General features: G+C 68.1%; 99 protein-coding genes, 1 tRNA gene and 2 pseudogenes (2 of these 102 cut by a window edge). 47 read left to right on the plus strand and 55 right to left on the minus strand.

What is annotated here, in order from left to right; genetic code table 11:
* Window positions 1-147: the end of a glycine zipper domain-containing protein gene (locus ACAM58_RS16780; RefSeq protein ID WP_018905882.1), read on the plus strand. 147 nt of this gene lie to the left of the window's left edge; the window shows 147 of its 294 coding nt (coding positions 148-294); the start codon falls outside the window, past its left edge; it ends in the stop codon at window positions 145-147.
* Window positions 148-219: 72 nt separating this feature from the next.
* Here the strand turns inward: ACAM58_RS16780 and ACAM58_RS16785 are convergent, their stop codons facing one another.
* Window positions 220-888, minus strand: coding sequence for a DedA family protein (locus ACAM58_RS16785; protein WP_012748562.1), 669 nt, complete (start codon window positions 886-888; stop codon window positions 220-222).
* A gap of 199 nt (window positions 889-1,087) precedes the next feature.
* On the opposite strand from ACAM58_RS16785, the gene mutL reads away from it, so the two are divergent.
* The 4 genes from mutL to ACAM58_RS16805 all read left to right on the plus strand — a co-directional run bounded on the left by mutL (window position 1,088) and on the right by ACAM58_RS16805 (window position 5,825).
* Window positions 1,088-2,971: a DNA mismatch repair endonuclease MutL gene (gene mutL / locus ACAM58_RS16790; protein WP_369663120.1), complete on the plus strand. Its 1,884-nt coding sequence runs from the start codon at window positions 1,088-1,090 to the stop codon at window positions 2,969-2,971.
* A gap of 185 nt (window positions 2,972-3,156) precedes the next feature.
* Complete coding sequence (locus ACAM58_RS16795; RefSeq protein ID WP_012748564.1) at window positions 3,157-4,155, plus strand: alpha/beta hydrolase; 999 nt, start codon at window positions 3,157-3,159, stop codon at window positions 4,153-4,155.
* Window positions 4,156-4,188: 33 nt separating this feature from the next.
* On the plus strand, window positions 4,189-5,178 hold the full coding sequence (gene miaA, locus ACAM58_RS16800) for a tRNA (adenosine(37)-N6)-dimethylallyltransferase MiaA (protein ID WP_369663121.1): 990 nt from the start codon (window positions 4,189-4,191) through the stop codon (window positions 5,176-5,178).
* Window positions 5,175-5,825 (plus strand): ABC transporter ATP-binding protein, encoded by a 651-nt coding sequence (locus ACAM58_RS16805; protein ID WP_369663122.1) that lies wholly within the window; start codon window positions 5,175-5,177, stop codon window positions 5,823-5,825. Before miaA ends, ACAM58_RS16805 begins: the two co-directional genes overlap by 4 nt.
* 5 nt (window positions 5,826-5,830) lie before the next feature.
* Here the strand turns inward: ACAM58_RS16805 and ACAM58_RS16810 are convergent, their stop codons facing one another.
* Window positions 5,831-6,787: a threo-3-hydroxy-L-aspartate ammonia-lyase gene (locus ACAM58_RS16810; RefSeq protein WP_369663123.1), complete on the minus strand. Its 957-nt coding sequence runs from the start codon at window positions 6,785-6,787 to the stop codon at window positions 5,831-5,833.
* 114 nt (window positions 6,788-6,901) lie between these two features.
* Between ACAM58_RS16810 and ACAM58_RS16815 the strand changes: the two genes are divergently transcribed.
* From ACAM58_RS16815 to ACAM58_RS16835, 5 genes are all read left to right on the plus strand, one after another.
* On the plus strand, window positions 6,902-7,606 hold the full coding sequence (locus ACAM58_RS16815) for a GntR family transcriptional regulator (RefSeq protein WP_012748568.1): 705 nt from the start codon (window positions 6,902-6,904) through the stop codon (window positions 7,604-7,606).
* On the plus strand, window positions 7,603-8,478 hold the full coding sequence (locus ACAM58_RS16820; protein ID WP_369663124.1) for a phytanoyl-CoA dioxygenase family protein: 876 nt from the start codon (window positions 7,603-7,605) through the stop codon (window positions 8,476-8,478). Before ACAM58_RS16815 ends, ACAM58_RS16820 begins: the two co-directional genes overlap by 4 nt.
* 4 nt (window positions 8,479-8,482) lie before the next feature.
* On the plus strand, window positions 8,483-9,844 hold the full coding sequence (locus ACAM58_RS16825; protein ID WP_369663125.1) for an NAD(P)H-dependent oxidoreductase: 1,362 nt from the start codon (window positions 8,483-8,485) through the stop codon (window positions 9,842-9,844).
* Window positions 9,845-9,992: 148 nt separating this feature from the next.
* On the plus strand, window positions 9,993-10,364 hold the full coding sequence (locus ACAM58_RS16830; protein WP_369663126.1) for a YciI family protein: 372 nt from the start codon (window positions 9,993-9,995) through the stop codon (window positions 10,362-10,364).
* Window positions 10,361-11,590: an RNA polymerase sigma factor gene (locus ACAM58_RS16835; protein ID WP_278876029.1), complete on the plus strand. Its 1,230-nt coding sequence runs from the start codon at window positions 10,361-10,363 to the stop codon at window positions 11,588-11,590. Before ACAM58_RS16830 ends, ACAM58_RS16835 begins: the two co-directional genes overlap by 4 nt.
* A 19-nt stretch (window positions 11,591-11,609) precedes the next feature.
* On the opposite strand, the gene ACAM58_RS16840 is transcribed toward ACAM58_RS16835, so the two are convergent.
* Window positions 11,610-13,013, minus strand: coding sequence for a serine hydrolase domain-containing protein (locus ACAM58_RS16840; protein ID WP_369663127.1), 1,404 nt, complete (start codon window positions 13,011-13,013; stop codon window positions 11,610-11,612).
* Window positions 13,014-13,113: 100 nt separating this feature from the next.
* Between ACAM58_RS16840 and ACAM58_RS16845 the strand changes: the two genes are divergently transcribed.
* On the plus strand, window positions 13,114-15,717 hold the full coding sequence (locus ACAM58_RS16845; RefSeq protein WP_369663128.1) for an FtsX-like permease family protein: 2,604 nt from the start codon (window positions 13,114-13,116) through the stop codon (window positions 15,715-15,717).
* A gap of 387 nt (window positions 15,718-16,104) precedes the next feature.
* Entirely contained in the window at window positions 16,105-17,070 is a 966-nt protein-coding gene (locus ACAM58_RS16850) for an IS110 family transposase (protein WP_369663129.1), read from the plus strand.
* A gap of 428 nt (window positions 17,071-17,498) precedes the next feature.
* Here ACAM58_RS16850 and ACAM58_RS16855 read toward each other — a convergent pair whose 3' ends face one another.
* Window positions 17,499-20,042 carry a penicillin acylase family protein gene (locus tag ACAM58_RS16855; RefSeq protein ID WP_369663130.1) on the minus strand — a complete coding sequence of 848 codons (2,544 nt, stop codon included), beginning with the start codon at window positions 20,040-20,042 and terminating at the stop codon, window positions 17,499-17,501.
* A 99-nt stretch (window positions 20,043-20,141) separates the two neighbouring features.
* On the opposite strand from ACAM58_RS16855, the gene ACAM58_RS16860 reads away from it, so the two are divergent.
* The 4 genes from ACAM58_RS16860 (at window position 20,142) to ACAM58_RS16875 (ending at window position 24,766) form a co-directional block, all read left to right on the plus strand.
* On the plus strand, window positions 20,142-21,218 hold the full coding sequence (locus ACAM58_RS16860; protein ID WP_369663131.1) for a PLP-dependent cysteine synthase family protein: 1,077 nt from the start codon (window positions 20,142-20,144) through the stop codon (window positions 21,216-21,218).
* A complete protein-coding gene (locus ACAM58_RS16865) occupies window positions 21,218-22,291 on the plus strand; it encodes a lipocalin-like domain-containing protein (protein ID WP_369664496.1) in 1,074 nt (357 codons plus the stop codon). Before ACAM58_RS16860 ends, ACAM58_RS16865 begins: the two co-directional genes overlap by 1 nt.
* 99 nt (window positions 22,292-22,390) lie before the next feature.
* Complete coding sequence (locus ACAM58_RS16870) at window positions 22,391-22,846, plus strand: hypothetical protein (protein ID WP_062366454.1); 456 nt, start codon at window positions 22,391-22,393, stop codon at window positions 22,844-22,846.
* Window positions 22,847-22,930: 84 nt separating this feature from the next.
* Window positions 22,931-24,766 carry a bifunctional UDP-sugar hydrolase/5'-nucleotidase gene (locus tag ACAM58_RS16875; protein ID WP_369663132.1) on the plus strand — a complete coding sequence of 612 codons (1,836 nt, stop codon included), beginning with the start codon at window positions 22,931-22,933 and terminating at the stop codon, window positions 24,764-24,766.
* Window positions 24,767-24,813: 47 nt separating this feature from the next.
* Here the strand turns inward: ACAM58_RS16875 and ACAM58_RS16880 are convergent, their stop codons facing one another.
* The 5 genes and pseudogenes from ACAM58_RS16880 to ACAM58_RS16900 form a co-directional block, all read right to left on the minus strand.
* Entirely contained in the window at window positions 24,814-25,800 is a 987-nt protein-coding gene (locus ACAM58_RS16880; RefSeq protein ID WP_369663133.1) for a branched-chain amino acid ABC transporter permease, read from the minus strand.
* 5 nt (window positions 25,801-25,805) lie between these two features.
* A complete protein-coding gene (locus tag ACAM58_RS16885; protein WP_369663134.1) occupies window positions 25,806-26,681 on the minus strand; it encodes a branched-chain amino acid ABC transporter permease in 876 nt (291 codons plus the stop codon).
* Window positions 26,682-26,764: 83 nt separating this feature from the next.
* Window positions 26,765-27,960: pseudogene (locus ACAM58_RS16890) on the minus strand (ABC transporter substrate-binding protein).
* A gap of 55 nt (window positions 27,961-28,015) precedes the next feature.
* The gene (locus ACAM58_RS16895) at window positions 28,016-28,732 is read right to left on the minus strand and encodes an ABC transporter ATP-binding protein (protein ID WP_018905866.1); all 717 of its coding nucleotides are present in this window, start codon (window positions 28,730-28,732) and stop codon (window positions 28,016-28,018) included.
* Between the two features lies 1 nt (window position 28,733).
* Window positions 28,734-29,504: an ABC transporter ATP-binding protein gene (locus ACAM58_RS16900; RefSeq protein WP_012748584.1), complete on the minus strand. Its 771-nt coding sequence runs from the start codon at window positions 29,502-29,504 to the stop codon at window positions 28,734-28,736.
* A 182-nt stretch (window positions 29,505-29,686) separates the two neighbouring features.
* On the opposite strand from ACAM58_RS16900, the gene ACAM58_RS16905 reads away from it, so the two are divergent.
* Window positions 29,687-30,922 (plus strand): AGE family epimerase/isomerase, encoded by a 1,236-nt coding sequence (locus ACAM58_RS16905; protein ID WP_012748585.1) that lies wholly within the window; start codon window positions 29,687-29,689, stop codon window positions 30,920-30,922.
* A gap of 16 nt (window positions 30,923-30,938) precedes the next feature.
* Here ACAM58_RS16905 and ACAM58_RS16910 read toward each other — a convergent pair whose 3' ends face one another.
* From ACAM58_RS16910 to ACAM58_RS16925, 4 genes are read right to left on the minus strand one after another with little or no spacing between them, the layout of a single operon-like run.
* Window positions 30,939-32,501 carry a DHA2 family efflux MFS transporter permease subunit gene (locus tag ACAM58_RS16910; protein WP_012748586.1) on the minus strand — a complete coding sequence of 521 codons (1,563 nt, stop codon included), beginning with the start codon at window positions 32,499-32,501 and terminating at the stop codon, window positions 30,939-30,941.
* Between the two features lie 30 nt (window positions 32,502-32,531).
* Window positions 32,532-33,878 carry an efflux RND transporter periplasmic adaptor subunit gene (locus ACAM58_RS16915; protein ID WP_012748587.1) on the minus strand — a complete coding sequence of 449 codons (1,347 nt, stop codon included), beginning with the start codon at window positions 33,876-33,878 and terminating at the stop codon, window positions 32,532-32,534.
* Between the two features lie 39 nt (window positions 33,879-33,917).
* The gene (locus tag ACAM58_RS16920) at window positions 33,918-35,399 is read right to left on the minus strand and encodes an efflux transporter outer membrane subunit (protein WP_369663135.1); all 1,482 of its coding nucleotides are present in this window, start codon (window positions 35,397-35,399) and stop codon (window positions 33,918-33,920) included.
* Window positions 35,392-35,928 (minus strand): MarR family winged helix-turn-helix transcriptional regulator, encoded by a 537-nt coding sequence (locus tag ACAM58_RS16925; protein WP_012748589.1) that lies wholly within the window; start codon window positions 35,926-35,928, stop codon window positions 35,392-35,394. Before ACAM58_RS16925 ends, ACAM58_RS16920 begins: the two co-directional genes overlap by 8 nt.
* Before the next feature lie 77 nt (window positions 35,929-36,005).
* On the opposite strand from ACAM58_RS16925, the gene ACAM58_RS16930 reads away from it, so the two are divergent.
* Window positions 36,006-37,790, plus strand: coding sequence for an ABC transporter transmembrane domain-containing protein (locus tag ACAM58_RS16930; RefSeq protein ID WP_369663136.1), 1,785 nt, complete (start codon window positions 36,006-36,008; stop codon window positions 37,788-37,790).
* Between the two features lie 18 nt (window positions 37,791-37,808).
* Here the strand turns inward: ACAM58_RS16930 and ACAM58_RS16935 are convergent, their stop codons facing one another.
* The 25 genes from ACAM58_RS16935 to ACAM58_RS17055 all read right to left on the minus strand — a co-directional run bounded on the left by ACAM58_RS16935 (window position 37,809) and on the right by ACAM58_RS17055 (window position 61,889).
* Window positions 37,809-38,282 (minus strand): DUF1178 family protein, encoded by a 474-nt coding sequence (locus ACAM58_RS16935; protein WP_028254212.1) that lies wholly within the window; start codon window positions 38,280-38,282, stop codon window positions 37,809-37,811.
* Window positions 38,283-38,289: 7 nt separating this feature from the next.
* Complete coding sequence (locus ACAM58_RS16940) at window positions 38,290-38,904, minus strand: NUDIX domain-containing protein (RefSeq protein WP_012748592.1); 615 nt, start codon at window positions 38,902-38,904, stop codon at window positions 38,290-38,292.
* Window positions 38,901-39,209, minus strand: a complete 309-nt coding sequence (locus ACAM58_RS16945; RefSeq protein ID WP_012748593.1) for a DUF2818 family protein — start codon at window positions 39,207-39,209, stop codon at window positions 38,901-38,903. The genes ACAM58_RS16940 and ACAM58_RS16945 overlap by 4 nt, the downstream gene beginning before the upstream one ends.
* A 16-nt stretch (window positions 39,210-39,225) precedes the next feature.
* Window positions 39,226-40,713, minus strand: a complete 1,488-nt coding sequence (gene nuoN / locus ACAM58_RS16950; RefSeq protein WP_018905857.1) for an NADH-quinone oxidoreductase subunit NuoN — start codon at window positions 40,711-40,713, stop codon at window positions 39,226-39,228.
* A 107-nt stretch (window positions 40,714-40,820) separates the two neighbouring features.
* Window positions 40,821-42,296 (minus strand): NADH-quinone oxidoreductase subunit M, encoded by a 1,476-nt coding sequence (locus ACAM58_RS16955; protein WP_012748595.1) that lies wholly within the window; start codon window positions 42,294-42,296, stop codon window positions 40,821-40,823.
* Between the two features lie 25 nt (window positions 42,297-42,321).
* Window positions 42,322-44,352 carry an NADH-quinone oxidoreductase subunit L gene (gene nuoL, locus ACAM58_RS16960; protein WP_307596623.1) on the minus strand — a complete coding sequence of 677 codons (2,031 nt, stop codon included), beginning with the start codon at window positions 44,350-44,352 and terminating at the stop codon, window positions 42,322-42,324.
* Window positions 44,353-44,359: 7 nt separating this feature from the next.
* Entirely contained in the window at window positions 44,360-44,668 is a 309-nt protein-coding gene (gene nuoK / locus ACAM58_RS16965; RefSeq protein WP_012748597.1) for an NADH-quinone oxidoreductase subunit NuoK, read from the minus strand.
* Entirely contained in the window at window positions 44,665-45,321 is a 657-nt protein-coding gene (locus tag ACAM58_RS16970; protein ID WP_018905854.1) for an NADH-quinone oxidoreductase subunit J, read from the minus strand. Before ACAM58_RS16970 ends, nuoK begins: the two co-directional genes overlap by 4 nt.
* Before the next feature lie 38 nt (window positions 45,322-45,359).
* Window positions 45,360-45,905, minus strand: coding sequence for an NADH-quinone oxidoreductase subunit NuoI (gene nuoI, locus ACAM58_RS16975; RefSeq protein WP_012748599.1), 546 nt, complete (start codon window positions 45,903-45,905; stop codon window positions 45,360-45,362).
* A 17-nt stretch (window positions 45,906-45,922) separates the two neighbouring features.
* Window positions 45,923-46,999 carry an NADH-quinone oxidoreductase subunit NuoH gene (gene nuoH / locus ACAM58_RS16980; RefSeq protein ID WP_012748600.1) on the minus strand — a complete coding sequence of 359 codons (1,077 nt, stop codon included), beginning with the start codon at window positions 46,997-46,999 and terminating at the stop codon, window positions 45,923-45,925.
* Entirely contained in the window at window positions 46,996-49,158 is a 2,163-nt protein-coding gene (nuoG, locus tag ACAM58_RS16985) for an NADH-quinone oxidoreductase subunit NuoG (RefSeq protein WP_369663137.1), read from the minus strand. Before nuoG ends, nuoH begins: the two co-directional genes overlap by 4 nt.
* A 20-nt stretch (window positions 49,159-49,178) precedes the next feature.
* Complete coding sequence (gene nuoF, locus ACAM58_RS16990) at window positions 49,179-50,519, minus strand: NADH-quinone oxidoreductase subunit NuoF (protein WP_369663138.1); 1,341 nt, start codon at window positions 50,517-50,519, stop codon at window positions 49,179-49,181.
* Window positions 50,519-51,067: an NADH-quinone oxidoreductase subunit NuoE gene (gene nuoE / locus ACAM58_RS16995; RefSeq protein WP_012748603.1), complete on the minus strand. Its 549-nt coding sequence runs from the start codon at window positions 51,065-51,067 to the stop codon at window positions 50,519-50,521. Before nuoE ends, nuoF begins: the two co-directional genes overlap by 1 nt.
* Before the next feature lie 10 nt (window positions 51,068-51,077).
* Window positions 51,078-52,331 (minus strand): NADH-quinone oxidoreductase subunit D, encoded by a 1,254-nt coding sequence (locus tag ACAM58_RS17000; RefSeq protein WP_369663139.1) that lies wholly within the window; start codon window positions 52,329-52,331, stop codon window positions 51,078-51,080.
* A gap of 1 nt (window position 52,332) precedes the next feature.
* Window positions 52,333-52,944 (minus strand): NADH-quinone oxidoreductase subunit C, encoded by a 612-nt coding sequence (locus tag ACAM58_RS17005; protein WP_012748605.1) that lies wholly within the window; start codon window positions 52,942-52,944, stop codon window positions 52,333-52,335.
* A gap of 13 nt (window positions 52,945-52,957) precedes the next feature.
* Window positions 52,958-53,437, minus strand: coding sequence for an NADH-quinone oxidoreductase subunit B family protein (locus ACAM58_RS17010; RefSeq protein WP_012748606.1), 480 nt, complete (start codon window positions 53,435-53,437; stop codon window positions 52,958-52,960).
* 15 nt (window positions 53,438-53,452) lie between these two features.
* Entirely contained in the window at window positions 53,453-53,812 is a 360-nt protein-coding gene (locus ACAM58_RS17015; RefSeq protein WP_012748607.1) for an NADH-quinone oxidoreductase subunit A, read from the minus strand.
* Window positions 53,813-53,880: 68 nt separating this feature from the next.
* Window positions 53,881-53,965: transfer RNA gene (locus ACAM58_RS17020), tRNA-Leu, on the minus strand.
* A 117-nt stretch (window positions 53,966-54,082) separates the two neighbouring features.
* A complete protein-coding gene (gene secG / locus ACAM58_RS17025; protein ID WP_012748608.1) occupies window positions 54,083-54,496 on the minus strand; it encodes a preprotein translocase subunit SecG in 414 nt (137 codons plus the stop codon).
* Window positions 54,497-54,535: 39 nt separating this feature from the next.
* Window positions 54,536-55,300 carry a triose-phosphate isomerase gene (gene tpiA / locus ACAM58_RS17030; protein ID WP_369663140.1) on the minus strand — a complete coding sequence of 255 codons (765 nt, stop codon included), beginning with the start codon at window positions 55,298-55,300 and terminating at the stop codon, window positions 54,536-54,538.
* 14 nt (window positions 55,301-55,314) lie between these two features.
* Window positions 55,315-56,313 (minus strand): NAD(P)H-quinone oxidoreductase, encoded by a 999-nt coding sequence (locus ACAM58_RS17035; RefSeq protein ID WP_012748610.1) that lies wholly within the window; start codon window positions 56,311-56,313, stop codon window positions 55,315-55,317.
* Window positions 56,314-56,406: 93 nt separating this feature from the next.
* Window positions 56,407-58,725 (minus strand): polyribonucleotide nucleotidyltransferase, encoded by a 2,319-nt coding sequence (gene pnp / locus ACAM58_RS17040; protein ID WP_012748611.1) that lies wholly within the window; start codon window positions 58,723-58,725, stop codon window positions 56,407-56,409.
* Between the two features lie 216 nt (window positions 58,726-58,941).
* A complete protein-coding gene (gene rpsO, locus ACAM58_RS17045) occupies window positions 58,942-59,208 on the minus strand; it encodes a 30S ribosomal protein S15 (protein WP_007837783.1) in 267 nt (88 codons plus the stop codon).
* A 231-nt stretch (window positions 59,209-59,439) separates the two neighbouring features.
* Complete coding sequence (locus tag ACAM58_RS17050) at window positions 59,440-60,597, minus strand: pyridoxal phosphate-dependent aminotransferase (RefSeq protein WP_012748612.1); 1,158 nt, start codon at window positions 60,595-60,597, stop codon at window positions 59,440-59,442.
* Window positions 60,598-60,608: 11 nt separating this feature from the next.
* Window positions 60,609-61,889, minus strand: coding sequence for a branched-chain amino acid ABC transporter substrate-binding protein (locus ACAM58_RS17055; protein WP_012748613.1), 1,281 nt, complete (start codon window positions 61,887-61,889; stop codon window positions 60,609-60,611).
* A gap of 122 nt (window positions 61,890-62,011) precedes the next feature.
* Here ACAM58_RS17055 and ACAM58_RS17060 point away from each other — a divergent pair, with 122 nt between their 5' ends.
* Window positions 62,012-62,383, plus strand: coding sequence for an Hsp20/alpha crystallin family protein (locus ACAM58_RS17060; protein ID WP_012748614.1), 372 nt, complete (start codon window positions 62,012-62,014; stop codon window positions 62,381-62,383).
* Window positions 62,384-62,574: 191 nt separating this feature from the next.
* Complete coding sequence (locus ACAM58_RS17065) at window positions 62,575-63,330, plus strand: alpha/beta hydrolase-fold protein (protein ID WP_018905845.1); 756 nt, start codon at window positions 62,575-62,577, stop codon at window positions 63,328-63,330.
* Here the strand turns inward: ACAM58_RS17065 and tsaD are convergent.
* Window positions 63,269-64,327: a tRNA (adenosine(37)-N6)-threonylcarbamoyltransferase complex transferase subunit TsaD gene (gene tsaD, locus ACAM58_RS17070; RefSeq protein WP_369663141.1), complete on the minus strand. Its 1,059-nt coding sequence runs from the start codon at window positions 64,325-64,327 to the stop codon at window positions 63,269-63,271. The two genes, ACAM58_RS17065 and tsaD, sit on opposite strands and share 62 nt — an antisense overlap.
* A gap of 77 nt (window positions 64,328-64,404) precedes the next feature.
* On the opposite strand from tsaD, the gene ACAM58_RS17075 reads away from it, so the two are divergent.
* Window positions 64,405-65,685 carry a nitrate regulatory protein gene (locus ACAM58_RS17075; RefSeq protein WP_012748617.1) on the plus strand — a complete coding sequence of 427 codons (1,281 nt, stop codon included), beginning with the start codon at window positions 64,405-64,407 and terminating at the stop codon, window positions 65,683-65,685.
* Here ACAM58_RS17075 and ACAM58_RS17080 read toward each other — a convergent pair.
* A complete protein-coding gene (locus ACAM58_RS17080) occupies window positions 65,652-66,017 on the minus strand; it encodes a hypothetical protein (RefSeq protein ID WP_150106792.1) in 366 nt (121 codons plus the stop codon). The genes ACAM58_RS17075 and ACAM58_RS17080 overlap by 34 nt on opposite strands.
* Before the next feature lie 14 nt (window positions 66,018-66,031).
* Here ACAM58_RS17080 and ACAM58_RS17085 point away from each other — a divergent pair, with 14 nt between their 5' ends.
* From ACAM58_RS17085 to ACAM58_RS17095, 3 genes are read left to right on the plus strand one after another with little or no spacing between them, the layout of a single operon-like run.
* A complete protein-coding gene (locus tag ACAM58_RS17085) occupies window positions 66,032-67,276 on the plus strand; it encodes a CmpA/NrtA family ABC transporter substrate-binding protein (protein ID WP_012748618.1) in 1,245 nt (414 codons plus the stop codon).
* A gap of 13 nt (window positions 67,277-67,289) precedes the next feature.
* Window positions 67,290-68,219 carry a nitrate ABC transporter permease gene (ntrB, locus tag ACAM58_RS17090; protein ID WP_012748619.1) on the plus strand — a complete coding sequence of 310 codons (930 nt, stop codon included), beginning with the start codon at window positions 67,290-67,292 and terminating at the stop codon, window positions 68,217-68,219.
* Window positions 68,216-69,025 (plus strand): ABC transporter ATP-binding protein, encoded by an 810-nt coding sequence (locus ACAM58_RS17095; protein WP_012748620.1) that lies wholly within the window; start codon window positions 68,216-68,218, stop codon window positions 69,023-69,025. Before ntrB ends, ACAM58_RS17095 begins: the two co-directional genes overlap by 4 nt.
* 25 nt (window positions 69,026-69,050) lie before the next feature.
* On the opposite strand, the gene ACAM58_RS17100 is transcribed toward ACAM58_RS17095, so the two are convergent.
* Entirely contained in the window at window positions 69,051-70,352 is a 1,302-nt protein-coding gene (locus ACAM58_RS17100) for an ANTAR domain-containing protein (protein WP_012748621.1), read from the minus strand.
* A gap of 257 nt (window positions 70,353-70,609) precedes the next feature.
* Between ACAM58_RS17100 and ACAM58_RS17105 the strand changes: the two genes are divergently transcribed.
* On the plus strand, window positions 70,610-71,875 hold the full coding sequence (locus tag ACAM58_RS17105) for a nitrate/nitrite transporter (RefSeq protein ID WP_012748622.1): 1,266 nt from the start codon (window positions 70,610-70,612) through the stop codon (window positions 71,873-71,875).
* A gap of 17 nt (window positions 71,876-71,892) precedes the next feature.
* On the opposite strand, the gene ACAM58_RS17110 is transcribed toward ACAM58_RS17105, so the two are convergent.
* On the minus strand, window positions 71,893-73,593 hold the full coding sequence (locus ACAM58_RS17110) for a protein kinase (RefSeq protein WP_369663142.1): 1,701 nt from the start codon (window positions 73,591-73,593) through the stop codon (window positions 71,893-71,895).
* Between the two features lie 75 nt (window positions 73,594-73,668).
* Between ACAM58_RS17110 and nirB the strand changes: the two genes are divergently transcribed.
* From nirB to ACAM58_RS17185, 15 genes and pseudogenes are all read left to right on the plus strand, one after another.
* Entirely contained in the window at window positions 73,669-76,128 is a 2,460-nt protein-coding gene (nirB, locus tag ACAM58_RS17115; RefSeq protein WP_041945708.1) for a nitrite reductase large subunit NirB, read from the plus strand.
* Window positions 76,129-76,147: 19 nt separating this feature from the next.
* A pseudogene (gene nirD, locus ACAM58_RS17120) lies at window positions 76,148-76,605 on the plus strand (nitrite reductase small subunit NirD).
* 23 nt (window positions 76,606-76,628) lie between these two features.
* Window positions 76,629-79,424, plus strand: coding sequence for a nitrate reductase (locus ACAM58_RS17125; protein WP_012748626.1), 2,796 nt, complete (start codon window positions 76,629-76,631; stop codon window positions 79,422-79,424).
* A gap of 47 nt (window positions 79,425-79,471) precedes the next feature.
* The gene (gene ybiB, locus ACAM58_RS17130) at window positions 79,472-80,377 is read left to right on the plus strand and encodes a DNA-binding protein YbiB (RefSeq protein ID WP_012748627.1); all 906 of its coding nucleotides are present in this window, start codon (window positions 79,472-79,474) and stop codon (window positions 80,375-80,377) included.
* Window positions 80,374-81,180 (plus strand): uroporphyrinogen-III C-methyltransferase, encoded by an 807-nt coding sequence (gene cobA, locus ACAM58_RS17135; RefSeq protein WP_012748628.1) that lies wholly within the window; start codon window positions 80,374-80,376, stop codon window positions 81,178-81,180. Before ybiB ends, cobA begins: the two co-directional genes overlap by 4 nt.
* Before the next feature lie 138 nt (window positions 81,181-81,318).
* On the plus strand, window positions 81,319-82,437 hold the full coding sequence (locus ACAM58_RS17140; RefSeq protein ID WP_012748629.1) for an ABC transporter ATP-binding protein: 1,119 nt from the start codon (window positions 81,319-81,321) through the stop codon (window positions 82,435-82,437).
* Between the two features lie 88 nt (window positions 82,438-82,525).
* The gene (locus ACAM58_RS17145) at window positions 82,526-83,794 is read left to right on the plus strand and encodes a PotD/PotF family extracellular solute-binding protein (protein WP_012748630.1); all 1,269 of its coding nucleotides are present in this window, start codon (window positions 82,526-82,528) and stop codon (window positions 83,792-83,794) included.
* Between the two features lie 4 nt (window positions 83,795-83,798).
* Window positions 83,799-84,716, plus strand: a complete 918-nt coding sequence (locus tag ACAM58_RS17150; RefSeq protein WP_012748631.1) for an ABC transporter permease — start codon at window positions 83,799-83,801, stop codon at window positions 84,714-84,716.
* A gap of 339 nt (window positions 84,717-85,055) precedes the next feature.
* Window positions 85,056-85,946 (plus strand): ABC transporter permease, encoded by an 891-nt coding sequence (locus ACAM58_RS17155; RefSeq protein WP_012748632.1) that lies wholly within the window; start codon window positions 85,056-85,058, stop codon window positions 85,944-85,946.
* Between the two features lie 111 nt (window positions 85,947-86,057).
* Entirely contained in the window at window positions 86,058-87,188 is a 1,131-nt protein-coding gene (locus ACAM58_RS17160; RefSeq protein ID WP_369663143.1) for a sterol desaturase family protein, read from the plus strand.
* On the plus strand, window positions 87,188-87,979 hold the full coding sequence (locus ACAM58_RS17165) for a YaeF family permuted papain-like enzyme (RefSeq protein ID WP_012748634.1): 792 nt from the start codon (window positions 87,188-87,190) through the stop codon (window positions 87,977-87,979). Before ACAM58_RS17160 ends, ACAM58_RS17165 begins: the two co-directional genes overlap by 1 nt.
* A gap of 5 nt (window positions 87,980-87,984) precedes the next feature.
* Complete coding sequence (locus tag ACAM58_RS17170) at window positions 87,985-89,217, plus strand: aminoacetone oxidase family FAD-binding enzyme (RefSeq protein WP_041945532.1); 1,233 nt, start codon at window positions 87,985-87,987, stop codon at window positions 89,215-89,217.
* A gap of 150 nt (window positions 89,218-89,367) precedes the next feature.
* A complete protein-coding gene (gene rpsU, locus ACAM58_RS17175) occupies window positions 89,368-89,580 on the plus strand; it encodes a 30S ribosomal protein S21 (protein ID WP_007833691.1) in 213 nt (70 codons plus the stop codon).
* Between the two features lie 107 nt (window positions 89,581-89,687).
* Entirely contained in the window at window positions 89,688-90,140 is a 453-nt protein-coding gene (locus tag ACAM58_RS17180; protein WP_012748636.1) for a GatB/YqeY domain-containing protein, read from the plus strand.
* Window positions 90,140-90,613 (plus strand): NUDIX domain-containing protein, encoded by a 474-nt coding sequence (locus tag ACAM58_RS17185; protein ID WP_012748637.1) that lies wholly within the window; start codon window positions 90,140-90,142, stop codon window positions 90,611-90,613. The genes ACAM58_RS17180 and ACAM58_RS17185 overlap by 1 nt, the downstream gene beginning before the upstream one ends.
* A 24-nt stretch (window positions 90,614-90,637) precedes the next feature.
* Here ACAM58_RS17185 and ACAM58_RS17190 read toward each other — a convergent pair whose 3' ends face one another.
* Window positions 90,638-91,405: a sulfite exporter TauE/SafE family protein gene (locus ACAM58_RS17190; protein ID WP_208856264.1), complete on the minus strand. Its 768-nt coding sequence runs from the start codon at window positions 91,403-91,405 to the stop codon at window positions 90,638-90,640.
* Between the two features lie 102 nt (window positions 91,406-91,507).
* On the opposite strand from ACAM58_RS17190, the gene ACAM58_RS17195 reads away from it, so the two are divergent.
* Complete coding sequence (locus tag ACAM58_RS17195; protein ID WP_012748639.1) at window positions 91,508-92,413, plus strand: LysR family transcriptional regulator; 906 nt, start codon at window positions 91,508-91,510, stop codon at window positions 92,411-92,413.
* Between the two features lie 24 nt (window positions 92,414-92,437).
* Here ACAM58_RS17195 and ACAM58_RS17200 read toward each other — a convergent pair whose 3' ends face one another.
* Window positions 92,438-92,980 (minus strand): nucleoside 2-deoxyribosyltransferase, encoded by a 543-nt coding sequence (locus tag ACAM58_RS17200; protein ID WP_012748640.1) that lies wholly within the window; start codon window positions 92,978-92,980, stop codon window positions 92,438-92,440.
* A 70-nt stretch (window positions 92,981-93,050) separates the two neighbouring features.
* Between ACAM58_RS17200 and ACAM58_RS17205 the strand changes: the two genes are divergently transcribed.
* Window positions 93,051-93,326 carry a DUF4242 domain-containing protein gene (locus tag ACAM58_RS17205; protein ID WP_012748641.1) on the plus strand — a complete coding sequence of 92 codons (276 nt, stop codon included), beginning with the start codon at window positions 93,051-93,053 and terminating at the stop codon, window positions 93,324-93,326.
* Window positions 93,327-93,329: 3 nt separating this feature from the next.
* On the opposite strand, the gene ACAM58_RS17210 is transcribed toward ACAM58_RS17205, so the two are convergent.
* The 4 genes from ACAM58_RS17210 to ACAM58_RS17225 all read right to left on the minus strand — a co-directional run bounded on the left by ACAM58_RS17210 (window position 93,330) and on the right by ACAM58_RS17225 (window position 98,474).
* Window positions 93,330-93,800, minus strand: a complete 471-nt coding sequence (locus tag ACAM58_RS17210) for a cupin domain-containing protein (protein ID WP_012748642.1) — start codon at window positions 93,798-93,800, stop codon at window positions 93,330-93,332.
* Between the two features lie 70 nt (window positions 93,801-93,870).
* Entirely contained in the window at window positions 93,871-94,230 is a 360-nt protein-coding gene (locus ACAM58_RS17215; protein WP_012748643.1) for a group 1 truncated hemoglobin, read from the minus strand.
* Between the two features lie 120 nt (window positions 94,231-94,350).
* The gene (locus ACAM58_RS17220) at window positions 94,351-97,419 is read right to left on the minus strand and encodes a helix-turn-helix transcriptional regulator (protein ID WP_012748644.1); all 3,069 of its coding nucleotides are present in this window, start codon (window positions 97,417-97,419) and stop codon (window positions 94,351-94,353) included.
* 71 nt (window positions 97,420-97,490) lie between these two features.
* A complete protein-coding gene (locus tag ACAM58_RS17225; protein ID WP_049826095.1) occupies window positions 97,491-98,474 on the minus strand; it encodes a helix-turn-helix domain-containing protein in 984 nt (327 codons plus the stop codon).
* Between the two features lie 174 nt (window positions 98,475-98,648).
* Here ACAM58_RS17225 and ACAM58_RS17230 point away from each other — a divergent pair, with 174 nt between their 5' ends.
* Window positions 98,649-99,443 carry a fumarylacetoacetate hydrolase family protein gene (locus ACAM58_RS17230; RefSeq protein WP_012748646.1) on the plus strand — a complete coding sequence of 265 codons (795 nt, stop codon included), beginning with the start codon at window positions 98,649-98,651 and terminating at the stop codon, window positions 99,441-99,443.
* Window positions 99,444-99,459: 16 nt separating this feature from the next.
* Here ACAM58_RS17230 and pmbA read toward each other — a convergent pair whose 3' ends face one another.
* The gene (gene pmbA / locus ACAM58_RS17235; RefSeq protein WP_012748647.1) at window positions 99,460-100,830 is read right to left on the minus strand and encodes a metalloprotease PmbA; all 1,371 of its coding nucleotides are present in this window, start codon (window positions 100,828-100,830) and stop codon (window positions 99,460-99,462) included.
* Between the two features lie 105 nt (window positions 100,831-100,935).
* On the opposite strand from pmbA, the gene yjgA reads away from it, so the two are divergent.
* Together yjgA and mog are read left to right on the plus strand one after the other, a co-directional pair.
* Window positions 100,936-101,592 carry a ribosome biogenesis factor YjgA gene (gene yjgA / locus ACAM58_RS17240; RefSeq protein ID WP_012748648.1) on the plus strand — a complete coding sequence of 219 codons (657 nt, stop codon included), beginning with the start codon at window positions 100,936-100,938 and terminating at the stop codon, window positions 101,590-101,592.
* On the plus strand, window positions 101,589-102,173 hold the full coding sequence (gene mog / locus ACAM58_RS17245) for a molybdopterin adenylyltransferase (RefSeq protein WP_012748649.1): 585 nt from the start codon (window positions 101,589-101,591) through the stop codon (window positions 102,171-102,173). The genes yjgA and mog overlap by 4 nt, the downstream gene beginning before the upstream one ends.
* On the opposite strand, the gene ACAM58_RS17250 is transcribed toward mog, so the two are convergent.
* From ACAM58_RS17250 to czcI, 4 genes are all read right to left on the minus strand, one after another.
* Complete coding sequence (locus tag ACAM58_RS17250) at window positions 102,163-105,351, minus strand: CusA/CzcA family heavy metal efflux RND transporter (RefSeq protein WP_012748650.1); 3,189 nt, start codon at window positions 105,349-105,351, stop codon at window positions 102,163-102,165. The two genes, mog and ACAM58_RS17250, sit on opposite strands and share 11 nt — an antisense overlap.
* A gap of 9 nt (window positions 105,352-105,360) precedes the next feature.
* On the minus strand, window positions 105,361-106,662 hold the full coding sequence (locus ACAM58_RS17255) for an efflux RND transporter periplasmic adaptor subunit (RefSeq protein WP_012748651.1): 1,302 nt from the start codon (window positions 106,660-106,662) through the stop codon (window positions 105,361-105,363).
* Between the two features lie 17 nt (window positions 106,663-106,679).
* Window positions 106,680-108,008, minus strand: coding sequence for a TolC family protein (locus tag ACAM58_RS17260; protein ID WP_012748652.1), 1,329 nt, complete (start codon window positions 108,006-108,008; stop codon window positions 106,680-106,682).
* 103 nt (window positions 108,009-108,111) lie between these two features.
* Window positions 108,112-108,486, minus strand: coding sequence for a cation efflux protein, CzcI family (gene czcI, locus ACAM58_RS17265; protein ID WP_012748653.1), 375 nt, complete (start codon window positions 108,484-108,486; stop codon window positions 108,112-108,114).
* A gap of 162 nt (window positions 108,487-108,648) precedes the next feature.
* Between czcI and ACAM58_RS17270 the strand changes: the two genes are divergently transcribed.
* Together ACAM58_RS17270 and ACAM58_RS17275 are read left to right on the plus strand one after the other, a co-directional pair.
* On the plus strand, window positions 108,649-109,326 hold the full coding sequence (locus ACAM58_RS17270; RefSeq protein WP_012748654.1) for a heavy metal response regulator transcription factor: 678 nt from the start codon (window positions 108,649-108,651) through the stop codon (window positions 109,324-109,326).
* Window positions 109,323-110,657, plus strand: coding sequence for a heavy metal sensor histidine kinase (locus ACAM58_RS17275; RefSeq protein WP_012748655.1), 1,335 nt, complete (start codon window positions 109,323-109,325; stop codon window positions 110,655-110,657). Before ACAM58_RS17270 ends, ACAM58_RS17275 begins: the two co-directional genes overlap by 4 nt.
* Before the next feature lie 7 nt (window positions 110,658-110,664).
* Here ACAM58_RS17275 and ACAM58_RS17280 read toward each other — a convergent pair whose 3' ends face one another.
* On the minus strand, window positions 110,665-111,927 hold the full coding sequence (locus ACAM58_RS17280) for a cation:proton antiporter (RefSeq protein WP_369663144.1): 1,263 nt from the start codon (window positions 111,925-111,927) through the stop codon (window positions 110,665-110,667).
* 85 nt (window positions 111,928-112,012) lie between these two features.
* Window positions 112,013-113,189: the 3' portion of a heavy metal translocating P-type ATPase gene (locus ACAM58_RS17285; protein ID WP_080515774.1), read on the minus strand. It continues 1,103 nt past the right edge of the window; the window shows 1,177 of its 2,280 coding nt (coding positions 1,104-2,280); its start codon lies off the right edge, out of view — the gene reads right to left on this strand; its stop codon occupies window positions 112,013-112,015.

The following is a 113,189-nucleotide window of genomic DNA, read 5'->3' on the forward strand; positions in this document are numbered from 1 at the left end:
AACACCGGCAGTACCCTGGGCGGCGCGGCCATTGGCGGCGTGATCGGCAACCAGGTGGGCCGCAGCGTCGACGAGCGCAACTACTACGAGAGCCAGCGCGCCTATCCGCCGAACACCTATTACCCGCGCAACGGCCCGAACTACTGACCTTTTACCAATCCTGACTCTCTCTCTGCTCGAGCGCGCCATCACTGGCGCGCTTTTTTTTTCCGGTGCCGATCAAGCCTTCGAAGGCAGCTGCGCGCGCGCCTTCTCTGCACGCGATGCGCGCCAGGCACCGAAGATCGCGATCAGGCCCGGCACGAAGATCAGCGCCCAGATGATCTTGTCGAGATGCTCGCGAACGAACGGCAGGTTGCCGAAGAAGTAGCCCGCCGTCGCGATGCCCAGCACCCAGATCAGCCCGCCCACCACATTGAACATGGTGAACTTCGCGCGGCTCATTTCGGCCACGCCGGCCACGAAGGGCGCGAAGGTGCGAATGAAGGGCATGAAGCGCGCAAGGATGATCGTGATGCCGCCATAGCGCTCGTAGAAGGCATGGGCCTGGTCGAAGGCCTTGCGGTTGAAGAAGCGCGAGTCCTCCCACTTGAACACCTTGGGCCCGAAGTAGCGGCCGATGCTGTAGTTGCACTGGTCGCCCAGGATGGCCGCCGCAATGAGCACTGCGCAGGCCAGCGGAAAGCTCATGAGCCCCACGCCGCACAGCGCGCCCACGATGAAGAGCAGCGAGTCGCCGGGCAGGAAAGGCATCACCACCGCGCCTGTCTCCACGAACACGATCAGGAAGAGCAGCGCATAGACCCAGGGACCATAAGCAACGACGAAGGCCTCGAGGTGTTTGTCGACGTGCAGGATGAAGTCGACGAGAAAGCTGATGATTTCCATGGTCGCGGATTATCCTTGCTGCGCGCCGCATGACGTCCCATGACGAATTCGGAGATCCAAGATGACAGGTCGATACATCCAGACCTGTTCTGGCGCCAGCAGCCCGATGTACCTGGCGGCCTGACACGCTGATGCCAGGCTGAAAGGGCTCCCGCGGGCAGCGGCGCGGCGGGGGCAACCCGGCTTCTAGAATGCTCGCGTGAGCGCCCTTCCCTCTTCCATTCCGTCCCTCCAGCGCCGTCCGATCCGCGAACTTCCCGACGAGCTGATCAGCCAGATCGCCGCGGGCGAAGTGGTCGAACGCCCGGCCTCCGTGGTGCGCGAACTGCTCGACAACGCGCTGGACGCCGGCGCGCGCCAGGTCACGGTGCGGCTGGCCTCGGGCGGCGTGCGGCTGATCTCGGTGGAGGACGACGGTCAGGGCATTCCGCGCGAAGAACTCACGGTGGCACTGCGCCGCCATGCCACCAGCAAGATCGCGAGCCTGAACGATCTCGAGACCGTGGGCACCATGGGCTTTCGCGGCGAGGCGCTCGCGGCCATCAACGCCATTGCGGAGCTCAGCATTCTTTCGCGCTTTGCGGGTGCCGACGGCGCCTTTGCGCTCGACGGCCGCACCGGCGAACTGCGGCCGGTGGCCCGTGCCGTCGGCACCACGGTCGAGGTGCGCGAGCTTTTCTTCGCGACCCCCGCGCGGCGCAAGTTCCTGAAGACCGACGCCACCGAACTGGCCCACTGCATCGAGGCCGTGCGCCGCCATGCGCTGGCGCGGCCGGAGGTCGGCTTTTCGGTGTGGCACGACGGCAAGCTGATGGAACAGTGGCGCGCCGCCGACCGGCGCGAGCAGCGCCTGGCCGACGCGCTCAGCGACGACTTCGTGGCGCAGAGCGTGGCCGTCGAGTACATGGGCGGCGCGGTTCGCGTGGCCGGCCGTGCCGGCATTCCGGATGCGGCCCGCTCGCGCGCCGACCAGCAGTTCTTCTATGTCAACGGCCGCTTCGTGCGCGACAAGGTGCTCTCGCATGCCGTGCGCAGCGCCTACGAAGACGTGCTGCACGGCCAGCGCCAGCCCGTGTATGCGCTGTACCTCGAAATCGATCCGTCGCGCGTCGACGTGAACGTGCATCCGACCAAGATCGAGGTGCGTTTTCGCGATGGCCGCGAGGTGCACCAGGCGGTGCGCCATGCGATCGAGAACGCGCTTGCGGCACCGCGCGCGGGCGATGCCGTCACGCCCGCGGCGCCGCAGCAACCCTTTTTCAAACCGAACGTGCCCGCGTCGGGTGCAGCCTGGGCCCAGCCGGGCATCAATTTCGTGGCGGCGGAGCGCGGCGCCGGCGATTTCGAGGCCCTGTGGCCCCAGCGGACCGGCGCCTCGAACCCCGGATCCGGCGCTTCCCCCTGGCCCGCTGCCGAAGCGGCGCCCGCAGCGTTCCGGGCCCCCGCCGGGCTGCCGGCCGAATCGACGGCTCCTGGCGCCCTGTCCACCAATGAGCAAGCCTGGCCCCTGGGCCGCGCGCTGGCGCAGCTGCAGGGCATCTATATCCTGGCCGAGAACAGCCAGGGCCTGATCGTGGTCGACATGCACGCGGCGCACGAACGCATCGTCTACGAGCGGCTCAAGACCCAGCTCGACGGCGCCGCCATCACGAGCCAGCCGCTGCTGATCCCGGCCACCTTCGCGGCCACGCCCCAGGAAGTGGCCACCGCCGAGGCCTGCGCCGCGGTGCTGCCCACGCTGGGGCTGGAAATCACGCCGTTTTCGCCGCGCACCCTTGCGGTGCGTGCGGTGCCGGGCACCCTGGCCGATGGCGATCCGGTGGAGCTTGCGCGCAGCGTATTGGCCGAACTGGCGCAGCACGACGCCAGCACCGTGGTGCAGCGGGCGCAGAACGAATTGCTCTCGACCATGGCCTGCCATGGTGCGGTGCGGGCCAACCGCAGGCTCACGATCGACGAAATGAACGCTTTATTACGTCAAATGGAAGCCACCGAGCGTTCGGACCAGTGCAACCATGGCCGTCCGACCTGGCGGCAGCTGTCGATTCGGGAGCTGGACGCGCTTTTTATGCGCGGCAGATAGCAAATCGGGGCATTTTGAGGGTTTTTCCGGAGTTTTTGGAGGTCATCCGCGAAGCGGGCACGGGCGTTGCATATGTAGAACAAAGTGCCACTTGAGGGCGCTTGGGGGGAAGTGCTGGGGCGCAGTGTCGGCGCGCTCCTTGCTCGAGCATGAACTTTCCGCCGGCTTCGCTGTCCCTCTAGTCCATGAAACGCTGGTCCCTCCTTGCCTCCGTTCTTTCGCTGTGCGCCCTCCTGGCCGCCGGCTGCTCCACATTCGACGAACAGCAGCGCGAGTGGATCTTCCAACCCAGCGACCGCAGCTGGGGCAACACCGCGACCATGACCGAGGGCATGCAGGACGTCTGGATCGACTTCCAGTCCTCCATCACCGGCGAATCCGCCCGCCTTCACGGCCTCTGGCTCGGCGGCGAGCCCGAGACCACCGACCGTCCGGTCATGCTGTACCTGCACGGCGCCCGCTACAACGTGGCCGGATCGGCGCCGCGCATCCAGCGCATGCACGAGTTGGGCTTCTCGGTGCTGGCCATCGACTACCGCGGCTTCGGCAAGAGCTCCAAGGGACTGCCCTCGGAAGAATCGGCGCGCGAGGACGCGCGCGCCGCCTGGACCTGGCTCGCGGCCCGGCATCCGCGGCAGCACCGCTACATCTTCGGCCACTCGCTGGGCGGCGCCATCGGCATCGACCTGGCCGCCAGCGTCAACGACGAGAGCGGCACCATCGTCGAAAGCACCTTCACCTCCATTGCCGACGTGGTGAGCGGCTTCAAGTGGGGCTGGCTGCCGTTCGGCCCGTTCATCACGCAGCGCTTCGAGGCCATCAACCGCGTCAAGGACATCGGCGCGCCGCTGCTGGTGGTGCATGGCACCGCCGACAGCCTGATCAACCCCACGCTGGGCCGCAAACTCTACAACGCGGCCACCGTGCCCAAGCTCTTCGTGCTGGTGGAGGGTGGATCGCACCACAACACCAATTCGATCGGCGAGGCGCAGTACCGCTCGGCGCTCTCGCAGCTGTTCCGCATGAAGCCCGAGACCACGCTGGCTTCGCGCCAAGGGGAAGGCACGCCGGTGCTGCGCGGCACGCCATCGCTGCCGGCCGCACCGGCGTCCCCGCGCACCGATTCGCCCGCCCTGCCGCAGGAAGCGCGCGGCAAGGCCAGCGCCAGCGCGCAGGCGATCTGAAGCTTCCGGTTTTGTTGTTACCCTCGGGCGCTTATGCCGCCCTCCGCTGCCGCCTCCGCCCTTCCTGAAAACCCGACATACATCGCGCTCGCGGGGCCGACCGCCTCCGGCAAGACGGCGGTGGCGCTCGCGCTGGCGCGGGTGCGCCCGGTGGAGATCGTCAGCGTCGATTCGGCGCTGGTCTATCGCGGCATGGACATCGGCACCGCCAAGCCCAGCCGGGCCGAGCAGGCCGCCGTGCCGCACCACCTGATCGACATCCTCGATCCGCGCGAAAGCTACAGCGCCGCCGCCTTCGTGGCCGACGCGACACGGCTCATCGGCGAGATCCGCGCGCGCGGCGCCTTGCCGCTGCTGGTGGGCGGCACCATGCTCTACTTCAAGGCGCTGTTCGACGGCATCGACGCCATGCCCGCCGCCGATGCCGCCGTGCGCGCGCGCATCGACGCCGAAGCCGCCGCGCTGGGCTGGCCCGCCATGCATGCGCGGCTCGCCAAGGTCGACCCCGTGACCGCGGCGCGCCTGGCGCCGCAGGACAGCCAGCGCATCCAGCGTGCGCTCGAGGTATGGGAAAGCAGCGGGCAGCCCTTGTCGAGCTTTCATGCCGGCGAGAGAGACAAGGCAGTGAAGGGATTGGCCGGCGGCGCGCTGTTCTCGCTCGAACCCGCCGACCGCGCCTGGCTGCATGCGCGCATTGCCGAGCGCTTCGACGCCATGCTGGCCGCCGGCTTCCTCGACGAGGTCAGGGCGCTGCGCGCACGCGGCGATCTTTCCACCGAGCTTCCCTCGATGCGCTGCGTGGGCTACCGGCAGGCCTGGGAAATGCTCGACGCATGCGGCGGCGCGCAGCCCGATGCCAAGGCCGTCGGCACGCTGCGCGAGCGCGGCATCGCGGCCACGCGCCAGCTCGCCAAGCGGCAGATCACCTGGCTGCGCAGCATGCCGGCGCGCACCGTCATCGCCTGCGACGCGCCCGGCGCGTTGCAGACCGCTGTTCAACGCATCGCAGGCACCACCGCATGACGCTACGCATCTCGGGGCTCGCCAAGCACTACGGCGACGTGCCCGTCTTCGAGAACGTGACGCTCGGCGTCGAGCCCGGCGAGTTCGTCGCCATCGTCGGCGAATCGGGCGTCGGCAAGTCGACGCTGCTCAACTGCATGGCCGGGCTCGACAGCTGGGACGCGGGTACGGTCACGCACGGCGGCATCGACATCGGCACGCTCGACGGCGAAGCCTGCGCGCTCTGGCGCCGGCGCCACGTGGGCTTCGTGTTCCAGGCTTTCCACGTGCTGCCGCACCTGGACGTGGCGCAGAACGTCTCGCTGCCGCTGATGCTGCTGGGCGGCAAGCGCGATGAAGGCCGCGTCGCGCACATGCTCGATGCGGTGGGCCTGCCCGGCATGGGCGCGCGGCTGCCGCAGACGCTCTCTGGCGGCCAGCTGCAGCGCGTGGCCATCGCGCGCGCGCTGGTGCACCGGCCCGCCCTGCTGCTGGCCGACGAGCCCACCGGCAACCTCGACCCCGGCACCGCTTCGAAGGTGATGGAACTGCTGATCGGCCAGACGCGCGAGCACGGCGCTTCGCTGGTGCTGGTGACGCATTCCGAGAGCGCGGCAGCCCGTGCGGACCGCCTGCTGCACCTCACGGCCGAGGGAATCCGCGCCTGAGCGGGCTACGCGAGCAGCGCCGCGTAGCGCGAGAGGTCGACGTTGCCGCCGCTGACCACGATGCCGATGCGCTGGCCCGCGATGGCCTTGCCCGCAGCAATGGCGCCCGCAAAGGCGAGGCAGCCGGTCGGCTCCACCACGGTCTTCATGCGCTCGGCAAAGAAGCGCATTGCATCGACGAGCTGCGGGTCGGTCACGGTGAAGATGTCGTCCACGTCGCGCTTGATGATGCCGAAGGTGTACTGCCCCAGGTGCTGCGTCTGCGCGCCGTCGGCAATGGTCTTGGGCGTTTCGATGTGCACGATCTTTCCCGCGCGCAATGATTGCTGGCCGTCGTTGCCCGCCTCGGGCTCCACGCCGTAGACCTTGCAACCGGGCGCCAGCGCGCGCGCCGACAGCGCCGAACCCGACAGCAGCCCGCCGCCGCCCAGGCACACGAACAGCTGGTCGAGCGGACCGGTCTCCTCGATGAGTTCCTTCACCGCCGTGCCCTGCCCCGCGAGCACGTCCGGGTGGTCGTAGGGCGGGATCATCGTCATGCCGCGTTCCTGTGCGAGCCGCTTCGTGAGCGCCTCGCGGTCTTCGGTGAAGCGGTCGTACATCACCACTTCGGCGCCGTAGCCCTTCGTGGCCGCAACCTTGGCCGCGGGCGCGTCCTTGGGCATGACGATCACGGCCGGCATCGACAAGAGCCGGGCCGACAGCGCAATGGCCTGCGCATGGTTGCCCGAAGAGAACGCGATCACGCCGCCCTTGCGCTGCGCGGCGTCGAACTTCGACAGCGCATTGAACGCACCGCGGAACTTGAAGGCACCCATGCGCTGGAAGTTCTCGCACTTGAAGAAGAAGCTGGCGCCCCAGCGCTCGTCGGCCGTCTGCGATTGCAGCACAGGCGTGCGGTGGGCGTGGCCCTTGAGCCGCGCGGCCGCGGCGATGACGTCGTCGTAGGTAGGTAGTTGCATGGGCCGAGCTTAGCGGCGGGTTACCTTCTTTTGCAGCCCCCATGGGTAAAAACCCGGGATACGCGGCGGCTCCGGATTCCGTACTCTGTATACAGAGTTCAAGGAAAGCCATCCATGCCCGCCCAGCTCGTCAGCATCGAAGCCGCGCCCGACCTCGTCGACCAGGTCTACCGCGCCCTGCTCGGCGCCATCAGCAGCGGCGCGCTGGCGCCTGGCGAGCGGATCACGCAGGAAGACATCGCGCAGCGCCTGTCGGTGTCACGCCAGCCCGTGCTGCAGGCGCTACGCCTGCTCAAGAAGGACGGTTTCGTGCACGATGCGCCCGGCCGCGGCGTGCTGGTGGCGCCGCTCGATGCCGACTGGATGCGCAAGGTCTACCAGGTGCGCGGCGCGCTCGACGTGCTGGCCGCGCGGCTCGCGGCCGCACAGCGCTTTCGCATCGACCCCAGGCTGCTGGAGCGTGGCCGCCGTGCGGCGCGCGGGCGCAATGTCGAAGCCATGATCGATGCCGACCTGGCCTTCCACCAGGCCATCTACGAGGCCTCGGGCAATCCGCTGATCGGCCAGAGCGCCGGTCAGCACTGGCGCCACCTGCGCCGCGCGATGGGTGCGGTGCTGCAGGCCGAGCCGCAGCGCGAGACGCTCTGGGACGAGCACGAAGCCATCGCCGCCGCCATTGCGGCCGGCCATGCGCAGCGCGCCGCGCAGCTGAGCGAGGAACACGTCGCCCGGGCCAGCGAGGCACTGGGCCGGCGGCTCGCGCAGCAGCTCGCGCGCACCGCATCCACCACCCCCACCCGCAAAGGAGACAAGGCATGAAGTTGACCCCCGAGCAACGCGCGCAGTTCGAGCGCGACGGCTACCTGTTCTTTCCCGGCCATTTCTCGCCCGAAGAAACCAGGGCGCTGACCGATGCGGTGCCCGACCTGTACAGCAAGCGCGCGGCCTTCAACGTGCGCGAGAAGGGCTCGGATGCGGTGCGCACCAACTTTGCCGCGCACCTGATCAGCGAGCCCTTCGCGCGGCTCGCGCGCCATCCGCGCATGGTGGAGCCGGTGATGGACCTCTTCGGCGAAGAGGTCTACATGCACCAGTTCAAGATCAACGGCAAGATGGCGTTCGAAGGCGACGTATGGCAGTGGCACCAGGACTACGGCACCTGGCTCAACGACGACCTGATGCCCACCGAGCGCGCAATGAACGTCGCGATCTTCCTGGACGAGGTGAACGAGCACAACGGCCCGCTGATGTTCATTCCGGGCAGCCACCGCAAGGGCGTGGTGGATGCGAAGCACGACCTCACGACCACCAGCTATCCGCTGTGGACGGTGGACAACGACCTGATCCGGCAGCTGGTGGACCGCGCTGGCGGCAAGCATGGAGGCATCGTCTCGCCCAAGGGGCCCGCCGGCTCGATGATCCTGTTCCACAGCTGCCTCGTGCATGCCTCGGGCAGCAATCTTTCGCCGTTCAACCGTGTGGCGGTGTACCTGAGCCTGTGCGCTGTCAGCAACCACATCCGGCGCCACAAGCGGCCCGAGTACATCGCGCACAGAAACTTCGCGCCCATCGAGCTGCTGCCCGACGACTGCCTGCTCAAGCCCTACCCGGTCGAGGTGCCGTGGAAGAACGGACTGCCCGAGAGTGCCCTGCAGACCTCGCTCGAAGTCCTCGACACCGCGGAGGCCTGACGCCATGAGTCTCTACGCCCGCCTGCAGCAGCGCGCCGCCGAAGGCCGCCCCATCCGCATCGGCCTGATCGGCGCCGGCAAGTTCGGCTCGATGTACCTCGCGCAGATTCCGCGCACGCCCGGCGTTCAGCTGGTGGCGATTGCCGACCTCTCGCCCGCGGCGGCGCGCGCCAACCTCGAGCGCGTGGGCTGGAACCCGGAGCGCGCCGCGGCGGGTTCGGTGCAGGAAGCCCTGAAGACGGGCAGCACCTGGATCACCGACGACTGGCAGGCCGTGACGCGCGAACCCGCCATCGACATCGTGGTCGAGTGCACCGGCAACCCGGTGGCGGCCGTCGAGCATTGCCTGGATGCGTTTGCGCATGGCAAGCACGTGGTCAACGTGACGGTCGAGGCCGATGCCTTCTGCGGCCCGCTGCTCGCGCGCCGCGCGCAGCAGGCCGGCGTGGTCTATTCACTGGCCTTCGGCGACCAGCCCGCGCTGATCTGCGACCTGGTCGACTGGGCGCGCACCTGCGGCTTTCCGGTGGTCGCGGCCGGACGCGGCCACAAGTGGCTGCCGCACTTCACCGAATCGACGCCCGAGACCGTCTGGGGCAACTACGGCCTGACGCCCGAACAGGCGCTGCGCGGCGGCCTCAATCCGAAGATGTTCAACAGCTTTCTCGACGGCTCCAAGCCGTCCATCGAAAGCTCGGCGGTGGCCAACGCCACCGGGCTCACCGTGCCTTCGGACGGCCTGCTCTACCCGCCCGCGAGCGTGGAGGACATTCCCTTCGTCACGCGCCCCCGGAGCGAAGGCGGCGTGCTCGAACGCAAGGGCATGGTCGAGGTCATTTCCTCGCTCGAGGCCAACGGGCGAAAGATCCCCTACGACATCCGCATGGGCGTGTGGGTCACGGTCGAGGCCGAGACCGACTACATCAAGAACTGCTTCGAGGAATACAACGCCCACACCGACCCGAGCGGGCGCTACTTCACGCTCTACAAGCGCTGGCACCTGATCGGCCTGGAGGTCGGCATGTCGGTGGCCAGCGTTGCCTTGCGCGGCGAGCCGACCGGCGTGGCCACCTGCTGGAACGCCGACGTGGTGGCCACGGCCAAGCGCGACCTCGCTCCCGGCGAAATGCTCGACGGCGAAGGCGGCTACACCGTCTGGGGCAAGCTGCTGCCGGCCGAGCGCTCGCTCGGCCTGGGCGGGCTGCCCCTCGGGCTCGCGCACAGCGTCAAGCTGGTGCGACCGGTGAAGAAGGGCCAGAGCCTCTGCTGGGCCGACGTGGCCATGGACACCTCGACCTCCGCCTATCGGCTGCGAAGCGAGATGGAGGCCATGTTCGCCCCCGCCGCGCAGGCCAAGGCGGCCTGAAAGCCTAGGTAGCGCAACCGTTGCGCCGAACGGCAATCGCGTAAAAAATCATCTGCTCGACACGGACGCCGTGTCGAAATGACCGGCTGCGGGCCGTCATTGTGGTGAGCGATCCTGCTCAGCCTCTTTTCCACGATGGAGAGACACCATGCAGTACATGTTGATGTTCTATCAGCCCGCGGCCGAATTCGAACAGCGGAACGACGCGTCCTCGCAGGCCTACCGGGCCAGCTGGGTGGCGTATGCCGATGCGGTGCGCCAGTCGGGCATTTCGCTCGGCGGGCACGGCCTCCTGCCGCCGATGACCGGCACCACGCTGCGCGTGCGCGGCGACAAGCGCCAGGTGCAGGACGGCCCCTTTGCCGATACCAAGGAGCAGCTCGGCGGCTACTTCGTGGTGGACGTGCCGGACCTCGATGCCGCGCTCGAATGGGCGGCCCGCGCGCCCTGCGCGGCCAGCGGGGGCGTGGAGGTGCGGCCGGTCTTCGCGGCCACGGCCATCGCGGCGGCCACACCGTGAACCACCCGGCGGCTCACCAGGCCGCCGAACGTGCGGCGCGCGAGTCGTACGGCCGCCTGCTGGCCATCCTGTCCGCGCGCACGCACGACATCGCCGCATCGGAAGATGCGCTCGCCGAGGCCTTCGCGCGCGCACTGGAGCGCTGGCCGGCCGACGGCATTCCCGCACAGCCCGAGGCCTGGCTGCTGAGCGTGGCGCGGCACCGCAAGCTCGACGCCTGGCGCCACAGCCGCGTGCAGGACGATGCGACGCAGTCGCTGCTGCTCTTGGCCGGCGAGATGGACGACGCCCCTGAGGGCGCGGCCGTGCCCGACGAGCGGCTGCGCCTGATGTTCGTCTGCGCGCATCCGGCCATCGATGCGGCGGCGCGCGCGCCGCTGATGCTGCAGACCGTGCTCGGGCTCGACGCGGCCCGCATGGCCGGTGCCTTTCTCACCGCGCCTTCCACGCTGGGCCAGCGGCTGGTGCGGGCCAAGGCACGCATCCGGGCCGCTGGCATTCCCTTCGAGTACCCGCAGGCGCGCGAACTTCCGCAGCGGCTGCAGGACGTGCAGGGCGGCATCTACGCCGCCTACGGCACCGGCTGGGACGACGTCGACGGCGCCGACGCCCTGCCGCGCGGCCTCACCGCCGAGGCCATCGACCTCGGCCGCATCCTGTGCAGCCTGATGCCCGATGAGCCCGAGCCGCTGGGCCTGCTCGCGCTGATGCTCTTCTGCGAAAGCCGCGCCGCGGCCCGGCGCAGCGAGGCCGGCGCCTACGTGCCGCTCGACCAGCAGGACCCGCTGCGCTGGAACCCCGACCTGCTCGCGGAGGCCGAACGCTGCCTGCGCCGGGCCTCGGAGATGAAATCGCTCGGCCCCTACCAGCTGGAGGCCGCCATCCAGTCGGCCCATTGCGAGCGCCGTGTGGGTGCGCCCGTGCCGCCCGAAGTGCTGGTGTCGCTCTATGAAGGACTGCTGGCGCTGCGGCCCAGCATCGGTGCCCAGGTCAGCCTGGCCTGCGCACTGGCCAATGCGCGCGGCCCCGACGTCGGCCTGCGCGCGCTGGAGGCCATGCCGGCGGCCGAGGTGCAAAGCTACCAGCCGTTCTGGGCCGCCCGCGCGCACCTGCTCGCAGCCGGCGGTGCGCGCGCCGCGGCACGCCAGGCCTACGACCGCGCGATCGGCCTCAGCAGCAACGCCGCCGTGCGCGCCTACCTCAACGCAATGTCGGAACGGCTTTGATCTTCTGGCGCCGGAGCGGTCAATCCTGCGGAGCGGCCACCGCCTCGCCCATCCTCTGCGCATCGAGCCGGCTGCCGCCCTGCGCCAGCGTCACGCCGACCACCGCGTTGCCTTCGCCGCGCCGGAAAGTGACTTCGGCGCCGATGGCCGTGACCGCGAAGCGGTCGCTGCCGATGGGCGTGAGCGCGTTGTAGCCCCAGCCCGCCTCGCGCACCAGCAGGCGGCCGCTGCGCACCGCAAAGCCCAGCGTCTTGGCCCTGTTGATGCGGAACTCGCCTTCGTAGTCCGCAAGGCGCTGCGGATCGATCGGCACCGGGGCGGTCGGCACCGGATAGCGGCTCTTGCCGATGGCCAGCATCACGGACTGAAGCGACGCGCGCGCATTGCTGCCGAGCACGATCAGCGCTTCTGCGGTGTCGGGCGCAAGCAGCCACAGCGTGCGGTAGCCCTCGGTCACGCCGGCGTGGTAGTAGGTGCGCCGGCCGCCCTCGGGGCCGCGCACCATCACCGCATAGCCGATCTCGGCGCCTTCGTAGCGCGCGAGCGGCGTGAGCATGCGCACGGCCGCGGGGCCCAGCGGACCGCTGGCGCCGGCGAGGATCGCGCGGCTCAGCGTGAGCATGTCGGCCGCCGTGGAACGCAGCGCGCTGGCCGGCGCATAGGCCGCTATGTCGAGCAGCTGCTGGCGACGGTCGCCGGCAAAGGCCGGTGCCATGCGCGAGGCCTTGTCGCCGAGCTGGATCACCGTGTCGTTCATGCCCAGCGGCTCGGTGATGCGCGCGCGCACCAGCTCGCCCCAGGTGGTGCCGAGCCGTTCGGCCAGGACCTGGCCCAGCAGCGCCATCCCGAAATTGCTGTACGCCGCTTCGCAGGGCGGCGCCGGCGCCGTGAGCCGGATGCGCGACAGCGCATCCCAGAACGCCGCCTTGTCGAAGGCACGGAACTGCGCGGCCAGCGCGGGCCCGCCGGCCACGCCATCGGCCATCACGGGCATGCAGCCGGTGTGGGTCACGAGTTGGCGCAGCGTCACGGAGGCCACCGCGGGAGAGAGCGGCGACGCCAGCCTGCCGGCGAGCAGCTGGCCCACGGTGTCGTCGAGCTTCACCTCGCCACGCTCCACCGACTGCGCCAGCAGCAGGCCCGTGAACACCTTCGTCACGGAGCCGATCTCGAACATCGGCTGCTCGGCGCTGTTCGGCTCGATGGCGCGCGGCGCCGCAGCGGGCTCCGGGTTGTGCGCCATGCCATAGGCGGCGTTGCCGCCGCGCAGCACGCCGACCACCAGCGTTCCCCTTTCGGCGCCCAGCGCCGTCTTCGCGATGGCGGCGGGTTCGCTGGCCAGGGTGATGGGCAGCGGCTGTGTCCATGCGGCGGCGGCCGGCAGCAGGGCAGCAAGCCAGGCGGCCGTCCATCGGCGGGCCAAGGCGGAGCAAGAAAGCCGCATCGTGGAATTCCCCAGGCATCGAAGAGGCGCCATGGTGCCACGGCCGCGGAACTTCGCGCGCGCCGGCCACAATCGCGGCATGCGTGCCTTGCTCTCCACCTTCTCATGGCAGGAACTGCGCCACCATCCCTGGCGCAACGCCGCGGCCGTGCTGGCCGTGATGCTGGGCGTGGCGCTCGCGTTCTCGGTGCAGCTGATCAATGCTTCCGCGCTCGATGAATTCTCGAGCGCCGTGCGCTCGGTCAACGGCCAGCCCGATCTCGAAGTGCGCGCCGTGCAGGGCAGCTTCGACGAAGCGGTGTTTGCACGGCTCGCGCAGCATCCGCAGGTGGCGCTCGCGAGCCCGGTGCTCGAATTCCAGGGGCTCGCGCTGGCCGGCGAACGCCAGCTGCCGATGCGCGTGATCGGCATCGATGCGCTGGCGCTGCCCACCATCGCGCCGGCGCTGATGCCGCAGCCCGGCAGGAACGCCGCGCGCTTTGCGATGCTCGCGCCGGGCCATGTGTTTCTCAACGCGGCGGCGCGCAGCGCGCTCGGGCTCCCGGCCGAAGCAACAGAAGGCCGCGTGGAGACGGTGCAGCTGCGCACGGGCGGCGGCGCCTGGCAGCGGCTCGAGGTGGCAGGCCACGTCGCCGCCGGCGGCGCGGCGCTGGCGGTGCTGGACATCGGGGCCGCGCAGGACCTGTTCGACAAGCTCGGCCAGCTCAGCCGCGTCGACCTGAAGCTCGCTCCCGGCACCGACCGCACGGCCTTCACTGCATCGCTGCAGCATTCACCGGGCTGGCCTGCCGGCCTGCAGTTTGCCGAGCCCGGCGATGCGGCCGAACGCGTGAGCAATCTCTCGCGCGCCTACCGCGTCAACCTGACGGTGCTCGCGCTGGTGGCGCTTTTCACCGGGGCCTTCCTGGTGTTCTCGGTGCTCGCGCTCAGCGTGGCCAAGCGCGCGCAGCAGTTCGCGCTGCTCGGTGTGCTGGGCCTGACGCCGCGCGAGCGCTTGCGCCTGGTGCTGGTCGAATCGCTGGTGCTGGGCCTGATCGGGAGCGCCGCCGGCCTTGCGCTGGGCACGGCGCTCGCGGCCTTCGCGTTGCGCGTGCTCGGCGGCGACCTGGGCGGCGGCTACTTCGAGGGCGTGGCGCCCACGCTGCACTGGAGCAGCGGCTCGGCGCTGCTGTACGGCGGGCTCGGCGTGCTCGCGGCGCTGGTGGGTGGCTGGTGGCCCGCGCGCGCGGCGCAGGCGCTGCCCGAAGCGCAAACGCTCAAGGGCCTGGGCGCCGCACCCGTGCAGAGCCGCAGCCACTGGCCCGCGCTCGGCCTCATTGCCGCCAGCGCGGCACTGGCCAACATGCCGGCTGTCGGCGGCATTCCGATAGCGGCGTATCTCTCGGTGGGCTGCCTGCTGGTGGGCGGCATCACCGCGCTGCCCTGGCTCATTGCGCTGCTGTACGACCGCGTCGCGCCTGTGTTCGCAGAGCGCGTGCTGCCGATGCTGGCCATCGAGCGCGCACGGCGCATGCGCGGCACCGCGGCCGTGGCGGTGAGCGGCGTGGTCGCGAGCCTGAGCCTTGCAGTGGCGCTCACGGTGATGGTGGCGAGCTTTCGCGATTCGGTTACGCATTGGCTCGACGTGGTGCTGCCGGCCGACCTCTATGTTCGTGCCACCTCGAGCGGCCGCTCCGGCAATTCGGGCACCCAGAGCAGCAGCGACACGGCCACCTTCGCGCCAGCCTTCGTGCAGGCGCTGGCACGGCTGCCGGGCGTGGAACGCATCGGTACGCTGCGAACCCGCTCGCTGCAGCTCGACCCCGCACAACCCGCGGTCACGCTGATCGCGCGAAGCCTCGAGGGCGGCGCCTCACAGGCGCTGCCGCTCGTGGGCCCCGCGCTGCCGGTGCCCGCCGGCCAGGTCGGCATCTACGTGAGCGAACCGATGGTCGAGCTGTATGGCGCGAAGCCGGGTTCGCTGTTCACGCCGCTGTCGTCGGCATTGGCCACCACGAACGCCGCCCCAACTGCGTTCTTCGTCGCGGGCGTGTGGCGCGACTATGCGCGGCAGTTCGGCGCCATCACGATGGACGCGCGCGACTTCGAGCGCCTGACGGGCGAACGCAACGTGAGCGACGTGTCACTGTGGCTCGCGCCCGGCACGTCCGAGGGCGCGGTGCAGGCCGCGGTGCGCGAGCTGGCGGCCCGCGGCGGCTCCGATTCGACTGCGACGAACGTCGAGATCTCGTCGGTCGGACAGATCCGCGCCACCTCGCTGCGCATCTTCGACCGCAGCTTTGCGGTGACCTACTGGCTGCAGGCCGTGGCCATTGCCATCGGCCTGTTCGGCATTGCCGCGAGCTTCAGCGCGCAGGTGCTGGCGCGGCGCAAGGAGTTCGGACTGCTCGCGCACCTGGGCTTCACGCGGCGGCAGGTGCTGGCGGTGGTGGCCGGTGAAGGCGCGGCGTGGACCGCGATCGGCGCCGTGGCGGGGCTCCTGCTCGGGCTCGCGGTGTCGGTGGTGCTGGTGAAGGTGGTCAATCCACAGAGCTTTCACTGGACGATGGATCTGCTGGTGCCCTGGGGACGGCTGCTGGTGCTCTGCGCTGCCGTGGTTGCCGCGGGGACGGTCACTGCGTGGCTGGCGGGGCGGGCTGCTGCGGGGAGGGATGTTGTTTTGGCTGTGAAGGAGGATTGGTAGAGGTTTGGTTTCGGGGCCGGGTCTCGCCCCGGCGGGCGACTCACTTTCTTTTGCTTCGCCAAAAGAAAGTAAGCAAAGAAAAGGCGACCCCTACTGTCTGCGTCCCTCCGCTTCGCTACGGGAAACCTGCGGTGCTCGATTCCGGCGGGGGTCCGCAGAACTCGCTTCGCTTGTATGTTTGGGTGTCGGGGTGGAGGGACTCGCTTCGGATTCGGCCGCGGCAGCGGACCGACAGTTTTGAGATTTCTCCCGCCCCACCTTCCAACGTCGATCAGGAACTGAGCGGCGCTGCACCTGGCGGTGCAACGACCACCGATCTGAAGGCAAGCCAACGTGGCAGGTGGGCTGCACCCCGACACGACAAATTGTCCAATCGGAGGTGTTGTCATGCAAGAGCCCACCCTGTGCATCGGCGTGGATGTGTCCAAGGCCGAGCTGGTCATCGCCATGGGACCAGAGCGACGACCGTGCAGTGTCGCCAACGACGCTGTGAGTATCTCGAACTGGCTTCGAGCGATTCCGGCGCATGCGCTCATCGCCATGGAGTCCACGGGCCGCTATCACACTCTGTTGGCGCACCTGGCAAGCCAGGCCGGATTGAAGGTCTATGTGCTCAATGCGCGCGACGTCTACTTCTACGCGCGTGCCTTGGGCACCCGGGCCAAGACCGATGGCGTGGACGCCGGGGTGATTGCCCGGTATCTCGTCGAGCATCGTGCCCGGCTGCACCCCTGGCAACCTGGCAGCTCGTTGCAGCAACGGTTGCAGGATCTGCTCGCGCGCCGAGCCCAGGTGGCCACGCATCGATCGGCCTTGCGCCAGGTCTTCACAGGAATCGATACGAAGGGCATCGAGACTGCAAAACTGCAGGCGGCATTCGACGCCTTGCTGCAGTCGATGGACCAGCAGGTCCAAGCGTTGATCGCCAGCGATGCGCAGATGGCCCAGGGATGCGAGCGTCTGCGCACGATCACCGGCATCGGCCCGCAGACTTCGGCGTTGCTCGCCACGCTGCTGAGCCGCTTCGACTTCGCCAACGCAGATGCACTGGTGGCCTACAGCGGCCTGGACCCACGCCCCAACGACTCCGGCACCAAACGCGGGCGACGTCGCCTGAGCAAGAAGGGCCCACCGCTGCTGCGCCGGCAGATGTATCTGGCGGGCTTCGCCGCGAGTCACAGCAAGGCCCTCAAGCCGCTGTACCAGTCGATCCGTGCCAAGGGCTTCGCGACCACCGCGGCGCTGATGATTCTTGGGCGCAAGCTGTTGCGCGTGGCATTCGCTATCTGGAAGGGCAACGAGGTGTTCGATCCAGCTCGATTGATCCCTAAAACTGACTTGCAAAAAACATAGAACCTCAAACAGCTGCGGCCCTGATCCCGCCTCCATCTGCGCTCCTCGGCGCATACAGAAGGGGTGGGAGCGGGCGGCCTTCGCTCTCGCTCGGCCCCAAGACCAACAGCCCAACTCAATATCAACCACCGCAGGCGCTACGCGCCTGCGGTGGCTTGGTGGCCGAGCGAAGCAAAGGCCCGTGTGGTTTGCCCTCCCCTCTGTATGCGCCGAGGAGCGCAGCGTTTCGCGGATCAGGGCTCGCAGCTGTTTGAGCCGAAGGCGAGTTCTGCGAGACCCCGCGAAACGCGAGCACCGCAGGTTGCCCGTAGCGCAGCGAAGGGTCGCAGACAGTGGGGTCGCCTTTTCTTTGCTTACTTTCTTTTGGCGAAGCAAAAGAAAGTAAGTCGCCCGCCGGGGCGAGACCCGGCCCCCGAACCCCAAAAAACCTAAGGCAAAGAAGGCATCAACCGAACCCTCTCCACCGTCTCCCTCTCCACCGCCCCCCGGCTATAAACCAGCGGCACATACTTCCCCTCGAGCCAGAGCGGCGCCAGATCCCGATAGTGCGGACTGTCCGGATCCCCCGACTGCCCCGGCGTATTGATCGCCCGCGAGGCATCCCAATTCCCCACGTCCAGCACCATCCGGAACGAAGCTCCCGACGTGAGCTTGTAGTCATTGGCGCGGTAGCTGGCCGCCATCGGCGTGAACGCCGAGCCCGACATCGGCCAGTCGCCGACTTCCAGCTTCTTGCGCGTGGCCGCATCGACCACGCCGCCGAGCGGATGGCGGAACTCCGCGCGGTGCAGCGCGCCCCACTTCCACGCCGACATGTCGGGCCCGAGCTTGGCCGTGAGCTCCTGCATCGCGGGCGGCAGGGTTTCGAGCAAGAGCGCATCGCGCTGTGCATCGCTCACCCAGCCGAAGGGGTTCTCCAGCAGCAGCAGCATGCGCGTGTTGTCCCCGGGTGCTGCCAGCGAGGCCGCGGCTTCGCCGGCACCGGCCTTGAGCACCGCCGCGCGCAGCGTCTTGGCGTTCCACACTTCGTACAGCGCAGCGGCGGCGCTGTCGCGGTCCATGGTGCCGTCCCAGCCTTGCAACAGCCGCAAGCCGGCGGCCGTGCGGGCATCGTCGCTGCGCAGGCCGGCCAGGAGCTTGAGCAGGCGCTGGGCCGGCGTGGCGACGATGTCGTTCTGCATGCGCTCCGAATCCTCGAGCGTGAAGCGCGAACCCGAGGCGGCCTTTTTCTCGAACAGCTCCTTGAGGCGGCGCGCACGCGCACCGTCGCTCCATTCGTAGCCGATGCCCTTCTTCGCGGCCGGATGGTCGGGCGGGATGTTGTTCTCGTTCGCGGTCACGACGTAGCCGCGCGCGGGGTTGAACTCCGAGGGCAGTTCGTCGCCGTTGCGAAAGCCCGACCACTCGTAGCGGCCATCGCCCGGCACCGGCATGAGGCCGTCCCAGTTGGGGCGGATCGGCGTGAGGCCGCCCGGTATCCAGCCGACGTTGCCGTTGCGGTCGGCATAGACCTGGTTCTCGCCGGGTGCGCCCCAGCGGTTCATGGCGGCGCGGAACTGGTCCCAGTTCTGCGCGCGCATGTAGTCCATCGAACCGAAGTACGGCGCCATGCCAGGCTCCAGCCACGCGGCCCGCAGCGCGAAGGCGCGCCGCTTGCCGGGCTCGGACAGCAGCACCGGGCCGTGCCGCGTGAAGGTGTTGACCACCTCGCGCGGCGCGCTCTCGCCGCGCACGGCAATGCGCTCCGTGACGCGGGTCATCGGCTCCCATCGGCCCTGGTAGCGGTACTCGTTCGGGTTCCGGGGATTGAGCTGGTACACGTACAGGTCTTCCTGGTCCATGTAGAAGCGCGTGAGGCCGAAGGCGATGGTGCCGTTGTGGCCGATCGAGAGGCCCGGCAGGAAGGGTTCGCCGGCGCCGATCGCGTCCATGCCGGGCGCGCTGAGATGCGCCATGTAGCGCAGGCTCGGCGCGCCGTGGGCGCGGTGCGGATCGTTGGCAAGGATCGGGCGCCCGGTGGCGGTGAGCTTCGGCGCGATGACCCAGTTGTTGCTGCCATAGGCGGCCGTCGGATCGCCTTGCAGTGCCTGCTGCCGCTCTTTCTCCTCCTCGGCACTGCGTGCTGCAGCTTCGGCGCTGCCGGGCTGCAGGAGCGCGGACGCGGTCGCCGCCCCGGCAAGCCGTGTGTTGTCCTTGGTGAAGCGCGGCGGCTCGGTGGCGCGCAGGTAGGCCGCGCGCAGTTCGGCCGCCGGCAGGGTGCAGGGGTCGAACCCCACGGGCACCTTGGGCGTGACCGGTGGATCGAGCTCGCGGCGCAGCCAGTCGGCCTTGATGCCCTGGCCGCCGGCACAGAAGGCGCGCGCCCGGTCGATCTCGGACGTGAAGTTGAGCGTGAGGCCGTGATGGCGGATGCGCACCACGTCCTCGGCCGACCAGGTCGACGGCTGGTAGCCCAGCAGCGCGAACTCCTTCGGCAGCAGCGCCGGCTGCGCACGCACCTGCGCCACATAGGCGTTGACGCCGGCCGTGAAGGCCTCGGCCACGCGCTTGGCATCGGAGCCGTAGGCCAGCCATTCGCGGTACATGTCGCCGCGGTAGAGCACGGCACGCGCGGCGCGGTCGCTCTCGACCCAGGCGGGGCCGAAGTCCTTGGCCATCTCGCCAAGGCCGCGCTTGCGCCAGAGATCCATCTGCCAGAGCCGGTCGCGCGCGGCAATGAAGCCCTGCGCAACGAAGGCGTCGTAGAGCGTGCCGGCGTAGAGATGCGGCACGCCCCAGCGGTCGATCAGCACCTCGGCGGGCTTCTCCAGGCCGGGCACCGCGAAGGACGACGGCGCGCGCGGCGGCGTCTGCACATCGGGTGGTCCGGATGCGCAACCCGCGAGCACCAGGGCCGCGAGCGCCGTGGCGCCAATGGAATGCCTTTGACCTAACGAACGCCGCGACGTGGGGCGCAGGTGTCTTGTTCTCATGCGTCTTGTCTCCTGCCGGGTGGAATTTGGCAGCGCACAGTATCCCGATTTGCGCGTTCGCTGGGTGCTGCGAGGGATGACTTGTAGACTTCCTCCTACATGCAGCAAACACCCTCCTCTTCCTCCTGCAGCGGCTGGCTCGGCGGCGCGATCCGCCGCATCGAGGCCGACTACCAGCGCAGCGCCGACACGCACCTGATCCCGCTGCCGCTGCCCGCGCTCGCCGCGGCCGGCATCGACCTGTACCTGAAGGACGAATCGACCCACCCCACCGGCAGCCTCAAGCACCGGCTCGCGCGTTCGCTCTTTCTCTATGCGCTGTGCAACGGATGGGTGCGCGAGGGCACCACCATCGTCGAGGCCTCGAGCGGCTCGACGGCGGTCAGCGAGGCCTACTTCGCGCGGCTGCTGGGCCTGCCCTTCATCGCCGTGATGCCGCGCAGCACCTCGCCCGAGAAGGTGGCACAGATCGCCTTCTACGGCGCGCGCTGCCACTTCGTCGACCATGCGGCGCAGGTCTACGAGGAAGCGCACGCGCTCGCCGAGCAGACCGGCGGCCACTACATGGACCAGTTCACGTACGCCGAGCGCGCCACCGACTGGCGCGGCAACAACAACATCGCCGAAAGCATGTTCCAGCAGATGGCGCGCGAGCGGCATCCGGTGCCGGCGTGGATCGTGGTGGGCGCAGGCACCGGCGGCACCAGCGCCACCATCGGGCGCTACGTGCGCTATCGCTGCCACGACACGCAGGTGTGCGTGCCCGATCCCGAGGGCTCGGTGTTCTCGGCCTACCACCGCAGCGGCGACGCCACGCTGACCGCGGCGGGCTCGCGCATCGAAGGCATCGGCCGGCCGCGCGTGGAGCCGAGCTTCATCCGTTCGCTGGTCGACCGGATGATCGAAGTGCCCAATCTCGATTCGGTGGCCGCCATGCACGCGCTCTCGGCGCTGCTCGGCCGCAAGGTGGGCCCGTCGACCGGCACCAACTTCGTCGGCATGCTCGCCATTGCCGGCGAGATGCGTGCGGCCGGCCGGCAGGGCTCCATTCTTTCGCTGCTGTGCGATGCGGGCGAGCGCTACCTGCCGAGCTATCACGATGCCGCCTGGGTGCAGAACGCGTTCGGCGACATCGGCCCGGCGCAGCAGCGCATCGACGCACTGGTTGCGGGGTGATGCCGCCGGCAGCGCTCCAAGGGTTCTCGCGCCGCAGCCTTTTGCTCGCGGCGCTGGCCGCCGCGCCCGCAGGCTGGGCGCTGCCCGCGCGCACGCTGCAGTTCCCGCGCGACTACGGCAGCCACCCCGACCTGCAAACCGAGTGGTGGTACATCACGGGCCACGCGAAGACCCCGGCGAGGCGCGAGTTCGGCTTCCAGGTGACTTTCTTCCGTTCGCGCGTCGATGCGGCAGAGGGCCTGCGCTCGGCCTTCGCGGCCAGGAACCTCGTGTTCGCGCATGCGGCCGTCACCGACCTCGAAGGCCGCGTGCTGCTGCACGACCAGCGCATTGCGCGCGCGGGCTTCGGCGTTGCATCGGCCAGCGAAGCCGACACCGACGTGCGCCTGCGCGACTGGTCGCTGGTGCGCAGGGAGGACGGCAGCTATTCGGCGCGCATCCCGGCCGGCGAGTTCTCGCTCGACCTGCGCTTCACGCCCACGCAGCCGGTGCTGCTGCAGGGCAAGGCCGGGCTCTCGCGCAAGGGGCCGGACGAAGCGCAGGCGAGCTACTACTACAGCGAGCCGCAGCTGCGCACGCAGGGCCGGCTCGCGCTCAAGGGCCAGGCCTTCGACGTCGGCGGCACTGCCTGGCTCGACCACGAATGGAGCGAGGCGCTGATGCACCCCGAGGCCGTGGGCTGGGACTGGATCGGCATGAACCTGGACGACGGCAGCGCTCTCACCGCCTTTCGCCTGCGGCGCCGCGACGGCAGTGCGCTATGGGCCGGCGGATCGTTTCGCACGCGCGATGGCGCGCTGCGCGTTTTCAACAATGACGAGGTGCGCTTCGACGGCGCGGATACGTGGACCAGCCCGCGCACGCAGGCCAAGTACCCGACCCGATGGCGCGTGCAGACGCCGTCGGGCAGCTTCGAGGTGCGCGCGCTGCTCGACGACCAGGAGCTCGACAGCCGCGGCTCCACCGGCGGGGTGTACTGGGAAGGCCTGAGCGACCTCGTCGATGCGCAAGGCCGCCGCGTCGGCCGGGGCTACCTCGAGATGACCGGCTACGCCGCACCGCTGCGGCTCTGAGGCCGCGCAGCAGCCCTGTGCGGCTGTCATCACACCGTCATGCCGGGCCCCTGAACTCGGCACTCGACGTTTGCACGATGGTCGTGCGCCAAGGCTCGAATGAACAGACGACTCCGGCTCATCGCGCTGCTGATGGCGCTGCTGGCCGCGGCAGGCGCCGCGTGGGTGTTCGCGGCCGCGCGGCCGGCCCCATCGGCAACGAACGCAGCGCTTGAAATCCGCTGGCACGGCAACGGCATCGTGCTGCAAGGCGCGGTCAGGGATGCCGCCACGCAGCGCGCGCTGGTGGACGGCGCGACCGCGCGGCTCGGCGGCGAAGCCGACCAGGTGGTGGACTGGCTCGACATCGTGCCCGCGGCGCTGCCCATCGCGGACGCCGCGTCGCTCGCCAGCCTGATCCGCATCGGGCAGGAGGGCTGGCACCTGCAGCGACGAGCCGCGGAAGGATGGCTGGCCGTGCAGTCGCCCGGCGACGCGCAAAGCGCCCAGGCGGGCGAATTGCTGCAGCGCGCCTTCGGCCCCGGCGTGGCCATCCGCGTGGTTCCCCTGCCCTGATCACGCTTCCTGCGCGGGGCGGTCATGGCGACGTCATCTGCCATGTCCAGCATGCGCTGCATTCCATCCAAAGAGGAGAGGCTCATGCACGCATCGTTGAAACATCTCGCCCTGGCGGGGGTGGTTCTGGCCACCTTGTCCGCATGCGGCGGAAGCAGCCATTCGAACAACGGGTTCATTCCGTTCCTCCCGCCGCCCGCACCGGCGCCGGCACCGCCCCCTGCGCCGGCGCCCGCCGCGCCCGGCAGCATGGACGTGAAGCTCATCGCCTTCAACGACCTGCACGGCAACCTCGAGCCGCCCCGGCTTTCCATCACCGCCCCGGCGAACGGCGGCGGCACGGTGCCGGTGCCCGCCGGCGGCGCCGCCTACCTCGCTTCGGCCATCGCATCGCTCAAGGCGAAGAACGAGAACAACGCCGTGGTCTCGGCCGGCGACATGATCGGCGCCTCTCCGCTGGTGTCGGCGCTGTTCCTCGACGAGCCGACCATCGAGGCCGTGAACGCGATGAAGATCGACTTCAATGCGGTCGGCAACCACGAGTTCGACAAGGGCCAGACCGAGCTCCTGCGCATGAAGAACGGCGGCTGCGCCAAGAACACGCCGCTGGAGCCCTGCCGCGTGAACAAGGCCTTCCCGGGTGCCAACTTCGGCTTCCTGGCGGCCAACACCGTGAAGACCGACGGCACCACGCTGTTCCCCGCCACGGGCATCAAGAGCTTCACCAAGGACGGCGCCACGGTGAAGGTCGCGTTCATCGGCATGACGCTCAAGGGCACGCCCAGCATCGTGACGCCGGCCGGCGTCGCTGGACTGAGCTTCAAGGACGAAGCCGACACGGCCAACGCGCTGATCCCGCAGCTGAAAGCCCAGGGCGCCGACGCCATCGTGGTGGTGGTCCACGAAGGCGGCACCACCACCGTGGGCTACAACGACAAAAGCTGCGCCGGCCTGAGCGGCGACATCCTGCCGATCCTCGACAAGCTCGACGCCTCCGTCGACGTGGTGATCTCGGGCCACACGCACCGCTCCTACACCTGCGACTACGGCAAGACCAACCCGGCCAAGCCCTTCCTTTTGACCAGCGCCGGCCAGTACGGCACCCTGCTGACCGACATCAACCTGACGATCGACACGCGCACCCGCAAGGTCACGGCAAAGTCGGCCGACAACGTGATCGTCCAGGGCGAGGCCTACACCAGCGGCGCAACCACGGTGGCGCTGACCGACCAGTACCCCGTGTTCGGCAAGAACCAGGAAGTGGCCGCGCTCGTCAGCCAGTACCTGTCCGTCGCGGCGCCGCTGGTGCAGCGGGTGGTGGGCACGCTCTCCGGCCCCGCCACGCGCACGCAGGTGGCCTCGCGCGAAAGCGTGCTGGGCAACCTGATCGCCGATGCGCAGCTCGCCGCCACCAGCGCCAGCAACAAGGGCGGCGCGCAGATCGCGTTCATGAATCCGGGCGGCGTGCGCGCCGACCTGGTGCCGGCCGGCGACGGCAGCGTGACCTATGGCCAGATCTTCAGCGTGCAGCCCTTCGGCAACAGCCTGGTGGTGAAGACGATGACCGGCGCGCAGATCAAGGCCTTGCTCGAGCAGCAGTTCAACAGCGGCAGCAACACGGTCGCCTCGCCAAGGGTGCTGCTGCCTTCGCGCAGCCTGAGCTACAGCTACAGCCTTTCGGCGCCCGCGGGCTCGCGCATCAGCAACATGGCGCTCAATGGAACCGCCATGACCGACGGCGCGAGCTACCGCGTGACGATGAACAGCTTCCTGGCCACCGGCGGCGACAACTTCACGGTCTTCAACCAGGGCACCGACACGCTCGGCGGCGACCAGGACGTGGACGCCCTCGAGGCCTACATCAAGGCGAACAGCCCGCTCGCGCCGCCCGCGGCCAACCGCATTACGGCGCTGCCCTGAGGGGGGCCAGAAACGAAGAAGGCGGACAGAATCCGCCTTGTTTCGCTTCAGGCCTTCTTGCCGCGGCGCCGGTCGATGAAGGCGATGACCTCGCCCATGATGCCCCTGCGGAACGCCAGCACGCAGATCACGAAGATCAGGCCCGTGACCATGGTGACCGACTCGCCCAGCGTGTTGAACCAGTCGACGCCGGTGAGGTGCGCCATGAAGCTGCCGAAGTCGCCCACCTTGTTCTCCAGCAGCACCACCACCGCCGAGCCCACCAGCGGGCCCGACAGCGTACCCAGGCCGCCCACCAGCGTCATGAGGATCACGTGGCCCGAGGCGGTCCAGTGCACGTCGCTCAGCGAAGCGAAGCCGAGCACCAGCGTCTTGAGCGAGCCGGCCAGGCCCGACAGCGCGGCCGAGATCACGAAGGCCAGCAGCTTGAAGCGGTTGACGTCGTAGCCGAGCGAGATGGCGCGCGGCTCGTTCTCCTTGATGCCCTTGAGCACCTGCCCGAACGGCGAATGCACGGTGCGCGCAATGAGCAGGAAGGCCGCCACCACGATCACCAGCGCAACGTAGTACATCGTGAGGTCGTCGCGCAGGTCGATGAGGCCGAAGAGCTTGCCGCGCGGCACGCTCTGCAGCCCGTCCTCGCCGCCCGTGAACGGTGCCTGCAGCGCGACGAAGTACATCATCTGCGCGAGCGCCAGCGTGATCATCGAAAAATAGATGCCCTGGCGGCGGATGGCCAGCCAGCCGAACACCAGGCCCAGCAGCGCGCCGGCCAGCGTGCCCATGACGAGGCCGAGCTCGGGCGTGAAATGCCAGACCTTGAGCGCCTGGCCCGTGAGGTAGGCCGAGCCGCCAAGGAACGCGGCATGCCCGAAGGACAGCATGCCGGTGTAGCCCAGCAGCAGGTTGAAGGCGCAGGCAAAGAGCGCAAAGCACAGCACCTTCATCACGAACACCGGATAGAAGCCGATGAAGGGTGCGGCGACGAGTGCCAGCAGCAGCACCCCGTAGACGACGAGCGATATTTTCTTCATGGACTTCACTTCTCGCTGCCGAACAGGCCCGCCGGGCGGATCAGCAGCACCACGACCATGATCACGAACACCACGGTGGCCGAAGCCTCCGGGTAGAACACCTTGGTCAGGCCCTCGATCACGCCGAGCCCCAGGCCCGTGAGGATGGCGCCCATGATCGAGCCCATGCCGCCGATCACGACCACCGCGAACACGATGATGATGAGGTTCTGCCCCATCAGCGGCGAGATCTGGATCACCGGCGCCGCGAGCACGCCGGCAAAAGCCGCCAGCGCTACGCCGAAGCCGTAGGTCAGCGTCACCATCAGCGGCACGTTGACGCCGAAGGCCTCCACCAGCCGCGGGTTCTCGGTGCCGGCGCGCAGGTAGGCACCGAGCCGCGTCTTTTCAATTGCATACCAGGTGGCAAAGCACACCACCAGCGACGCCACCACCACCCACGCGCGGTAGTTGGGCAGGAACATGAAGCCCAGGTTGGTGCCGCCGCTCAGCGCCTCGGGCGTGCTGTAGGCCAGGCCAGAGACGCCGTACACCGAGCGGAAGCCGCCTTCGATCAGCAGCGTGAGGCCCAGCGTGAGCAAGAGGCCGTAAAGGTGGTCGAGCTTGTAGATCCAGCGCAGCAGCAGCCGCTCGATCAGCACGCCGAACAGGCCGACGATGACCGGCGCCACCACCAGCATGACCCAGTAGTTGACGTTGAAGTAGTTCATCGCCATCCACGACAGCACCGCCCCCATCATGAACAGCGCGCCATGCGCGAAGTTGATGACGTTGAGCAGCCCGAAGATCACCGCCAGCCCCAGGCTCAGGATCGCGTAGAACGACCCGTTGACCAGCCCCAGCAGGAGCTGGCTCAACAGGGCAGGCATGGAAATATTCATCGTGAATGGAATCGAGGTTCAGAAAGGAGGCAGCGGCTTCGCGCGGGGGCGCCGCGTACGGCCGCCTCCCGCTCAGGCAACGCTTACTTCCACAGCGCGCAGGTGCTTTCTTCCTTGGTCGTGTAGACCTGGTCGCCCGGCACCTTCTTGACGATCTTCAGCAGGTCCCAGGGGCCCTTGGATTCCGAAGGCTTCTTGACCTCGGCCAGCAGCATGTCGTGCACCATGCGGCCGTCGGCGCGGATCACGCCCTTGGCGTAGAAGTCGTTGATCGGCGTTTTCTTGAGGTAGGCCATGACCTTGTCGGCATCGGTGCTCTTCACGGCTTCCACGGCCTTGAGGTAGGCCATGGTGGCCGAGTAGTCGGCGGCCTGGATGTCGGTCGGCTTGTTCTTGGTCTTGGCTTCGTAGCGCGCGGCCCACTTGCGCGACTCGTCGTCGGCGTCCCAGTACCAGCTGGTGGTGTGCAGCAGGCCCTGCGTGGCCGGCAGGCCCAGGCTCTTCACGTCGGTGAGGAACACCAGCAGGCCCGCGATCTTCATCGACTTGTCGATGCCGAATTCCTTCGAGGCCTTCATCGAGTTGATGAAGTCGCCGCCGGCATTGGCCAGGCCCAGCACCTGGGCCTTGGAGTTCTGCGCCTGCAGCAGGAAGGACGAGAAGTCCGACGCATTGAGCGGCGCCCGCACCGCGCCCACCACCGAGCCGCCCTTGGCCTTGACGACCTTGGCGGTGTCGGCCTCGAGCGCATGGCCGAAGGCATAGTCGGCCGTCAGGAAGAACCAGCTCTTGCCGCCGGTGTCGACCACCGCGCCGCCGGTGCTCTTGGCGAGCGCGACGGTGTCGTAGGCGTAGTGCACGGTGTAGGGGCTGCACTGCGCGTTGGTGAGCGCCGAGGTGGCCGCGCCGTTGGTGAAGAACACGCGCTTCTTCTCCTGCGCCACCTTGGCGGTGGCCAGCGCCACGCCCGAATTGGTGCCCGCGAAGATCATCGTGGCGCCGGCGGTGTCGATCCATTCGCGCGCCTTGGAGGCGGCGATGTCGGGCTTGTCTGGTGGTCGACGCTCAGCACCTCGACCGGCTGGCCGAGCACCTTGCCGCCCATGTCGTCGATGGCCATCTGGATGGCCGTGGCGCCGCCCTTGCCTTCCAGGTCGGCGTACAGGCCCGACAGGTCGCTGATGTAGCCGATGACGACCTTCTCCTGCGCCTGCACGGCATGGCTCGCAAGACCCGCGGCCCCGAGCATGAGAGCAATGATTTTGAGCTTGGTTTGCATGGTGTCTCCTGAATAGTTGAAAGGGTCGTCGACAGAAAAAATTGCGTGCGCTCGCCTACACGCCCAGCAGCTCGCTGAGCACGGGCATCTTGGCTTCGAGCTCCTTGGCGCCGAAGGCCTCGACCATGCGGCCGTGCTCCATGACGTAGAAGCGGTCGGCCAGCGGCGCGGCAAAGCGGAAGTTCTGCTCCACCATCACGATGGTGTAGCCCTTGGCGCGCAGCGTGTGGATCATCCGCGCGAGTGCCTGCACGATGACGGGCGCGAGGCCTTCGGAGATCTCATCGAGCAGCAGCAGCTTGGCGCCGGTGCGCAGGATGCGCGCCACCGCGAGCATCTGCTGCTCGCCGCCCGACAGCCGCGTGCCCGGGCTGTGGCGGCGCTCGGCCAGGTTGGGGAACATCTCGTAGATCTCGGCCACCGACATGCCCTGCCCCACGCCCTTGCCGTTCTTGAGCGGCGGCGGCAGCAGCAGGTTCTCCTCGGCCGAGAGGCTCGCGAAGATGCCGCGCTCCTCGGGGCAATAGCCGATGCCCAGGTGCGCGATGCGGTGCGTGGCCATGCCGATGGTCTGCACGCCGTTGACTTCGATGCTGCCCTTGCGCGAGCCGGTCAGGCCCATGATCGCGCGCAGCGTGCTGGTGCGCCCCGCGCCGTTGCGCCCGAGCAGCGTGACGACCTCGCCGGGCTGCACCACCATGTCGACGCCGTGCAGCACATGCGATTCGCCGTACCAGGCGTGCAGGCCCTTGATTTCGAGCGCGGCGGTCATCTCAATGGGCTCCTTGCAGCTGGCCGTCGGTGGTGCCCATGTAGGCCTCCATCACCTGCGGATTCCTCGAGACTTCGGCGTACGGCCCTTCGGCCAGCACGGCACCGCGCTGCAGCACCGTGATGGTGTCGGCAATGGTCGAGACCACGCTCATGTTGTGCTCGACCATCAGGATGGTGCGGCCGGCCGACACGCGCTTGATGAGTTCGGCCACGCGGTGCACGTCCTCGTGGCCCATGCCCTGCGTGGGTTCGTCGAGCAGCATCAGCTCGGGGTCCATGGCCAGCGTGGTCGCGATCTCGAGCGCGCGCTTGTGGCCGTAGGGCAGGTTCACCGTGAGTTCGTCGGCTTCGTGCGCGAGGCCGACCTCGGCCAGCAGTTCGCGGGCGCGTGCGTCGAGCGGCTCGAGCGTCTTCTCGCTCTTCCAGAAGTGGTACGAGGTGCCGAGCGCGCGCTGCAGTCCGAGGCGCACGTTCTCCAGCAGCGTGAGGTGCGGAAACACCGCCGATATCTGGAACGAGCGGATGATGCCGCGCCGCGCGATCTGCGCCGGCCGCTCGCCCGTGATGTCCTGCCCGTTGAACAGGATCGTGCCGCTGGTGGGTTCGAGAAACTTGGTGAGCAGGTTGAAGCAGGTGGTCTTGCCGGCGCCGTTCGGGCCGATCAACGCATGGATCGAGCCGCGCACCACCGAGAGATCGACCTTGCTGACCGCAGTGAACCCCTTGAATTCCTTGGTGAGCTGGCGTGTTTCGAGGATGACGTCGCTCATCTCGCGAAGTCGCCCGGGTTCAGGAAAGATATGTGGGTCATGCGGTCCATCTCATCGCGCCACTGTCGAGCGCGGACCGATTGTTCGTGGCCGCCTCCCGCTTGCATACTGGGGCAAATGCCTATGCTGCAGTGCAACCTTCCGCCCGCGGCCGCTCACTGCGGCGCGCGACTGTCGTCACAATGACAATGACCCATCGGTTCGAACCCTTCAGTCCCATGCCGAACTTCCGCTCGCCCGAATTCCTGACCGGCCACATCGTGCACACGCTGGCCTTCTATGAGCCGGTCTGCCGCGACCCATCAGGTGGCTTCTTCCACTTCTTCAAGGACGACGGCACGGTGTACGACCGGCGCACGCGCCACCTCGTCAGCAGCACGCGCTTCGTCTTCAACCATGCGATGGCGTACCGGCGCTTCGGCGATCCGAAGCACCTCGACGGCGCGCGCCACGGCCTGACTTTCGTGCAGCGCGCGCATGCGCAGCCGGGCGGCGGCTATGCGTGGCAGGTCGACTGGCACGAGGGCCGCGCCACCGTGCAGGACGGCACGCAGCATTGCTACGGCCTGGCCTTCGTGCTGCTCGCGCATGCGCATGCGCTCATGGCCGGCATCGAAGAAGCGCGCTCAGGGCTCGAGGCCACCTGGCAGCTGATGGAGCGGCATTTCTGGGAGCCTCGGCACGCGCTCTATGCCGACGAAGCCAGCCCCGACTGGCACGTGGGCACGTACCGCGGCCAGAACGCCAACATGCACGCCTGCGAAGCGATGCTTGCGGCCTTCGAGGCCACGCAGGACGCGCGCTACCTCGATCGCGCGCTCGCGCTGGCGGAGTCGGTCACGGGCCGGCAGGCGGCGCTGGCCGGCGGACTGGTCTGGGAGCACTACCGCGAAGACTGGTCGGTCGACTGGGACTACAACCGCGGCGACAAGAGCAACATCTTCCGGCCCTGGGGCTTCCAGACCGGGCACCTGACCGAGTGGGCCAAGCTGCTGCTGCAACTGGAGCGCGCGCTGGTTGCCGCGGGCCGCGAAGCGGAGTGGGCCGTGCCGCGCGCCAGGCACTTCTTCGACACCGCGATGCTGCGCGGCTGGGACGCGGCGCATGGCGGCCTCGCCTACGGATTCGGCCCCGATGGCGCGGTGTGCGACGGCGACAAGTACTTCTGGGTGCAGGCCGAGAGTTTTGCCGCCGCCGCCCTGCTGGCCGCGCGCACCGGCGATGCCGGCTACTGGAGCTGGTACGACCGCATCTGGGCCTGCAGCTGGGCGCATTTCGTCGACCACCGCCATGGCGCGTGGTACCGCATTCTCACGCCCGACAACCGCAAGATCAGCGACGAAAAAAGCCCCGCCGGCAAGACCGACTACCACACCATGGGCGCGTGCTACGACGTGCTGCGCGCACTCGGCGCCTGAAGAGCAGCGCCCGCCCTCAATGCGCGCCGGCTGCGGCGTCGCCCCCGGCACCGCCGCGCTGCGGCTTGGCCAGCCACACCAGCGGAATCAGCAGCAGGAACAGGATCGCCGACGCATAGAAGATGTCGTTGGTGGCCAGCATGAAGGCCTGCTGGTCGACGATGCGGTTGATCTGGCCCATCACCTGCTCGGTGCTCAGGCCGCTGCTCGCCAGTCCCGACATCGCGCTGGCTGCTGCGTTGTTGCCCGGGTTCACCGACTCCGCGAGCTGCGAGTGGTGCAGCGCCGCGCGGTTCTCCCACAGCGTGGTGGTGATCGACGTGCCCATGGCGCCCGCCGTGATGCGCAGGAAGTTCGACAGCCCCGATGCGGCCGGTATGCGGTCGGGCGTGAGGCCCGAGAGCGTGATGGTCACCAGCGGAATGAAGAAGAACGCCATCGCGATGCCCTGGATGATCGTCGGGATGATGATCGTCACGAAGTCGGCCTGCGTGTTGAAGTTCGAGCGCATCCACAGCACCAGCGCAAACACCAGGAACGAGAAGGTGGCGTAGCGCCTTGGGTCGATCTTGGCCACGGTGAGCCCGACCACCGGCGAGAAGAAGATCGCCAGCAGCCCCACCGGCGCCATGATCATGCCGGCCTGCGTGGCGGTGTAGCCCATCCATTGCTGCAGCCACAGCGGCAGGAGCACCACGTTGCCGAAGAACAGGCCATAGGCCACGGCGGTGGCCACGGCGCCCGACCAGAAGTTGCGGCGCTTGAAGAGCGACAGGTCGACCACCGGGTGCTTGTCGGTCAGCTCCCAGATCAGGAAGAAGGCGAAGCCGACCACCGCGATCACGGCCATCGTGACGATCTCGGGCGAGTGGAACCAGTCGAGCTCCTTGCCCTTGTCGAGCATGAGCTGCATCGAGCCGACCCACAGCACCAGCAGCGCGAGGCCGATGGCGTCGATCGGCACCTTGTGCGTGTTGCTCTCGCGCTTGCGGTAGAGCGCCCAGGTGATGCCGGCCGCGACGATGCCCACGGGAATGTTGATGTAGAAGATCCACGGCCATGAGATGTTGTCGGTGATCCAGCCGCCCAGCAGCGGCCCCATCACGGGCGCGACCAGCGTGGTCATCGACCACATCGCCATTGCGAGGCCCGCCTTGGCGCGCGGATAGCTCGACAGCAGGAGCGTCTGCGACAGCGGGATCATCGGCCCCGCGACAAAGCCCTGCAGCGCGCGGAACAGGATCAGCGTGGTCATGTTCGGCGCCAGGCCGCACAGGAGCGAGCTGACCATGAACAGGATCACGCTGGCCATGAACAGGCGCACCTGTCCGAAGCGCTGCGTCATGAAGCCCGTGAGCGGCACCGCGATGGCGTTGGCCACCGCGAAGCTGGTGATGACCCAGGTGCCTTGCGTGGTGCTCACGCCCAGGTCGCCCGAGATGGCCGGCAGCGACACGTTCGCGATCGACGAATCGAGCACGTTCATGAAGGTCGCGGCCGACAGCGCGATCGTGCCCCAGACGCGGGCGGCGCCCTCGAGCGGCGGATGCGCGACGTAGGCGGGAGCAGCAGTGGCCATTGGCTTTGCCTCGGAAACCGTGAACGGCGATCAGCCGGGATGGGATTGCGAAGCAGCCTGTGCCGCGGTGCCGGCGGCGGCCGCGGGCACGGCGGAGCGGCCCGCAGCCGGTGCCGGCGCCGCAGAGGCGGCCGGTGCGCCGCGGCCCAGGTTGGCGGCCACGATGCGGTCGACTTCGGCGTCGGCGCCCTGGTCGAGCTTGCTGTAGACCTGCGTCTGCGAGATGGCGGTGGGGCGCGGCGCGTCGGCCAGCATCTTGCCGCTCTTTTGCGAGATGTCGATCTCGGCGTCCATCGACAGGCCGATGCGCAACGGGTTGGCCTTGAGCTGCTCGGGGTCGAGCGCGATGCGCACGGGCACGCGCTGCACCACCTTGATCCAGTTGCCGGTGGCGTTCTGCGCGGGCAGCAGCGCAAACGCGCTGCCGGTGCCCACGCCCAGGCCCGCGACCTTGCCGGTGTATTCCACCTTCTTGCCGTAGACGTCGGCCCTGAGCTTCACGGGCTGGTCGATGCGGATGTTGCGCAGCTGCACTTCCTTGAAGTTGGCGTCGACCCACAGCTGGTTCAGCGGCACGATCGACATCATCGGCGTGCCGGCCGCCACGCGCTGGCCGAGCTGCACGGTGCGCTTGGCGACGTAGCCGTCCACCGGCGCCGGCAGCGCGACGCGCTGCGTGGCCAGGTAGGCCTCGCGCACCTTGGCGGCGGCCGCCAGCACGCTCGGGTGCTGGGCCACGCTGGTGCCCTCGGTCAGCGACTGGTTGCTGGCCAGCGCTTCGCGCGCGGCCACCACGCCGGCCTGCGCGGCGGCGAGCTGGCTCTTGGCATTGTCCAGCGCCGTCTCGGCGTGGTTGAGTTCTTCCTTGGAGACCGCGCCGTTGCCCGACAGCGCGCGGCGGCGCTGCAGGTCGTCCTGCGCCTTGGCGATGTCGCTCTGCGCCTTGACGATGTCGGCCTGGCGCAGCGTGATCTGCGCGGCCAGCGAACCGTTGTTGGCATAGAGCGTGCGCACCTGGCGCACGGCCTGCGCGAGCGCGGCCTCGGCCTGCTCGAGCGCCACCTTCGCATCGGCGGGGTCCAGCTGCACCAGCGGCTGGCCGGCCTTCACGAAGTCGGTGTCGTCGGCATTGATGGCCATGACGGTGCCGCCGATCTGCGGCGTGATCTGGATCACGTTGCCCTGCACGTAGGCGTTGTCGGTGTCCTCGTAGTGGCTGGCCACCAGCCATTCGTAGAGGCCCCAGCCGCCGCCGGCGACGATCACCACGGCCGCCAGCGCGGTCAGTGCGCGGCGGCGCTTGCCGTTGCCGGCGGGTGCTTCGGGAGCTGCGGAAGCGTTGGCTGCAGCGGGCGTCGGTGTGTTGTTGTCGCTCATGATGGAGTTCTTTCCGAAGACGAAAAAAGTCGGTTCAGTTCAGTTCGATGCGGCAGGTGAAGCGGTGGCCGCGGCGGTGGCGGTTGCCGGCGGCTGCCAGCCGCCGCCGAGCGCGCGCGCCAGGCCCACCTGCGTGTCGAGCGCGCGTGCGGCCAGGTCGACCGCCAGCCGCCGCTGCGCGAGCACGGCGGTTTCGGCGGTCAGCACGTTGAGGTAGTTGCCCAGGCCCGCGCGATAGCGCTGCACGGCGATGTCGTAGGCCCCTTCGGCAGCGGCCTGCGCGGCGCGCTGCTCGGCCTGCTGGCGCGTGATCGACTGGGCACTGGACACCTGGTCGGCCGCGTCATGCACCGCATCGAGCACGGTGGCGTTGTAGCTCTCGATCGCGGCGTCCAGGTCGGCCGCCTTGCCGCGCAGGTTGGCGCGCAATTGGCCGCCCTCGAAGATCGGCAGGTGGATCGCGGGGCCCACGCCCCACTGCTCGCTGCCCGACTTGAGCAGCTTGCCGAAGCCCAGGCTCTGGAAGCCGGCGAAGGCCGTGAGGTTCACGTTGGGATAGAACTGGGTTTTGGCGTTGGCCACGTCGCTGGTGGCGGCCTCGACGCGCCAGCGCGCGGCGGCGATGTCGGCGCGGCGGCCCAGCAGGTCGGCCGGAATGCTGGCCTGCAGCGCCATCGGCTTGACGGCTTCGAGCATTGGCGGCTTGAGCGATGCGGACACGTCGGGCTGGCCCACAAGTGCGTCGAGCGCATGCTGCTGCAGCGCGATCTGCTCGCCGAGGGCTTCGATCTGCTGGCGCGCTTCGGGCAGGCCGCCTTCGCTCTGGCGCAGCTCGAGGCGGGTATCGAGGCCCGCGGACACGCGGTCATGCACCAGCTTGAGCGTTTCCTCGCGCTGGGCCAGCGTGCGCCGCGCCACGCCGAGCTGCTCGTTCAGGCGCGCCCACTGGAAGTAGCTGCGCGCCACGTTGCTGGCCAGCAGCACGCGCGCGGCATCGGCGTCGGCTGCTGCGGCGTTGGCGGCGCCGATGGCGGCTTCGAGCGCGGTGCGGTTCTTGCCGAAGAAGTCGAGCTCCCAGCTCGCGCCGAGCTGCAGCAGGCCGATGTTCTGCGTGGAGCCGCCGAGCGGCGCGGGATAGATGTAGTTGCTGTTGAACTTCTGGCGCTTGAGGTCGAGTTCGCCGTTGACCTTGGGCTTCAGTGCCGACTCGGCGATGTCCGCCGAGGCCTGCGCGCGCGCGAGCCGCGCCCGCGCCACCTGCAGGTTCGGATTGCCGGCCACGGCCTGGTCGATCAGCGTGTTGAGCTGCGCATCGCCGAAGGCGAGCCACCATTGGCGCTCGACGGCCGGCACGGCGGCGGCGCTGCGGTCCGCGGCAAGGCCGAGCGACGCGGCGTCGCGCAGCCTGGCCTCGGAGCCGATGCCGGCCATGTCGGCGCAGCCGGCCAGCGCGGCCACAAGCAGCACGGCGGCAACAACGGGGGTGCGGCGCAAGGCGCGCGCGGCAAGGGATTCAGTCATTTTTATCTCCACGGGCCGCCAGGGCCTGGGCGTTGTCGAGAATGCGGCGCAGGTAGCCCTTGAGTTGCTCCCACTCCTCCTTGGTGAAGCCCGCCAGGTGCTCGTTCTGCACGCGGCTCAGCACGTACGGCACCTCCTGGGCGGCGGCGCGGCCTTCCTCGGTGAGCTCGATGTTGACCACGCGCCGGTCTTCCAGCGAACGCACGCGGCGGCACAGGCCCTTGGCCTCGAGGCGGTCGAGCAGGCGCGTCATGGCACCCGCGTCGAGCTCGCAGGCCCGGGCCAGTTCGGCCACCGTGGTGGCAGCGCCGACATGCAGCTTGTACAGCGGCAGCCATTGCGGAAAAGTGGGACCACCGGGCTCGCACATACGGGTTTCTACCGCCTGGGCCACCGCGCTGAGGATGCGGCGCATCAAATACCCGATGCTTTCCTCGGCCTTGTAGTCCTCGGCACGGTAGAAATCGACCGGCCGGCGCCCGGCGTCGCCGGAGGCCGGCGGGAGTTGCGGATTGTCTGCATCGCTCATGGGTCGGAATATTAATTGTCTGGGCAATTATTGTCAAGGCCACCTTTGCGATGGCAAGGGTCGGTAGAATCCGCGCCATGGCTTCTTCCCCTCTGTCTTCACCGGCCAAGGGCTCGCCCCGATCGCTGTCGGGCCTGAGCCCTTTTCTTCGGCCCTACCGCGTGCAGATCGTGCTGGCGGGCATCTTCCTGGTGATGGCCGCCGTCACCACGCTGGTGTTTCCGCTGGCGCTGCGCAGCCTGATCGACGGCGGTTTGGTGAGCGCCGACAAGGGCGCGCAGACCATGGCGCTGCGCGAGCACTTCGGCGCCCTGTTTGCCGTGGCCGTGGCCCTCGGCCTCTTTTCGGCGGCGCGCTTCTATACGGTGAGCTGGCTCGGCGAACGCGTCACGGCCGACCTGCGCAACGCCGTCTACGGCCACGTGCTGCGCCAGAGCCCGGCGTTCTTCGAGACCACCCAGACCGGCGAAGTGCTGTCGCGCCTCACGGCCGACACCACGCTGGTCCAGACGGTGGTCGGCTCGTCGCTGAGCATGGGCCTGCGCAATGCCGTCATGGGCGTCGGCGCGCTCGCGGTGCTGATCTGGACCAACCCCTATGTGATGGTCCAGGTGCTGGGCATCCTGGTGCTGGTGGTGCTGCCGAGCATGTGGTTCGGACGGCGCGTGCGCAAGCTCTCGCGCGCGAGCCAGGACCGCGTGGCCGATTCGAGCGCCATCGCGGCCGAGGTGCTCAACGCGATTCCGGTGGTGCAGAGCTACACGGCCGAATCGCGCGAGGCCGGCCGCTTCAAGGCCTCGACCGAGAACGCCTTCAAGACCGCGGTGCGCCGCACCAAGGCGCGCTCGGTGCTGGTGGCCTTCATCATCATCGCCACCTCGGCGGCGCTGCTCTGGGGCCTCTACCAGGGCACGCAGGCGGTGCTGCGCGGCGACATCACGGCCGGCCACCTGGGCCAGACGGTGGTGTACGTGGCCATTCTTGCGAGTGCGACCGCGGTACTCGGCGAGGTCTATGGCGACCTGCTGCGCGCGGCCGGCGCAACCGAGCGCCTGATGGAACTGCTGCATGCCCCGGCGGCCATCGTTTCCCCGCCCGATCCGGTGGCTGCGCCCGTCCCCGTGGCGGGCAGCGCCGTCCAGCTCGAGGCGGTGACCTTCCACTACCCCTCGCGGCCCGGCACGCCGGCGCTCAAGGACTTCAGCCTCGACATCGCGCCCGGCGAAACGGTGGCCCTGGTGGGATCGAGCGGCGCCGGCAAGAGCACGGTGTTCCAGCTGCTGCTGCGCTACTACGATCCGCAATCGGGCCGCCTGCTGCTCGACGGCGCGCCGCTGGCCTCGCTCGCGCTGCCCGAGTTGCGCACCCGCATCGGCCTGGTGCCGCAGGACGCCGTGATCTTCTCGGCCAGCGCCTTGGAGAACATCCGCTACGGCCGCCCCGAAGCCACGGCCGACGAGGTGCATGCCGCCGCGCGCGCGGCCTTTGCGCACGATTTCCTGCAGGCGCTGCCCGAGGGCTACGACACTTTCCTGGGCGAGCGGGGGGTGCGCCTGTCGGGCGGACAGCGCCAGCGCATCGCGATTGCGCGCGCCATCCTCAAGAACCCGCCGCTGCTGCTGCTCGACGAAGCCACCAGCGCACTCGACGCGGAGAGCGAGCGCATGGTGCAGGCGGCGCTCGAATCGGCCATGGAAGGCCGCACAACGCTGGTGATTGCGCACCGCCTGGCCACCGTGCAGAAGGCCGACCGCATCATCGTGCTGGACCATGGCGGCATCGTCGAACAGGGAACGCACGCCACGCTGGTGGCGCAAGGCGGGGTCTATGCCCGCCTGGCCGCGCTGCAGTTCACGGCTTGATGCTGGACCGGCTGCAGGCTACTGCAGCGTTTCCTTGAGCGCTGCGGGGATGGGCAGGGCCATCACCGGAATGCCCTCTTCGAGCAGCGCCTCGGCCTGCTCGCGGGTCGCCTGGCCGCGGATGCCGCGCTCTTCGGCTTCGCCGTAGTGCATCCTTCGCGCCTCGTCGGCAAAACGGTCGCCCACGTCCTCGGTCTTTGCGAGAACCTCGCGCACGGCGCGCATCCAGCGGGCCTCCGGGGACTGTTCGGCCGGGAGCTGGGCCTTGGCGGGCACCGAAGATGGCAATGCCGATGCCGCAGCGGCCTCTGCCGGCGCCTTCGCGTTGCCCAGGTTCAGGCGCGGCGCGCTCAGCAGCTTGACGATGCGCGTGTCGGCACACACCGGGCATTCCACCAGTCCGGCGGCCAGCTGGGTTTCGAAAGCCTCATTGGACGCAAACCAGCCTTCGAAGCCGTGGCCATGCGAGCAGCGCAGATCGAGAACCTTCATGCGCGGATTATCCCGCGCCGCCCTGCGAAGCGGTGGCTTGCCAATCGAGTGACCATGCACCCGAAAGAACGTTCTGCAGCCACAGCGTGCAGGTCAGCGACTTGGCATCGGTGAGCGTGCCGTCGCGGCACCAGAGCGCAACTTCGGCCGGCGTGGCCGTGAACACGTCGAGAAACTCGCCATGATCGAGCTGCCGCTTGCCGAGCGACAGGCCGCGCGCAAAGTAGATGTGGATGATCTCGGTGGAATACGCCACGGCCAGGTGCATGGCGCCGGCGTAGGCCCATTCGCTCGCGGTGTAGCCGGTTTCCTCGAGCAGTTCGCGCTGGCCGCACACCAGCGGGTCTTCGCCCGCATCGAGCTTGCCGGCCGGAAACTCGACCATCACGTGCCCGACCGGATAGCGGTACTGCCGCTCCAGCACCACGCGGCCGTCGTCGAGCAGCGGAATCACCACCACCGCGCCCGGGTGGATCACGTACTCGCGCGTGGCGCTGTGGCCGTCGGGCAGGCGCACGGTGTCGCGGCAGACCTGGAGGAAGTTGCCCTTGACCAGCACCTCGCTGGCCGTGCGTTCTTCCTTCAGGTGCGAATCGGCAATGGGAGAAGTCATGTCGGTCATCCGTGCCTGTGCTTCATGAGGTAGCGCCAGGTGAACCCTGGAAAGGCCAGCACGATGAAAAGCGCGCCGGTCACCGCGTAGAACTCCCAGCCCTGGGGGGCGATCTGCCCTGCCCGGCTTTCGAACAGCAAGCCCACGCCGCCCGCGGCGAAGTACAGCACCACCAGTTCGGCGAGCCGCACAGCCAGAGGCTTGGGCCGCGTGGCCAGGGGCACGACGCCGAACAGCCGGTCATTGAAGAACGGCAGGTTGGCCGCCAGCAGCGCCACCAGCAGAACGACCCAGACCGATGCGGTTTGCGACACCGTGGGCGGGCCGGGGTCAGTTCGCCAGCGTGGCCACGATGGCCTTGGCGCACAGCGTCATGAGGCCGCCGGGCACGATGCCCAGCACGAGGATCAGCAGGCCGTTGATCGACAGCACGGTGCGCACGTCGCGCGGCGCCGACACGGTGCTGGCCGTGACCGGAGCGTCGAAGTACATGACCTTGACCACGCGCAGGTAGTAGAAGGCGCCGATCAGCGACATGACCACCGCAAACACCGCCAGGCCGATGTAGAGCGCCTGGCCCGAGGCGATCAGCGCCTGCAGCACCGCCAGCTTGGCGTAGAAACCGACCAGCGGCGGCAGGCCCGCGAGCGAGAACATCGCGATGGCCATCACGCCGGCGTACAGCGGGCTGCGCTGGTTCAGGCCGGCCAGGTCGGTGATCTCTTCGCTTTCGAAACCCTCGCGCGCCAGCAGCAGGATGATGCCGAAGCTCGCCAGCGTGGTCAGCACGTAGGTCACGATGTAGAACATCGAGGCGCTGTAGGCGAACTGTGCGTTGTAGGTGTTGCCGTTGACCACGCCCGCCACCAGGCCGAGCAGCATGAAGCCCATCTGCGCAATGGTCGAGTAGGCCAGCATGCGCTTGAGGTTGGTCTGCGCGATGGCGGCCAGGTTGCCCACCAGCAGCGAGGCGATGGCCAGGAGCGCCAGCATCTGCTGCCAGTCGATGGCCAGCGGCAGCAGCCCTTCCACCAGCAGGCGGATGATGATGGCAAAGGCGGCCAGCTCGGGCGCCGCGCCGATCAGCAGCGTGACCGCCGTCGGAGCGCCCTGGTAGACGTCGGGCACCCACATGTGGAAAGGCGCCGCCCCCACCTTGAAGGCCAGGCCCGCCACGATGAACACCAGGCCGAACACCAGCACCTGGTGGTTCACCTTGCCGCTCGCGATGATCTTGAACACTTCGTTGGTGTCGAGCGAACCGGTCGCGCCGTACAGCATCGACAGGCCATAGAGCAGGAAGCCGCTGGCCATGGCGCCGAGCACGAAGTACTTCATGGCCGCTTCGCTGGCCACCGCGTTGTCGCGGCGCAGCGCCACCAGCGCATAGCTCGACAGCGTGAGCAGTTCGAGGCCCAGGTAGATCAAGAGGAAGTTGCTGCCCGAGATCATCACGAACATGCCCAGCAGCGCGAACATGCCGATGGTGAACATCTCGCCGCCGCGCAGCATGTCGCGGTCCGCCGCATAGGGCCGTCCGTAGACCAGCGTGACCATCAGGGCCACGGTGGCAAAGCACTTGAGCCAGTTGCCCATGGGGTCGCTCACGACCATGCCGCCGAAGCCGTAGACCGTCTTGCCGTCGTTGGCGGCAAGGCCGGTGAGCACGGCCACCGCGGCCAGCGTGAGCAGCGTCAGGATGTAGGTGCGCGTGCGCTGCGCACTGGTGCTCGACAGGTCGACCAGCGCAATGATGCAGGCCATGACCAGCAGCACGATTTCGGGGTAGATCGCGACCCAGCTGAGTTTGTCAATCATCTCGTTCTCTTCTTCAGCGTGGCTGGACGGCGCAGGGCCGCCCCAAGCCGGTCCAGGGCCCCCTCGGGGGGCAGAGCAGCGGCGTAGCCGCAAACGTGGGGGTCATATCAGGGCAGCTTCGAGATCGCCACGTGGCGAAGAAGCTCGGTCACGGAAGCGTCCATCACATCGGTGAACGGCTTCGGATGGATGCCCATCCACAGCACGGCAATGGCCAGCAGCGACAGCATCAGGAATTCGCGGGCATTGATGTCGGTGAGTTCCTTGACGTGGTCGTTGCCGACCGGGCCGAGGTACACGCGCTTGTACATCCACAGGGTGTAGGCCGCGCCGAAGATCAGCGCGGTGGCGGCGCCGGCGCCGATCCAGAAGTTGGACTTGACCGCACCCAGGATGACCATCCACTCGCCCACGAAACCGGCGGTGCCCGGCAGGCCGCAATTGGCCATGGCGAACAGCAGCGCGAACGCGGCGAACTTGGGCATGGTGTTGACCACGCCGCCGTAGTCGGCGATCTGGCGCGAATGCACGCGGTCGTAGAGCACGCCGATGCCAAGGAACATGGCGCCCGAGACGAAGCCGTGGGCAATCATCTGCACGATGCCGCCGGACACGCCCAGCTCGTTGAAGATGAAGAAGCCGAGCGTCACGAAGCCCATGTGGGCAACCGACGAGTAGGCCACGAGCTTCTTCATGTCTTCCTGCACCAGCGCCACCAGGCCGACGTAGATCACCGCGATCAGCGACAGCGCGATCATGAGCCAGGCCCATTCGTGCGAGGCATCGGGTGCGATCGGCATCGAGAAGCGCAGGAAGCCGTAGGCGCCGAGCTTCAGCATGATCGCGGCCAGCACGGCCGAGCCGCCGGTCGGCGCCTCGACGTGCACGTCCGGCAGCCAGGTGTGGACCGGCCACATCGGCACCTTGACGGCGAAGGCGGCAAAGAACGCGAAGAACAGGAAGGTCTGCGCCGTCGAGCCCAGCGGCAGCTTGTGCCAGCTCAGGATGTCGAAGCTGCCGCCCGACTTGTTGTACAGGTAGATCAGCGCCACCAGCATCAGCAGGGAGCCGAGCAAGGTGTAGATGAAGAACTTGAAGGCCGCGTAGATCTTGTTCGGGCCGCCCCAGATGCCGATGATCAGGTACATCGGGATCAGCGTGGCTTCGAAGAACACGTAGAACAGGATGCCGTCCAGCGCGGCGAACACGCCGATCATGAAGCCCGAGAGGATCAGGAACGCGCCCATGTACTGGTTCACGCGCTCGGTGATCACTTCCCAGGCCGAGATCACGACCACCACGGTGATGAACGAGGTCAGCAGCACCAGCCAGAGCGACAGGCCGTCGACACCCAGGTGGTAGTTGACATTGAAGCGCGCGATCCAGCTGCCTTTCTCGACGAACTGCATCGCGGCAGTGCCGTTCTCGAAGCCCGTGTAAAGCGGCACGGTCACCAGGAAGCTCACGATCGCGCCGACCAGCGCGACCCAGCGCACGCCCCTGGCATGCTCGTCACGGCCGAACGCCAGCAACGCGACACCGAATGCGATCGGCACCCAGATGGCAAGGCTCAACAAACCCATTTTTGTTTTTCTCCAGCGCTAAAGCTCAGCGTTTGAACCAGACGAAGTACGTCATCAGGATGAAGATGCCGAGCAGCATCGCGAAGGCGTAGTGATAGATGTAGCCCGACTGCAGCCAGCGCACCGCGCCGGAGACGCGGCCAACCACCTTCCACGAGCCGTTGACCACCGCACCGTCGATCAGCGCCTGGTCGCCGCCCTTCCACAGCCCGGTGCCGAAGGCACGCGCACCGCGGGCGATGATGTTCTCGTTGATCCAGTCGAGGTAGTACTTGTTGTCGAGCAGGCGGTAGACCGGGCCGAAGGCGCGCTTGATCGCGGCCGGCAGCGCCGGGTTGACCATGTACATGTAGAACGAGAGCACCACGCCGGCCAGGGCCAGCCAGAACGGCGGGGTCTGCAGGCCATGGATCGCCATGGCCATCGGGCCGTGGAAGGCTTCTGCGAGCTCCGTCATGGCATGGTGCTTGTTTGCGTCGACGGCGATGGCGTCCTTGAAGAACTCGCCAAAGAGCATCGGCTCGATCGTCATGAAGCCGATCACCACCGACGGGATCGCCAGCAGCACCAGCGGCAGCCACACCACCCAGGGCGATTCGTGCGGCTTGTGGCCATGGCCATGGTCGTCGTCGTGCTCCGCATGTTCGTCGTGGTGGTGCGCGTCGGGGTTCTGGTCGTAGCGCTCCTTGCCGTGGAACACCAGGAAGTACATGCGGAACGAATAGAACGCCGTCACGAACACGCCCGCCAGCACCGCGTAGTAGGCGAACTGCGCGCCCCACAGGTGGCTTTCGTGCACCGCTTCGATGATGCTGTCCTTCGAGTAGAAGCCGGCGAAGAACGGCGTGCCGATCAGCGCGAGCGAACCCAGGAGCGAGGTGATCCAGGTGATCGGCATGTACTTGCGCACGCCGCCCATCCAGCGGATGTCCTGGTTGTGGTGCATGCCGATGATCACCGAGCCCGCGCCAAGGAACAGCAGCGCCTTGAAGAAGGCATGCGTCATCAGGTGGAACACCGCGACCGAGTAGGCCGAGGCACCGAGCGCCACCGTCATGTAGCCCAGCTGCGAGAGCGTCGAGTACGCGACCACGCGCTTGATGTCGTTCTGGATGATGCCGAGGAAACCCATGAACAGCGCCGTGATGGCACCGATCACCAGGATGAAGCTCAGGGCCGTGTCGCTGAGTTCGAACAGCGGCGACATGCGCGCCACCATGAAGATGCCGGCCGTCACCATGGTTGCGGCGTGGATCAGCGCGGAGATGGGCGTCGGGCCTTCCATCGAGTCGGGCAGCCACACGTGCAGCGGGAACTGCGCGCTCTTGCCCATGGCGCCGATGAACAGGCAGATGCAGATCACGGTCACCAGCATCCACTCGGTGCCGGGGAAGGTGATGCCGGCCAGCGTGTTGGCCTTGGCGAAGGCTTCGCCGTAGTTCAGCGTGCCGGCGTAGGCGGCGATCAGGCCGATGCCCAGGATGAAGCCGAAGTCGCCCACGCGGTTGACCAGGAAGGCCTTCATGTTCGCGAAGATCGCGGTCGGCTTGTTGAACCAGAAGCCGATCAGCAGGTACGACACCAGGCCCACCGCCTCCCAGCCGAAGAACAGCTGGAGCATGTTGTTGCTCATGACGAGCATCAGCATCGAGAAGGTGAACAGCGAGATGTAGGCGAAGAAGCGGTTGTAGCCCTCGTCTTCTTCCATGTAGCCGATGGTGTAGACGTGCACCATCAGCGAGACGAAGGTCACCACGCACATCATCATGGCCGTGAGGCCGTCGACCAGGAAGCCGACTTCCATCTTCAGGCCGCCCACCACCATCCATTCATAGATGGTGGCGTTGAAGCGGGCGCCGTCGGCCACCACGCTCTTGAGCGTCATGGCCGAGATGATGAAGGCGACGAGCACGCCGAGGATGGTCAGCGAATGCGTGACCTTGCGGCCGATGTGATTGCCGCCGAACTTGGTGCCGAACAGGCCGGCGACGACGGCGCCGACCAGGGGTGCCAGCGGAACGGCCAGCAGGGTGGATGCGGAAAGGGTTGCGCTCATGTTGCTTTCAACCCTTGAGCGAGTTGAGTTCGTCCACGTTGATGTTCGACTTGTTGCGGAACAGCAGGACCAGCAGCGCAAGGCCGATGGCCGACTCGGCCGCGGCCACCGTCAGGATGAAGAACACGAAGATCTGGCCGTGCATGTCGCCCAGGTAGTACGAGAACGCCACGAAGTTCATGTTCACCGCAAGCAGCATCAGCTCGATGGCCATCAGCAGCACGATGAGGTTCTTGCGGTTCAGGAAGATGCCGATCACCGACAGCGCAAAGAGCATGGCGCCGAGCGATAGGAAGTGTCCGAGCGTGAGCGTCATGCCTTGTTTTCCTTTGCCGCAGCTGCGTCTGCGGGTGCTTCCACCACGGGTTCGGCGGCGCGCGTGACCGGCATCTGCACGATGCGCACGCGGTCCCGCGCCTTCACGCGCACCTGGTCGGAGGGGTTGACGTACTTGCTGTCCTTGCGGGTGCGCAGCGTGAGCGCAATGGCCGCCACGATCGCCACGAGCAGGATGACGGCCGCGATCTCCAGCGGATACAGGTACTCGGAGTACAGCAGCTTGCCGAGCTCGAGCGTGTTCGAGCCGTGGGCTGCCGCGGCGGCACCGGCGCGCGGTGCCTCCAGTCGGAAGCCGCCCATCAGCACGGCGGCCATTTCGAGCGCAATCAGCGCGCCCACGCCGGCTGCCAGCGGAAAGTGCTTCCAGAAGCCCTGCCGCAGGCCGTCGACGTTGATGTCCAGCATCATCACGACGAACAGGAACAGCACCATCACCGCCCCCACGTAGACGAGCACCAGCGAGATCGCCAGGAACTCGGCGCGCAGCAAGAGCCAGATCGCCGAAGCCTGGAAGAAGGCCAGCACCAGGTACAGCGCGGCGTACACGGGATTGCGGGCGGTGATGACGCGGAAGGCTGCGAACAGCAGCACCGCGGCAAACAGATAGAACAGACCGGTCTTGACGTCCATTGGAATTCGAATTGGTACGGGGTTCGGGCTGAGCGGGATCAGCGGTACTTGGCGTCGGCCGCCTTGTTCGCTGCAATTTCTTTTTCGTAGCGGTCGCCCACGGCCAGCAGCATGTCCTTGGTGAAGTACAGGTCGCCGCGCTTTTCGCCGTGGTATTCGAAGATGTGGGTTTCCACGATCGAATCGACCGGGCAGCTCTCTTCGCAGAAGCCGCAGAAGATGCACTTGGTCAGGTCGATGTCGTAGCGCGTGGTGCGGCGCGAGCCGTCGTCGCGCACATCGGATTCGATGGTGATGGCCAGCGCCGGGCACACGGCTTCGCAGAGCTTGCAGGCAATGCAGCGCTCTTCGCCGTTCTCATAGCGCCGCAGCGCGTGCAGGCCGCGAAAGCGCGGCGACAGCGGCGTCTTCTCTTCGGGGAACTGCACCGTGATCTTGCGGGCGAAGGCGTACTTGCCGGTGATGGCCAGGCCCTTGAACAGCTCGAACAGCATGAAGCTGCCCAGGAAGTCCTTGAGCGAGAACGGCGCGGATGCGAGCTTGGAAGGGCGCGCGAGCGCGCCGGCGGTATGCGCAGCAGTCATGATGTTGGCGCTTCCAGTTATTTCCAGATGTTGAACGGGGTCTGCATCCAGGCACCGACCACGACCAGCCACACGAGCGTGACCGGAATGAAGATCTTCCAGCCGAGCCGCATGATCTGGTCATAGCGGAAGCGCGGGAAGGTGGATCGGACCCACAGGAACATGGTGACCACGCAGAAGGTCTTGGCACCGAGCCAGATCCAGCCCGGGATGAAGCTCAGGAACTCGAACGGCGGCAGCCATCCGCCGAGGAACAGCACGGTGCACAGGATCGAGACCAGCCACATGTTGGCGTACTCGGCCAGGAAGAACATCGCGAAGCTCATGCCCGAGTACTCGATCATGTGGCCCGCAACGATCTCGGACTCGCCTTCGACCACGTCGAAGGGGTGGCGGTTGGTTTCCGCCAGGCCCGAGATGAAGTAGACGACGAAGATCGGCAGCAGCGACAGCCAGTTCCACGACAGGAAGCCGATGCCCATGTCGGCGAAGGTGCCCTTGCCCTGCCCCGTCACGATGTCGGTCATGTTCAGGCTGGCCGAGACCATCAGCACCACGACGAAGCAGAAGCCCATCGCGATCTCGTAGCTCACCATCTGTGCCGAGGCGCGCAGCGCGCCCAGGAAGGCGTACTTCGAGTTCGATGCCCAGCCCGCGATGATCACGCCGTAGACCTCGAGCGAGGTGATGGCCATCACGAACAGCAGGCCGGCGTTGATGTTGGCCAGCGCCACGTCGGGGCCGAAGGGAATCACGGCCCATGCGACCAGCGCCGGCATGATGGTCATGATCGGGCCGAGCAGGAACAGGCCCTTGTTGGCGACCGTCGGAAGAATGATTTCCTTGGTCATCAGCTTGAGCGCGTCGGCGATGGGCTGCAGCAGGCCCAGCGGTCCGATGCGGTTCGGGCCGATGCGGATCTGCGTGAAGCCGATCGCCTTGCGCTCCCACAGCGTGAGGTAGGCCACGGCCCCCATCAGCGGAAGCACGACCACGATGATCTTGATCAGCGTCCAGATCACGGGCCAGGCCAGGCCCGTCCACCAGCCCGCGTGGACCAGTCCCTGGCCGAAAGCATGCACTGCGTCGATCATGCCAATGCCTCCTCGGCACGGGCCGGAGCAGCCGATGCGTTGCGCGCATCGGCGGTGAGTTGCAGCGACGGCGCGCGGCGCACGATCGAGTCGAGTTGATAGATGCTCGCAACCACGGGCGCGGGAGCGGCACCGCTGGAAGCGACGGCCTTGGCGGCGGTGGCGTTGTCCAGCGCGTTGGCCGGCACGGCGCCGCTGTCGCCGATGGTGCGCAGCACGTCAGCCGTCGATTCGAATGCAAAGCCCGGCAGGCCGAGCAGGTTGGCCAGCACGCGCAGCACCTTCCAGGCCGGACGCGTCTCGCCTTGCGGCTTCACGACGGCATGGAAGCCCTGCACGCGGCCTTCGGCATTGACGAAGGTGCCCGGCGTCTCGGTGAATGGCGCGATCGGCAGCAGCACGTCGCTGAACTCGAGGTTGGCCTTGAAGGGACTCAGCGTGACGACCATCTGGGCATTGCCGATGGCGTCGGCGGCTGCGGCGCCCGCGGCCGAGTCGAACACCGGTTCGTTGTTGAGCAGCAGCACGGCCTTGAGGCCCGAGCCCGCGGCCAGCATGCGGCCGGCATCGAGGCCGCCGTTCTTCGGGAACGCGCCGACGAGCTGCGCGCCCACGGTGTTGGCGGCTTCGGTCAGGTAGCCGACGGTGGCGCCGGTCTGCGCGCCGATCCAGTTGGCAAGGGCCAGCAGGCTGCTGGCCTCTGCATGGTGGGCGGCGGCATTGCCGAGCAGGATGGCCTTGCGCTCGCCGCCGAGCAGCGAGGCTGCGATGGCTTGTGCGGCGGCGTCGGGCTCGTTCCTGGGTGCCAGCGGGGCGGTCGCGCCGTTGGTCTTGCCGATGGCGGCAGCGACGGCAGCGAGTGCCTCGACCCACTGGCCGGCCTCGGCGATGGTCGACTGCGCCACGCTGATGGCCCACGCGTCGCGGTCGGCCATCAGGCCGGCCGAGGTGATCACCGACAGCGCGGCGCCCTTGCGCACGGCCTGGCGGATGCGCTGCGCGAACAGCGGATGGTCCTTGCGCAGGTTCGAACCGACGACCAGCGCGCGCTGCAGTTGCGTGAGCGATGCAATCGAGGTGCCGAGCCAGCGCACGCCTTCGAAGGCCGTGAATTCGGCATTGCGCAGGCGATAGTCGATGTTGTCGCTGCCGAGCTCACGCGTGAGCATGGCGGCCAGTTGCAGCTCTTCGAGCGTGCTGTGCGGGCTCACCAGCGTGCCGATGCTTTGCGCACCGTGGTCGGCCTTGATCTGCTTGAGGCCATTGGCCACATATTCGAGCGCGGTCTGCCAGTCGACCTGCTGCCACTGGCCGCCCTGCTTGAGCATGGGCTGCGTGAGGCGCTCGGGGCCGTTGAGCGCTTCGTACGAGAAGCGGTCGCGGTCGGCAATCCAGCACTCGTTGACTTCTTCGTTCTCGAGCGGCACCACGCGCATCACGCGGTTGTTCTTGACCTGGACGATCAGGTTGGAACCGGTGGAATCGTGCGGGCTCACCGACTTGCGGCGCGACAGTTCCCAGGTACGGGCGCTGTAGCGGAACGGCTTGCTCGTGAGCGCGCCGACCGGGCAGATGTCGATCATGTTGCCCGACAGTTCGGAGTCGACCGAATCGCCGAGGAAGGTTTCGATCTCGGAGTGCTCGCCGCGCTGGGTCATGCCGAGCTCCATCACGCCGGCCACTTCCTGGCCGAAGCGGACGCAGCGCGTGCAATGGATGCAGCGGCTCATCTCTTCCATGCTGATCAGCGGGCCGACGTCCTTGTGGAAGACGACGCGCTTTTCTTCTTCGTAGCGCGAAGAAGAGCCGCCGTAGCCCACGGCCAGGTCCTGCAGCTGGCACTCGCCGCCCTGGTCGCAGATCGGGCAATCGAGCGGGTGGTTGATCAGGAGGAACTCCATGACCGACTGCTGCGCCTTGATGGCCTTTTCGCTCTTGGTGCGAACGATCATGCCCTGCGTGACGGGCGTGGCGCAGGCCGGCATCGGCTTGGGCGCCTTTTCCACGTCGACCAGGCACATGCGGCAGTTGGCCGCGATGCTGAGCTTCTTGTGATAGCAGAAGTGCGGGATGTAGGTGCCCGCCTTGTCGGCCGCATGCATCACCATGCTGCCTTCGGTCACTTCGACCTTCTTGCCGTCGAGTTCGATTTCGATCATGAGTATGTTTCTTCTCGCGCTCAGGCTTGGACCGGCGCCTTCGGGACGTAGCCCGGGATCAGGGCCTCGAACTCGTGACGGAAGTGCTTGATCATGGCGCGCACCGGCATGGCCGCCGCGTCGCCGAGCGCGCAGATGGTGCGGCCCTGGATGTTGTCTGCCACGGAGTTCAAGAGGTCCATGTCCGACGCCCTGCCCTGCCCGTTGTGGATGCGGTCCACCACGCGGTACAGCCAGCCCGTGCCTTCGCGGCACGGCGTGCACTGGCCGCAGGATTCGTGCATGTAGAAGTACGAGAGGCGCCGCAGCGACTCGACCATCGAGCGGCTGTCGTCCATCACGATCACCGCGCCCGAGCCCAGCATGGAGCCGGCCTTGGCGATGGAGTCGTAGTCCATCGTGCATTCCATCATGATCGAAGCCGGCAGCACCGGCGACGACGATCCGCCGGGGATCACGGCCTTGAGCGTGCGGCCCTTGCGCACGCCGCCGCACAGTTCGAGCAGCTTGGAGAACGGCGTGCCCATGGGCACCTCGTAGTTGCCCGGCAGCTCGACGTCGCCGCTCACCGAGTAGATCTTGGTGCCGCCGTTGTTCGGCTTGCCGCATTCGAGGTAGGCCTGGCCGCCGTTGTTGATGATCCAGGGCACCGCCGCGAAGGTCTCGGTGTTGTTGATGGTGGTCGGCTTGCCGTAGAGGCCGAAGCTCGCCGGGAACGGCGGCTTGAAGCGCGGCTGGCCCTTCTTGCCTTCGAGCGATTCGAGCAGCGCGGTTTCCTCACCGCAGATGTAGGCACCGAAGCCGTGGGCCGCGTGCAACTGGAAGTTGTACGTGCTGCCCATGATCTTGTCGCCGAGATAGCCGGCGGCGCGCGCTTCTTCGAGGGCTTCCTCGAAGCGGTCGTAGCTCTGGAAGATCTCGCCGTGGATGTAGTTGTAGCCCACGCTGATGCCCATCGCATACGCGGCGATGGCCATGCCTTCGATCACGATGTGCGGGTTGAACTGCAGGATGTCGCGGTCCTTGCAGGTACCCGGCTCGCCTTCGTCGGAGTTGCAGACGAGGTACTTCTGGCCCGGGAACTGGCGGGGCATGAAGCTCCACTTCAGGCCCGTGGGGAAGCCCGCGCCGCCGCGGCCGCGCAGGCCCGAGGCCTTGACTTCGGCGATCACCTGGTCGGGCGTGAGGCCCTCGGTGAGGATCTTGCGCAGCGCCTTGTAGCCACCGCGCGCCTCGTAGTCGGCCAGGCGCCAGTTGGTGCCGTTCAGGCCGGCATAGATCTGCGGCTCGATGTGGCGGTCATGGAAACAGGTCTGGACGCCCGTGGCCTGGAATTGCTGGAGCACTTGTTCGGGCGACATCAGGCGGCCTCCCCTTTGGTGGAAGCACGCAGCCCGTCGATGAGCTGGTCGAGCTTCTCGTTGCTCATGAAGCTGCACATGGTGCGGTCGTTGACCAGCATCACGGGCGAATCGGCGCAGGCGCCCAGGCATTCGCTCTGCTGCAGCGTGAACATGCCGTCGGCCGTGGTCTCGCCCATCTTGATGCCGAGCTTCTTCTCGAGGTGGACCAGCGCAGTGACGCCGTCGCGCAGCTGGCACGGCAGGTTGGTGCAAACGTTGAGCTTGAACTTGCCCACCGGATGCTGGTTGTACATGTTGTAGAAGGTCGTGACCTCGTGCACGGCGATCGGCGCCATGCCGAGGTACTCGGCGATCTCGCGCTCGCGCTGCATGCTGATGAAGCCTTCGTCCTGCTGCACGATGGCCAGGCAAGCCATCACGGCCGACTGCTTGCCGGCTTCGGGGTACTTGGCGACCTCGCGCGCAAAGCGCTCGAGAATCGCGGGCTTCAGAGGAGCGGAAGGCGCCGAGGGCGCCGTGTCATGGTGGGTCGAGGAAGTCGTCATTCGCTCTTTCTCACCTGTCGATTTCGCCGAACACGATGTCCATCGTGCCGATCACCGCGACAGCGTCGGCGATCATGTGGCCGCGCGACATTTCGTCGAGGGCGGCGAGGTGCGGGAAGCCGGGCGCGCGGATCTTCAGGCGGTACGGCTTGTTGGCGCCGTCGCTCACCAGGTAGATGCCGAACTCGCCCTTCGGGTGCTCGACGGCGGCATAGGCTTCGCCTTCGGGCACATGGAAGCCTTCGGTGAAGAGCTTGAAATGGTGGATCAGCTCCTCCATGTTCGCCTTCATCGATTCGCGCGCGGGCGCGGCGACCTTGTGGTTGTCGGTGATCACCGGGCCGGGGTTGGCGCGCAGCCAGGCCGAGCACTGCTGGATGATCCTGTTGGCCTGGCGCATTTCTTCCACGCGCACGAGATAGCGGTCGTAGCAGTCGCCGGTCTTGCCGACCGGCACGTCGAACTGCATCTGGTCGTAGACGTCGTAGGGCTGCTTCTTGCGCAGGTCCCATTCGACGCCCGAGCCGCGCAGCATGGGGCCGGTGAAGCCGAGGTTCAGCGCGCGCTCCGGCGTCACGACGCCGATGCCCACGGTGCGCTGCTTCCAGATGCGGTTGTCGGTGAGCAGCGTTTCGTACTCGTCGACCATTCCGGGGAAGCGCTTGCAGAAGTCGTCGATGAAGTCGAGCAGCGAGCCCCGGCGGTTCTCGTTGAGCTTCTCGATCGCCTTCGCGTTCTTGATCTTGCTGACCTTGTACTGCGGCATCGCATCGGGCAGGTCGCGGTAGACGCCGCCCGGGCGGAAGTACGCCGCATGCATGCGCGCGCCCGACACGGCTTCGTACATGTCGAACAGGTCTTCACGCTCGCGGAAGCAGTAGATGAGCATGTTCATCGCGCCGCAATCCAGGCCGTGTGCGCCGAGCCACAGGAGGTGGTTCAGCAGCCGGGTGATCTCGGCGAACATCACGCGGATGTACTGCGCGCGGATCGGCACGTCCAGGCCCATCATCCGCTCGATGGCGAGGCAGTAGGCGTGCTCGTTGCTCATCATCGACACGTAGTCGAGACGGTCCATGTACGGCAGCGACTGGATGAAGGTGCGCGATTCGGCGAGCTTTTCGGTTGCGCGGTGCAGGAGGCCGATGTGCGGATCGGCGCGCTGGATCACTTCGCCGTCGAGCTCGAGCACCAGGCGCAGCACGCCGTGGGCGGCCGGATGCTGGGGACCGAAGTTGAGTGTGTAGTTCTTGATTTCGGCCATATCAGTGCAAACCGCTGCCGTAGTTGTCTTCGCGGATCACGCGCGGCGTGATTTCGCGGGGCTCGATCGATACCGGCTGGTAGACCACGCGCTTCTGCTCTTCGTCGTAGCGCATCTCGACGTGGCCCGACACCGGAAAGTCCTTGCGGAACGGATGGCCGATGAAGCCGTAGTCGGTCAGGATGCGGCGCAGGTCGTCGTGGCCTTCGAACACGATGCCGTAGAGGTCGAAGGCTTCGCGCTCGAACCAGGTGGCAGCGTTCCACACGGGCTGGAGCGAGTCGACCACGGGCAGGTCTTCGTTCGGCGCAAACACCTTGAGGCGCACGCGCTGGTTGAGGCTCACCGACAGCAGGTGCGTGACGACGCCATAGCGCTCGCCCTGCCACTCGCCTTCGCGGTAGTCGGAGTAGTCCATGCCGCAGAGGTCGATCAGCTGCTCGAAGCGGCAGCCGGGCGCATCGCGCAGCAGCATGGCCGCCTCGATATAGGCGTCGGCAGCAACCACTACGGTTACCTCGCCCAGTGCGAGCGTCACGCTCTTGGCGCGAGCGCCAAGCGTCTCGGCAATGGTGGCGCGCAGCACCTCCGGCGAAATTGCAAAATCAGTCATCGTCGGCAATCCCTCAGGCGCGCGCAATGGTGTTGGTGCGGCGAATCTTCTGCTGCAGCTGGATCACGCCGTAGAGCAGCGCTTCGGCGGTGGGCGGGCAACCCGGCACGTAGACATCCACCGGCACGATGCGGTCGCAGCCGCGCACCACCGAATAGCTGTAGTGGTAGTAACCGCCGCCGTTGGCGCACGAGCCCATGGAAAGAACCCAGCGCGGCTCGGGCATCTGGTCGTAGACCTTGCGCAGTGCCGGCGCCATCTTGTTGCACAGCGTGCCGGCCACGATCATCAGATCGGACTGGCGCGGGCTGGGCCGGAACAGCATGCCGAAACGGTCGATGTCGTAGCGGGCTGCGCCTGCGTGCATCATTTCGACGGCACAGCAGGCCAGACCGAAAGTCATCGGCCAAAGTGATCCGGTCTTCGCCCAGTTCACCACCGAGTCGTAGGTGGTGGTGACGAAGCCTTCCTTCATGACGCCTTCAATGGCCATTTTGTCGATTCCTTGTCATTCCCAGTCGAGCGCGCCTTTTTTCCACTCGTAGGCAAAGCCCACGACGAGGATGGCGAGAAAGATCATCATGGCCCAGAAGCCGACGGCGCCGATTTCCTTGAGCGCAATGGCCCATGGAAAGAGAAAGGCAATCTCGAGATCGAACAGGATGAAGAGAATGGCGACGAGGTAATAGCGCACGTCGAATTTCATGCGCGCATCCTCGAAGGCCTCGAAGCCGCACTCGTAGGGAGCGTTCTTCGCCGCGTCGGGCCGGTTGGGACCCAGGATGTAGCCGATGACTTGCGGTGCGACACCTACACCGACACCGACCAAAATGAACAAGAGGACGGGGAGATAGGAATCGAGGTTCATCGGGAGATTTTTCACCGCTTGCCACCGGCAGGAAAACACTCTGGATGAGGTTTTCTGCCGGTGAGATTTGGTGCGGTCGGCGAGACTCGAACTCGCACAGCTTTCGCCACTACCCCCTCAAGATAGCGTGTCTACCAATTTCACCACGACCGCGGTTTTTTGTTCGGATGGCATGAGGTACCTGGAAAGGTGTTTGGCTTTCCGAACAGCTTTAGAGTTTACCCTGAAATGAAGCAGTTTCTCACTGACAGCTTCATGAAAACAACTTGATTATTTGTTCGGGATCTGGCCCGCGCCCGAAACGGGTGCGGCAGGCGCCGAAGCAGGTGCACCGGCAGGCGCCGCGCCCGAGGTGCCGCCCGGAATCTGCCCTGCCGCGCCCGAAGCGGGCGTTGCCGGCGTACCGACGGCCGCGCGCTCCAGCAGGCTGCCGCCGCCCGCAGGCCGTGCGTGGCTGAAGTAGGCCAGCAGCAAGGTGCATGCAAAGAATACCGCCGCCAGCACTGCCGTGGTGCGCGAAAGGAAATTCGCACTGCCGCTCGCACCGAACAGGCTGCCCGCGCTGCCGCTGCCGAAGGCCGCACCCATGTCGGCGCCCTTGCCGTGCTGGATCAGGATCAGCCCGATCATTGCAAGGGCCGACAGCATCTGCACGCCGACCAGTAGATTGAGGACCACATTCATTCGTTCTTACTCCTAATTGATATCGGCCACTGCCCGCGTTCAGCGGGAAGCGGCGGAAATGATCTGCAAAAAGTCGGGGGCCTTGAGCGACGCGCCGCCGATCAGGCCGCCGTCGATGTCGGGCTGCGCCAGGAGCTGCGCGGCGTTGGCCGCGTTCATGCTGCCGCCATAAAGAATGCAGATGCCGGCGGCGTGCTCGCTCGCGGCATGGTGCAGCTGTGCGCGCAGCACGGCATGCACCGCCTGCGCCTGTTCCGGCGAGGCCGTCTTGCCGGTGCCGATGGCCCAGACCGGCTCGTAGGCCACGACGATCTCGCTGATGCAATGGCCATTGACGTGGATCACCGCGGCCAGCTGGCGCTTGACGACTTCTTCGGTGCGCCCTGCTTCGCGTTCGGCCAGCGTCTCGCCCACGCAGACGATCGGCGTGATGCCGTTCGCGAGCGCAGCCGCCGCCTTGGCCGCCACCGCCTCATCGGTCTCGCCATGGTATTGGCGGCGCTCCGAATGGCCGACGATGGCATAGCGCACGCCGAAATCCTTCAGCATGGTGGCCGAATGCTCGCCCGTGAACGCACCCTGCGGATGCGCCGAGATGTCCTGTGCCCCCAGCGCCATGGCCGAGGAGCCCGCCAGCAGCGATTGCAGCTGCGCGAAATACGGGGCCGGCGCGCAAAGCGCGATGCCGCAGTTGGCCGGCGCCGCGGCCAGGCCCTGCTGCAGGGCCTTCACCAGCGCCTCGTTGGCAGCCAGGCTGCCGTTCATCTTCCAGTTGCCCGCGATCAGCTTCTTTTTCGTGGTCATCGTGTTGTTGTCCGTCACCATGTCAGCACGATCTTGCCGATGTGCTGGTTGGATTCCATCAGCGCATGCGCCTGCGCTGCCCCGCTGGGTTCGCCATCGGCCGCAAAGGTGCTGTGGATCACCGGCTTGACCGCGCCGCTTTCGAGCAGCGGCCAGACCTTCTCGCGCAGCGCCTTGGCAATGGCCCCCTTGAAGGCCACCGGCCGCGGACGCAGTGTGGAGCCGGTAATCACCAGCCGCTTGCGCAGCACCAGGCCCGCATTGAAGTCGCTCTTGACGCCGCCCTGCACCGCGATGATCACGAGCCGGCCGTCTTCGGCCATGCATTCGATCTCGCGTGCCACGTAGTCGCCCGCGACCATGTCCAGGACCACGTCCACGCCCTTGCCGCCGGTGAGCTTCTTCGCTTCTTCGGCGAAGTCGCTCGTGCGGTAGTTGATGGCGTGGTCGGCGCCCAGCTTTTTGCAGGCCTCGCACTTGTCGTCGCTGCCGGCCGTGGCGATCACGGTGGCACCCAGCGCCTTGGCGATCTGGATGGCCGTCACGCCGATGCCGCTGGTTCCGCCCTGGATCAGCAGGGTCTCGCCCTTTTGCAGGCGGCCGCGCTCGAACACGTTGCTCCAGACGGTGAAGAAGGTCTCGGGCAGCGAGGCGGCCTCGATGTCGCTCCAGCCCTTGGGCACCGGCAGGCATTGCGCCACGGGCGCCACGCACAGCTGGGCATAGCCTCCGCCCGCGATCAGCGCGCAGACGCGGTCGCCGACCTTGAACCCCGCCTCGGCCAGGGCCGCGGCGTCGCCCGACACGATCTCGCCGGCCACTTCGAGGCCCGGCAGGTCGGAGGCGCCCGGCGGAACCGGGTAGTGCCCCTTGCGCTGCAGCACGTCCGGACGGTTCACGCCGCTGGCCGCGACGCGGATCAGCAGTTCGCCCACGCCGGCCACCGGATCGGGGCGCTCCACGGCGCGCAGCACCTCGGGGGCGCCGTACGAAGTGATTTCAATGGCTTTCATGGTCTTTGGCCTGCAACGCCCGTTTCCGGGCGTAGTTAGCGAATACTGGAAAGCGGGACGGCAGCGGCATGTCTGCCGCCGCGCCCTGCCTTCTTACTCTTGCGAATCGCGCGGTGCGTACGGCTGCTCGCCGACGGGTGCCGGCTGCTGCTCGTTGCTGCGCGGCTGCTGTTGCTGCTCGCTGTTGAAACGCGGAGCGCGTTCGCCGCGATCGCCACCACGGTCGCCGCGGTCCGAACGCTCGCGGCGCTCGCCGCCACGGTCACCGCGGTCGCCACGGTCTTCGCGCGGCGGACGCTCGCTGTATTCCATACCGGCCGGACGCTCGGTCAGGGCCTTCATGGACAGCTTGACGCGGCCCTTTTCGTCGGTCTCGAGCACCTTGACCTTGACGATCTGGCCTTCGCTCAGGTAGTCGGTCACCTTCTCGACGCGCTCGTGCGCGATCTGGCTGATGTGCAGCAGGCCGTCCTTGCCGGGCAGCAGGTTGATGAGCGCGCCGAAGTCCAGGATCTTGGTGACCGGGCCTTCGTAGACCTTGCCGATTTCGACTTCGGCCGTGATCTGCTCGATGCGCTTCTTGGCGAACTCGGCCTTTTCAGGGTCGGTCGAGGCGATGGTGATGGTGCCGTCTTCGTCGATGTTGATCGTCGTGCCGGTTTCTTCCTGCAGGCCGCGGATGACCGCGCCACCCTTGCCGATCACGTCGCGGATCTTCTCGGGGTTGATCTTCAGCGTGGTCAGGCGCGGTGCGAACTGCGACACCTCGGTCTTGGCCTCGCCCATGGCTTCCTGCATCTTGCCGAGGATGTGCATGCGCGCTTCCTTGGCCTGGGCCAGTGCGACCTGCATGATTTCCTTGGTGATGCCCTGGATCTTGATGTCCATCTGCAGTGCGGTGATGCCGTTGGTCGTGCCGGCCACCTTGAAGTCCATGTCGCCCAGGTGATCTTCGTCGCCCAGGATGTCGGTCAGCACCGCAAAGCGGTTGTCTTCCTTGATGAGGCCCATGGCGATGCCGGCCACGTGGGCCTTCATCGGCACGCCGGCGTCCATCATCGAGAGGCAGCCGCCGCACACCGAGGCCATCGACGAGGAGCCGTTGGATTCGGTGATTTCAGACACCACGCGGATGGTATAGGGGAACTCTTCCTTGGTCGGCAGCACGGCGACGAGCGCGCGCTTGGCCAGGCGGCCGTGGCCGATTTCGCGGCGCTTGGTCGAGCCCATGCGGCCCACTTCGCCGGTGGCAAAGGGAGGCATGTTGTAGTGGAACAGGAAGCGGTCTTCGTACTCGCCGGCCAGCGCGTCGATGCGCTGCGCGTCGCGTTCGGTGCCGAGCGTGGTGACGACCAGGCCCTGCGTCTCGCCGCGCGTGAACAGCGCCGAGCCGTGGGTGCGCGGCAGCACGGAATTGCGGATCTCGATGGGACGCACGGTGCGCGTGTCGCGGCCATCGATGCGCGGTTCGCCCGACAGGATCTGGCTGCGGACGATCTTCGATTCGATAGCGAACAGCAGGTCGTTGACCTTGCCGGCGTCGAAGGGCTCGCCGCTTTCCTTCAGCGTGTTCATCACGCTGGCATTGGCTTCGCGCAGGGCTTGCGTGCGGGCTTGCTTGCTGCGGATCTGGTAGACGGCGCGCAGCTTTTCCTCGGCCAGGCTCTTGACCTTGGCGACGAAGGCTTCGTCTTCGGCCGGCGCTTGCCAGTCCCACACCGGCTTGCCGGCGTCGCGCACGAGTTCATGGATCGCGTTGATCGCGATGTTGGCCTGCTCATGGCCGAACACCACGCCGCCCAGCATGATTTCTTCGCTGAGTTGCTGTGCTTCGGACTCGACCATCAGCACGGCGGCTTCGGTGCCGGCCACGACGAGGTCCATCTGCGAATCCTTGCGGGCGGTCTGGCCCGGATTCAGCACGTACTGGCCGTTGATGTAGCCCACGCGGGCAGCACCGATCGGGCCGCTGAACGGAATGCCGGAGATCGACAGCGCGGCGCTCACGCCGATCATGGCGGCGATGTCGGCGTCGACTTCGGGGTTGAGCGACAGCGTGTGGATGACCACATGCACTTCGTTCAGGAAGCCCTCGGGGAACAGCGGGCGGATCGGGCGGTCGATCAGGCGGCTGGTCAGGGTTTCGTGTTCGCTGGGCTTGGCTTCGCGCTTGAAGAAGCTGCCGGGGATCTTGCCCGCGGCGTAGGTCTTCTCGATGTAGTCGACGGTCAGCGGGAAGAAGTCCTGGCCCGGCTTGGCGGTCTTGGAGGCGACCACGGTCGCGAGGATCACGGTGCCGTCGATGTCGACCACCACGGCGCCGCTGGCCTGGCGGGCGATTTCACCGGTTTCCATGACGACGGTCTTGTCGCCCCATTGGAAGGACTTGGTGACTTTGTTGAAGAGGCTCATGTTTTGCTCCTGTTTTGAGAGCGGATGACCTGCATTGGGCGCAGGTTCCGCAGGGACGGAGGCTTCTCAGAACACGATGCCATTCCAGCGAAGCTCGGCGGGAACTTCATTGGAATGACACAGCTTCGCTCTGTTTTGGCACTCCGAAAGTGGATCGCGAAGTAAAAAACGCCTGAGCTAGCGGACTAACCCAGGCGTTTTTTCATGCGATTCGATTTACTTGCGCAGACCCAGCTTGGCGATCAGCGCGGTGTAGCGGTCGGCATCCTTGGACTTGAGGTAGTCCAGGAGCTTGCGGCGGCGGCTCACCATGCGCAGCAGGCCGCGACGGCCGTGGTGGTCCTTGGCGTGCGTCTTGAAGTGGGGGGTGAGCTCGTTGATACGGGCGGTCAGCAGTGCGACTTGCACTTCGGGGCTGCCGGTGTCGTTGGCGGCGCGGGCGTTGTCCTTGACGACTTCGGCCTTGATGGAGGCTGCGATCATTGAATTTCCTTTGTTCCGGGATGTTTGACTTGCGGTAGGCGCTGGAACTGCCCCTGCCGTGCGCCTTGCGGCATGCAAAGCCATTCATTATAGCTCGCCCCCAGGCTCCGCGCACTTCGTGTCGCTCCTCCCTCCCCCTATCGGGGGCGATGCCTGCGGCCCGGCGGAGCCGGTTCCGCGGCATCTCTGGAACGGGCGGCTCGCCTGCGGCCTCGCCCCCCTGGTGCCCTTCTACTGTTTGGATAGCCAGGTTTTGAGGCGCTCCACACCTTGGACCAGCCGCTGCGGGTCCTTGGAGGCGAAGCACCAGCGCAGCCAGCCCTGGGCTTCGGGGGCGAAGGCATTGCCGGGGGCCAGGCCGAGGCCGGCTTCGACGACCAGGCGCTTGGCGAGGTCGAGGGAGTCGCCGAAGCCTTCGAGGCGGAAGAAGGCGTACATGCCGCCCTTGGCGGGGGCTACCTGCACGCCGGGCAGCGCGGCCAGCAGGGGCACCAGGGTGTCGCGGCACTGCTTCAGGTGGGCCACCACGCGGGGTGTGATCTCCGCGGTGTGCTCGATGGCGGCAACGGCGGCGCGCTGGGTGAAGACGCTGGCGCAGGAGGTGTTGAACTCGATCAGCTTGCCGATGCCGTCGACCAGCGCGGGCGGAAGCACGAGCCAGCCGAGGCGCCAGCCGGTCATGAGGAAGCTCTTGGAGAAGCTGTGCGTCACCACCAGCCGGTCGTCGGGCCTGGAAATGTCGAGGAAGCTCGGCGCGCAGCTGTTCGGGGTGGGCTCGAAATACAGCCGCTCGTACACCTCGTCGGCCAGGATCCAGGTGCCGGTCTCGCGGCAGTGGTCGAGCACGGCCTGCTGCTCTTCGCGCGTCATGGTCCAGCCGGTGGGGTTGTTGGGCGCGTTGACGATCAGCAGCCTGGTCTTTGGCGTGACGGCCTTGCGCAGCGCGGCCAGGTCGAGCGTCCATTGGCCGTCGGCGGGCACCAGCGGCACCGTGCGCACCTGGGCGCCGAGGATCGCGGGCTGCGCCGTGAGGTTGGGCCACACGGGCGTGACCGCGACCACTTCGTCGCCCGCATCGACCAGCGCCTGGACCGCGAGCATCAGCGCGCTGACGCCGCCGGACGTGACCGCGATGCGCGACGCATCGACCGCGGGATGCAGCGCGCTGGTGTAGCGCGCGATGGCCTCGCGCAATTCGGGCAGGCCGAGGTTGTGCGCATAGAAGGTCTCGCCGCGCTGCAGCGAGTCGATGGCGGCCTGGCGGATCACCTCGGGCGTGACCTCGTCGCTTTCGCCGAACCAGAAGGCGAGCACGTCGTCGCGGCCGAGGCCGGCGTTGGCAACCTCGCGGATCTTGGAGGCTTCGAGGTTGTGGATGGCTTCACGCATGTCTTTGTTTCCTAGAGTCGTTTCATCTTGCAGGTCGTCGGCAGCTCGGCGCGTTCGGGGGCGATGGTCTTGACCACGCGAAAGCCGTAGCCCGACCCCTCGACATCGAACTGCACGCCCGGGCTGCCCTGCTTGTCCATCACGCCGACCACCAGCTGCTGCTGGAACTGATGGTCCGCCGCGCGCATGCGGCCGCGCTGTCCGTAGAGGCTCACGTCGGCCTGCTCGAGCGCGCGCGCCACGGCCACCGCGTCGACGCTGCCCGCGCGTGCGATCGCTTGCGCGAGCGACTCGATGAGCAATTGCATGCGCATGTGCACATAGTCGTCGGCCGGCTTGGGAAAGCGCGTGCGGAAGGCGCGGTAGAAGGCCTCGGACTGCGCGCTCTGCACGTTGGGCAGCCAGTCGGCCACCGCGATCACGCGGCCGATGCCGGCGTCTCCGATGGCCGCCGGCGCGCCGAGTGCGTTGCCGTAGAAGGTATAGAAGCTGCCGTTGAAGCCGGCCTCGCGCGCGGCCTTCACGAGCAGCGTGAGGTCGTTGCCCCAGTTGCCGGTGAACACGGCCTGGGCGCCGCTCGCGATGATCTTGCTGGCGTAGGGCGCGAAGTCCTTCACCTTGCCCATCGGATGGAGCTCTTCCCCGACGATCTCGATGTCGGGCCGCTGCAGGCCGAGCTGGCGCTTCGATTCGCGCAGCACTGCCTGGCCGAAGCTGTAGTCCTGCCCGATCAGGTAGGCGCGCTTGATGGCCGCATCGTCCTTCACCACTTGCATCAGTGCAGCCACGCGCATGTCGGCGTGCGCGTCGAAACGGAAGTGCCAGAAGCTGCAGCGCTCGTTGGTCAGCACCGGATCGACCGCCGCGTAGTTGAGGAAGATCACGCGCCGCGCGGGGTCGCGCTCGTTGTTCTTCTCGATGGCATCGACCAGTGCCGCGGCGGTGGCCGACGAATTGCCCTGCAGCACGATGCGCGCGCCGTCGTCGATGGCCGCGCGCAGCGCCGACAGCGCTTCTTCGTTCTGCCCCTTGCTGTCGTAGCGGTCGAGCTGCAGCGGCCGTGCGCCGCCGGGCAGCTTGATGCCGCCGCGCGCATTCACGCGCTCCACGGCCCACAGCAGGTTGCGGAACACGGCCTCGCCGGTGTTGGCGAACGGCCCGCTCATGCTTTCGATCAGCGCGAGGCGGATCGGCGCGGGCGCTGCCTGCGCCTGCGCTGCGAAGGGCGCCGCGCATAGCGCCAGCGCCGCAAATTTCAAGGCCTTGCGACGCCAAATAAAGGGAGGATTCATTGTCTTGAAACGAGTGCGGCTGGGCCTAGATGAGGTGTCAAGCGGCACTCAGGATTGAATGGCCGCGCAGTGTAAGGGACACACATTTCTTGTCCCCATTGTGTTCATTCAGGAGTTCTCACATGTTTTTCGCACCCACCCTTCGCACCGCCCGCTTTGCACCCCGTTCGTACGACCGCGCCTTCGAGCGCTTCGTCAACGAGGCCTTCGCCGGCACGCGCCCCTCGCCGCTCGTCGAGCAGGACGACAAGAGCTGGACGCTTTCCGTCGACGTGCCGGGCCTCTCGCGCGAAGACCTCGCCATCGGCATCGAAGGCGCCGTGGTCCGCATCGACAGCAAGGCAGAAGCCAAGCGCCAGTTCAAGGCAGCCTACGAATTGCCGCTGGACATCGACGTGTCCTCGAGCGAAGCCAAGCTCGAGAACGGCGTGCTCACGCTGAAGCTGGGCAAGCTGGTGCCGGTGAGCCAGGTTTCGCAGCTGCAGATCAACTGAGCCTCCAAAGCCCACAAGAGGAAAGTGTCGTTATCTATTGTTTTTGACTTTGAAGACGCTCCCTAATCACAATACGACAGCGAATAACGTCACATCATGTGACGTTTTCACATTTTCCTTTCTTCGTGGGCGTTTCGACAGACGCACCGAATCCATGACGGTGCGGATTCGGGTGCCCCTCAAGGCACGCCATGATCACGCACCTCAAGTCAGCCAAAGACGATGAACGGTCCGATACGCTCCTGGTCTTCCTTCCGGGCGCCTACCTGAAACCCGACGAGTTCGAGCGCGAGGGCTTCATCAGCGCCGTGCGCGAGCGCCACCTGGCGGCCGACTCGCTGCTGGTGGATGCCGATGTTTCCTACTACTACGACCAGACGCTCAGCGAGCGGCTGCATGCGGACGTCATCGAGCCGCAGCGCGCCAAGGGCTACAAGTCGATCTGGCTGGTCGGGATCTCCATTGGCGGCTTCGGCGCGCTGATCCATGAGCTGTCGCGGCCGGGTTCGGTCGACGGCATCGTCGCGCTGGCGCCCTACCTGGGGCGCCGCGTGCTGGGTGCCGAGATCCTCAAGGCCGGCGGCCTGCGCACCTGGCAGGCGCCGGCCGGCCCCCTGCCCGACGAGGAAGTCGACCGCAAGCTGTGGCCCTGGTTCCAGCAGTACCTGGAGCCGCAGAAATCCCAAAGCCTGCCCCAGCTCTACCTTGGCTTCGGCCTCAGCGACCGCTTTGCCAGCAACCACAAGCTGCTGGCGGACGCCCTGCCCGAAGGCCGCGTCTTCACCACCGAGGGCGGCCACGACTGGCCGCAATGGCGCCAGCTCTGGCGCAATGTGCTCGACGTGCTGCCGCTGCCATCGCTCGGCCGCTCGCGCGGGTCGTCGGCTACGCGTCCACCGGCGCCGCGGATGACGCCATCAGCGAAGCCATGGGCCATCGCGGCTTGACGTCGAAGGCATAGCGCTCGCTCGCCTCTGCCAAACCCGACTGCAGCCGCATGGCGGCCGCCATGGCAATCATCGCGCCGTTGTCGGTGCACAGGTGCAGTTCCGGATAGTGCACGCGCACGCCGCGCTTGGCGCAGGCGGCGTTCAACTGTTCCCGCAGGCTCCGGTTCGCGCCCACGCCGCCGGCCACGACCAGCCGCTTGAGGCCCGTCTGCCCGAGCGCAGCCAGCGATTTCTTCAGCAGCACCTCGACGATGGCCGCCTGCGTGGACGCGGCCAGGTCGGCCTTGTTCGCCTCGAGCTCGGCGCCGAGCTTCTTGGCCTGCGTCAGCACGGCCGTCTTCAGGCCGGCGAATGAAAAATCGAGGTCGCCGCTGTGCAGCAGCGGCCGCGGCAGCTTGAACGCCGCAGGGTTGCCCGCCTCCGCCAGCTTGGCCAGCCAGGGGCCGCCCGGATAGGGCAGGCCCATGAGCTTGGCGCTCTTGTCGAAGGCCTCGCCGGCCGCATCGTCGATGGTTTCGCCCAGGAGCTCGTAGCGGCCCACGCCGTCGACCCGCATCAGCTGGGTATGGCCGCCCGACACGAGCAGCGCCACAAAGGGAAATTCCGGCGGATCGGCACTCAGGAACGGCGACAGCAGATGCCCTTCGAGGTGATGCACCCCGAGCACCGGCTTGCCGAGCGCCGCGCCCAGCGCGCAGGCCACGCCCGCGCCCACCAGCAAGGCCCCGGCCAGGCCGGGCCCGCGCGTGTAGGCGACCACGTCGATCTCGGCCAGCGAGCGGCCCGCCTCGGCCATCACGGCTTCGGTCAGCGGCAGCACGCGGCGGATGTGGTCGCGGCTGGCCAGCTCGGGCACCACGCCGCCATAGGCCTGGTGCATGGCGATCTGGCTGTGCAGCGCATGCGAGCGCAGCTGCGGCAGCGCGCTGCCATGCGTTTCCACCAGCGCCACGCCGGTTTCGTCGCAGGATGATTCGATTCCCAGGAGAAGCATGCCCGGGAGTGTAGGCGGCGAGGAATGCCCGTGCGGCACGGATGTTGCAGCAAGCTCTTTGCTTCCCCTCCCCCACCATGAAATCCGGACTGAGTTTTCTGATCGCCGCCAGAAAGTGCGAAATCGACGAGCTGGACCAGCTCGCGCGCACCAGCGAGCTGGTCGGCCTGATCGCGCGGCTGGTCCATGCGCTGCAGCGGGAGCGCGGCATGTCCAACCTGTTCCTCGCCTCGCGCGGCGGCCGCTTCGCCGAGCAGCGCGATCCGCAGATCGCCGAATGCCTGGCGCTCGAGCAGGAGGTGCGTGCCGGATTCGACCAGCTCGAGACCGAAGCGCACCCCGGCGCCACCGCCGGCAACAGCGCCCGCCTCTTCAGCCGCATTGCCTGGGTGCTTCCGGGGCTGGACGGCCTGCCCGCCCTGCGCCGGCGCATCGGCGCGCTCGAGCTGACGCCCGCGCAGGCCACCGCGGCCTTCGCCAAGCTGGTTGCCGGCCTGCTGGCGGTGGTGTTCGAGGCGGCCGACGGCGCCACCGATCCCGAGATCTCGCGCCTGCTGGTGGCGATGTTCAACTTCATGCAGGGCAAGGAATTTGCCGGCCAGGAGCGCGCCTTCGGCGCCGCCTCGCTGGCGCTGGGCCGCGGCGACGAGGCGCAGCGCCAGCAATGGCTGCACCTCATCGAACTGCAGGAGCGCTGCTTCCAGGTCTTCACCGACTTTTCGAGCAGCGGCGTGCTGGCGCTCTGGCACCAAAGCCAGTCCGAGGCCGTCATGGCCGAGATCGAGCGCCAGCGCCGCATGAGCGTGAGCTCGGCGCAGGCGGCTTCGGCGGCCGCGCCCGACCCCCGGCTGAGCCAGGCCTGGTTCGACTGGTGCACGCGCCGCATCGACGCCATGAAGACCGTCGAGGACCGGCTGGCCGCCGACCTGCGCGAGCTCTGCGCCCACAAGACCGCGCAGGCGCGCAGCGAGCTGCAGCGCTACCAGCAGGTGCTCGGCAACCTGGCGCCGGAGCCCGAGGGCGCGGTGTTCTTCGACGACGCCGACACCCGGGCCACCGAGCCCGCGCAGTACGGCCGCCACCTGGAGCGCTCGGTGCTCGACATGGTCCAGGAGCAGTCGCGCCGGCTGCAGGCCATGGGCGACGAGCTCGAAACCGTGCGCGCTTCCCTCAACGAGCGCAAGCTGGTCGAGCGCGCCAAGGGTCTGCTGATGGCGCACCGCCGCATGAGCGAGAACGAGGCGCACAAGATGCTGCTGCAGACGGCCATGAACCAGAAGCGCCGCCTGGTCGACGTGGCCGAGTCGATGCTCGCCATGGCCGACTACCTGCCGCTCGATGCAGCGCCCCGGCGCTGAGCGCCGCCCCAAAAAGCGTTCGGATTGGTGCAGCGCACAACAAGCGTGCATGCCTGCGGATTTCCGCCCGGCAGACCTTGCGCATGCGCCGGCAACCGCTCTCCTGCTGCCGATTCGATAGCAACCGGCAGCCGCAAAAGCTGGCACACAGCTTGCTGAAGTAGTACATGGACCTTCGGGTCCCAGGCAGGCGGCACCCAACGGCGGGTGTTGCCCACCGCGATCGGACAAAGGCGTCCCCCATCCCGCAAGGGCTCGTTTTCGAGCAGCCCCTGCGCGGTGCGGGACGCCTTTTTGTTTTTGTCTTCCTTTGTTTGTTTGTTGTTCTTCAACCGGAGCCCGCCACATGACCGACCCGCTGAAAACCCGCCTCAGCCGCCGCCGCGTACTGCAAGCCGCCGCCATCGGCGCCGTGGGAGTCAATCCCGCGCTGCGCGCCGCCGTCTGGGCCCAGGGCTCCGACAAGCCCGAGAAGGAAGAAGTGAAGATCGGCTTCATCCCGCTGACCGACTGCGCCAGCGTGGTGATGGCCTCGGTGCTGGGCATCGACAAGAAGTACGGCGTGAAGATCGTGCCCAGCAAGGAAGCCAGCTGGGCCGGCGTGCGCGACAAGCTCTCCAACGGCGACCTGGACATGGCGCACGTGCTCTACGGACTGGTCTACGGCATGCACCTGGGCCTGAGCGGCCCCAAGAAGGACATGGCCGTGCTCATGACCCTCAACAACAACGGCCAGGCGATCACGCTGTCGAAGAAGCTCGCGGACAAGGGCGCGGTGGATGCGGCCTCGCTCGCCAAGCTGATCGCGAGCGAAAAGCGCGAATACACCTTCGCACAGACCTTTCCCACGGGCACGCATGCGATGTGGCTCTACTACTGGCTTGCATCGGCCGGCATCGACCCGTTCAAGGACGTCAAGAACATCACGGTGCCGCCTCCGCAGATGGTGGCCAACATGCGCGTGGGCAACATGGACGGCTACTGCGTGGGCGAGCCCTGGGGCCAGCGCGCGATCATGGACGGCATCGGCGTGACGGCCATCACGACGCAGGACATCTGGAAGGACCACCCCGAGAAGGTGCTGGGCACCACGGGCGACTTCGTCAAGAAGTATCCCAACACCGCGCGCGCCGTCACCGCGGCCATCATCGAGGCCGGCAAGTGGATCGACACCGGCCTGCAGAACAAGAACAAGATGGCCGAGACCATCGCCGACAAGAGCTACGTCAACACCAGCGTGGATGCGATCAACCAGCGCATCCTCGGGCGCTACGTCAACGGCATGGGCAAGAGCTGGGACGACCCCAACCACATGAAGTTCTACAACGGCGGCGCCGTGAGCTTTCCCTACCTGTCGGACGGCATGTGGTTCCTCACGCAGCACAAGCGCTGGGGCCTGCTCAAGGAGCATCCGGACTACCTGAAGGTGGCCACCGAGATCAACCGCATCGACATCTACAAGCAGGCCGCCGCCGCCACGCAGACCCCGGTGCCCAAGGACACGATGCGCAGCAGCAAGCTGTTCGACGGCACCGTGTGGGACGGCAAGGATCCGAAGAAGTACGCCGAGTCTTTCAAGCTGCATGCCTGAGGAGGAACACATCATGGTCAGCGCTGTATTTCATTCGCCGATGGACGCATCTCTCCCTCTCCCGCGTGCGGGAGAGGGTCGGGGTGAGGGTGTGCCCCGCGCCGAAGCACCCTCGCAGCCCGCCCCTGTCGCCAGGGAGCAAAAACCACGCACCCCCATCGACCTGCGCGCCTTCTGGATGCGCGTGCTGCCGCCGCTCGCGGGCTTCGGCCTGCTGGTGCTGATCTGGGAGCTGGTGGCCATGAAGAGCACCACCGGCTTTCCGTCGCCGCTCGCGACCTGGCAGCAGGCGCTCACGGTGTTCAGCGACCCGTTCTACAGCAAGGGGCCGAACGACCAGGGCGTGGGCTGGAACGTGCTCTCGTCGCTGCAGCGCGTGGCGCTGGGCTTCGGGCTGGCGGCCGCGGTCGGCATTCCGGCGGGCTTTGCGATCGGGCGCTTCGAGTTTCTTTCGCGCATGTTCAATCCGCTCATCAGCCTGCTGCGCCCGGTGTCGCCGCTCGCGTGGCTGCCGATCGGCCTCTTGGTGTTCAAGGGCGCCAACCCGGCGGCCATCTGGACCATCTTCATCTGCTCGATCTGGCCGATGGTGATCAACACCGCGGTCGGCGTGCAGCGCGTGCCGAGCGACTACATGAACGTGGCCAAGGTGCTGAACCTGTCGGAGTGGAAGATCTTCACGAAGATCCTGTTCCCGGCCGTGCTGCCCTACATGCTGACCGGCGTGCGGCTGGCCGTGGGCACCGCCTGGCTGGTGATCGTGGCGGCCGAGATGCTGACCGGGGGCGTGGGCATCGGCTTCTGGGTGTGGGACGAGTGGAACAACCTCAACGTCGCCAACATCATCATCGCGATCTTCGTGATCGGCATCGTCGGGCTGGTGCTGGAGTTCGCGCTCATCAAGCTCGCCACTGCATTCACGTTCGAAGAGGTGAAGTCATGAATGATGATTCCAAGTACATCGAGATCCACAACGTCGAGCAGCGCTTCAAGACGGCCAAGGGCAGCTTCCTTGCGCTGCAGGGCGTCAACCTGAACGTGGCCAAGGGCGAGTTCGTCACGCTGATCGGCCACTCGGGCTGCGGCAAGTCGACGCTGCTGAACCTCATCGCGGGCCTGACCACGCCGACGCAAGGCGTGCTGCTGTGCGCGAACAGGGAAATCAAGGGCCCCGGCCCCGAGCGCGCGGTGGTCTTTCAGAACCACTCGCTGCTGCCCTGGCTCACCTGCTTCGAGAACGTGTACCTGGCCGTCGAGCGCGTCTTTGCGGCCACCGAAGGCAAGGCGCAGCTGCGCGCGCGCACCGATGCGGCGCTTGCAATGGTCGGCCTCTCGGCGGCTGCGCAGAAGCGCCCGGGTGAAATCTCCGGCGGCATGAAGCAGCGCGTGGGCATTGCGCGCGCGCTGTCGATGGAACCCAAGGTGCTGCTGATGGACGAGCCCTTCGGCGCCCTCGACGCACTCACGCGCGCCAAGCTGCAGGACGAACTGCTCGCGATCGTGCAGAAGACGCAGAGCACCGTCGTGATGGTCACGCACGACGTCGACGAGGCGGTGCTGCTCTCCGACCGCATCGTGATGCTCACCAACGGCCCGGCCGCCACCATCGGCGAGGTGCTGAAGGTCGACATCGCGCGTCCGCGCAACCGCGTCGAGCTGGCCGAAGACCCGGCCTATGTTCATGCCCGCAAGGCCGTGATCGATTTCCTCTACACGCGCCAGGCGCACGTGGAGAAAGTCGCAGCCTGATCCCACGGGCGCGGCGCGACCGGAGTCAGGACATGATGACTTGCAGGCTGTGCTCGTACCAGGCGGTGAGGCGCTCGAAGGTGTCGACGAGCGCCTCGCTGGAACGCACCAGCGTCGCGCGGCCTTCGGGGCTGTCCAGCGCCTGCACGCCGCCGACCAGGCGCAGCCATTCGTCGCGCGCGGCCGCCAGCGCGGCGCGGATCTCGGGTGAGCTGAGGGGCGCGCGCTCCAGCTCCAGCAGCGCGGCCTCGAACTCGTTCATGGTCGGCAGCAGCCGCTCGCGCGACGCCTCGGCCGCAATGATCGATGCGAGCAATGCATCCTTCGCGAGGCGCTGCGCGCGCATGCGCTGGCGACCGCAGATGTTGACGATGCGCAGCGCGCGCCGCGCGCCCGAGGCCTCCAGCGCTTCGGTCATGGCCTCGGCCGCCGACAGCAAGGCCTCGCCGCGCGCATCGATCTCGGCCAGCCCCTGCTGCGCGGGACGCGCGGCCAGCGAGGTGGCGAGCGCGCTCCAGGCGGCCTGCACTTCGCCCAGCGCGAGCACGCCGGCCGCGCCCAGCTCGAGGGTGCCCAGATGATCGAGGTTCTGCTGCACCCGCTCGGTCGACTGCGTGCGCAGGACCCGCGCGCGCTGCACGTCGATGCCCGACAGCAGCTGCGCCGCCACGCGCACCAGCCGCTGCGAGAGCATGCGCAGCTGCCCGGCGCGGTTGATCGCATCGGCCCACTGCGCGGCCTCGATGACCGAGCGCGACACCTCGCCCAGCCGCAGGTTGGCATGCATCGCGGCACCGCGCAGCAGGCCGAAGGCTTCGTCTTCGCCGATGCCGCGCGCCGACATCAGCAGGCCCTTGGCGCGATCGACCCACTTGCGCTCGTCCATGCGCGTGCGCAGCGCGTCGAGCTCGGTGCGCAGCGCGGCCTCGCGCTGCCAGCGGGCCTGCGCGCGGGCGAGCAGTGCCGCGAGCGACACGGCGTCCAGCGCATCGATGGGCGCCCACGCATGCACGCCGAGCGCGGCCAGCGCCTCGTGCTGTTCTCCGCTCAGCGGCGCGCTGGCCAGGCTCAGCGCGCAAGGCGGCGCACCACCCCAGGCCCGCAATGCATCGACCAGCGCCGGCAGCTGATCCGCCGGCTCCGGCAGATGAACCAGGGCCTGTTGCGGTGCAAGCGCACTCGCCTGCTGCACCAGCGTGTGGCAGGTGGCCCTTCCGAGCACGGTGGCATTCGCCCCCTCGAGCGCCAGCCGCAACGGCTCCGGCAGCTCCGGCAACGGCGCGGAGCCGGCGAATTCATTGGGCAGGACGGCGAGAAGGGAAATCATGGCGAGGTGATGCAGAGCAGCGCAAGCATAGGCCAGGCCCGCGCGCTTTCGCAGGCACGCCTCTTGCGTGGAACAGGGTGCGGTGTAACGAAGCACCGCTTTGGTGAGGCTGCAGGCTCCTGCATCCGTCCTGGCACTGCACGTGCCGGGAAGCACCCCCACGCCGGCAGCGTCCGCCGCCGGCATCCCGCCCCAACCCCGTCCGTCGACACGGCTTCTGCAAGGCCGCGCCGCGGCATTTCGCACGATTGAACGCCATGTCCAGCTTCAAGACCTTTCTGCATTCCGGCCACGGGCCGACGCTGTTTGCGTCCTTCCTGTACTTCTCGTTCTCGTGCTGCATCTGGGTGCTCAACGGTGCGATGGCGCCCTTCATCGGCGAGAGCTTCGACCTCTCGCCCGCGCAGAAGGGGCTGATGCTGTCGGTGCCCATCATCGCGGGCGCGCTGATGCGCTTTCCGCTCGGCATCCTGTCGCAGTACATCGGCCGCAAGAACGCGACGCTGGTCGAGATGGGCCTGATCGCGGTGGCGATGCTGTTCGGTTTCTTCTTCGTGAAGAGCTTCAACGACCTGCTCGCCATGGGCGTGCTGCTGGGCATTGCGGGCGCGAGCTTCGGCGTGGCGCTGTCGCTGGGCTCGGGCTGGTTCCCGCCGCAGCACAAGGGCCTGGCAATGGGCCTGGTGGGCGCCGGCAACGTGGGCACGGCGGTGTCGGTGCTGGTGGCGCCGCCGCTCGCGCAGTGGCTCGGCTGGCAGGCGGTGTACGGCGTGGCGGCCGGCGCAATCCTCGTGCCGATGATCGTGATGATCGTGTTCGCCAAGGAGCCGCCCGACGTCGACAGCCATGCGAGCTTCCGCGCGCACATCGCCTGCCTGTTCGAGAAGGACGGCTGGGTGTTCAGCCTGATCTACGGCGTGACCTTCGGCGGCTTCATCGGGCTCACCACCTTCCTGCCTTCCTACTACTACGACCAGTTCGGCGTGAGCAAGGTGCAGGCCGGCCAGCTCACGATGCTGGCCGCCTTCATGGGCGCGGCGGTTCGCATCGTGGGCGGCTGGATCTCCGACCGCTGGGGCGGCGTCAACACGCTGACCGTGGTGCTGCTGGTGGTGGCCGTCGGGCTGGTGCTGGTGGGCATCTCGTCGGGCTCGCTCGCGCTCACCACCCTGCTGCTGATCCTGTGCTTTGCCGCGCTGGGCGCAGGCAACGGCGCGCTGTTCCAGTTGGTGCCGCTGCGCTGGCCCACGAGCACCGCGGTGGCCGGCTCGATGATCGGCGAGATCGGCGCGCTGGGCGGCGGGCTGGTGCCCAACGCCATGGGCCTGTCGAAGCAGTACCTGGGCAGCTACGTCTGGGGCTTTGTGTTCTTCGGTGCGCTGTCGCTGGTGATGCTGGGCGTCATGCGCGTGATGCAGATCCGCTGGACGCGCACCTGGGCAGAGAAAGGTGGCCGCGCGCGCACCTCGCCCCACGCTGCCGACGCCAAGTACGTGCCTCCAAGGAAGACGGCGCGGCCATGACCTCCCTCCGCCCGCCCTCAACGTGGCAGGAACAGCAGCCACACCACCAGCAGTGCGTTGAACAGCAGCGACACGGCCAGCGCGATCTTGTAGAGCGCGGCCGGGTCGCGGCGGATCAGCGGCGTGGCGGCGGGCGCGCTCACGGGGCGGGAAGCGCCGCGCTCCAGCGCGAGCAGCATTTCCTCGGCGGTTTCGAAGCGCTCGCGCGGATCGCGCGCGACCGCCTTGCGCACCAGGTGGTCGAGCCACACGGGCACATCGGGCCGCAGGCGCGAGAGCGCGGCCGGATCGCGCCGGTAGCGCGCCACCTGGTAGGGCTCGATCTCGCCGTAGGGCAGATGGCCGCCGAGCCACTGGTACAGCGTGACGCCGAGCGCGAACAGGTCGCTCGCGGTGTCGGCCTCGGCGCCCTCCCACTGCTCAGGGTTGATGTAGCTCGGCGTGCCGGCATGCAGCTCCCGCTGGGCCGCGCCTTCGCGGCCCGACAGCGCCACGCCCAGGTCGAGGATGCGCCAGCGGCCATCGTCGCCCAGGTGCAGGTTGCCGGGCTTGATGTCGCGGTGCACCACGCCATGGCGATGCAGCCGGCCCAGGGCCTTGGTCACTTCGATGGCCGCGGCAACCACTTCGGCCACTGTGCCGCGCGCGCCGGACTTGCGCATCTGCTCCAGCGTGCGCCCGCCGTGCCAGTCGAACACGATGTAGAGCGCGCTGGCGTTCTCGGCGCGTTCGTGCACGCGCACGAATCCGCTGTTGCCCACGCGCTGGCCCAGCCAGGCTTCGTGCGCGAGCATCGCGCGCTCCTGCGGGTCGCTGGCGCGCGAGGGATGCAGCGTCTTGAGCGCCACCAGTTCGCGCGTGGCCGCATTGCGCGCCTGGTACAGCAGGTGCACGCCGGTGTCGGCCACCAGCGCGGTGACGACGTAGCCGTCGAGCGCGTCTCCCACCTTCAACAAGGGCGGCGGCGCCAGGCGGCGGCCGTCGCCGAGTTCGTCGTCCAGCTGCCGCACATCGAGGCCGACGACGCGGATGACCAATGCGGTCGCGTTGTCGCGCGTGCCTGCGTCCAGCGCCGCCTGCACCAGCGCCTCGCTCGCCTCCTCGGCACTGCCCTGCAGGGCGAGCGCGGCCAGGCGCTGCGGCTTGAGCACGCCGTGCACGCCATCGGTGCTGAGCACGAAGCAATCGCCCACGCGCACGTCGCCCTGCGCATAGTCGACGCGCACCTGGTCGTCCAGGCCGATGGCGCGCGTCAGCCGGCTGCGCATGTCGGGATGCTCGAAGGCGTGGTCCTGGGTCAGCGGCATGGCCGGCTCGCCGCCGGCGCGCACGCGCCAGGCGCGCGTGTCGCCCACATGCGCGAGCGTGTAGCTCTGGCCGTGCAGCACCAGCGCCGTCAGCGTGGTGAGCGCCGTGGCGCTGCCCTGCCGCCGCCGGTTGTGGTCGGCGAGCCAGGCGTTCTGCGCGGCGACCAGGCGGTCGAGCGCGGCAGTCGGCTCCCAGGTATCGGGCGTCGCGAAGTAGTCGGCCAAGAGGCCCATGACGGTGGTCTGCGCCGCCTCCAGGCCGCGCCCGCCCGTGGACACGCCGTCGGCAATGGCCGCGATGAGCCCGCGCGACTCGTCGCCAGGCGGCGCGTTCACGGCGCCCGCGAAGTCTTCGTTCACGTCGCGCGGTCCGCGCTGGCTGCTGTAGCCGATGTCCACTTCAAAGCTCATGGCGCCATTCTCCACATGCTTTCCGCGCGCGCCGTGCGCTTCCTTTGCTTGATTCGTTGAAAGGCCCCACCCATGATGAAGAAACTCAAGCTCGTGATGGTCGGCAACGGCATGGCCGGCGTGCGCACGCTCGAAGAGCTGCTGAAGCTCGCCCCCGACCTGTACGACATCACCGTCTTCGGTGCCGAGCCGCACCCCAACTACAACCGCATCCTGCTGTCGCCCGTGCTCGCCGGCGAGCAGACGGTCGACGAGATCGTCCTCAACAGCTGGGAGTGGTACGCCGAGAACAAGATCACCCTGCACGCCGGCAAGAAGGTGGCCGAGGTCGACCGCGTGAAACGCATCGTGCGCGCCGAGGACGGCACCGAGGCCCCCTACGACCGCCTCCTGATGTGCACCGGCTCCAACCCCTTCATGCTCCCGGTGCCCGGCAAGGACTTGAAGGGCGTCATCGCCTACCGCGACATCGCCGACACCGACTACATGATCGAGACCGCGCGCACCCACAAGAGCGCCGTCGTCATCGGCGGCGGCCTGCTCGGGCTGGAAGCGGCCAACGGCCTGATGCTGCGCGGCATGGACGTCACCGTGGTGCACGTCATGCCCTGGCTGATGGAGCGCCAGCTGGACGACGTGGCGGGCAAGCTGCTGCAGAAGTCGCTCGAAGACCGGGGCCTGAAGTTCCTGATCGGCGCCCAGACCCAGGAACTGGTGGGCAATGACCAGGGCCGCGTGGCCGCCATCCGCTTCAAGGACGGCACCGAGGTTCCCGCCGACCTGGTCGTCATGGCTGTGGGCATCCGCCCCAACACCGAACTGGCCGAGCGGATGCGCCTGCACTGCCACCGCGGCATCGTCGTCACCGACACCATGCAGACCGTGACCGATGCGCGCATCTACTCGGTGGGCGAATGCGCGGCCCACCGCGGCATCGCCTACGGCCTGGTCGCCCCGCTCTTCGAGCAGGCCAAGGTCGCGGCCAACCACCTGGCCCAGTTCGGCATCGGGCGCTACCTGGGGTCCCTCACCTCCACCAAGCTCAAGGTCACCGGCATCGACCTGTTCTCGGCCGGCGAGTTCATGGGCGGCGAAGGCACGGAAGAGATCGTCATGAGCGACCCCTTCGGCGGGGTCTACAAGAAGCTGGTCATCAAGGACGACAAGCTGGTGGGCGCGTGCCTGTACGGCGACACGGTGGACGGCAGCTGGTACTTCAAGCTCCTGCGCGACGGGCGCAGCGTGCACGACATCCGCGACAAGCTGATGTTCGGCGAATCCAACATCGGCGACACCGGCCACGAGGGCCACAGCAAGGCCGCCGGCATGCCCGACGACGCCGAGGTGTGCGGCTGCAACGGCGTGACCAAGGGCACCATCTGCAAGGCCATCAAGGACAAGGGCCTGTTCACCCTGGACGAGGTCAAGAAGCACACCAAGGCCAGCGCCAGCTGCGGCTCGTGCACCGGCCTCGTGGAGCAGATCCTGATGTTCACCGCCGGCGGCGACTACTCGGCCACGCCCAAGAAGAAGGCCGTGTGCGGCTGCACCGACGCGAACCACCAGGACGTGCGCGACGCCATCCGCCGCGAACACTACCTGACGCACGACGAGGTGTATCGCAACCTGGGCTGGCGCACGCCCAACGGCTGTGCCACCTGCCGCCCGGCCATCAACTACTACCTGATCAGCACCTGGCCCAAGGAGGCCAAGGACGATCCGCAGAGCCGCTTCATCAACGAGCGCAGCCACGCCAACATCCAGAAGGACGGCACCTATTCCGTCATCCCGCGGATGTGGGGCGGCCACACCACGCCCGACGAGCTGCGCCGCATCGCGGATGCGGCCGACAAGTACCAGATCCCGACCGTCAAGGTCACGGGCGGCCAGCGCATCGACCTCTTGGGGGTGAAGAAGGAGGACCTGGAGGGTGTGTGGAAGGACATCGGCATGCCCTCGGGCTTTGCCTATGCCAAGAGCCTGCGCACGGTGAAGACCTGCGTGGGCAGCGAGTGGTGCCGCTTCGGCACGCAAGATTCCACCCAGATGGGCAAGGATCTGGAGCGGGCGCTGTGGGCGATGTATTCGCCGCACAAGGTCAAGCTCGCGGTCTCGGGCTGTCCGCGCAACTGCGCCGAGGCCGGGATCAAGGACGTGGGGGTGATCGGGGTGGATTCGGGCTGGGAGCTGTACGTGGGGGGCAACGGCGGCATCAAGACCGAGGTGGCGCAGTTCCTGGTGAAGGTGAAGACGGCCGCCGAGGTGATGGAGTATTCGGGCGCCTTCCTGCAGCTGTACCGCGAGGAAGGCTGGTACCTGGAGCGCACGGTGCACTACATCGGGCGGGTGGGGCTGGACCATGTGAAGAAGAAGATCCTGGAGGACACCGAAGGCCGCAAGGCGCTGTGGGAGCGGCTGCAGTTCGCGCTGGATGGGGAGCCCGATCCGTGGTTCGAGTCGAGCCAGGCGTCGGTGGACGTGCGGCAGTTCACGCCGGTGGCGGTGGTGGATGACAAGGCGAGCCAGGCGGCCTGAAGACGAGGAGCAACAGCAAATGAGCAACAACAACAGCAACCCCAACAACAGCGGCAACGAGTGGCAGGTGATCTGCCGGGTCGAGGACATCCCGGTGCTGGGGGCGCGCCGCGTGGCACGGCCGGTGGGCGTGACGTGGCGGTGTTCCGCAATGCCGAGGACCAGGTGTTCGCGCTGCTGGACCGCTGTCCGCACAAGGGCGGGCCCTTGAGCCAGGGCATCGTGTTCGGCACCAGCGTGGCGTGTCCGTTGCACAACTGGGCCATCGGGCTGGACGATGGGTGTGCCAAGTCGCCGGATGAGGGGTGTACGCCGAGGTTTGCGGTGAAGCTTGAAGACGGCCAGGTCATGATGAGCATGGTCGAACTGAAGACGCATGCCCTCGACCTGGCACCGCCGCGCGCCGGCCCCGGCGCCGCCACGGCCGGCAAGCTGGGCGACGAGACCTTCGACGTGCAGGCGCCGCACGGCAGCTAGACGCGAAACAGAGGCATCGATCCATGGCTGAGACTCGCTCCACCTGCCCCTATTGCGGCGTCGGCTGCGGCGTCGTCATCGAATCCGATGGCGCCCAGATCACCGGCGTGCGCGGCGACCCCGATCACCCCGCGAATTTCGGGCGCCTGTGCACCAAGGGCTCGACGCTGCACCTCACGGCGACAGCCACGGTGACGCGGCAGACGCGGCTGCTGCAGCCGATGCGGCGCGCCGAGCGCGGCGCCACGCCCGAAGCCATCGGCTGGGACGGCGCGCTCGACATGGCGACGGACAAGTTCGCCCAGGTCATTCGCGACCACGGCCCCGACGCCGTGGGCTTCTATGTCTCGGGCCAGCTGCTCACGGAGGACTACTACGTCTTCAACAAGCTCGCCAAGGGCCTCATCGGCACCAACAACATCGACACCAACTCGCGCCTGTGCATGAGCAGCGCGGTGGCCGGCTACAAGCAGACGCTGGGCGCCGATGCGCCGCCCGCCTGCTACGACGACCTCAAGCATGCGCAATGCCTTTTCATCGTGGGCAGCAACGCCGCGTGGGCGCATCCGATCCTGTTCCGGCGTATCGAGGATGCGAAGGCCGCGAACCCGGGGCTCAAGATCATCGTGGCCGATCCGCGCCGCACCGACACGGTCGAGATCGCCGACCTGTTCCTGCCGATCCAGCCAGGCACCGACGTCATGCTGTTCAACGGCATGCTGCACCTGATGCTGTGGGAAGGCTGGACCGACAACGGCTACATCGCCGCCCACACCAGCGGCTTCGATGCATTGAAGACCACGGTGCGCGAATGCACGCCCGACAAGGTGGCGCAGATCTGCGGCATCTCGAAAGAAGACCTGCTCGCCGCGGCGCGCCTGTTCGCGACCTCGCCGGCCACGCTGAGCCTCTATTGCCAGGGCCTCAACCAGTCGTCGAGCGGCACCGCCAAGAACGCGGCGCTGATCAACCTGCACCTGGCCACCGGCCAGATCGGCAAGCCCGGCGCCGGCCCGTTCTCGCTCACGGGCCAGCCCAATGCGATGGGCGGGCGCGAAGTGGGCGGCCTGGCCAACCTCTTGAGCGCGCACCGCGACCTGGCCAATCCCGCGCACCGGGCCGAAGTGGCGGCGCTGTGGAATGTGCCCTCGGTGCCCGAAAAGCCCGGCAAGACCGCGGTCGAGATGTTCCAGGCCGCGGCCGACGGCGAGATCCGCGCGCTGTGGATCGCCTGCACCAACCCTGCCCAGTCGATGCCCGACCAGGCCACGGTGCGCCGCGCCCTCGAGCGCGCCGAGTTCGTGGTGGTGCAGGAAGCCTTTTCGACCACCGCCACCTGCGCCTTCGCCGACCTGCTGCTGCCCGCAACCACCTGGGGCGAGAAGGAAGGCACCGTGACCAACAGCGAGCGCCGCATCTCGCGCGTGCGCCCCGCGGTGGCGGCGCCCGGCGAGGCACGGCACGACTGGTCGATTGCCGTGGACTTCGCGCGCCGGCTCGAACAGCGGCTCGGCGCCACGCCCACGCTGTTTCCCTACGAGACCGCCGAGTCGGTCTGGAACGAGCACCGCGAATCCACGCGCGGCCGCGACCTCGACATCACCGGCATGAGCTACGCGATGCTCGACAGCGCGGGACCGCAGCAATGGCCGCTGAAGGAAGGCGAGGCCACCGGCCGCGCACGCCTCTACGAAGACGGCATCTTCCCCACGCCGGACGGCCGCGCGCGCTTTGTCGACACCGTCTACAAGCCGGTGGCCGAGGCGCGCGAGGCGCGCTATCCGTTCTCGCTCAACACGGGGCGCCTGCGTGACCAGTGGCACGGCATGAGCCGCACCGGCACCGTCGGCCGCCTGTTCGGCCACGTGGCCGAGCCGCTCGTGCAGATGAATGCGCAGGACATGGCGCGCCGCCAGCTGAAGGACGGCGACCTCGTGCACCTGACCTCCAAGCGCGGCTCGATCCTGATGCCTGTGCAGGCCAGCGCCGAGATCGGCCTGAGCCAGGCCTTCGTCGCCATGCACTGGGGCGAGGAATACCTGAGCGGCTGCTCGTCGACCGGCACGCCGCTCGCGGGCATCAATGCGCTGACCACCTCGGCCTACTGCCCCACCTCGAAGCAGCCCGAGCTCAAGCACACGCCGGTCAAGATCCTCAAGGCCGAGCTGCCCTGGTCGCTCCTGGCCATGGCCTGGCTGCCGCCCGACGCGGCGCTGGCCGCGCACCAGGCGCTCAAGCCGATGATGGCGATGTTTCCGTTTGCCACCTGCGTGCCGTTCTCGGGCAACACGCCGGGCGAGGAACGCAGCGGCATCCTGTTCCGCGCCGCCGCGCACGATGCGCCGGCCGACGAAACCATCGACCGCATCGAAGGCCTGCTCGGCCTGCGCGGCAGCGATGCCCTGCGCTACGCCGACCGCCGGCGCGGCCAGCGCCGCGTGGCGCGGCTGGTGCGGCGCGCCGACGGCAACGCCGGCCTCGAAGCCTTCCTGCTGGGCGGCGACACCAGCGCCGAGGCCTGGATCGGCACCCTGCTGCGCGAGGAGATTCCGGCGCAGAGCTACGGCCGGCTGCTGCTGTCGCCGGGCGCGCGCGCGCCGGTGGCGGTGCAGTCGCGCGGACATCCGGTCTGCACCTGCTTCAACGTGACCGACCTGGCGATCCAGGCCGAACTGGGCCGCTGCACCGGCACGCCCGACGAGCGCCTGGCCGCGCTGCAGGGTGCGCTCAAATGCGGCACCAACTGCGGCTCCTGCCTGCCCGAGCTCAAGCGCATGGTGCGCGCAACGCCCGCCGAGACCGTGGCCGAGGGTGCATAAGCCGACTTGCATTCCGGCATAAGCATTGCGGGACAATCGGCGCACCCATGGGAATCAGCCAATACATCAAGGAAATCGGCCGCGGCGCGCGAGGCGCCAAGCCGCTCACGCGCGAACAGGCCGCCGACCTGTTCGGCCAGGTGCTGGACGGCACCGTCACCGACCTGGAGATCGGCGGCTTCTGCCTTGCCATGCGCATCAAGGGCGAAACGCCCGAGGAGATGGCGGGTTTCCTCGATGCCACGCATGCCAGGCTCAACCGCCTGCCCGCGGCCGACCGCCCGCTCATCGTGCTGCCAAGCTACAACGGCGCGCGCCGGCTGCCGGTGCTCACGCCGCTGCTGGCGCTGCTGCTGGCGCGCGAAGGCCTGCCGGTGCTGGTGCACGGCAGCGCCACCGAAACCTCGCGCGTGCTGGCGTCGAACGTGCTGGAGGCGCTGGACGTGCCCGCGCTGCCCGCCATCCGCAAGATTCCTTCGGGCGAGGTGGGCTTTGCGCCGACCGAGCTGCTCAACCCCGCGCTCAAGCGGCTGCTCGACGTGCGCCGCGTGGTGGGCCTACGCAACCCTGGCCACAGCGTGGTCAAGCTGATGCAGCCGACCACCGGCCCCTGCGTGATCGTGGCAAGCTACACGCATCCGGAATACGCGCGCACCATGGGCGAAACCTTCGAGCTCATGGGCATGACCGCCCTGCTCTCGCGCGGCCTCGAAGGCGAAGTGGTGTCCGACCCGCGCCGCACTGCGCAGATCGACGGCTTCGTGCGCGGCGTGCGCAGCGAACTGCAGGCCCAGGAAAGCGGCACGGCAAGCGAAGTGCCGGGCCTGCCGAAGGAGATCGACGTCGCGACCACGGCCGCGTACACGCGGCGTGTGCTCGATGGCGAGCTTCCCGTGCCGGAGGCCATCGCAACGCAGGTGAGGCACATCACGCAACTGGCATCCCACGCATGAACAAAGCCACTTCTTCATCCACCGCCGGCAGCTGCACGCTGGTGGGCGCCGGCCCCGGCGACCCCGAACTGCTGACCCTCAAGGCCGTCAAGGCGATCCAGGCCGCCACGGTGCTGCTGGTGGACGACCTCGTGAGCGACAGCATCCTGGCCTCGTATGCGCGGCCCGATGCGCGCATCGTGCACGTGGGCAAGCGCGGCGGCTGCAAGAGCACGCCGCAGGCCTTCATCGAGCGGCTCATGATCACCGCGGTGCGCGAAGGCGAGACCGTGGTCCGGCTCAAGGGCGGCGACCCCTTCATCTTCGGCCGCGGCGGCGAAGAGGTCGAGCACCTGCGCGAAGCCGGCATCGAATGCACGGTGGTCAACGGCATCACGGCCGGCCTCGCGGCCGTCACCTCGCTGGGCGTGCCGCTCACGCACCGCGACCATGCGCAGGGCGTGGTGTTCGTCACGGGCCATGCCAAGACCGGCGCCGGCGCGGCCGAAGACCCGACCGACTGGCGCGCCCTGGCCGCCACCGCGCACAGCGCGCGGCTCACGCTCGTGATCTACATGGGCGTGGCGGGCGCCGGCCACATCGAACGCGAACTGCTGCACGGCCTGCCCGGCGACACGCCCGTGGCCGTGGTGCAGCACGCGAGCTTGCCGCACCAGCGCCACGTGGCGACCACGCTCGGCAAGCTGCAGGCCGGCATTGCCGAAGCCGGCATCGCGAGCCCCGCGGTGATCGTGGTGGGCGACGTGCTGCGCGGACTGGCCGCGGCGACGCTGCCGGCCGACGCGAACCGCTTCGGCACCTAGGCTTCCGGGGTTCCGCGGCGGGGGCCGCCGGGCACCGCACGCGCGGTGCCTCGGGCCGCAAGCCACCGACGTGGCATGGAGCGTGCTTAACGCCAGCATGCTCGCCTTCCGATCATTTTTCGCCCCCCGGGCCCCTCGATGAGCGCCGCCGCCATCGCGCCCCCGCCCGCCGCCGTCGAGGTCGTCGCGCTCAGCAAGCGCTATGCCGCGGGCACGCCCGCCGCCGTCGACCAGATCGACCTGCGCATCGCGAGCGGCAGCTACTGCTGCCTGCTGGGCCCGTCGGGCTGCGGCAAGAGCACCACGCTGCGCATGATCGCGGGCCATGAGTCGGTCACGAGCGGCGACATCCTGCTGGACAACCGCAACATCACCAACCTGCCCGCGGCGGCGCGCGGCACCGCGATGATGTTCCAGAGCTTCGCGCTGTTCCCGCATCTTTCGGCGCTGGACAACGTGGCCTTCAGCCTCAAGATGAAGGGCGTCGGCAAGGCCGAGCGCCAGAAGCGCGCACGCGAACTGCTCGAGCGCGTGGCAATGGGCCACCTGGCCGAGCGCAAGCCCGGCGAACTCTCCGGCGGCCAGCAGCAGCGCGTGGCGCTCGCGCGCGCGCTCATCACCGAGCCGCGCGTGCTGCTGCTCGACGAACCGCTGTCGGCGCTCGATCCGTTCCTGCGTATCCAGATGCGCGCCGAACTGCGCCGCTGGCAGAAGGAACTGGGGCTGACCTTCGTGCACGTCACGCACTCGCAGGAAGAAGCGATGGCGCTGGCCGACACCATGGTGGTCATGAACCACGGCGTGATCGAGCAGGTCGGCTCGCCGCACCAGGTCTACAACCATCCGGCGAGCGAATTCGTGGCGCGCTTCATGGGCGGCCACAACGTGTTCGACACGCCCGCCGGCCAGGTCGCCGTGCGCAACGACCACATGCGGATCGCCCGCGGCGATGCAGCCGGCGGCTTGGCCGCCACGGTCACCGACGTCGAATACCAGGGCACCTACGTGCTGCTCGGCCTCGCGCTGCAGGACGCCGCGCCCGGCCGCGGCAGCGTCTCGGTGCTGCTGGGCGAAGCCGCCTTTCTTGCCAGCCCCCATGCGCCGGGCGATGCGGTGCGCCTGTCCTGGGCCGAAGCCGATGCGCGCGTGCTCGGCCCCGGCGCCAAGCCGCCCGCCGAGCGCGTGCCGGTGCCGGCCGCGAGCGGCAGTCGCCCCGCACGCGACGACCTGGCCGCGCTCGCGAGCATGCCGCTGTGAGCGCGCGGCCGCTCATGCATTGCCTGCATTTCCGTTTGCTTTTTTTCACGTTCCCTCCCCTGCTTTTTTCTTCCACGGAGACTCTTCCATGACCGACCCCATCGACTCGTCCGCCGGCCTCCAGCGTCGCACCCTGCTGCAAGGCACCGCCGGCATCCTGGCCACGGGCATTGCGCCCTTCGTGCATGCGCAGGAAAAGATCGTGCTGCGATACCTGGGCACGGCGGTGAACCAGGACAAGGCCATTGCCGAGAAGTTCAAGGCCGACACCGGCATCGAGATCCAGTACGTGGCCGTGACCACCGACGACGTGACCAAGCGCGCCGTCACCGCGCCCAACAGCTTCGACCTGATCGACACCGAGTTCTTCTCGCTCAAGAAGATCGTGCCCACCGGCAACTTGAAGGGCATCGACACCAAGCGCGTGAAGAACGCCGGCAAGATCACCTCGCTCTTCACCAAGGGCGAAGTGGGCGGCAAGAAGGTCGGCGACCAGGGCACGGCGCCCATCAAGGTGATCTATCTCGAAGGCGAGAAGAGCAAGGCCTTTGCCAAGTCGCCCACCCAGTTCATGTCGCTGATCCCGACCACCTACAACGCCGACACGCTGGGCATCCGCCCCGACCTGATCAAGCGCCCCATCGGCTCCTGGGCCGAACTGCTCAATCCGGAATTCAAGGGCAAGGCCGCGATCCTGAACATTCCGTCGATCGGCATCATGGACGCCGCGATGGTGGTGGAGGCCAAGGGCATCCACAAGTACGCCGACAAGGGCAACATGACCAAGGCCGAGATCGACCTCACGATCAAGACCCTGATCGAAGCCAAGAAGGCCGGCCAGTTCCGCGCGCTGTGGAAGGACTTCAACGAATCGGTGAACCTGATGGCCTCGGGCGAGGTGGTGATCCAGTCGATGTGGTCGCCCGCGGTCACGGCCGTGCGCGGCAAGGGCATCGACTGCACGTTCCAGCCGCTCAAGGAAGGCTATCGCGCCTGGGCCTCGGGCTTCGGGCTGCCGGCCACGCTCTCGGGCAAGAAGCTCGACGGCGCCTATGAGTTCATCAACTGGTTCCTCGATGGCTGGGCCGGCGCCTACCTCAACCGCCAGGGCTACTACAGCGCCGTGCTCGACACCGCCAAGACCAAGATGGAAGCCTACGAGTGGGCCTACTGGATGGAAGGCAAGCCCGCGGCGCAGGACATCAAGAGCCCGCAGGGCGACGTGATCGCCAAGGCCGGCGCGGTGCGCGACGGCGGCAGCTACGAGCAGCGCATGGGCGGCATCGCCTGCTGGAACGCGGTGATGGACGAGAACGAGTACATGGTCAGAAAGTGGAACGAGTTCGTCGCCGCCTGACCCCGTGAGCGCCCCCACCGCCAGCGCGCATGCGCCCAGCCCGTCCGTCCACGCCGTCAAGGCATGGTGGCAGGCGGCGCCGTTCGCGCTGGTGTTCCTGCTGTTCTTCCTGGTTCCGCTGGCGCTGGTCGCGATGGTCAGCCTGTGGAACTTCAACGAGTACGAGCTGATCCCCGCGGTCACGCTGCGCAACTACCTGAGCCTGTTCGAGGGCTGTTCGCATCTCACCGACAACGGCGACCTGTGCGTCACGCTCAACACCTACCTGAGCACCTTCAAGTTCTGCCTGCTGGTGTGGGGCATCACGCTGGTGGTCGGCTTTTCGGTGGCCTACTTCCTTGCATTCCACGTCCGCTCGCCGGGCATGCAGACGGCGCTGTTCGTGCTGTGCACGGTGCCGTTCTGGACTTCCAACGTGATCCGCATGATCTCGTGGGTGCCGCTGCTGGGCCGCAACGGGCTGGTGAACCAGGCACTGATGGGCCCGGGCGTGGTCAATCAGCCGGTCGAGTGGCTGCTGTTCTCCAATTTCTCGGTGGTGCTCGCCTTCGTGCACCTCTACACGATGTTCATGATCGTGCCGATCTTCAACAGCATGATGCGCATCGACCGCTCGCTGCTCGAAGCCGCGAGCGATGCGGGCGCCTCGGGCTGGCAGACGCTCTGGAACGTGGTGGTGCCGCTGTCGCGCACCGGCATCCTGATCGGCTCGATCTTCGTCATCACGATAGTGATGGGCGACTTCGTCACCATCGGCGTGATGGGCGGGCAGCAGATCGCATCGATCGGCAAGATCATCCAGGTACAGACCTCGTACCTGCAGTTTCCGCTGGCCGCGGCCAACGCGGTGATCCTGCTGGCGGTGGTGCTGATGATCATCTGGGGGCTCACGCGGCTGGTTGATATTCGCAAGGAGCTTTAGGGTGAACTTGGGCTCTTTTGTTCGATTCGGGTTTCGTTGTTCAGGGCGCGCTCCCGCCGACGGGGTACCTTGCTCCGCGAATGTCCCCCGCGCTTCGCGCTCCTCCTTTATTTCGCTGCGCAAGGCACCCCATCGACGGAAGCGTTGCAAAGAGCGGTGGTTGATCAGCGGTGCACAACGAGCGTGCCCTCGTGCACAGAGCATCGGGTGCTCCCCGCAGCGAAATCAAGGAGGAGGCCGCAGGCCGGGGGACATTCGCGGAGGGGAGTACCCGGTGATCTGTGCACGCGCCCTGAACGACAGCGCCCTGAACAACAGCCCCCCGAAAGAAAAACACAGATGAGCCAACGCATCGGAGAACAACGCGCCCCCGGCTTCTGGCCCTTGGCGATCGTGTTCGCCCTCTTCGTGCTGTTCCTCTACGGCCCGATGATCACGATCTTCATCCTGAGCTTCCAGGGCCCCGAAGGCGGGCTGACCTTCCCCTTGCGCGGCGTCTCTCTGCACTGGTTCCACAAGCTGGCCGAAGGCCTGGGCACCGTCGACATCGGCGCGGCCTTCCGGCGCTCGCTGGCGCTGGGCGCCGTGGTCATGGGCTTCACCGTGGTGCTGTCGGTGCTCGCCGGGCTCGCGTTCCGCAAGAAGCTCAAGGGCAGCAACGCCCTCTTCTTCGTGACCGTGGCGAGCCTCATCATGCCGTCGATCATCATCTCGCTCGGCATCGGCCTGCAGTTCCGGCTGCTCGACACCGGCATCAAGAGCCTGCTCACGGCAATGGACGCCACCACCCTGCTCGAAGGCTACGGCACCGCGCTCGGCCTCTTCAGCTCCGCGCTCGGCGCCCACCTGACCTGGACCCTGCCCTTTGGCCTGCTCATCATGTTCGCGGTGTTCAACCGCTTCAACCCGGCCTACGAGGAAGCCGCGCGCGACCTCGGCGCCACGCCGTGGCAGGCCTTCCGCTTCGTGGTGCTGCCGCTGATCGGGCCGTCGATCGTCGGCATCGGCATGTTCGGATTCACGCTGTCGTGGGACGAGATCGCCCGCACCTCGCAAGCCATCGGCGACGTCAACACGCTGCCGCTCGAGCTGCAGGGCCTGACCTCGACCGTCACGACGCCTTCCATCTATGCGCTGGGCACGGTGACCACCGTCGTTTCGCTGCTGGTCATGGCCGTGGCGCTGGGCACGGCCGCGCTGCTGCGCCGGCGCGCGGTCCGGCCGCGCTGATACCGGAGACCGGCGGCCGCGTCTAGACCTTTTGGTCGACGTGAGCGTTTTCCTACAGCCGCCTAAAATCGCGCTCCAACAAAAGCGCAAGCAAAAGAGAGAGAGGCGGGCATGCTGGACATCGACAAACTCAACGAATTCACACAGAACCATGGCGAGCTGCAGCGCGGCCGCGGCCTCGTCACCGGAACCATCGCCCTGAGCCTGGGCATCCTGTGCTTCCTTGGCGTGCTGGCCTTCCACTTTCCGCAGTACCTCACGACGCCCGAGCTGCGCAAGAGCTACAACGTCGACGTGATGCGCTTCATCCTGCTGGCGGCCATGGTGGTCTCGGGCGGGCTGGCGCCGGTGAACATCATCTTCAACCGCTCGCGCTGGCTGTCTTCGGCCGCCTTCCTGCTGGTGGCCGCGGCCGCGCTGCTGGGCGGGCACAAGGTGCCGGTGAACGACTTTGCCGACAACACGCCCTACATCGGCCTGGACTGGTTCATCCTGGATCTGCTGGGCTCCTCGCTGATCTTCATCTTCATCGAGAAGCTGTTTGCGCTGCGCAAGGACCAGCCGGTGTTCCGCGCCGAATGGCAGACCGACTTCCACCATTTCGTGGTCAACCACATGATCGTGGGCTTCGTGCTGCTGGCCACCAACCTGATGGTGCACAAGTTCTTCGGCTGGGCCGCCAACGACGGCGTGCGCGGCTGGGTGGGCAACCTGCCGTTCTGGGCCGGGCTGCTGCTGATCGTCCTGGTGGCCGACCTGGTGCAGTACTGGACCCATCGCGCCTACCACGAGGTGCCGGTGCTGTGGCGCCTGCATGCGGTGCACCACAGCGTGAAGAGCATGGACTGGATGGCCGGCTCGCGCCAGCACATCCTCGAGCTGCTGATCACGCGCACGCTGGTGCTGGCGCCGATCTATGTGCTGGGCTTTTCCAAGGAAGTGATCGACGCGTACATCGTGGTGGTGGGCTTCCAGGCGGTGTTCAACCACTGCAACGTGAGCGTGCGGCTCGGGCCGCTGCGCTACATCATCGTCACGCCCAACTTCCACCACTGGCACCACAGCCAGGACGTGGAAGCGCTCGACAAGAACTATTCGGCGCACTACGCCTTTCTCGACTATCTCTTCGGCACCGCCGTGAAAAGCACCAAGCTCTGGCCCGAGAAATACGGCGTGCTCGGCGACTACGTGCCCAACGGCTTCTTCAAGCAGTTGAAGTTTCCTTTCGTCTGGAAGGGATGATGGCGCGGCGCCATCTCCGCGCGGCGGCGCTTGCCGCTTGCGCATCGCTGCTGCTGCTGCTGTCGGCCTGCGCCACCCGCGTCGACCTGCCGTCCAAGGACGCGGGGCTGCGCCTGCGCGTGCAGAGCTCGGTCATCGCGCCCGGCAACGGCGGCGAGCTCATTGCCGCCGATGCGCTGCAGCCCGGCGACATCCTGCTGACCTCCATCGCCACGGTCAATTCCTTCGGCATCCGGCTGGGCACCTTCTCGCCCGTGAGCCATGCCGTGCTCTACCTGGGCGACGGCCTGATCGCCGAGGCGGTCGGCAGCGGCGTGCGCGCGCGGCCGCTGGCCGACGTGGTGGACGAGGAGCAGATGGTCGTGGCCTTCCGCGTGCCCGGGCTCGATGACTCGGGGGCCCGGAAACTGCGCGCCTGGGCCAACTCGCAGGTGGGCATCCGCTACAACACCACCGGCGTGCTGCTGAATGCGCCCTTCGTGCTGAACCGGCGCCTGTGCGAGCTGCCGCTCATTCCCTCCGCCGTGAGCCACTACTGCATCAGCGGCATGGCCATGGTGCAGCTGGGCGCGAGCCGCGACGACCAGTTCTTCTGCTCGCAGTTCGTGCTCGAGGCCTACCGCCAGGCCGGCCTGCCGATCACCGACGCCGACCCGCGCTGGGTCAGCCCGGCCGACCTGCTGCACATGCGCGAGGGCGATGTGCCCTCGATTGCCGCCACGCAGCCGCTGCGCTACGTGGGCCACCTCAAGTACAACGCGCCGCCGCTGCTGGCGGCCGATGGACCCTGACCGGCTTGAGCGCTCCTTCTCATTTCGACGTGGTGGTGGTTGGCGCGGGCGCGGCCGGGCTGTTCTGCGCGGGCCTGGCCGGCCAGCGCGGGCTCAAGGTGCTGCTGGTCGACCACAGCGAAAAGATCGCGGAAAAAATCCGCATCTCGGGCGGCGGCCGCGCCAACTTCACCAACCGCGACCTCGACGTGCGCGCGCCGCAGCGCCACTTCATCGGCGACAACCCGAATTTCTGCCGCTCGGCGCTGTCGCGCTATGCGCCGCAGCAGTTCATCGACCTGGTGCACAAGCACGGCATTGCGTATCACGAAAAGCACAAGGGCCAGCTGTTCTGCGACGGCTCCTCGCAGCAGATCATCGACATGCTGCTGGCGGAGTGCGAGGCCGGCGGCGTCACGCGCTGGCAGCCGTGCAAGCTCGGAAAGATCGTGTTCTCGGCCGCCGGCGACGGCGCATCGGGCGCAGGCAGCTACCGGATCGATAGCACCCGGGGTCCCATCGAGACGCCCAGGCTGGTGGTCGCCACCGGCGGCCTGTCGATTCCGCAGATCGGCGCCAGCGACTTCGGCTACCGCCTGGCCGAGCAGTTCGGCCTGCGCGTCGTCACGCCGCGCCCGGCGCTGGTGCCGCTGACCTTCGGCGGCGAGGCCTGGGCACCGTATGCCGAACTGGCCGGGCTGGCGCTGCCGGTGCGCATCGAGACCGGCGCCAGGAAGGAAAAGATGGCCTTCCTCGAGGACCTGCTGTTCACCCACCGCGGCCTGTCGGGCCCAGCGGTGCTGCAGATTTCGAGCTACTGGAAGCCCGGCAGCCCGCTCACGCTCGACTTCGCGCCGGGCGTGGACGTGGCCGAGGCCCTGGGCGAAGCCAAGCTGCGCTCGAAGAAGCGCATCGCCAACGAGCTGGCCGCGCTGGTGCCCTCCCGGCTGGCGGATGCCTGGGTCGGGCAGGATCCGGCGCTGCAGCGGCCTGTCAACGAGGCGGCCGACAAGGCGCTGGCCGCCCTGGCGGAGCGCATTGCCCGCTGGCAGATCACCCCCAGCGGCACCGAGGGCTACAAGAAGGCCGAAGTCACGGCCGGCGGCGTCGACACCCGCGACCTGTCCTCCCAGACCATGGAATCGAAGCAGCCGGGCCTGTATTTCATCGGCGAAGTGGTCGATGTGACGGGCTGGCTGGGCGGATACAACTTCCAGTGGGCCTGGGCCAGCGCGCACGCCTGCGCCACCTCCTTCTGAAAAGGCCGCGAGGCGCGCGAGGCCTCGCGGAGTGCTATACTCGCGGGCTAACTTCTGGCCTTCCCTCAACGGCCGCAAAAATTTTCAGTTGAGGAACCCCGGCTTGGGGCCTCGATCTCCCCAGGCCAAATTCAGTTCAACGATTCATCAATGACCACCATCCGCGTTAAAGAAAACGAGCCTTTCGACGTCGCCCTGCGCCGCTTCAAGCGCACCATCGAAAAGCTCGGCCTGCTGACCGACCTGCGTGCCCGCGAGTTCTACGAAAAGCCGACCGCCGAGCGCAAGCGCAAGAAGGCAGCCGCCGTCAAGCGCCACTACAAGCGCGTGCGCAGCATGCAGCTGCCCAAGAAGCTGTACTAAGCAACACCCGGGCCCGGCCGCCGACGAAAGTCGCCGCCAGCCCCGTTGCCCCAGCCGCGCCAGGGAAACCTGCCGCGGCTTTTGTTTTTTCCGAAAGGTTGTGCCGAATGACACTCAAAGAACAGATCACCGAAGACATGAAGACCGCCATGCGCGCCAAGGACTCGGAGCGCCTGGGCACCATCCGCCTGCTGCTGGCCGCGCTCAAGCAGAAGGAAGTCGACGAGCGCGTGGAGCTCGACGATGCCATGGTCGTTGCCATCGTCGACAAGATGGTCAAGCAGCGCAAGGACTCGATCGCCGCGTTCACCACCGGCGGCCGCGCCGACCTGGCCGACAAGGAATCGGCCGAGATCAAGGTGCTCGAGGTCTACCTGCCGCAGCGCATGAGCGCCGACGAAGTGGCCGCCGAAGTGAAGGCCATCGTGGCCGAACTGGGCGCCAAGGGCCCCGGCGACATGGGCAAGGTGATGGGCGCGGTCAAGACCCGCCTCGCGGGCAAGGCCGACATGGGCCAGGTGAGCGCCGCCGTCAAGGCCGCCCTCGCGAACAACGCCTGATGAACGACAGCAGCAGCGGCCGCACCAGCCCGATCCTGAAGGCCTGCGCCTGCCTGGTCGACGCCAGGGGCCGGCTGCTGGTGTTCCGCCACCCCGGCGACGGCAACATGCAGCTGCCCAAGGGCACCGTCGAGCCCGGCGAATCGCCCGAGGTGGCGGTGCGGCGCGAGCTGCTGGAGGAATCGGGCATCGACCACGTCGGCGAGCTGCAGCCGCTCGGCACCCTGCAGCGCGACTGCGAAGCCGGCATCGAAGGCAATACGCTGCGCCACCCCCAGCTGTGGCACCTGTTCCTGATGCGCGCCGATGGTCCGCTGCCCGAAACCTTCGACCACGTGGCCATGGGCAGCCCCGAGGAAGACGGCCTGGTGTTCTCGTTCAGCTGGCTCGCGGGCGGCGACGACATCAGCAGCTTCACCCTGCCCTACCGGCAGGCCATCGAGCGCGTGCGCGCGGCCCTGCTCGCAGCGTAGGGCTCGTCGCCAGGTGCTTCGGGCTCACGCCAGCGCGCGAACCACCATGTAGAGCCCCAGCAGCGCCAGCCCGGCCAGGAAACAGCGCCTGAACACCGCCACCGGCAGCCGCTTGCGCAGCCAGGTGCCGATCGCCATGCCGCCGAGGGCCGGCACCAGCATGGCGAGCGATCCCCCCACCGCCGCCACCGGATAGCCGCCGTTGCCCGCGAGCCCGATGGCAAGCACCACGGTCGAGGTGGTGAACGAAATGCCCATCGCCTGGATCAGCGCATCGCGCTGGAAGCCCAGGGCCTGCAGATAGGGCACGGCCGGCACCACGAACACGCCGGTCACCGCCGTCACCAACCCGGTGGCGGCGCCCACCACCGGCCCGAGCCAGCGCTCATGCGCCGCGGGCACCTGCAGCTGCCGTCCCGTGAGGCCCCAGAGCGCGTAAGCCACCAGCGCCACGCCCAGCGCCACCGAGGCCCCTTCGCCCGCCGGCACGCCGAGCCACAGTGCGCCGCCCAGGGTGCCCGCCACGATGCCCGCCTGCATGCCGCCGATGCGGCGCAGCACCGGCCAGAAGCTCGCGCGCGGCCCGGTCTGCCAGAGGTTGGTGACGAGCGACGGCGCGATCAGCAGCGCCGCCGCGCGCACCGGCGGCATCCAGAGCGCAAGCAGCGCCATCGACACCGTCGGCAGCCCGAGCCCGATCACGCCCTTGACCACGCCGGCCAGCAGGAACACCAGGGTGGCCGCCGCCCAGTGGCCCGTTGCCAGTTCTGCAAGATCATTCGAAATCGTCATGGCGGCGCAGTCTGCCGGCCACGGCCGCGCCTGGAAATGCGGCATTCGCGCAGCCGGCCTCAGGCACAGGCTGAGGCTCCCGTGCTACCTTGCGGCCTCACCATGCGATTCGATCTCACCGACCTGCGGCTTTTCCTCCATGTGGTCGAGGCCGGCAGCCTCACGGCCGGCGCGGCACGCTCGCACATGACGCTCGCCTCGGCCAGCCAGCGCGTGCGCGGCATGGAAGACGCCCTCGGCAGCCCGCTGCTCACGCGCCATGCGCAGGGCGTGCGCCCGACCGAGGCCGGCCGCACGCTGCTGCACCATGCGCGCGTCGTGCTGCAGCAGATGGAGCGCCTGCGCGGCGAGCTCGGCGAGTACGGCCAGGGCCTCAAGGGCCATGTGCGGCTCATGTGCGGCACCTCGGCGCTGACCGAGCACCTGCCCGAGGTGCTGAGCCGCTTTCTCATGCAGCATCCGCGCATCTCGGTCGACCTCGAGGAGCGCCCCAGCCCCGACACCGTCGATGCACTGCGCGGCGGCCGCTGCGACATCGGCATCGTCTCGGACGCCATCGACACCGAGGGCCTCGAATGCCATCCGTTCCGCCGCGACGACCTGGTGCTGGTGATGCCGCGCGGCCATGCGCTGGCCGGGCGCCGGCGCGTGATGCTGGCCGAGGTGATCGACAGCGAATTCGTCGGCCTGCCCGCCGACAGCGCGCTGCAGCTGCTGCTCACGCAGCATGCCCGCGCGCTCGGCAAGCACCTGGCCTACCGCGTGCGCGTGGGCAACTTCGAGGCCGTGTGCCGCATGGTGGCGCATGGCATCGGCGTGGGCATCGTGCCGCAGACGGCGGCCGAACGCTGCGCCCGCTCGATGAAGATCGCGCGCGCCGCGCTCGGCGACGCCTGGGCCGAGCGCACGCTGATGGCGTGCGTGCGCTCGTCGCAGGAACTGCCGCTCAACGCGCGGCGCATGCTTGAGCACCTGGTGGCACCGGTGGAACAGGTGGCGGCGAAGTAGCCGCGGCGCCCTTCCCCGGGCGGCTCAGCGCGCCGGTGCGGCGAGCAGTTCCGCCATCTTCTGCAGCGCCGCTTCCGGCGTCGGCGCGATGTGGATCGAGCAGGCCAGCATGAGGTTCAGCGGCTGCCCGAAGTCCTCCACCGCGATGCCGCTGCCGCTCTCGCGCAGCACCCCGGCCGCATCGGGCGCGCATTGCAGCGCCTCCCTGGCGCGGTCGGCATAGCTGCCCGCGGACACGCCGTAGGCCACGACCGGGATCTGCAGCGCCACCGCGGCGCCCACCTCGAACACCGTGCCCGAATCGGGCTCCAGGCCGCGGAAGCACGCGAGGTTGGCCACCACGCCGTCGGCGCCGCGAAGGCGCTGCATGTTGGCCTGGAAGATCTGCATTTCCGGCGCCTGTGCAGCCGGCTCCTCGTTGCCGTCGGCCGGCAGCAGGGCCGCCAGCCCCAGCGCGTCGCAGGCCGCCGCGAGCCGCACGAAGTGCTCCCTGGCGTCCGGGCGAAAGACATCGGGGCCGGCAAGGTAGATCCGCGGGCGCGCCGGGTTGTCGGGGGATGTGTCCATGAAGGGCACATCTTAGGTTTTTGCGGCCCGCCGTACTACGATGGCACTTCCTCACGACGAAGGAGCCGCCATGCCTCTCTACCTGATCGAGCGCAATTTTGCGGATCAACTCGAGGTCTCGCCCGAGGCCGCGGCCGGCATCATCCGCGTCAACGACGACGTCGGCGTGCGCTGGCTGTATTCGTTCCTCAGCGCCGACAAGAAGAAGACCTACTGCCTGTACGAAGCCCCCGGCATCGAGCCGATCCGCGAGGCGGCACGGCGCAACGGACTGCCGGCCGATGTGGTGGTCGAGGTCGGCGAGCTGCGCCCGCCGCCGCTGCCGGCCGACCTCCTGTCGGCCTGAAGTTCATTTCGCCCGCGGGTCGTCCGCCGGATTGACGTAGGTCACGCCCCAGGGGCCGGTGCCGTGCAGTTGCACCACCGTTTCCTCGCTGGTCCAGGCGAAGTGCGGCGTCTTGGGCTGCAGGATCATCATGCCGCCCGCAACCACCGGCATCGACTTCTGCATGTCGAGCTTGTCGCCCAGGCCCATGTGGAAGGTGCCCGAGAGCACGGTCACCCGCTCGACGGCCGGATGCCAGTGCGACGGAATCCGGTAATTGGCCGGCACCTTGAGGCGCACCGTGAAAGGCACGGCCTCGCTCATCGGGCCTTCGATCACCGCGAGCTTCGCGCCGGGCGGCAGCGAGGGAACATCGGCCCATTTGAGGTCGGCGGGCGAGACCATCCGGTGATCGCCGGACTGGGCCCAGCTGGTGGCGATGCCCGCGATCAGGGCGGCGCCGATCGCCCAGGCGGCAAATGGCTGGCGTGTCATGGTGAGCTTCCTTTCCTTCCGTGTCACCGGCGAAGCGCCGCCGGGGCGCGAGCGAGAGCTGCGGCTGCGTCTACAGCCGCACCACGTCGCCCTTGAGCGAATAGAGGATCGCGACCACCTCGTTCTTCTCGGCCTGGTCGTAGCCGTTCTTGGTCATGGCCGCGACGATGTCGTCCATTGCGGCGACCAGTTCCTGCTCGCTGATGTTCATGCCCTTGTGGGCCGACACCAGGTCCTTGCCGGTGTAGCACTGCGGGCCGCCGCTGCCGGAGCAGAGGAACTCGACCACATGACGCTCGACCTCGGCGCGGTTGCTGTTCGCAAAGCGCGAACGGATGAGCGGGTTGGAGTAGTGGTTCTCGACGACGTCGGTGACGAGCCGCTGGATGCGCTCCTCTCCACCAAGTCGTTCGTACAGGGTTGCAGGCATGGGGCGCACTCCTTCGGGTTGAGGGGCCCGGCGGCGCCGAGCCCGAGAACCGAAGTTAGGCCTGGGCGCGCGGCCGCGCATCGCCCGAATTGACCATTTCGCGCCGGTCCGCCCCGGCGATCAGGATGGCTCCAGGCCCTCGGCGACGCGGTGGCGGTGCGCCCAGGCCGCGGCTTCGGTGCGGCTGCGGCAGTCGGTCTTGGAGAGGATGTGGCGCACGTGGTGCGCCACCGTGTGTGGGCTGATGAACAGGCGCTCGGCGATCGCCTGGTTGCTGCAGCCGGCGCAGAGCAGCCGCAGCACGGCAAGCTCGCGCCGGCTCAGGCCCTCGGGGGACGCGGACGGCATCGCGCCGGCGCCTGCCAGTTCGCGCTGCAGCGCCTCGCAGCGCCGCGCCAGGCTGGCCATGCCCAGTTCGCGGTCGAGCGCGAGTGCCGCATCGAGCTGCGTGCCCGCGGCCGCTGCATCGCCGCGCGCGGCCAGCCAGCGCGCCCACTCGAAGCGGCTGTACGCCAGCCAGGGGCGGCCGCCGCAGCGCTCGTCCAGGGCAACGGCGGCTTCCAGATGCACCGCGGCGTTCGCATCGTCGCCGGCCAGTGCGGCGAGCATGCCGCGGTAGCGGTCCACGGCGCCGAAGCAGGCAATGTTGGTGCCGGTCACCACGTTGCGGCCGGCGTAAGGCGCGAGCAGCCGGTACAGCAGCGCCGCGCGCGGCCGGTCGCCGAGGCGGGCGCAGACCTCGGCCGCAAAGACGGTGTTGGTCAGCCACATGCCGTCGCGCGCAATGCCGGCAAAGCCGTCGGCCGCGAGTGCCTCGTAGGCCTCGCGGGCCGGCTCGTGCAGGTCGAGCTCGGCGCAGATCAGTGCGAGGCCGGGCTGCCAGAGGCTGTCGCGCGGCACGCTGCCGACCAGGCCGCGCAGCACCGGCAGCACCTCGCCAAGGCGGCCCTGGTGCCGCCGCAGCACGAAGATCTGCAGGCTGTAGGCGCCCTGTGCGTTGCCGGGCAGGAAGCGCTGCCCGATCGTGAAGGTCTGGCCGGCCAGCCGCTCGGCATCCGCGAAGCGGCCCTCGTAGGCTGCGAGCAGCGTGAGGCTGGCCAGCCCCATGGCCTGCATGAAGGGCTGGCGGATGGCATCCGCCACCCGCGTATGGACCTGGGCCAGCGGGCGCGCCGCGGCGAGTTCGCCCTTCTCGACCAGGTCGCCGAAGTACCAGCCGGTCAGCGCGTCGACCCACTCCATGTGGCCGGCACGCTCGGCCACTTCGAGTGCCTCGCGCGCGCAGCGCAGGCGCTCGTCGAGCTGGGTGGGATCGGCGCGCGCCGGCAGGATTGCCGCCAGCGCCTTGAACAGCGGGTGCGGCATCGCCAGTTCGCGCGCCAGCGCAACGGCCTGGTGCTGCGCCGCGTTGGCCTGCGGCTGGCGGCCGCAGAAGATGCAGGCGCGGCACAGCGCGGCCAGCAGGTCGACCCGCAGCGCGGCGTCGAAACCGTCTGACGGCGCCAGCGCCTCTTCGAGCAGCGCCGCCGCCTGCTCGCCCGGGTGGCTGATGCGCCAGCCGTTGTTCTCGAAGCCGAGCGCCGCCTGCGCGAACAGGTCCGCGTCGCCGAGCGCGCGCGCCAGCGTGGCCGCTTCCAGGAAGGTGGCGGCACTGGCATCGTTCTCGCCGGCATGCATCTGCACCGCACCGAGCGCCAGCAGCAGCGCGCCATGTCGCGCGCGCTCGGCCGGCAGCCAGCGCTCCTGCAACTGCAGCGCGAGGCGGTAGCAGCGCAGGGCTTCTTCGTGCGCCATCAGCGCCACGGCGCGCGCGGCGGCCTGCTGCGCGATGTCCAGCGCGCGCGCCGCGTTGCCCGCGGGCAGGGCCGCGGCCGCATGGTAGGCGAGCTGCGCCAGCACCGCGTCGAGCCGCCCGGCGTGGCGCGCCTCGAGCGACTCGGCGATGCGCCCGTGCAGCGCGACGCGGCGCGCCGCGGGCAGCTCGTCATAGAGCACCTCGCGGATCAGCACGTGGCTGAACTGGTACTGCGGCCCGGGCGGCACGGCCTCGATGACGCGCTGCGCCAGCGCCTCGTCGAGCCTGCCCAGCAACGCGGCCTCGCTGCCGGCGCCGGCCAGCTCTGCCAGCAGCGGCAAGTCGAAGTCGCGGCCGATGCACGCGGCGATCGCGAGCAGTTCGCAGCACGGCGCCGACAGCTGGTTGAGCCGCTGGCCGATCACCGCGCGGATGCCGCTCGGCACGGTCTCGGCCCGCGCCGCGGCGGCGTGCGGGTCGTTGCCGCAGGGGCCCTGCTGCAGGAAGCGCAGCGTCTCGACCAGGTACAGCGGATTGCCCTCGGTGCGGCGATGCATGGTCGCGATCACGGCGGGCGGCGGCGTCACGGCGCTGGCCGCGGCCACCATCCGCTCGGTTTCCTCGAGGCTCAGCCCTTGCAGCGGCAGGCGGCAGAACTGCCGGGTGTTCAGCAGCTCGGCCAGGGTGGCAGCCAGCGGATGCTGGCGCGACAGGCCGGCCTCGCGGTAGGAGCCGAGCAGCAGGATGCGGGATTCGCCGACGTCCTGGGCGATGAAGGCCAGCAGCCGCAGCGACGAGGCGTCGGCCCAGTGCAGGTTGTCCAGGATCAGCAGCAGCGGACGCAGCGTCGCCACCTGGCGCCAGAAATGCGTGATCGAGGCAAACAGCCGGAAGCGTGCCTGGTCGCCCTCGCCGATCGCCGGCAGCGCGGTGCCGGGGGGCAGCCGCCCGGCAAGCTCGGGCGCGATCTCGACCGCCGCGGCGGCCTCGCGCCCGAGCAGCGCGGGCAGGCGCTCGTCGCGGCAGGCACGCAGGCAGGCTTGCATCGCGCGGGTCCACGGCAGGAAGGGCGGCGCGCCGGGTTCCTCGAGGCAGCGGCCCCACAGGGTCAGCATGCCGCGCCGCAGGGCCAGCGTCGCCACCTCCTGGGCGAGCCGCGTCTTGCCGATGCCGGCCTCGCCGCTCAGCATGACGACGCGGCCGCGCCCGGCCAGCGCCCCGCCGAGCGCATCGTGCGCCAGCTGCAATTCGCCGCGGCGCCCGACGAAGGGCTCGCTCGCGCCCGCCACCGCCGCTCCCGCAGCAGGCGCCGCACCGCAGGCCGGACATGGCGCATCGGCATGCAGGCGAACGCGCCCGCAGCGATGACAGCCGATCCGGTCCAGTGCAGCCATGCCGCTCCTTGTGCTTTGCCGGCCACGGGACCGGCAAGCGCGAGTCTGCGCGCGGCGAATGCCTATAGGACTTAGGACTTACGCGACGGTGAAGGGAGGCTGTCGGCCCGGCGGCTCCGGTCCGGCGGCGCCGCCGCCGCCGCCAGCCCGGCATCCGCCTGGCTGCGGAACTGCCGCGGCGTGACGCCGCTCTGCAGCCTGAAGCGGCGGCTGAAGTACACGGCGTCGCCGAAGCCGCACTGCCGCGCGATGTCGCCGATGCGGGCGTTCGAGGTCACCAGCAGTTCCTTCGCGCGCTCCAGGCGGCGCTCGGTCACGAGTTCGGTGAAGGTGCGCTGGGTCTGCTTCTTGAGCAGGTGCGCGAGGTAGTTGGGCGACAGCATGGCGGCCGCCGCGGCGTCGTTGAGCGACATCTCCTCGGCCAGGTGCTCGCGCACGTAGCGCATCACGCGCTGCAGCGCATCGTGGCCCGCGCTGCGGCCGCTCTGCAGCGCCGCCTGCGCGAGGAGCGGCGCCTCGTGCCGGTGGCAGGCCAGCGCCATCAACTGCAGCAGGATGCCGCGGATCGCACCCACGGCACCGAAGCGCCGCTCGCGGTTCAGCGCGGCAAGCTCATCGAGCCATCCGAGGATGCGCGCGAAATCGGCATCGCCGAAGTGGAAGTCCATGTATTCCTGGAACAGGAAGGGTGCGAGCTCCGGCTGGCGCGCGGCCGGCACCTCCTCCAGGTCGAGCGCCTCGACCGCGAGTTCGGGCCAGAGAAAGCCCTGGTCGAAGTTCACGATGGCATAGCGCGCGCCGGGCGGATGCGGCACCACGTGCACGCGGTAGGGCAGCACGAAGCTCAGGTGCCCCGCGGTGAACGGCCGCACCGCGCCGCCAACTACCTGTTGCGAGCCGCCGTGGATGCTCACCTGGATCTGGAAGTACTCGTGCCGGTGCGGCCGCGCGAGCACGTCGCGCGCGCCTTCGAAGCGGATGTCGAAGTCGAGGTGGTTCGCGCGCTCCTGCATGCCATAGAGGCGCAAGCTGCTGGATGGAAGAGCCGACGACATGGCGCGATGGTAAGCCCCTCGCCCAGGGCCGCCCCGACAGGCGGGACGGTGTTGCTTTCGTCCTGTTTTTGCGTAGATGCGTGCGCAAGCGCCGCCGCGGCGCGCTCCAGAATGGCCCGGCCGGCTGCGGCCGGCGTTCATCGCCTTTCATCAAAGATCCAGGAGACAAAGACCATGTCCAATTCACGACGCGGCCTGCTGGCCGGCTCCGCCGCCGTGGCCGCCAGCGCCATGGCCGGCTGCGCGCTGCCGGCCGGCGGCGCATCGCGCCCGGCGCCCACGCCCTTCACGGTCGCACAGGCCACGGTGCCGATCGTCGGCAGCGAGCAGGCGTTTCCGGTGCGCCGCATCTACTGCATCGGCCGCAACTATGCGGCCCATGCGCGCGAGATGGGTTCCGACCCGAGCCGCGAACCGCCCTTCTTCTTCCAGAAACCGGCGGACGCGATCCAGGTCGTCACGCCCGGCACCGTGGCCGACCATCCGTACCCCTCGCTCACCAAGAACTACCACTACGAGGTGGAACTGGTGGTCGCGCTCGGCAAGGGCGGGCGCAACATCGCGGCGGCGGATGCGCTGGACCTGGTCTACGGCTACTCGCTCGGGCTGGACATGACCCGGCGCGACCTGCAGCGCGAGATGGGCGACCAGAAGAAGCCCTGGGAGATCGGCAAGAGCTTCGACCGCTCGGCGCCGATCGGGCCGATCCATCCCGTGGCCAAGGTCGGCCACTACACCGACGGCGCGATCTGGCTCAAGGTGAACGGCCAGACCAAACAGAACGCCACGCTCAAGCACATGATCTGGTCGGTGGCCGAGCAGATCAGCCGCCTGTCGCAGGCCTTCGAGCTGATGCCCGGCGACATCATCTATTCGGGCACGCCCGAGAACGTGGGTCCGGTGGTGCGCGGCGATGTGATCGAGATCCACATCGACGGCCTGCCGAAGCTGTCGGTGCGCATCGTCTGATGGATGCGCCGGCCGGCTAGCTGCCGGCCACCTTCATGCGGTTGACCAGCACCGAACCCGTGGTCTTGGCGCCGAAGGTGTAGGCATCGGCGCCGATGGCCTCGATGCCCATCAGCATGTCCTTGAGGTTGCCGGCAATGGTGATCTCATGCACCGGGAAGGCGATCTTGCCCTTCTCGACCCAGAAGCCGCTCGCGCCGCGCGAGTAGTCGCCGGTCACGTAGTTCACGCCCTGCCCCATCAGCTCGATCACGAAGAGGCCGGTGCCGAGCTTGGCGAGCATGGCGTCGAGGTCGTCGCCCGGCTGGGTGAGGCGCGAGCTCAGCGTCAGGTTGTGCGAGCCGCCAGCGTTGCCGGTGGTCTTCATGCCCAGCTTGCGCGCGGAATAGGTCGACAAAAAGTAGCCTTCGAGCCGGCCCGCGTCCACCACCTTGCGTGCACGGGTCACCACGCCTTCGTCGTCGAAGGGCGAGCTGCCCTTGCCGCGCAGGATGTGCGGGTCTTCGGCCACGTCGACGTGCCTGGGCAGCACCGGCTTGCCGAGCGAATCGAGCAGGAAAGTGCTCTTGCGGTACAGCGCCCCGCCGCTCACGGCCTGCACCAGCCCGCCCAGCAGGCCCACGGCCAGCGGCGACTCGAACAGCACCGGGCATTCGGTGGTCTTGATCTTGCGCGACTTGAGCCGGCTCAGCGCCCGTTCGGCGGCATAGCGGCCCACGGCTTGCGGACTGGCCAGCTCGCCGGCCGAGCGCATGGAGCTGTACCAGGAGTCGCGCTGCATGTCGTCGCCCTTGCCGGCGATCGGCGCAACCGAGATCGAATGCCGCGAACTCGCGTAGCCGCCGCGGAAGCCGTGCGTGTGGGCGCTGAAGAAGTGGCTCTGCTGGGCCGAGACGCCTGCGCCCTCGCTGTTGGTGATGCGCTTGTCGGTCGAGAGCGCCGCCTCTTCGCATTCGAGCGCGAGCCGGGCGGCTTCTTCGCTGGTCACGCTCCAGGGATGGAACAGGTCGAGCTCGGGGTGCTCCTTGGCGATGTCTTCCTCGTCGGGAAGGCCGCTGACCGGGTCCTCGGCGGTGAAGCGGGCGATGTCGTAGGCCGCCTGCACGGTCTGGGCGATGGCGGCCTCGGAGAAGTCGGAGGTGCTGGCGTTGCCGCGGCGGTGGCCCACGTAGACCGTGATGCCGAGCGACTTGTCGCGGTTGCGCTCCACGTTCTCGAGTTCGCCCTTGCGGACCGAGACGCTGAGGCCGCAGCCCTCGGAGGCCTCGGCGCCGGCATCGGTGGCACCGAGCTTCCTGGCGTGGGCCAGGGCCGTGTCGACCAGGTTTTCGAAGAAGGAGCGGCTGTAGGCGAAGCCGGAATCGGCGCGCGAGGAGGATGTCGTCATGTGGTGGCTATGATACTTGCGCCCCCCATATCCCGTTTTGTCCCGGCTTTCCGTTGCGCATTGCACGCGTTGCAACGCCGCACGGTGCGGCCCAGAATCCACCCCATGTCCCGCAAACCCAAAAAAGGCTATTTCGTCCGTGGCCAGTTCGTTGCCGAAGGCAGCGAGCTCGACCTGGAGCTCAAGCGCGAGCTCAAGGGCACCGACGAAGCCAGCCGCACCGATCTCAAGCGCGAAAGCGATGAACTGCAAAAGCTCGGCACCGAACTGCTCGGCCTGCGCGCCGGCCTGTTCGATGCGCTGCCGCTGGGCGAAAAACTGGTCGACGCCGTCGCCGAGGCCAAGCGCATCACCAACTTCGAGGGCAAGCGGCGGCAGATGCAGTTCATCGGCAAGCTGATGCGCAAGCTCGAACCCGAAGTACTCGAAGCCGTGAAGCTCGCCCTGACCGAGCAGAACAGCGTGCCCGCGGCCGAAACCGCCGCGCTGCACGAGGCCGAGCGCTGGCGCGACCGGCTGATTGCCGACGACGATGCGCTGGGCGGCTGGATCGAAACCCACCCCGCCACCGATTCCCAGCAGCTGCGCGCCCTGGTGCGCCAGGCCCGCAAGGACCTGAAGGCCGGGCCGGCCGGCGAGGCGCCGCGCCAGGGCAAGGCCTACCGCGAGATCTTCCAGCTGGTGCGCGCGCAGCTTGCGGTGCACGGTGGTGCGGACCATGCGGCGGCGGCAGCCGCGCAGGACCGGGAAGAGGACGCATGACCACGCCCGACCCCGTCCGCATCGGCATCGTCTCCATCAGCGACCGCGCCTCCAGCGGCACCTACGAGGACAAGGGCCTGCCCTCGCTGAAGGAATGGCTGGCCCGCGCGCTCAAGAATCCGATCGATTTCGAGGCCCGGCTGATTCCCGACGAAGCGGCCCTCATCAGCGCCACGCTGATCGAGCTGGTGAACGCCGGCTGCTCGCTGGTGCTGACCACCGGCGGCACCGGCCCGGCGTTGCGCGACGTCACGCCCGAAGCCACGCTGGCCGTGGCCCACAAGGAAATGCCCGGCTTCGGCGAGCAGATGCGCCAGATCAGCCTGCGCTTCGTGCCCACCGCGATCCTGTCGCGCCAGGTGGCGGTGATCCGCGACCAAAGCCTGATCATCAACCTGCCGGGACAGCCCAAGTCGATCGCGGAAACGCTCGAAGGGCTCAAGGACACCGAAGGCGTGCAGGTGGTGCCCGGCATCTTCGCGGCGGTGCCCTACTGCATCGACCTGATCGGCGGCCCGTACCTCGAAACGGACGACACGGTCTGCAAGGCCTTCCGGCCCAAGTCGGCCATCAGGCGCTGAGCGGGCCGGCCTCTTCCTCATCCGCATCGCGCCGGTGCGCGATGCGGTAGAGCAGCGGCAGCACCAGCAGCGTCAGCACGGTCGATGACAGGATGCCGCCGATCACCACCGTGGCCAGCGGCCGCTGCACCTCGGCGCCGGTGCCCGTGGCGATGGCCATCGGCACGAAGCCCAGCGATGCGACCAGCGCGGTCATCAGCACCGGCCGCAGCCGCGTGAGCGCGCCTTCGCGGATTGCCGCGTCGAGCGGCAGCCCGCCTTCGCGCAGCTTGCGGATGAACGAGATCATCACCAGCCCGTTGAGCACCGCCACGCCCGACAGCGCAATGAAACCCACCGCCGCCGAGATCGACAGCGGAATGCCGCGCAGCCACAGCGCGACGATGCCGCCCGTGAGCGCAAACGGAATGCCGGTGAACACCAGCAACCCGTCCTTCAGGTTGCCGAACATCGCGAACAGCAGCGTGAACACCAGCAGCAGCGACACCGGCACCACCACCTGCAGCCGCTCGGCGGCCGAGGCCAGGTTCTCGTACTGGCCGCCCCAGGCCGTCCAGTAGCCCGGCGGAATGCGCACCTTGCGCATCGCTTCCTCGGCCTCGGCCACGAAGGAGCCGAGGTCGCGCCCGCGCACATTGGCGCTCACCACGATGCGCCGCTTGCCGTCCTCGCGGCTCACCTGATTCGGGCCCGGCGCAAGCTCCAGCGTGGCGACTTCGCCAAGCGGGATGAAGCTGGCGCGCTGCGGGGCCTGCGCGCCCGCGCCCACGGGCAGCGCCAGCGGCAGGCGCTTGATCGCCTCCAGGTCGGTGCGCAGGTTCTCGGGCAGCCGCACGATGATGCCGAAGCGCCGGTCGCCGTCGAACAGCGTGCCCGCCTCGCGGCCGCCCACCGCAATGGAGACCGCGTCCTGCACGTCGCCCACGTTGAGGCCGTAGCGCGCGGTCTTGGCGCGGTCGATGTTCACCGTGAGCATCGGAAGGCCCGTGGTCTGCTCGACCTTCACCTCGGCCGCGCCGGGAATCTTGCCCAAGGTTTCCGACACCTCGGCCGCGGTCTTGTTCAGCACCTCCATGTCGTCGCCGAAGATCTTCACGGCCACGTCGCTGCGCACGCCCGAGATCAGTTCGTTGAAGCGCAGCTGGATCGGCTGCGAGAACTCGTAGCTGTTGCCCGGCAGCTTCTCGACTTCTTGCTGCACGGCGGCCAGCAGCTCGTCGCGCGTGCGGCGCGATGTACCTTGGAATACGGGCCACTGGTCTTCGGGCTTCAGCATGATGTAGCCGTCGGAAATGTTCGGCGGCATCGGGTCCGACGCGATCTCGGCCGTGCCGGTGCGCGCGAACACGCGCTCGATCTCCGGAAACTTCGCCTTCAGCGTGCGTTCGATCTGCTTTTGCATCTCGACCGACTGTGTGAGGCTGGTGCCCGGAATGCGCAGCGCCTGGATGGCGAAGTCGCCTTCGCCCAGGCTCGGCACGAACTCCGTGCCCAGGCGCGTCGCCAGCAGGCCCGAGAGCAGCACCGCCACCACCGCCGTGGTGATGACCAGCGGCCTGGCCGCCATCGCGCGCGCCAGCAGCGGCTCGTAGCCGCACCGGGCCCACTGCATCAGGCGGTTCTCCTTCTCGCTCACCTTGTGGCCGATGAAGAGCGCCACGGCCGCGGGAATGAAGGTGATCGACAGGATCATCGCGCCCAGCAGCGCAATCACCACGGTGAAGGCCATCGGGTGGAACAGCTTGCCCTCCACGCCCGCGAGCGCAAAGATCGGCAGGTACACGACCATGATGATCAGCTGGCCGAACAGCAGCGGCCGCCGCGCCTCCTGCGAGGCCGCGAACACCTCGTGGAAGCGCTCGCTGCGCGTCAGTGCCCGCCCGTGCCTGGCCTGCGCATGCGCGAGGCGCCGCACGCAGTTCTCCACGATCACCACCGCGCCGTCGATGATGATGCCGAAGTCCAGCGCGCCCAGGCTCATGAGGTTGGCGCTGACCTTCTGGTTCACCATGCCGGTGAAGGTGAAGAGCATCGACAGCGGAATCACCAGCGCGGTGATCAGCGCCGCGCGCATGTTGCCGAGGAACAGGAACAGCACCGCAATCACCAGCACCGCGCCTTCGAACAGGTTCTTCTTCACCGTGGCAATGGCCTTGTCGACCAGCACCGTGCGGTCGTACACGGTGACGGCCTTCACGCCCGCGGGCAGCGTGCGGTTGATCTGCTGCATTTTTTTATCGACCTCCTGCGAGACGGTGCGGCTGTTCTCGCCGATCAGCATGAACACCGTGCCCAGCACCACCTCGCGGCCGTTGTCGGTGGCAGCGCCCGTGCGCAGCTCCTGGCCGATGCCGACCTCGGCCACGTCGCGCACGCGCAGCGGCATGCCGGCCGCGCTCGCGCTGGAGCTCGCGAGGATCACGTTGCCGATGTCCTCCACCGACTTGACCTGGCCCGGCGCGCGGATCAGGTACTGCTCGCCGCGCTTCTCGATGTAGCCCGCGCCCACGTTGGCGTTGTTGCGCTCCAGTGCGCTGACCAGGTCGGCCATCGAGAGGCCGTGCGCCAGCAGCTTGGCGGGGTCGGGCGCGATCTGGAACTCCTTGGCATGGCCGCCGATGGAATTGATCTCGGTCACGCCCTTCACGTTGCGCAGCTGCGGCTTGATGATCCAGTCCTGGATCTCGCGCAGGTCGGTGGACGTGTAGGGCTTGCCGTCGGCTTTCTTCGCGCCCTCCTCGGCCTCCACGGTCCAGAGATAGATTTCGCCGAGCCCGGTCGATATCGGCCCGATCACCGGCGAGATGCCGCTGGGCATGCTCCCGCGCGCCGACTGGATGCGCTCGTTCACGAGCTGTCGCGCAAAGTAGATGTCGGTGCCGTCTTCGAAGATCACCGTCACCTGCGACAGGCCGTAGCGCGAGAGCGACCGGGTCTGCTGCAGCCCCGGCAGGCCGGCCATCACCGTCTCGATGGGATAGGTCACGCGCTGCTCGGCCTCGAGCGGCGAATAGCCGGGCGCGGCGGTGTTGATCTGCACCTGTACGTTGGTGATGTCTGGCACCGCGTCGATCGGCAGCTTCTGGTAGCTGAAGACGCCGAGCGTCGCCATGCCCAGCACGGCCAGCAGCACCAGCCAGCGCTGCTCGATGGAAAACCGGATGACTCGTTCGAACATGCGGCGTCCTCAGTGGGTGTGGGTGGCAGAGCTCTTGCCCTGCTGCGACTTCACGACGAAGCTGCCGCTCGCGGCATGGGCCGCGCCGGGCTTCAGGCCGCTCAACACTTCGATGCGCCGTCCGTCGCTGCGGCCGGTCTGCACCTGCTGCGGAATGAAGCCGCCGGGCACCTTGAGGAAGACGGTGGGCTTGTCTTCCACCGCCTGCACCGCGTCGGCCGAAACCGTCACCGGCGCCTCCATCTCCGACGAGACCAGCTCCACATTCACGAACAGCCCGGGCCGCCAGATGCGCTGCGGGTTCGTCACCGTGACGCGCGCCGTGGCGGTGCGCGTCTGCGCGCCGATCAGCGAGCCGACGTAGGACACCGTGCCGCTGGCCGCCTGCTCGAACGCGCTGGAGCGGATGCTCACCGGCTCGCCGACGCGCACCAGGTTCAGGTTGCTGGCGGCCACGCTGATCTCGGCCCACACGGTCGAGAGATCGGAAATGGTGAAGACGCTGGCGTCTTCCTTCACCGATTCGCCGAGCGAGATGTGCTTCTCGACCACCATGCCGTCGAAGGGCGCGCGCAACTCGTAGCGGCCCAGGGCCGAAGAGGCGGGCGCGGCGCCCAGCGCCAGCAGCTTCTGGTTCGCATTGGCCACGGCGATCTGCGCCTCCTGCATGGCCTGCTGCGCCTGCAGGTAGTCCTGCTGGGCCGAGATCTTTTCTTCCCAGAGTTTCTTCTCGCGCTGGTAGGTGGTGCGGGCCAGCTCGAGCCGGCGCTGTGCCGACCGAAGCTCGCTGCGCTGCTCCGACAGCGTCGGGCTCGAGAGCACCGCCAGCACCTGTCCGCGCTTGACCTCCTGCCCGAGGTTGGCCGGCACGCTCTCGACCACGCCCGCCACGCGCGGCACCACGTGGGCCGTGCGGTCTTCGTTGAACTTGATCTCGCCGGGCAACTGCAGCGTGGTCTTGATGCGCGCCGGGCCGGCACTTTCGATCGCCACGCCGGCGGCCTGGATCTGCGCGTCGGTGAAGGCGATCTTCTTCTCTTCTTCCTCGTTGTGCTCCTCGGCGGCATGGCCCTTGGCTTCGCCGTGGCCGTGGCCGTGCTCGTCCTTGCCCTCGGCCTTGCCTTCCTCATGGTGCTCGCCATCGGCATGCCCCTCGGCTTCCGAATGCCCCGCCGCTTCGGGCGCGGGCGGCGCGGTGCGCAGGATCATCGCGCCGGCGCCCAGGCCTAGCGCCAGCACGACCGCGATGGCGATCCACTGCTTCCTGCCGATGCGCTCGGCGAAAGGCTTGCGTTCTTCTTCGGTGTTCATGATTGGTGCATTCCTTGTCAGCGCACGGCGGGTGCCGCATCAGGGGTTTCTTCATCGGCGTCGATGCCGAGCAGCCGGTCGAGCTCGGCGGCCGCGCGGTGCGCCTCGGCCACGGCCAGCAGGTGCTGGTTGCGCACCTGGAACAGCGTGCGCTGCGCATCGAGCGCTTCTAGAAAGCTGAACTTGCCGAGCTCGAAGCCCCTGGCGGCGGCCTTGTAGGCGGCTTCGGCGCCGGGCAGCGCATCGCGCTGCAGCGTCAGGGCAGTGGCGCGCGCCGAGCGCAGGCGCTCGGTGGCCCGCGCCGCGTCGGCGCCCAGTTGCAGCTCGGCCGCGGCGAGCTCGTCGCGCGCCTTCTCTTCGCGGCTCAGCGCCTCGGCCACATTGCCGCGGTTGGTGTCGAAGATCGGCAGCGGCACCGACAGGCCCACCACGACCTGGTTGCGGCTGCTGCCGCTGCCCATGCCCTCATCGGCCGGCACGCGCTTGGCGCCCAGCGACACCGTGACGTCGGGCACGCGCCGGGCCTGCTCCAGGTCCGACAGCGCCTGCCGCCGCTCCACCTCGAGCCGCGCCTGCCGCAACACCGGCGCCGCGGAGAACCGGCCCTCCACATCCGCCGCAGCAGCATCGGCCGGCAGCCGGTCGAGCGCGCCGTCCGCCTGCGTGAATCGCGGGTTCGGGTTGCCCCAGAGCGCGGCCAATTGCTGGCGCGCCGAACGCAGCGCGCCTTCGGCCTGCAGCAGCTCGACGCGGATGCCGGCCTCGGCCACGCGCGCGCGGCTTTCTTCCAGCGGCGAGACCTTGCCGGCCGCCACGCGGTTGGCGGCGGCGCGGGTGGCCGTCTCCGCAAGCCCGACTGAATCCTGCGCCAGGCGCAGGCGCTCCTGCGCGGCCAGCAGCTCGAAGAACAGCGTGATCACCGATGCGCGCAATTCGGAGCGCCGCGCGAGCAGCGCCGAGGCGGCCTGGTCGCGCGCGCGCTCGGCCGCCGTCACGCGGGCCGCGCGCTTGCCACCCAGCTCGATGGGCTGGCTCAGCTGCAGCGTGGTGGTGCGGTTGCCGCGGCGCAGGTCTTCCACCTGCGCGTCGAACACCGGATTGGGCCAGGCACCGGCCTGCAGCACGGCCGCATCGCCGGCCTCGCGCTCGCGCGAGGCGGACGAGAGCCCGGGATTGAAGCGCAGCGCAAGCGCGAGCGCGCTGCGCAGGTCCAGCGGGCCGGCGGGCTCCGCCGTTGCCGCGGCCGTGTGCCGGATCGGCGAAGGGTTGGAACCGGCAGCGGGTTGTGAAAATGCCGGGGGCACCGCCAAGGCCATGACGGCCAGCGGCACGAAGAGCGTGCGCATCGAATTCTCCTGGGTTGCAAAACAACGGGCGGACGAATTCGGCGAGAGGGCTCAGCGGCTGATGTCGGGTATCAAGGGTGGGGGTGCTTGTTCTCTCGCCGAATCAAAGGGCGAGAGGCCACGCAGGAGGCACGGGCACTTCGGAGATGTGCGAGATGAAATGCTCGGCGGGCATGGCGCGCAGCGCCTGCCCGACGGGCAAGGACGCATGCGCGCGATCGGCCGCCGGCGGCAGGTGTTGCGCCTGCCCCAGGTGGCAGGCGGCGCAATCGCCGAGCACGGCATTGGGCTGGGTGCCGGAGCTCTTCTGCGCATCGTCGGTGCGCGAACCGTCTGCGCTGCGGTCCGGTGCGTGCTCGTGATGGCCCCAGTGGCCTGGCTGCGCGTCGCGCTCGTGCTGGCAATAGGCGGCCGAGGCCGCCCAGCTGAACTGGAACGGGAGCACAAGCAGCAGAAAGATCAGGAGCCAGCGGCGCATGGAGCAAAAAGTATATCGGCGGCACATGGCATGCGGGCCTGCAATGCCCCTGCGGTTTGCAGGTTGCGGCGCAATGTACGACAGGCGTGCGGGCTTTTGCCCGTCGCTCTCATTACGAATTCGTAACCTCCTGCGCTCCTGCCCCATCGTTAACATCCGTCGATGCGAATTCTGGTCATTGAAGACGAGCCCAAGCTGGGCGACTACCTGAAGAAGGGCCTGGAAGAGAACGGCTACGTGGTCGACATCGCGCGCGACGGCATCGAAGGCCGCTACCTCGCCACCGAGGGCGACTACGCGCTGATCCTGCTCGACGTGATGCTCCCCGGCATCGACGGCTTCGCGGTGCTGCAGGCGATCCGGCGCACCAGCAACGTGCCCGTGCTGGTGCTCACCGCGCGCGACAAGGTCGAGGACCGGGTCAACGGCCTGCAGCAAGGCGCCGACGACTACCTCGTCAAGCCCTTTTCCTTTTCCGAGCTGCTGGCGCGCATCCAGGCGCTGCTGCGCCGCGGCAAGCCGCAGGAGTCCACCGTGCTGCGGCTGGCCGACCTGGAGCTCGACCTGGCCAGCCGCAAGTGCTTTCGCAACCGCACGCGGCTGGACCTCACGGCCAAGGAGTTCACGCTGCTGGTGGTGCTGCTGCGCCGCCGCGGGCAGATACTTTCGCGCAGCACGCTCGCCGAGCAGGTGTGGGAGATGAACTTCGACAGCGACACCAACGTGGTCGAGGTGGCCATCCGCCGCCTGCGCAGCAAGATCGACGACCCGTTCGAGGTCAAGCTGCTGCACACGGTGCGCGGCATGGGCTACGTGCTCGAGGATCGTTCCTGGTCGTGAGCCCGGCACGGCCGCACTCGATCCGCAACCGGCTCACCTCCTGGTTTGCCGCGCAGGCCTTCTTCTGCCTGAGCGTGGCCTGTCTCGCGGTCTACCTGGTGACGGCGTGGAGCTTCGGCGAAAAGCAGGACGGCGAGCTCGAGCACAAGGCGCAGCTGGTGCGGCACCTGCTCGAGGAAGGCGAGAAGGACGGCGACCTTTCCTTCCTGCGCCACAAGCTCGAGGACTTCTTCTCGCTGCAGGACGACGTGCGCCTGTCGATCGCGCGGCAGTCCGACGGCAGCGTGTTCTTCCGCTCCGAGCCGCCCGCAGGCGGGCGTTGGCTCCAGCGCGACTTCGTGCACACATGGGGCGGCCAGGCGGGCGGCGGCACGCCGCTTTCGATCCGCATCGGCATCGACGTGGCACGGGACGTGGTGCTGCTGCGCCGCCTTGCATGGACGCTGCTGGCGGCCGCCGTGCTGGGCACGCTGCTGGTCTCGCTGACCGGCGCGCAGCTGGTGCGGCGCGGGCTGCGGCCACTGGAAGCGCTGGCCGGGCGCACCGCGGCGCTGACGCCGGACCACATCAACCAGCCCATCGACGCCTCGGCGTTCGCGCGCGAACTGCACCCGTGGATCACGCAGTTCAATGCCCTGCTCCTGCGCGTGCAGAAGGCCTATGTGCAGCTCGAATCGTTCAATGCCGACGTCGCGCACGAGCTGCGCACACCGCTCGCCAACCTGATCGGCACCACCGAGCTCGCGCTGTCGCGCCCGCGGCCGAACGACGAGCTGCAGGCCGTCCTGGCCTCCAATCTCGAGGAGGTCGGCAGGCTCTCGGGCATCGTCACCGACATGCTCTTTCTCTCGCAGGCCGAGCGCGGTGCGCCGCTGCGCGTGAAGGCCGGCACCAGCCTGGCCGCGCAGGCGCGCGACGTGATCGACTTCCACGAAGCGATGCTCGAGGAAGCCGGGCTCCGCGCCACGGTCACCGGCGAGGCCGTGGCCGACGTCGATGCCTCCCTGGTGCGGCGTGCGCTTTCCAACCTGCTGGGCAATGCGATCCGCTTCGCGGCGCCGGCGTCCTGCATCGGCATCGAGATCGGCACGGAACCGAACGAGGCCACGCTCACCGTCGTGAATCGCGGCGAACCGATTGCGGCCGAGACGCTGCCGCGCCTGTTCGAGCGCTTCTACCGCGCCGATCCCGCACGGGACCGGTCGGCGCGCCACCACGGCCTGGGGCTCTCGATCGTGGAGGCCATTGCGCGCATGCATGGCGGGCGCGTGTTCGCCTCCAGTGCGAACGGCGAAACCCGCATCGGCTTCGCGGTGCCGCTCGCGCGCTGACGTCGCATCAGGGCTTGGCGCGCGCCTCGGCCTCTTCGGCCACGGCGGGAGCCTTGGCGCGCCCCATCACCAGGTTGATCAGCGGCCCGGTCATCGCGGTGGTGACGAGCGCCATCACCAGCAGCATGGTGAAGAGCTCGGGGCCGATCAGGCCGGCATCCAGCCCGATCTTCATCACGATGAGTTCCATCAGCCCGCGCGCATTCATCAGCGAACCGGTGGCCAGGCTGTCGCGCCATCCGTAGCCCGCCATGCGCGCGCCGATGGCGCCGCCGGCCAGCTTGCCGATGGTGGCCACCGCCACGATCAGCAGCATGGCGCCGATGCTCGCGCCCGAGAAGGCATGGGTGGTGGTGCCGAGCCCGGCCAGCGCAAAGAACAGCGGCATCAGCACGACGATGGAGATCGGCTCGATGCGCTCGGTGAGCGAACTCAGCAGGCGGTCGTCGCGCGGCAGGCAGGCGCCGAACAGGAAGGCGCCGAACACGGCATGCAGGTGCAGCCATTCGGTCACCATCGCGCAGCCCAGGAGGCCGATCATGAGCGAGGCCATGACCGTGGTCGACGGTTCGCCGTCGGGTGCGCGCGTGCGCAGGATCCATGCGAAGGCCGGCTTCAGCCCGAAGAACAGCACGGCCAGCAGCACGGCCACGCCGGCCGTGGTCTTCAAAAGGCCCGCGTAGCCCTCTCCCGCCCCCGCGAGCGCCACCACCAGCGCCAGCAGGATCCAGGCGAACACGTCGACCACGGCCGCGGCGCCGAGCGACAGCTGGCCGAAGGGCGTGCGCGTGAGGCCGCGGTCCTTCAGGATGCGCGCCATCACCGGAAAGGCCGTGATCGACAGCGCCGCGGCCATGAACAGCGCGAACGGCCAGAAGCCCACGCCCGCGGGCGCCAGCGCCGGATGCAGCGCCGGCGAGATCGCCAGCCCCAGCACCATCGGCACGATGACGCTGAGCGCGCCCACATAGCCCGCCGCCTTCAGCTGCGCGCGCACGCCCTGCGTGGTCCGCAGCTCCAGGCCCACCACGAACATGAAGAGCACCAGGCCCACCGTCGAGAGCGAAGACAGGCCTTCGAGATGGCTCTTCGAAAAAAGCTGCGCATGCAGCGAAGGGAACAGCGCGCCCATGACCACCGGCCCCAGCATGAGCCCCGCCGCCATTTCGCCGACCACACCGGGCTGGCCCACGTGGCGCAGCACCCAGCCGCAGATGCGCGCGGTGCTCAGGATGACGATGAGTTGCAGCAGGAGCGAAGTGGCGGACATGGAAGCGGTGGCCTGGGGTGAGCGAAGCACCCGATGTTAGTTTTGTTCGGGCGCCTCGTCCGCAACGCCGCGCGGGCGCCGTTCCTCAGCCGCCCTTCGGTGCGCGCATCAGCCGCAATCCGTTGGCCACCACCAGCAGGCTGGCGCCCATGTCGGCAAACACCGCCATCCACATGGTGGCGCTGCCGAACACCGCGAGCACGAAGAACACGGCCTTGATGCCGAGCGCGAGCGTGATGTTCTGCCACAGCACCGCATGCGCATGGCGCGAGAGGCGGATGGTTTCGGGCAGGCGCCGCAGGTCGTCGTTCATGATGACCACGTCGGCCGCTTCCATGGCGGTGTCGGTGCCGGCGCCGCCCATCGCAAAGCCGATGTCGGCCTGCGCAAGCGCGGGCGCATCGTTGATGCCGTCGCCCGCCATGCCGGCCATGCCGTGGCGCTGCTGCAGCGTCTTGATGGCATCGAGCTTCTCCTCGGGCAGCAGGTTGCCGCGCACGTCGTCGATGCCCGCGTGCAGGCCGATCGCCCTGGCCGTGGCGGCGTTGTCGCCGGTCAGCATCACGGGCGTGACGCCCAGCGCGCGCAGCTCGGCCATGGCGGCCTTCGAAGAGGGCTTGATGGTGTCGGCCACCGCGAACAGCGCCAGCACGGCCTGGCCGGAGGCCAGCAGCGTGACGGTGCGCCCCGCTTCCTCATGCTGCTTCAGCTCGGCTTCGAGCGCGGGGCTGCACAGCCCCTGCTCTTCGATCAGGCGGTGGTTGCCAAGCACATAGCTGCGGCCTTCGTGCACGGCCTGCACGCCGCGTCCGGGCAAGGCCGTGAAGCCGCCGACCGGCTGGTGCTCGCGGTTCAGCCCGTCGGCAATGGCCTTCGACACCGGATGGTCGGAGCGGCCCGCGATGCTCGCGGCAATGGCAAAGATCGCGGCTTCATCCGCCGCGGGGTCGAGCAGGCGCGATGCGACCAGCTTCGGCTTGCCTTCGGTGATGGTGCCGGTCTTGTCGAGTGCCACGGCCTTGAGCCTGCGCGCCTCTTCGAGATAGGTGCCGCCCTTGATCAGGATGCCGCGCCGCGCGGCCGAGGCCAGCGCGCTCACCACCGTGACGGGCGTCGAGATGACCAGCGCGCACGGGCACGCAATGACCAGCAGCACCAGCGCCTTGTAGATGGCCTCGGTCCAGCTCCAGCCCATGAGCCAGGGCGTGAGCAGCGCCACGGCAATGGCCAGCACGAAGACCGCGGGCGTGTAGACGGCCGCG

It is taken from the genome of Variovorax sp. V116 (assembly GCF_041154435.1).
Taxonomy (GTDB): Bacteria; Pseudomonadota; Gammaproteobacteria; order Burkholderiales; family Burkholderiaceae_C; genus Variovorax; species Variovorax paradoxus.

Coding starts and splice junctions, on each gene's coding strand:
- ACAM58_RS16785 (WP_012748562.1), bottom strand. CDS start 888: ATGGAAATCATCAGCTTTCTCGTCGACTTCATCCTGCACGTCGACAAA.
- ACAM58_RS16795 (WP_012748564.1), top strand. CDS start 3,157: ATGAAACGCTGGTCCCTCCTTGCCTCCGTTCTTTCGCTGTGCGCCCTC.
- miaA (WP_369663121.1), top strand. CDS start 4,189: ATGCCGCCCTCCGCTGCCGCCTCCGCCCTTCCTGAAAACCCGACATAC.
- ACAM58_RS16805 (WP_369663122.1), top strand. CDS start 5,175: ATGACGCTACGCATCTCGGGGCTCGCCAAGCACTACGGCGACGTGCCC.
- ACAM58_RS16810 (WP_369663123.1), bottom strand. CDS start 6,787: ATGCAACTACCTACCTACGACGACGTCATCGCCGCGGCCGCGCGGCTC.
- ACAM58_RS16815 (WP_012748568.1), top strand. CDS start 6,902: ATGCCCGCCCAGCTCGTCAGCATCGAAGCCGCGCCCGACCTCGTCGAC.
- ACAM58_RS16820 (WP_369663124.1), top strand. CDS start 7,603: ATGAAGTTGACCCCCGAGCAACGCGCGCAGTTCGAGCGCGACGGCTAC.
- ACAM58_RS16825 (WP_369663125.1), top strand. CDS start 8,483: ATGAGTCTCTACGCCCGCCTGCAGCAGCGCGCCGCCGAAGGCCGCCCC.
- ACAM58_RS16830 (WP_369663126.1), top strand. CDS start 9,993: ATGCAGTACATGTTGATGTTCTATCAGCCCGCGGCCGAATTCGAACAG.
- ACAM58_RS16845 (WP_369663128.1), top strand. CDS start 13,114: ATGCGTGCCTTGCTCTCCACCTTCTCATGGCAGGAACTGCGCCACCAT.
- ACAM58_RS16850 (WP_369663129.1), top strand. CDS start 16,105: ATGCAAGAGCCCACCCTGTGCATCGGCGTGGATGTGTCCAAGGCCGAG.
- ACAM58_RS16855 (WP_369663130.1), bottom strand. CDS start 20,042: ATGAGAACAAGACACCTGCGCCCCACGTCGCGGCGTTCGTTAGGTCAA.
- ACAM58_RS16860 (WP_369663131.1), top strand. CDS start 20,142: ATGCAGCAAACACCCTCCTCTTCCTCCTGCAGCGGCTGGCTCGGCGGC.
- ACAM58_RS16865 (WP_369664496.1), top strand. CDS start 21,218: ATGCCGCCGGCAGCGCTCCAAGGGTTCTCGCGCCGCAGCCTTTTGCTC.
- ACAM58_RS16870 (WP_062366454.1), top strand. CDS start 22,391: ATGAACAGACGACTCCGGCTCATCGCGCTGCTGATGGCGCTGCTGGCC.
- ACAM58_RS16875 (WP_369663132.1), top strand. CDS start 22,931: ATGCACGCATCGTTGAAACATCTCGCCCTGGCGGGGGTGGTTCTGGCC.
- ACAM58_RS16880 (WP_369663133.1), bottom strand. CDS start 25,800: ATGAAGAAAATATCGCTCGTCGTCTACGGGGTGCTGCTGCTGGCACTC.
- ACAM58_RS16885 (WP_369663134.1), bottom strand. CDS start 26,681: ATGAATATTTCCATGCCTGCCCTGTTGAGCCAGCTCCTGCTGGGGCTG.
- ACAM58_RS16895 (WP_018905866.1), bottom strand. CDS start 28,732: ATGACCGCCGCGCTCGAAATCAAGGGCCTGCACGCCTGGTACGGCGAA.
- ACAM58_RS16900 (WP_012748584.1), bottom strand. CDS start 29,504: ATGAGCGACGTCATCCTCGAAACACGCCAGCTCACCAAGGAATTCAAG.
- ACAM58_RS16905 (WP_012748585.1), top strand. CDS start 29,687: ATGACAATGACCCATCGGTTCGAACCCTTCAGTCCCATGCCGAACTTC.
- ACAM58_RS16910 (WP_012748586.1), bottom strand. CDS start 32,501: ATGGCCACTGCTGCTCCCGCCTACGTCGCGCATCCGCCGCTCGAGGGC.
- ACAM58_RS16915 (WP_012748587.1), bottom strand. CDS start 33,878: ATGAGCGACAACAACACACCGACGCCCGCTGCAGCCAACGCTTCCGCA.
- ACAM58_RS16920 (WP_369663135.1), bottom strand. CDS start 35,399: ATGACTGAATCCCTTGCCGCGCGCGCCTTGCGCCGCACCCCCGTTGTT.
- ACAM58_RS16925 (WP_012748589.1), bottom strand. CDS start 35,928: ATGAGCGATGCAGACAATCCGCAACTCCCGCCGGCCTCCGGCGACGCC.
- ACAM58_RS16930 (WP_369663136.1), top strand. CDS start 36,006: ATGGCTTCTTCCCCTCTGTCTTCACCGGCCAAGGGCTCGCCCCGATCG.
- ACAM58_RS16935 (WP_028254212.1), bottom strand. CDS start 38,282: ATGAAGGTTCTCGATCTGCGCTGCTCGCATGGCCACGGCTTCGAAGGC.
- ACAM58_RS16940 (WP_012748592.1), bottom strand. CDS start 38,904: ATGACCGACATGACTTCTCCCATTGCCGATTCGCACCTGAAGGAAGAA.
- nuoN (WP_018905857.1), bottom strand. CDS start 40,713: ATGATTGACAAACTCAGCTGGGTCGCGATCTACCCCGAAATCGTGCTG.
- ACAM58_RS16955 (WP_012748595.1), bottom strand. CDS start 42,296: ATGGGTTTGTTGAGCCTTGCCATCTGGGTGCCGATCGCATTCGGTGTC.
- nuoL (WP_307596623.1), bottom strand. CDS start 44,352: ATGAGCGCAACCCTTTCCGCATCCACCCTGCTGGCCGTTCCGCTGGCA.
- nuoK (WP_012748597.1), bottom strand. CDS start 44,668: ATGACGCTCACGCTCGGACACTTCCTATCGCTCGGCGCCATGCTCTTT.
- ACAM58_RS16970 (WP_018905854.1), bottom strand. CDS start 45,321: ATGGACGTCAAGACCGGTCTGTTCTATCTGTTTGCCGCGGTGCTGCTG.
- nuoI (WP_012748599.1), bottom strand. CDS start 45,905: ATGACTGCTGCGCATACCGCCGGCGCGCTCGCGCGCCCTTCCAAGCTC.
- nuoH (WP_012748600.1), bottom strand. CDS start 46,999: ATGATCGACGCAGTGCATGCTTTCGGCCAGGGACTGGTCCACGCGGGC.
- nuoG (WP_369663137.1), bottom strand. CDS start 49,158: ATGATCGAAATCGAACTCGACGGCAAGAAGGTCGAAGTGACCGAAGGC.
- nuoF (WP_369663138.1), bottom strand. CDS start 50,519: ATGTCGCCCGAACAAGTGCTCCAGCAATTCCAGGCCACGGGCGTCCAG.
- nuoE (WP_012748603.1), bottom strand. CDS start 51,067: ATGACGACTTCCTCGACCCACCATGACACGGCGCCCTCGGCGCCTTCC.
- ACAM58_RS17000 (WP_369663139.1), bottom strand. CDS start 52,331: ATGGCCGAAATCAAGAACTACACACTCAACTTCGGTCCCCAGCATCCG.
- ACAM58_RS17005 (WP_012748605.1), bottom strand. CDS start 52,944: ATGACTGATTTTGCAATTTCGCCGGAGGTGCTGCGCGCCACCATTGCC.
- ACAM58_RS17010 (WP_012748606.1), bottom strand. CDS start 53,437: ATGGCCATTGAAGGCGTCATGAAGGAAGGCTTCGTCACCACCACCTAC.
- ACAM58_RS17015 (WP_012748607.1), bottom strand. CDS start 53,812: ATGAACCTCGATTCCTATCTCCCCGTCCTCTTGTTCATTTTGGTCGGT.
- secG (WP_012748608.1), bottom strand. CDS start 54,496: ATGAATGTGGTCCTCAATCTACTGGTCGGCGTGCAGATGCTGTCGGCC.
- tpiA (WP_369663140.1), bottom strand. CDS start 55,300: ATGACCACGAAAAAGAAGCTGATCGCGGGCAACTGGAAGATGAACGGC.
- ACAM58_RS17035 (WP_012748610.1), bottom strand. CDS start 56,313: ATGAAAGCCATTGAAATCACTTCGTACGGCGCCCCCGAGGTGCTGCGC.
- pnp (WP_012748611.1), bottom strand. CDS start 58,725: ATGAGCCTCTTCAACAAAGTCACCAAGTCCTTCCAATGGGGCGACAAG.
- rpsO (WP_007837783.1), bottom strand. CDS start 59,208: ATGATCGCAGCCTCCATCAAGGCCGAAGTCGTCAAGGACAACGCCCGC.
- ACAM58_RS17050 (WP_012748612.1), bottom strand. CDS start 60,597: ATGCGTGAAGCCATCCACAACCTCGAAGCCTCCAAGATCCGCGAGGTT.
- ACAM58_RS17055 (WP_012748613.1), bottom strand. CDS start 61,889: ATGAATCCTCCCTTTATTTGGCGTCGCAAGGCCTTGAAATTTGCGGCG.
- ACAM58_RS17060 (WP_012748614.1), top strand. CDS start 62,012: ATGTTTTTCGCACCCACCCTTCGCACCGCCCGCTTTGCACCCCGTTCG.
- ACAM58_RS17065 (WP_018905845.1), top strand. CDS start 62,575: ATGATCACGCACCTCAAGTCAGCCAAAGACGATGAACGGTCCGATACG.
- tsaD (WP_369663141.1), bottom strand. CDS start 64,327: ATGCTTCTCCTGGGAATCGAATCATCCTGCGACGAAACCGGCGTGGCG.
- ACAM58_RS17075 (WP_012748617.1), top strand. CDS start 64,405: ATGAAATCCGGACTGAGTTTTCTGATCGCCGCCAGAAAGTGCGAAATC.
- ACAM58_RS17085 (WP_012748618.1), top strand. CDS start 66,032: ATGACCGACCCGCTGAAAACCCGCCTCAGCCGCCGCCGCGTACTGCAA.
- ntrB (WP_012748619.1), top strand. CDS start 67,290: ATGGTCAGCGCTGTATTTCATTCGCCGATGGACGCATCTCTCCCTCTC.
- ACAM58_RS17095 (WP_012748620.1), top strand. CDS start 68,216: ATGAATGATGATTCCAAGTACATCGAGATCCACAACGTCGAGCAGCGC.
- ACAM58_RS17100 (WP_012748621.1), bottom strand. CDS start 70,352: ATGATTTCCCTTCTCGCCGTCCTGCCCAATGAATTCGCCGGCTCCGCG.
- ACAM58_RS17105 (WP_012748622.1), top strand. CDS start 70,610: ATGTCCAGCTTCAAGACCTTTCTGCATTCCGGCCACGGGCCGACGCTG.
- ACAM58_RS17110 (WP_369663142.1), bottom strand. CDS start 73,593: ATGAGCTTTGAAGTGGACATCGGCTACAGCAGCCAGCGCGGACCGCGC.
- nirB (WP_041945708.1), top strand. CDS start 73,669: ATGAAGAAACTCAAGCTCGTGATGGTCGGCAACGGCATGGCCGGCGTG.
- ACAM58_RS17125 (WP_012748626.1), top strand. CDS start 76,629: ATGGCTGAGACTCGCTCCACCTGCCCCTATTGCGGCGTCGGCTGCGGC.
- ybiB (WP_012748627.1), top strand. CDS start 79,472: ATGGGAATCAGCCAATACATCAAGGAAATCGGCCGCGGCGCGCGAGGC.
- cobA (WP_012748628.1), top strand. CDS start 80,374: ATGAACAAAGCCACTTCTTCATCCACCGCCGGCAGCTGCACGCTGGTG.
- ACAM58_RS17140 (WP_012748629.1), top strand. CDS start 81,319: ATGAGCGCCGCCGCCATCGCGCCCCCGCCCGCCGCCGTCGAGGTCGTC.
- ACAM58_RS17145 (WP_012748630.1), top strand. CDS start 82,526: ATGACCGACCCCATCGACTCGTCCGCCGGCCTCCAGCGTCGCACCCTG.
- ACAM58_RS17155 (WP_012748632.1), top strand. CDS start 85,056: ATGAGCCAACGCATCGGAGAACAACGCGCCCCCGGCTTCTGGCCCTTG.
- ACAM58_RS17160 (WP_369663143.1), top strand. CDS start 86,058: ATGCTGGACATCGACAAACTCAACGAATTCACACAGAACCATGGCGAG.
- ACAM58_RS17165 (WP_012748634.1), top strand. CDS start 87,188: ATGGCGCGGCGCCATCTCCGCGCGGCGGCGCTTGCCGCTTGCGCATCG.
- rpsU (WP_007833691.1), top strand. CDS start 89,368: ATGACCACCATCCGCGTTAAAGAAAACGAGCCTTTCGACGTCGCCCTG.
- ACAM58_RS17180 (WP_012748636.1), top strand. CDS start 89,688: ATGACACTCAAAGAACAGATCACCGAAGACATGAAGACCGCCATGCGC.
- ACAM58_RS17185 (WP_012748637.1), top strand. CDS start 90,140: ATGAACGACAGCAGCAGCGGCCGCACCAGCCCGATCCTGAAGGCCTGC.
- ACAM58_RS17190 (WP_208856264.1), bottom strand. CDS start 91,405: ATGACGATTTCGAATGATCTTGCAGAACTGGCAACGGGCCACTGGGCG.
- ACAM58_RS17195 (WP_012748639.1), top strand. CDS start 91,508: ATGCGATTCGATCTCACCGACCTGCGGCTTTTCCTCCATGTGGTCGAG.
- ACAM58_RS17200 (WP_012748640.1), bottom strand. CDS start 92,980: ATGGACACATCCCCCGACAACCCGGCGCGCCCGCGGATCTACCTTGCC.
- ACAM58_RS17205 (WP_012748641.1), top strand. CDS start 93,051: ATGCCTCTCTACCTGATCGAGCGCAATTTTGCGGATCAACTCGAGGTC.
- ACAM58_RS17210 (WP_012748642.1), bottom strand. CDS start 93,800: ATGACACGCCAGCCATTTGCCGCCTGGGCGATCGGCGCCGCCCTGATC.
- ACAM58_RS17215 (WP_012748643.1), bottom strand. CDS start 94,230: ATGCCTGCAACCCTGTACGAACGACTTGGTGGAGAGGAGCGCATCCAG.
- ACAM58_RS17220 (WP_012748644.1), bottom strand. CDS start 97,419: ATGGCTGCACTGGACCGGATCGGCTGTCATCGCTGCGGGCGCGTTCGC.
- ACAM58_RS17225 (WP_049826095.1), bottom strand. CDS start 98,474: ATGTCGTCGGCTCTTCCATCCAGCAGCTTGCGCCTCTATGGCATGCAG.
- ACAM58_RS17230 (WP_012748646.1), top strand. CDS start 98,649: ATGTCCAATTCACGACGCGGCCTGCTGGCCGGCTCCGCCGCCGTGGCC.
- pmbA (WP_012748647.1), bottom strand. CDS start 100,830: ATGACGACATCCTCCTCGCGCGCCGATTCCGGCTTCGCCTACAGCCGC.
- yjgA (WP_012748648.1), top strand. CDS start 100,936: ATGTCCCGCAAACCCAAAAAAGGCTATTTCGTCCGTGGCCAGTTCGTT.
- mog (WP_012748649.1), top strand. CDS start 101,589: ATGACCACGCCCGACCCCGTCCGCATCGGCATCGTCTCCATCAGCGAC.
- ACAM58_RS17250 (WP_012748650.1), bottom strand. CDS start 105,351: ATGTTCGAACGAGTCATCCGGTTTTCCATCGAGCAGCGCTGGCTGGTG.
- ACAM58_RS17255 (WP_012748651.1), bottom strand. CDS start 106,662: ATGAACACCGAAGAAGAACGCAAGCCTTTCGCCGAGCGCATCGGCAGG.
- ACAM58_RS17260 (WP_012748652.1), bottom strand. CDS start 108,008: ATGCGCACGCTCTTCGTGCCGCTGGCCGTCATGGCCTTGGCGGTGCCC.
- czcI (WP_012748653.1), bottom strand. CDS start 108,486: ATGCGCCGCTGGCTCCTGATCTTTCTGCTGCTTGTGCTCCCGTTCCAG.
- ACAM58_RS17270 (WP_012748654.1), top strand. CDS start 108,649: ATGCGAATTCTGGTCATTGAAGACGAGCCCAAGCTGGGCGACTACCTG.
- ACAM58_RS17280 (WP_369663144.1), bottom strand. CDS start 111,927: ATGTCCGCCACTTCGCTCCTGCTGCAACTCATCGTCATCCTGAGCACC.